Source organism: Corynebacterium aurimucosum, from assembly GCF_046895345.1.
Taxonomy (GTDB): Bacteria; Actinomycetota; Actinomycetes; order Mycobacteriales; family Mycobacteriaceae; genus Corynebacterium; species Corynebacterium aurimucosum_G.
In genome coordinates this window covers 855828-971170 of record NZ_CP160096.1, presented here as the reverse complement: position 1 = coordinate 971170, position 115343 = coordinate 855828, and the positions used below count along the sequence as shown (strand labels likewise).

The 115343-nt window shown below is 59.8% G+C and carries 107 protein-coding genes, 1 tRNA gene and 1 pseudogene (2 of these 109 cut by a window edge); 79 read left to right on the top strand and 30 right to left on the bottom strand.

The window, feature by feature from the left end; genetic code table 11:
* From carA to secG, 26 genes are all read left to right on the top strand, one after another.
* A protein-coding gene (gene carA, locus ABZS45_RS04710; RefSeq protein WP_412100848.1) for a glutamine-hydrolyzing carbamoyl-phosphate synthase small subunit crosses the window boundary here: on the top strand, positions 1-1117 show its 3' portion. It extends 47 nt beyond the left edge of the window; 1117 of the gene's 1164 nt are visible here — the last part of the coding sequence; the start codon falls outside the window, past its left edge; it ends in the stop codon at positions 1115-1117.
* Positions 1118-1147: 30 nt separating this feature from the next.
* Positions 1148-4489 carry a carbamoyl-phosphate synthase large subunit gene (gene carB / locus ABZS45_RS04705; RefSeq protein ID WP_412100847.1) on the top strand — a complete coding sequence of 1114 codons (3342 nt, stop codon included), beginning with the start codon at positions 1148-1150 and terminating at the stop codon, positions 4487-4489.
* Positions 4473-5321: an orotidine-5'-phosphate decarboxylase gene (gene pyrF / locus ABZS45_RS04700; RefSeq protein WP_412100846.1), complete on the top strand. Its 849-nt coding sequence runs from the start codon at positions 4473-4475 to the stop codon at positions 5319-5321. The genes carB and pyrF overlap by 17 nt, the downstream gene beginning before the upstream one ends.
* 270 nt (positions 5322-5591) lie before the next feature.
* Positions 5592-5912 (top strand): integration host factor, actinobacterial type, encoded by a 321-nt coding sequence (gene mihF / locus ABZS45_RS04695; RefSeq protein WP_010186801.1) that lies wholly within the window; start codon positions 5592-5594, stop codon positions 5910-5912.
* Positions 5913-5920: 8 nt separating this feature from the next.
* The gene (gene gmk, locus ABZS45_RS04690; protein WP_070444933.1) at positions 5921-6490 is read left to right on the top strand and encodes a guanylate kinase; all 570 of its coding nucleotides are present in this window, start codon (positions 5921-5923) and stop codon (positions 6488-6490) included.
* Positions 6491-6528: 38 nt separating this feature from the next.
* Entirely contained in the window at positions 6529-6831 is a 303-nt protein-coding gene (rpoZ, locus tag ABZS45_RS04685; RefSeq protein WP_010186799.1) for a DNA-directed RNA polymerase subunit omega, read from the top strand.
* Positions 6832-6994: 163 nt separating this feature from the next.
* Positions 6995-8275 (top strand): bifunctional phosphopantothenoylcysteine decarboxylase/phosphopantothenate--cysteine ligase CoaBC, encoded by a 1281-nt coding sequence (gene coaBC / locus ABZS45_RS04680; RefSeq protein WP_412101141.1) that lies wholly within the window; start codon positions 6995-6997, stop codon positions 8273-8275.
* A 94-nt stretch (positions 8276-8369) separates the two neighbouring features.
* On the top strand, positions 8370-9593 hold the full coding sequence (metK, locus tag ABZS45_RS04675; RefSeq protein ID WP_412100845.1) for a methionine adenosyltransferase: 1224 nt from the start codon (positions 8370-8372) through the stop codon (positions 9591-9593).
* 11 nt (positions 9594-9604) lie between these two features.
* Positions 9605-11647 (top strand): primosomal protein N', encoded by a 2043-nt coding sequence (locus ABZS45_RS04670; RefSeq protein ID WP_412100844.1) that lies wholly within the window; start codon positions 9605-9607, stop codon positions 11645-11647.
* Positions 11648-11742: 95 nt separating this feature from the next.
* Positions 11743-12252 carry a peptide deformylase gene (gene def / locus ABZS45_RS04665; protein ID WP_412100843.1) on the top strand — a complete coding sequence of 170 codons (510 nt, stop codon included), beginning with the start codon at positions 11743-11745 and terminating at the stop codon, positions 12250-12252.
* Positions 12253-12341: 89 nt separating this feature from the next.
* Positions 12342-13340 (top strand): methionyl-tRNA formyltransferase, encoded by a 999-nt coding sequence (gene fmt / locus ABZS45_RS04660; protein WP_412100842.1) that lies wholly within the window; start codon positions 12342-12344, stop codon positions 13338-13340.
* Complete coding sequence (locus ABZS45_RS04655; RefSeq protein ID WP_412100841.1) at positions 13337-14935, top strand: RsmB/NOP family class I SAM-dependent RNA methyltransferase; 1599 nt, start codon at positions 13337-13339, stop codon at positions 14933-14935. Before fmt ends, ABZS45_RS04655 begins: the two co-directional genes overlap by 4 nt.
* A gap of 28 nt (positions 14936-14963) precedes the next feature.
* Positions 14964-15641, top strand: a complete 678-nt coding sequence (rpe, locus tag ABZS45_RS04650) for a ribulose-phosphate 3-epimerase (protein ID WP_412100840.1) — start codon at positions 14964-14966, stop codon at positions 15639-15641.
* Positions 15638-16666 carry a bifunctional diaminohydroxyphosphoribosylaminopyrimidine deaminase/5-amino-6-(5-phosphoribosylamino)uracil reductase RibD gene (ribD, locus tag ABZS45_RS04645; RefSeq protein WP_412100839.1) on the top strand — a complete coding sequence of 343 codons (1029 nt, stop codon included), beginning with the start codon at positions 15638-15640 and terminating at the stop codon, positions 16664-16666. Before rpe ends, ribD begins: the two co-directional genes overlap by 4 nt.
* Before the next feature lie 96 nt (positions 16667-16762).
* The gene (locus tag ABZS45_RS04640) at positions 16763-17401 is read left to right on the top strand and encodes a riboflavin synthase (RefSeq protein WP_412100838.1); all 639 of its coding nucleotides are present in this window, start codon (positions 16763-16765) and stop codon (positions 17399-17401) included.
* Positions 17402-17412: 11 nt separating this feature from the next.
* Entirely contained in the window at positions 17413-18675 is a 1263-nt protein-coding gene (locus tag ABZS45_RS04635) for a bifunctional 3,4-dihydroxy-2-butanone-4-phosphate synthase/GTP cyclohydrolase II (RefSeq protein WP_412100837.1), read from the top strand.
* Between the two features lie 49 nt (positions 18676-18724).
* The gene (gene ribH / locus ABZS45_RS04630; protein WP_412100836.1) at positions 18725-19207 is read left to right on the top strand and encodes a 6,7-dimethyl-8-ribityllumazine synthase; all 483 of its coding nucleotides are present in this window, start codon (positions 18725-18727) and stop codon (positions 19205-19207) included.
* A gap of 85 nt (positions 19208-19292) precedes the next feature.
* Entirely contained in the window at positions 19293-19916 is a 624-nt protein-coding gene (locus tag ABZS45_RS04625) for a PH domain-containing protein (RefSeq protein ID WP_412100835.1), read from the top strand.
* The gene (uvrC, locus tag ABZS45_RS04620) at positions 19916-21970 is read left to right on the top strand and encodes an excinuclease ABC subunit UvrC (RefSeq protein WP_412100834.1); all 2055 of its coding nucleotides are present in this window, start codon (positions 19916-19918) and stop codon (positions 21968-21970) included. The genes ABZS45_RS04625 and uvrC overlap by 1 nt, the downstream gene beginning before the upstream one ends.
* A 55-nt stretch (positions 21971-22025) precedes the next feature.
* Positions 22026-22907, top strand: a complete 882-nt coding sequence (rapZ, locus tag ABZS45_RS04615) for an RNase adapter RapZ (RefSeq protein ID WP_412100833.1) — start codon at positions 22026-22028, stop codon at positions 22905-22907.
* A gap of 78 nt (positions 22908-22985) precedes the next feature.
* Entirely contained in the window at positions 22986-23984 is a 999-nt protein-coding gene (locus tag ABZS45_RS04610; protein WP_412101140.1) for a gluconeogenesis factor YvcK family protein, read from the top strand.
* Between the two features lie 166 nt (positions 23985-24150).
* Positions 24151-25140, top strand: a complete 990-nt coding sequence (gene whiA, locus ABZS45_RS04605; RefSeq protein WP_412100832.1) for a DNA-binding protein WhiA — start codon at positions 24151-24153, stop codon at positions 25138-25140.
* Between the two features lie 491 nt (positions 25141-25631).
* The gene (gap, locus tag ABZS45_RS04600; RefSeq protein WP_070511751.1) at positions 25632-26639 is read left to right on the top strand and encodes a type I glyceraldehyde-3-phosphate dehydrogenase; all 1008 of its coding nucleotides are present in this window, start codon (positions 25632-25634) and stop codon (positions 26637-26639) included.
* A gap of 243 nt (positions 26640-26882) precedes the next feature.
* Complete coding sequence (locus ABZS45_RS04595; RefSeq protein ID WP_412100831.1) at positions 26883-28100, top strand: phosphoglycerate kinase; 1218 nt, start codon at positions 26883-26885, stop codon at positions 28098-28100.
* Between the two features lie 42 nt (positions 28101-28142).
* Positions 28143-28922 (top strand): triose-phosphate isomerase, encoded by a 780-nt coding sequence (tpiA, locus tag ABZS45_RS04590; RefSeq protein ID WP_412100830.1) that lies wholly within the window; start codon positions 28143-28145, stop codon positions 28920-28922.
* A 185-nt stretch (positions 28923-29107) separates the two neighbouring features.
* On the top strand, positions 29108-29344 hold the full coding sequence (secG, locus tag ABZS45_RS04585) for a preprotein translocase subunit SecG (protein ID WP_070528438.1): 237 nt from the start codon (positions 29108-29110) through the stop codon (positions 29342-29344).
* A gap of 116 nt (positions 29345-29460) precedes the next feature.
* Here secG and pgl read toward each other — a convergent pair whose 3' ends face one another.
* From pgl to tkt, 5 genes are all read right to left on the bottom strand, one after another.
* On the bottom strand, positions 29461-30222 hold the full coding sequence (pgl, locus tag ABZS45_RS04580) for a 6-phosphogluconolactonase (RefSeq protein WP_412100828.1): 762 nt from the start codon (positions 30220-30222) through the stop codon (positions 29461-29463).
* A gap of 56 nt (positions 30223-30278) precedes the next feature.
* Positions 30279-31211 (bottom strand): glucose-6-phosphate dehydrogenase assembly protein OpcA, encoded by a 933-nt coding sequence (locus tag ABZS45_RS04575; RefSeq protein WP_070444875.1) that lies wholly within the window; start codon positions 31209-31211, stop codon positions 30279-30281.
* Between the two features lie 22 nt (positions 31212-31233).
* Positions 31234-32766 carry a glucose-6-phosphate dehydrogenase gene (gene zwf, locus ABZS45_RS04570; RefSeq protein ID WP_083276434.1) on the bottom strand — a complete coding sequence of 511 codons (1533 nt, stop codon included), beginning with the start codon at positions 32764-32766 and terminating at the stop codon, positions 31234-31236.
* A gap of 129 nt (positions 32767-32895) precedes the next feature.
* The gene (gene tal, locus ABZS45_RS04565) at positions 32896-33984 is read right to left on the bottom strand and encodes a transaldolase (RefSeq protein ID WP_412100827.1); all 1089 of its coding nucleotides are present in this window, start codon (positions 33982-33984) and stop codon (positions 32896-32898) included.
* A 45-nt stretch (positions 33985-34029) separates the two neighbouring features.
* On the bottom strand, positions 34030-36105 hold the full coding sequence (gene tkt / locus ABZS45_RS04560; protein ID WP_412101139.1) for a transketolase: 2076 nt from the start codon (positions 36103-36105) through the stop codon (positions 34030-34032).
* A 325-nt stretch (positions 36106-36430) separates the two neighbouring features.
* On the opposite strand from tkt, the gene ABZS45_RS04555 reads away from it, so the two are divergent.
* Complete coding sequence (locus ABZS45_RS04555) at positions 36431-37375, top strand: heme o synthase (RefSeq protein ID WP_010186753.1); 945 nt, start codon at positions 36431-36433, stop codon at positions 37373-37375.
* Between the two features lie 71 nt (positions 37376-37446).
* Here ABZS45_RS04555 and ABZS45_RS04550 read toward each other — a convergent pair whose 3' ends face one another.
* The 5 genes from ABZS45_RS04550 to mptB all read right to left on the bottom strand — a co-directional run bounded on the left by ABZS45_RS04550 (position 37447) and on the right by mptB (position 43122).
* Positions 37447-38415 (bottom strand): quinone oxidoreductase family protein, encoded by a 969-nt coding sequence (locus ABZS45_RS04550; RefSeq protein WP_412100826.1) that lies wholly within the window; start codon positions 38413-38415, stop codon positions 37447-37449.
* 109 nt (positions 38416-38524) lie between these two features.
* Positions 38525-39532: a COX15/CtaA family protein gene (locus tag ABZS45_RS04545; protein ID WP_412100824.1), complete on the bottom strand. Its 1008-nt coding sequence runs from the start codon at positions 39530-39532 to the stop codon at positions 38525-38527.
* Between the two features lie 82 nt (positions 39533-39614).
* Positions 39615-40376, bottom strand: coding sequence for an ABC transporter permease (locus tag ABZS45_RS04540; RefSeq protein WP_412100823.1), 762 nt, complete (start codon positions 40374-40376; stop codon positions 39615-39617).
* A gap of 58 nt (positions 40377-40434) precedes the next feature.
* On the bottom strand, positions 40435-41349 hold the full coding sequence (locus tag ABZS45_RS04535) for an ABC transporter ATP-binding protein (RefSeq protein ID WP_412100822.1): 915 nt from the start codon (positions 41347-41349) through the stop codon (positions 40435-40437).
* Between the two features lie 6 nt (positions 41350-41355).
* The gene (gene mptB, locus ABZS45_RS04530; protein WP_412100821.1) at positions 41356-43122 is read right to left on the bottom strand and encodes a polyprenol phosphomannose-dependent alpha 1,6 mannosyltransferase MptB; all 1767 of its coding nucleotides are present in this window, start codon (positions 43120-43122) and stop codon (positions 41356-41358) included.
* 138 nt (positions 43123-43260) lie between these two features.
* Here mptB and ABZS45_RS04525 point away from each other — a divergent pair, with 138 nt between their 5' ends.
* The 9 genes from ABZS45_RS04525 (at position 43261) to ABZS45_RS04485 (ending at position 52494) form a co-directional block, all read left to right on the top strand.
* Positions 43261-43971 carry a helix-turn-helix transcriptional regulator gene (locus ABZS45_RS04525; protein WP_070444851.1) on the top strand — a complete coding sequence of 237 codons (711 nt, stop codon included), beginning with the start codon at positions 43261-43263 and terminating at the stop codon, positions 43969-43971.
* A 61-nt stretch (positions 43972-44032) separates the two neighbouring features.
* Positions 44033-45439 carry a Fe-S cluster assembly protein SufB gene (sufB, locus tag ABZS45_RS04520; protein WP_412101138.1) on the top strand — a complete coding sequence of 469 codons (1407 nt, stop codon included), beginning with the start codon at positions 44033-44035 and terminating at the stop codon, positions 45437-45439.
* On the top strand, positions 45440-46630 hold the full coding sequence (gene sufD / locus ABZS45_RS04515) for a Fe-S cluster assembly protein SufD (RefSeq protein WP_412100820.1): 1191 nt from the start codon (positions 45440-45442) through the stop codon (positions 46628-46630). It abuts the gene before it with no gap.
* A 27-nt stretch (positions 46631-46657) separates the two neighbouring features.
* Positions 46658-47416 (top strand): Fe-S cluster assembly ATPase SufC, encoded by a 759-nt coding sequence (gene sufC, locus ABZS45_RS04510; RefSeq protein ID WP_412100819.1) that lies wholly within the window; start codon positions 46658-46660, stop codon positions 47414-47416.
* Positions 47417-47495: 79 nt separating this feature from the next.
* Complete coding sequence (locus ABZS45_RS04505; protein WP_412100817.1) at positions 47496-48743, top strand: cysteine desulfurase; 1248 nt, start codon at positions 47496-47498, stop codon at positions 48741-48743.
* Positions 48740-49189, top strand: coding sequence for a Fe-S cluster assembly sulfur transfer protein SufU (gene sufU / locus ABZS45_RS04500; RefSeq protein ID WP_412100816.1), 450 nt, complete (start codon positions 48740-48742; stop codon positions 49187-49189). The genes ABZS45_RS04505 and sufU overlap by 4 nt, the downstream gene beginning before the upstream one ends.
* Complete coding sequence (locus tag ABZS45_RS04495; protein ID WP_412100815.1) at positions 49190-49618, top strand: metal-sulfur cluster assembly factor; 429 nt, start codon at positions 49190-49192, stop codon at positions 49616-49618.
* A gap of 340 nt (positions 49619-49958) precedes the next feature.
* A complete protein-coding gene (locus ABZS45_RS04490) occupies positions 49959-51590 on the top strand; it encodes an ABC-F family ATP-binding cassette domain-containing protein (protein WP_070444825.1) in 1632 nt (543 codons plus the stop codon).
* Positions 51591-51714: 124 nt separating this feature from the next.
* Positions 51715-52494 (top strand): hypothetical protein, encoded by a 780-nt coding sequence (locus tag ABZS45_RS04485; protein WP_412100814.1) that lies wholly within the window; start codon positions 51715-51717, stop codon positions 52492-52494.
* Here the strand turns inward: ABZS45_RS04485 and ABZS45_RS04480 are convergent.
* The 4 genes from ABZS45_RS04480 to ABZS45_RS04465 form a co-directional block, all read right to left on the bottom strand.
* Positions 52491-52919: a hypothetical protein gene (locus tag ABZS45_RS04480; protein WP_412100813.1), complete on the bottom strand. Its 429-nt coding sequence runs from the start codon at positions 52917-52919 to the stop codon at positions 52491-52493. The genes ABZS45_RS04485 and ABZS45_RS04480 overlap by 4 nt on opposite strands.
* Positions 52920-53067: 148 nt before the next feature.
* Positions 53068-53757, bottom strand: coding sequence for a MerR family transcriptional regulator (locus tag ABZS45_RS04475; RefSeq protein WP_412100812.1), 690 nt, complete (start codon positions 53755-53757; stop codon positions 53068-53070).
* A gap of 72 nt (positions 53758-53829) precedes the next feature.
* The gene (locus ABZS45_RS04470) at positions 53830-55194 is read right to left on the bottom strand and encodes a PFL family protein (RefSeq protein WP_412100811.1); all 1365 of its coding nucleotides are present in this window, start codon (positions 55192-55194) and stop codon (positions 53830-53832) included.
* 15 nt (positions 55195-55209) lie between these two features.
* Positions 55210-55479: an ACT domain-containing protein gene (locus ABZS45_RS04465; RefSeq protein WP_010186707.1), complete on the bottom strand. Its 270-nt coding sequence runs from the start codon at positions 55477-55479 to the stop codon at positions 55210-55212.
* Between the two features lie 79 nt (positions 55480-55558).
* Here ABZS45_RS04465 and ABZS45_RS04460 point away from each other — a divergent pair, with 79 nt between their 5' ends.
* Entirely contained in the window at positions 55559-56248 is a 690-nt protein-coding gene (locus tag ABZS45_RS04460) for an NAD(P)-binding oxidoreductase (RefSeq protein ID WP_412100810.1), read from the top strand.
* On the opposite strand, the gene ABZS45_RS04455 is transcribed toward ABZS45_RS04460, so the two are convergent.
* From ABZS45_RS04455 to can, 5 genes are all read right to left on the bottom strand, one after another.
* A complete protein-coding gene (locus ABZS45_RS04455; RefSeq protein ID WP_412100809.1) occupies positions 56245-56991 on the bottom strand; it encodes a hypothetical protein in 747 nt (248 codons plus the stop codon). The two genes, ABZS45_RS04460 and ABZS45_RS04455, sit on opposite strands and share 4 nt — an antisense overlap.
* Before the next feature lie 50 nt (positions 56992-57041).
* Positions 57042-57824, bottom strand: coding sequence for a hypothetical protein (locus ABZS45_RS04450; protein WP_412100808.1), 783 nt, complete (start codon positions 57822-57824; stop codon positions 57042-57044).
* Between the two features lie 106 nt (positions 57825-57930).
* On the bottom strand, positions 57931-58536 hold the full coding sequence (locus tag ABZS45_RS04445; protein WP_412100807.1) for a hypothetical protein: 606 nt from the start codon (positions 58534-58536) through the stop codon (positions 57931-57933).
* A gap of 236 nt (positions 58537-58772) precedes the next feature.
* Positions 58773-59345 carry a TetR/AcrR family transcriptional regulator gene (locus tag ABZS45_RS04440; protein WP_412100806.1) on the bottom strand — a complete coding sequence of 191 codons (573 nt, stop codon included), beginning with the start codon at positions 59343-59345 and terminating at the stop codon, positions 58773-58775.
* 170 nt (positions 59346-59515) lie between these two features.
* Entirely contained in the window at positions 59516-62332 is a 2817-nt protein-coding gene (can, locus tag ABZS45_RS04435; RefSeq protein WP_412100804.1) for an aconitate hydratase, read from the bottom strand.
* Positions 62333-62700: 368 nt separating this feature from the next.
* On the opposite strand from can, the gene ABZS45_RS04430 reads away from it, so the two are divergent.
* The 3 genes from ABZS45_RS04430 (at position 62701) to ABZS45_RS04420 (ending at position 67611) form a co-directional block, all read left to right on the top strand.
* A complete protein-coding gene (locus ABZS45_RS04430) occupies positions 62701-63177 on the top strand; it encodes a DUF6676 family protein (RefSeq protein ID WP_412100803.1) in 477 nt (158 codons plus the stop codon).
* A gap of 1453 nt (positions 63178-64630) precedes the next feature.
* Positions 64631-66466, top strand: coding sequence for a DIP1281 family NlpC/P60 protein (locus tag ABZS45_RS04425; protein ID WP_412100802.1), 1836 nt, complete (start codon positions 64631-64633; stop codon positions 66464-66466).
* A gap of 26 nt (positions 66467-66492) precedes the next feature.
* Positions 66493-67611 carry a ferrochelatase gene (locus ABZS45_RS04420; RefSeq protein ID WP_412100801.1) on the top strand — a complete coding sequence of 373 codons (1119 nt, stop codon included), beginning with the start codon at positions 66493-66495 and terminating at the stop codon, positions 67609-67611.
* Here the strand turns inward: ABZS45_RS04420 and ABZS45_RS04415 are convergent.
* Positions 67608-68375, bottom strand: coding sequence for a hypothetical protein (locus tag ABZS45_RS04415; protein ID WP_412100800.1), 768 nt, complete (start codon positions 68373-68375; stop codon positions 67608-67610). The two genes, ABZS45_RS04420 and ABZS45_RS04415, sit on opposite strands and share 4 nt — an antisense overlap.
* A 33-nt stretch (positions 68376-68408) precedes the next feature.
* On the opposite strand from ABZS45_RS04415, the gene ABZS45_RS04410 reads away from it, so the two are divergent.
* The gene (locus ABZS45_RS04410) at positions 68409-69257 is read left to right on the top strand and encodes a DUF3097 domain-containing protein (RefSeq protein WP_070444785.1); all 849 of its coding nucleotides are present in this window, start codon (positions 68409-68411) and stop codon (positions 69255-69257) included.
* On the opposite strand, the gene ABZS45_RS04405 is transcribed toward ABZS45_RS04410, so the two are convergent.
* From ABZS45_RS04405 to ABZS45_RS04395, 3 genes are all read right to left on the bottom strand, one after another.
* A complete protein-coding gene (locus ABZS45_RS04405) occupies positions 69254-69826 on the bottom strand; it encodes a MarR family transcriptional regulator (RefSeq protein WP_412100799.1) in 573 nt (190 codons plus the stop codon). The genes ABZS45_RS04410 and ABZS45_RS04405 overlap by 4 nt on opposite strands.
* Before the next feature lie 37 nt (positions 69827-69863).
* A complete protein-coding gene (locus tag ABZS45_RS04400; RefSeq protein ID WP_412100798.1) occupies positions 69864-70604 on the bottom strand; it encodes a TVP38/TMEM64 family protein in 741 nt (246 codons plus the stop codon).
* A gap of 164 nt (positions 70605-70768) precedes the next feature.
* A complete protein-coding gene (locus tag ABZS45_RS04395) occupies positions 70769-71008 on the bottom strand; it encodes a hypothetical protein (RefSeq protein ID WP_412100797.1) in 240 nt (79 codons plus the stop codon).
* Here ABZS45_RS04395 and ABZS45_RS04390 point away from each other — a divergent pair.
* Positions 70980-71306 (top strand): annotated as a pseudogene (locus tag ABZS45_RS04390) (IS256 family transposase); the annotation flags it as partial. The gene ABZS45_RS04395 and the pseudogene ABZS45_RS04390 overlap by 29 nt on opposite strands.
* 204 nt (positions 71307-71510) lie before the next feature.
* Here ABZS45_RS04390 and ABZS45_RS04385 read toward each other — a convergent pair.
* Positions 71511-71596: transfer RNA gene (locus ABZS45_RS04385), tRNA-Leu, on the bottom strand.
* 233 nt (positions 71597-71829) lie between these two features.
* Between ABZS45_RS04385 and ABZS45_RS04380 the strand changes: the two genes are divergently transcribed.
* Positions 71830-72393: a YbhB/YbcL family Raf kinase inhibitor-like protein gene (locus ABZS45_RS04380; protein WP_412100796.1), complete on the top strand. Its 564-nt coding sequence runs from the start codon at positions 71830-71832 to the stop codon at positions 72391-72393.
* Between the two features lie 23 nt (positions 72394-72416).
* Positions 72417-72812, top strand: coding sequence for a hypothetical protein (locus ABZS45_RS04375; protein ID WP_216381938.1), 396 nt, complete (start codon positions 72417-72419; stop codon positions 72810-72812).
* An 82-nt stretch (positions 72813-72894) separates the two neighbouring features.
* Here ABZS45_RS04375 and ABZS45_RS04370 read toward each other — a convergent pair whose 3' ends face one another.
* Both ABZS45_RS04370 and ABZS45_RS04365 read right to left on the bottom strand, forming a co-directional pair.
* A complete protein-coding gene (locus ABZS45_RS04370) occupies positions 72895-74007 on the bottom strand; it encodes a quinone-dependent dihydroorotate dehydrogenase (protein ID WP_412100795.1) in 1113 nt (370 codons plus the stop codon).
* A 47-nt stretch (positions 74008-74054) separates the two neighbouring features.
* A complete protein-coding gene (locus ABZS45_RS04365) occupies positions 74055-75086 on the bottom strand; it encodes a hypothetical protein (RefSeq protein ID WP_412101137.1) in 1032 nt (343 codons plus the stop codon).
* 75 nt (positions 75087-75161) lie between these two features.
* Between ABZS45_RS04365 and ABZS45_RS04360 the strand changes: the two genes are divergently transcribed.
* The 9 genes from ABZS45_RS04360 (at position 75162) to ABZS45_RS04320 (ending at position 84638) form a co-directional block, all read left to right on the top strand.
* Positions 75162-76013: an undecaprenyl-diphosphate phosphatase gene (locus ABZS45_RS04360; RefSeq protein WP_412100793.1), complete on the top strand. Its 852-nt coding sequence runs from the start codon at positions 75162-75164 to the stop codon at positions 76011-76013.
* Between the two features lie 50 nt (positions 76014-76063).
* Positions 76064-77308 (top strand): cysteine--1-D-myo-inosityl 2-amino-2-deoxy-alpha-D-glucopyranoside ligase, encoded by a 1245-nt coding sequence (gene mshC / locus ABZS45_RS04355; RefSeq protein ID WP_412100792.1) that lies wholly within the window; start codon positions 76064-76066, stop codon positions 77306-77308.
* Positions 77309-77332: 24 nt separating this feature from the next.
* On the top strand, positions 77333-77716 hold the full coding sequence (locus ABZS45_RS04350; RefSeq protein ID WP_412100791.1) for a hypothetical protein: 384 nt from the start codon (positions 77333-77335) through the stop codon (positions 77714-77716).
* On the top strand, positions 77717-78442 hold the full coding sequence (locus ABZS45_RS04345; protein ID WP_412100790.1) for an HAD family hydrolase: 726 nt from the start codon (positions 77717-77719) through the stop codon (positions 78440-78442).
* A gap of 59 nt (positions 78443-78501) precedes the next feature.
* Positions 78502-78765 (top strand): phosphoribosyl-ATP diphosphatase, encoded by a 264-nt coding sequence (locus ABZS45_RS04340; protein WP_010186658.1) that lies wholly within the window; start codon positions 78502-78504, stop codon positions 78763-78765.
* Between the two features lie 64 nt (positions 78766-78829).
* Positions 78830-79675: an ATP phosphoribosyltransferase gene (gene hisG, locus ABZS45_RS04335; protein ID WP_412100789.1), complete on the top strand. Its 846-nt coding sequence runs from the start codon at positions 78830-78832 to the stop codon at positions 79673-79675.
* Between the two features lie 91 nt (positions 79676-79766).
* The gene (gene aspA, locus ABZS45_RS04330; RefSeq protein ID WP_412100788.1) at positions 79767-81299 is read left to right on the top strand and encodes an aspartate ammonia-lyase; all 1533 of its coding nucleotides are present in this window, start codon (positions 79767-79769) and stop codon (positions 81297-81299) included.
* A gap of 301 nt (positions 81300-81600) precedes the next feature.
* Positions 81601-82908, top strand: a complete 1308-nt coding sequence (locus tag ABZS45_RS04325) for an anaerobic C4-dicarboxylate transporter (RefSeq protein ID WP_412100787.1) — start codon at positions 81601-81603, stop codon at positions 82906-82908.
* 62 nt (positions 82909-82970) lie between these two features.
* Positions 82971-84638, top strand: coding sequence for a formate--tetrahydrofolate ligase (locus tag ABZS45_RS04320; RefSeq protein WP_412100785.1), 1668 nt, complete (start codon positions 82971-82973; stop codon positions 84636-84638).
* A 30-nt stretch (positions 84639-84668) separates the two neighbouring features.
* On the opposite strand, the gene ABZS45_RS04315 is transcribed toward ABZS45_RS04320, so the two are convergent.
* On the bottom strand, positions 84669-85472 hold the full coding sequence (locus ABZS45_RS04315; protein ID WP_412100784.1) for a RecB family exonuclease: 804 nt from the start codon (positions 85470-85472) through the stop codon (positions 84669-84671).
* 76 nt (positions 85473-85548) lie between these two features.
* Between ABZS45_RS04315 and ABZS45_RS04310 the strand changes: the two genes are divergently transcribed.
* The 11 genes from ABZS45_RS04310 (at position 85549) to ABZS45_RS04260 (ending at position 98966) form a co-directional block, all read left to right on the top strand.
* Positions 85549-86811 (top strand): M18 family aminopeptidase, encoded by a 1263-nt coding sequence (locus tag ABZS45_RS04310; protein ID WP_412100783.1) that lies wholly within the window; start codon positions 85549-85551, stop codon positions 86809-86811.
* A gap of 38 nt (positions 86812-86849) precedes the next feature.
* A complete protein-coding gene (locus ABZS45_RS04305; RefSeq protein WP_010186638.1) occupies positions 86850-87686 on the top strand; it encodes a tRNA (adenine-N1)-methyltransferase in 837 nt (278 codons plus the stop codon).
* A 45-nt stretch (positions 87687-87731) separates the two neighbouring features.
* Complete coding sequence (arc, locus tag ABZS45_RS04300; RefSeq protein WP_412100782.1) at positions 87732-89300, top strand: proteasome ATPase; 1569 nt, start codon at positions 87732-87734, stop codon at positions 89298-89300.
* A gap of 2 nt (positions 89301-89302) precedes the next feature.
* Positions 89303-90847 carry a depupylase/deamidase Dop gene (gene dop, locus ABZS45_RS04295; protein WP_412100781.1) on the top strand — a complete coding sequence of 515 codons (1545 nt, stop codon included), beginning with the start codon at positions 89303-89305 and terminating at the stop codon, positions 90845-90847.
* 35 nt (positions 90848-90882) lie between these two features.
* Positions 90883-91074, top strand: coding sequence for a ubiquitin-like protein Pup (locus tag ABZS45_RS04290; protein WP_010186632.1), 192 nt, complete (start codon positions 90883-90885; stop codon positions 91072-91074).
* A 47-nt stretch (positions 91075-91121) separates the two neighbouring features.
* Positions 91122-92504 carry a Pup--protein ligase gene (pafA, locus tag ABZS45_RS04285; protein WP_412101136.1) on the top strand — a complete coding sequence of 461 codons (1383 nt, stop codon included), beginning with the start codon at positions 91122-91124 and terminating at the stop codon, positions 92502-92504.
* 31 nt (positions 92505-92535) lie between these two features.
* Positions 92536-93579 carry a helix-turn-helix transcriptional regulator gene (locus tag ABZS45_RS04280; RefSeq protein WP_412100780.1) on the top strand — a complete coding sequence of 348 codons (1044 nt, stop codon included), beginning with the start codon at positions 92536-92538 and terminating at the stop codon, positions 93577-93579.
* A complete protein-coding gene (locus ABZS45_RS04275) occupies positions 93572-94537 on the top strand; it encodes a helix-turn-helix transcriptional regulator (RefSeq protein ID WP_412100779.1) in 966 nt (321 codons plus the stop codon). Before ABZS45_RS04280 ends, ABZS45_RS04275 begins: the two co-directional genes overlap by 8 nt.
* Before the next feature lie 83 nt (positions 94538-94620).
* Positions 94621-94884 (top strand): Sec-independent protein translocase subunit TatA, encoded by a 264-nt coding sequence (gene tatA / locus ABZS45_RS04270; RefSeq protein ID WP_412100778.1) that lies wholly within the window; start codon positions 94621-94623, stop codon positions 94882-94884.
* Positions 94885-95075: 191 nt separating this feature from the next.
* Complete coding sequence (gene tatC, locus ABZS45_RS04265) at positions 95076-96065, top strand: twin-arginine translocase subunit TatC (protein WP_412100777.1); 990 nt, start codon at positions 95076-95078, stop codon at positions 96063-96065.
* An 87-nt stretch (positions 96066-96152) separates the two neighbouring features.
* Positions 96153-98966 (top strand): DEAD/DEAH box helicase, encoded by a 2814-nt coding sequence (locus tag ABZS45_RS04260; protein ID WP_412100776.1) that lies wholly within the window; start codon positions 96153-96155, stop codon positions 98964-98966.
* Positions 98967-98975: 9 nt separating this feature from the next.
* Here the strand turns inward: ABZS45_RS04260 and ABZS45_RS04255 are convergent, their stop codons facing one another.
* Positions 98976-99605: a trypsin-like peptidase domain-containing protein gene (locus tag ABZS45_RS04255; RefSeq protein ID WP_412100775.1), complete on the bottom strand. Its 630-nt coding sequence runs from the start codon at positions 99603-99605 to the stop codon at positions 98976-98978.
* A 45-nt stretch (positions 99606-99650) separates the two neighbouring features.
* Here ABZS45_RS04255 and ABZS45_RS04250 point away from each other — a divergent pair, with 45 nt between their 5' ends.
* Positions 99651-100766, top strand: a complete 1116-nt coding sequence (locus ABZS45_RS04250) for a M24 family metallopeptidase (RefSeq protein WP_412100774.1) — start codon at positions 99651-99653, stop codon at positions 100764-100766.
* The gene (locus tag ABZS45_RS04245; RefSeq protein WP_412100772.1) at positions 100766-101530 is read left to right on the top strand and encodes an SDR family oxidoreductase; all 765 of its coding nucleotides are present in this window, start codon (positions 100766-100768) and stop codon (positions 101528-101530) included. The genes ABZS45_RS04250 and ABZS45_RS04245 overlap by 1 nt, the downstream gene beginning before the upstream one ends.
* Here ABZS45_RS04245 and ABZS45_RS04240 read toward each other — a convergent pair.
* Positions 101527-102366 carry a cobalamin biosynthesis protein gene (locus tag ABZS45_RS04240; protein ID WP_412100771.1) on the bottom strand — a complete coding sequence of 280 codons (840 nt, stop codon included), beginning with the start codon at positions 102364-102366 and terminating at the stop codon, positions 101527-101529. The genes ABZS45_RS04245 and ABZS45_RS04240 overlap by 4 nt on opposite strands.
* A gap of 70 nt (positions 102367-102436) precedes the next feature.
* Here ABZS45_RS04240 and ABZS45_RS04235 point away from each other — a divergent pair, with 70 nt between their 5' ends.
* The 9 genes from ABZS45_RS04235 (at position 102437) to musI (ending at position 112387) form a co-directional block, all read left to right on the top strand.
* Positions 102437-103018: an FxsA family protein gene (locus ABZS45_RS04235; protein ID WP_412100770.1), complete on the top strand. Its 582-nt coding sequence runs from the start codon at positions 102437-102439 to the stop codon at positions 103016-103018.
* The gene (gene lnt, locus ABZS45_RS04230) at positions 103018-104505 is read left to right on the top strand and encodes an apolipoprotein N-acyltransferase (RefSeq protein ID WP_412100769.1); all 1488 of its coding nucleotides are present in this window, start codon (positions 103018-103020) and stop codon (positions 104503-104505) included. The genes ABZS45_RS04235 and lnt overlap by 1 nt, the downstream gene beginning before the upstream one ends.
* A gap of 28 nt (positions 104506-104533) precedes the next feature.
* Positions 104534-105409: a polyprenol monophosphomannose synthase gene (locus tag ABZS45_RS04225; protein WP_412100768.1), complete on the top strand. Its 876-nt coding sequence runs from the start codon at positions 104534-104536 to the stop codon at positions 105407-105409.
* A 205-nt stretch (positions 105410-105614) separates the two neighbouring features.
* A complete protein-coding gene (locus ABZS45_RS04220) occupies positions 105615-106745 on the top strand; it encodes an ABC transporter ATP-binding protein (RefSeq protein ID WP_412100767.1) in 1131 nt (376 codons plus the stop codon).
* Positions 106746-106827: 82 nt separating this feature from the next.
* A complete protein-coding gene (locus ABZS45_RS04215; RefSeq protein WP_412100766.1) occupies positions 106828-108072 on the top strand; it encodes a DUF4032 domain-containing protein in 1245 nt (414 codons plus the stop codon).
* Positions 108073-108437: 365 nt separating this feature from the next.
* The gene (locus ABZS45_RS04210; RefSeq protein WP_412100764.1) at positions 108438-109769 is read left to right on the top strand and encodes an ABC transporter substrate-binding protein; all 1332 of its coding nucleotides are present in this window, start codon (positions 108438-108440) and stop codon (positions 109767-109769) included.
* A gap of 188 nt (positions 109770-109957) precedes the next feature.
* Positions 109958-110803 (top strand): carbohydrate ABC transporter permease, encoded by an 846-nt coding sequence (locus ABZS45_RS04205; RefSeq protein WP_144013207.1) that lies wholly within the window; start codon positions 109958-109960, stop codon positions 110801-110803.
* 3 nt (positions 110804-110806) lie between these two features.
* Positions 110807-111721 carry a carbohydrate ABC transporter permease gene (locus ABZS45_RS04200; RefSeq protein WP_412100762.1) on the top strand — a complete coding sequence of 305 codons (915 nt, stop codon included), beginning with the start codon at positions 110807-110809 and terminating at the stop codon, positions 111719-111721.
* 24 nt (positions 111722-111745) lie between these two features.
* Entirely contained in the window at positions 111746-112387 is a 642-nt protein-coding gene (musI, locus tag ABZS45_RS04195; RefSeq protein WP_412100761.1) for an ABC transport system MusEFGK2I component MusI, read from the top strand.
* 115 nt (positions 112388-112502) lie between these two features.
* On the opposite strand, the gene ABZS45_RS04190 is transcribed toward musI, so the two are convergent.
* Positions 112503-112886 carry an RNA polymerase-binding protein RbpA gene (locus ABZS45_RS04190; protein ID WP_010186588.1) on the bottom strand — a complete coding sequence of 128 codons (384 nt, stop codon included), beginning with the start codon at positions 112884-112886 and terminating at the stop codon, positions 112503-112505.
* A gap of 135 nt (positions 112887-113021) precedes the next feature.
* On the opposite strand from ABZS45_RS04190, the gene ABZS45_RS04185 reads away from it, so the two are divergent.
* The 4 genes from ABZS45_RS04185 to ABZS45_RS04170 form a co-directional block, all read left to right on the top strand.
* Positions 113022-113381: a hypothetical protein gene (locus ABZS45_RS04185; protein WP_412100760.1), complete on the top strand. Its 360-nt coding sequence runs from the start codon at positions 113022-113024 to the stop codon at positions 113379-113381.
* Positions 113382-113384: 3 nt separating this feature from the next.
* The gene (locus tag ABZS45_RS04180) at positions 113385-114086 is read left to right on the top strand and encodes a YceI family protein (protein WP_412100759.1); all 702 of its coding nucleotides are present in this window, start codon (positions 113385-113387) and stop codon (positions 114084-114086) included.
* Between the two features lie 12 nt (positions 114087-114098).
* Complete coding sequence (locus ABZS45_RS04175) at positions 114099-114263, top strand: hypothetical protein (RefSeq protein ID WP_412100758.1); 165 nt, start codon at positions 114099-114101, stop codon at positions 114261-114263.
* A gap of 619 nt (positions 114264-114882) precedes the next feature.
* Positions 114883-115343, top strand: the 5' end (the start) of a protein-coding gene (locus ABZS45_RS04170) for an MFS transporter (RefSeq protein ID WP_412100757.1). Its footprint extends 910 nt past the window's final position; the window shows 461 of its 1371 coding nt (coding positions 1-461); the start codon lies at positions 114883-114885; its stop codon lies beyond the right edge, outside the window.

Below are 115343 nucleotides of genomic sequence, written 5' to 3'. Positions count from 1 at the left end.
CCGCGCCTTCCGAGGCTTCGGATTCGGCGCCACCGGTACGACTCTGGGCGAGGCCGTCTTCACCACCGCCATGACGGGCTACCAGGAGACTATGACAGACCCGTCTTACCACCGCCAGATCGTCGTCGCCTCTGCGCCGCAGATTGGCAATACGGGCTGGAACGATGAGGACAACGAGTCCCATGACGACAAGATCTGGGTTGCCGGCCTAGTTATCCGTGATCTGGCTCGCCGCGTCTCCAACTGGCGTGCCGCCCGCTCGCTGCCGGAGGAGATGGAGAAGCAGGGCATCATTGGTATCAGCGGCATCGATACCCGCACCCTAGTGCGCCACCTGCGCAATCACGGCTCCATCAAGGCTGGTATCTTTTCCGGAGAAGCCGCTGAGCGGGACGTCGAGGAGCTCATCTCTGAGGTCAAGAACCAACCTTCCATGGCCGGTCTTGACCTGTCCGAAGAAGTCTCGACCGATGAGGTCTACACCTTCCCAGCCGTAGGGGAGAAGCGCTTTACCGTCGTGGCCTATGACATGGGTGTCAAGACCGCCACCCCGAAGAACTTTGCCGAGCGCGGCATCGAGACCATCGTGGTTCCCGCCAACACCCCGTTCGAGAAGATCAAGCAATACAACCCAGACGGCGTGTTTGTCTCTAACGGTCCGGGCGACCCGGCTACCGCTGACACCATGGTCGGCATCGTGCGCGACATCCTTGCTGCCAAGTACCCCTTCTTCGGCATCTGCTTTGGCAACCAGATCCTCGGCCGTGCGCTGGGTATGGACACCTATAAGCTGAAGTTCGGTCACCGCGGCATCAACGTTCCGGTGCGCAACCAGCTCACCGGAAAGATCGATATCACCTCCCAGAACCACGGCTTTGCCCTGGCCAGCCCCTCGGGCAAGGAAGACCCGGCCGGTGAGGAGTTCGAGACCGACTTCGGCCCGGCAGTGGTCTCCCACACCTGCCTCAACGACAACACCATCGAAGGCGTTGCACTCAAGGATGGCATGGCTTATTCCGTGCAGTACCACCCTGAGTCCGCCGCCGGCCCACACGATGCCAACCCGCTCTTTGATCAGTTCATCGAGCTCATGACTGAAAAGTCCCCGAATAAGTAGAACGCAACCAGGAAAAGGAAGAAGAAACACATGCCAAAGCGCAACGACATCAATCACGTCCTGGTTATCGGCTCCGGTCCGATTGTTATTGGTCAGGCCTGCGAGTTCGACTACTCCGGCACCCAAGCCTGCCGCGTGCTCAAGGAGGAAGGCCTGCGCGTCACGCTGGTTAACTCCAACCCGGCAACAATTATGACGGACCCGGAGTTCGCCGACCACACCTATGTGGAGCCCATCGAGCCCGAGTTCATCGAGAAGATCTTCCAGAAGGAAAAGGAAGAGGGCAACCCCATCGACGCCGTGCTGGCAACCCTGGGCGGCCAGACCGCTCTGAACGCCGCGGTGCAGTTGGACCGCCTGGGCATCCTCAAGAAGTACGATATCGAGCTCATCGGTGCTGATATCGACGCGATTGAGCGCGGCGAGGACCGGCAGAAGTTTAAGGATATTGTTGCCTCCATCGGCGGCGAATCCGCGCGCTCCCGTGTTTGCCACACGATGGAGGAGGTCCACGAGACCGTCGCCGAGCTTGGCCTCCCGGTCGTTGTACGCCCATCGTTTACCATGGGCGGCCTGGGCTCTGGCTTGGCCTTCAACGAGGAGGACCTTGAGCGCATTGCCGGCGGCGGCTTGGCTGCCTCGCCGGAGGCGAACGTCCTCATCGAGGAGTCCATCTTGGGCTGGAAGGAGTTCGAGCTCGAGCTCATGCGTGACGGCGACGATAACGTTGTAGTTATCGCCTCCATCGAGAACGTCGACGCCCTCGGCGTCCACACCGGTGACTCCGTGACCGTGGCCCCGGCATTGACCCTCACAGACCGCGAGTACCAGAAGATGCGCGACCAGGGTATCGCCATCATCCGCGAGGTCGGCGTCGATACTGGCGGATGCAACATTCAGTTCGCCGTGAACCCGGATGACGGCCGCATCATCACCATTGAGATGAACCCGCGCGTGTCCCGCTCCTCCGCACTGGCCTCTAAGGCCACCGGTTTCCCGATTGCCAAGCTGGCAGCCAAGCTGGCGATTGGCTACACCCTGGATGAGGTACGCAACGACATCACTGGCGTGACCCCGGCGGCCTTCGAGCCGACTCTGGATTACGTCATTGTCAAGGCTCCGCGCTTTGCTTTTGAGAAGTTCCCGGGCGCCGATGACACCCTGACCACCACGATGAAGTCTGTGGGCGAGGCCATGGGGATCGGCCGCAACTATATTTCCGGCCTGAACAAGGTCATGCGCTCGCTGGAGGGCAAGCCTTCTGGTTTCTGGACCAAGCCGGATGAGTACTTCGCTGGGGAGCGCGCAACGGACGTGGAGGCCGTTCTCAAGGACCTGGAGCGTCCGACCGAGGGCCGCATCTACGATGTCGAGCTGGCTCTGCGCCTCGGTGCCACGGTGGAGCAGTTGCACGAGCACTCGCACATCGACCCGTGGTTCCTCGCCGAGCTTGAGGCGCTTGTTGAGTTCCGCGAGGAGCTCGTGAGCGCGCCAGTCCTGGACGCTGAATTACTGCGCCGCGCTAAGGTCTTTGGTCTGTCCGACGCCCAGATCGCGGCTCTTCGCCCAGAGTTCGCCGGTGAGGATGGCGTGCGCTCCCTGCGCTGGTCTTTGGGCATTCGCCCGGTGTACAAGACCGTGGATACTTGTGCGGGCGAGTTTGAAGCCCAGACCCCGTACCACTACAGCGCTTATGAGATGGACCCGAACGCTGAGTCCGAGGTGCGCGAGAGCAGCGAGAAGACCAAGGGCAAGGTCATCATCTTAGGCTCCGGCCCGAACCGTATTGGCCAGGGCATCGAGTTTGACTACTCCTGTGTGCACGCCGCCCTGGAGCTTTCCCGCGAGGGCTACGAGACGGTCATGGTTAACTGCAACCCGGAGACGGTGTCGACTGACTATGACACCGCCGACCGTCTCTACTTCGAGCCGCTGACCTTCGAGGATGTCATGGAGGTTTACCACGCGGAGGCCGCTTGTGGTGAGGTTGCCGGCGTCATCGTTCAGCTGGGTGGCCAAACCCCGCTGGGCCTGGCTGAGCGCCTAACGGCTGCCGGCGTTCCGGTCGTGGGAACCTCGGCTGCTGCCATCGATTTGGCCGAGGACCGCGGTGAATTCGGCAAGGTGCTTGCCGAAGCCGAGCTGCCTGCACCGGCCTTCGGCACCGCTACCTCCTTCGAAGAGGCCCGCCAGGTCGCTTCGAATATCGGCTATCCGGTGCTGGTCCGCCCGTCCTACGTGCTGGGTGGCCGCGGCATGGAGATCGTCTACGACGAGGATTCGCTGCGCGATTACATCGAGCGCGCTACCGAGATCACCTCGGATCACCCAGTCTTGGTCGACCGCTTCCTAGATAACGCCATTGAGATCGACGTCGACGCGCTGTGTGACGGCGAGGAGGTCTACCTCGGCGGAGTCATGGAGCACATCGAGGAAGCAGGTATCCACTCCGGTGACTCCTCCTGCGCGCTGCCGCCGATGACGCTGGGGCCGGAGGATATTGAGAAGGTGCGGGAGTCGACGCGTCGCCTAGCGCACGGCATCGGCGTCAAGGGCCTGATGAACGTTCAGTACGCCCTGAAGGATGACACTCTCTATGTCATCGAGGCCAACCCGCGTGCCTCCCGTACCGTGCCTTTCGTCTCCAAGGCCACCGGCGTGCCGCTGGCCAAGGCTGCCGCACGCGTCATGCTGGGTGCGTCCATCGCCGAACTGCGCGAGGAAGGCATCATTGCGTCCTCTTACGATGGTGGGTCCCTGCCGCTGGAGCACCCGATTGCGGTCAAGGAAGCCGTGCTGCCGTTTAACCGCTTCCGTCGCCCCGACGGCCAGCTGCTGGATACCTTGCTTTCCCCGGAGATGAAGTCCACCGGTGAGGTGATGGGCCTGGCAGATAACTTCGGCGCCGCCTATGCCAAGGGTGAGATGGCCGCCTTCGGCGAGCTGCCCACCGAAGGCACCGTGTTTGTCTCCGTAGCCAACCGCGATAAGCGCACGCTTATCTTCCCGATTCAGCGCCTGGCCTACATGGGCTACACCATTGTGGCTACCGCTGGAACCGCGCAGATGCTGCGCCGCAATGGCGTGGAGTGTGAGGTGGCAGTCAAGGTCTCCGAGGCTGAGGAGGGGCAAGAGTCCATCGTCGACGCCATCCTGGCCGGCAAGGTCGACCTCATCCTCAACACCCCGGCAGGCTCGGCCGGCGCCCGTCACGATGGCTATGACATCCGCGCTGCTGCGGTATCCGTGGGTGTTCCACTGGTGACGACCGTCCAAGGCGTGACCGCAGCCGTGCAGGGCATCGAAGCCCTGCGCCGCGGTGACCTTAAGGTACGCGCGCTGCAGGAGCTTGAGCATGACCCAGCCAACTAGGAAGACGCCGTCTTTCGGCGAGCGCCTCGTGGCAGCCGGCGCGGAGCGCGGGCGCCTGTGCGTGGGCATCGACCCCCACCCGCACCTGCTGGAGGCCTGGGGCCTGTCGGTTGATGTGGACGGTCTGCGCACGTTTACGCTGCGCTGTGTAGAGGCCTTCGCGGAGACCGCGGCGGTGGTGAAGCCGCAGGTGGCCTTCTTTGAGCGTTTCGGCTCTCGCGGTTTCGCTGTACTCGAGGAGGCGCTGGCGGGCCTTCGGGAGCAGGGCTGTTTGAGCTTGGCGGACGCGAAGCGCGGTGACATCGGCTCGACCATGGCGGGCTACGCACAAGCCTGGCTGGGGGAGGACTCGCCGCTGCGGTCCGATGCTGTGACGGTGTCGCCCTACCTCGGTGTGGGTGCTTTGAGTCCAGTCTTCGACCTAGCGGAGGAGACTGGACGTGGGGTCTTCGTCCTTGCGGCGACCTCCAACCCGGAGGCCGTGGCACTCCAGTCGCTGAGCGTGGACGGCCGCAGCGTGGCACAGCGCGTCGTCGATGAGCTTGCACAGCGCAATGCGTCTGCGGCTGGGCCAGACAACACCGTGGGTGCTCTCGGCGTGGTCGTTGGAGCGACATTGGAAGCTCCGCCTGCATTAGACCAATTGAACGGTCCAGTGCTGCTGCCGGGCGTCGGCGCCCAGGGCGCAACGCCGGCAGATGTAAGGCAACTCACCGCAGCGGCGCCGGAACTGGGCTTTGCTAACGTCTCCAGGGCCATCCTTTCGGCGGGCTCCGACGTGGCTGACCTGCGCAAAGCCGTTCTCGATACCGCCTCAGAGTTTCGGGACTAAGACGCCTGGTAATTAACAGCGCGCTGGATTAACAGGAGCGCTGTTTACCTGGTATTTTGTTTAAGGCATGTGCGTTGACGTGCAGGAACCTTTAAAAGAAAGGGGCCGCGTTGCGTCACCGCGTACAGACCAGTGCTAGGATTGCCAGAAGTCGGCTCGTGGAGGTAGCAAAAGCTATCCCGCGCTGGGGAAATCTTCCCACCGTGAGCCGAGATTCTGGTGCTAGCCATCAGATGACAATGTTCGTACTAATGAAATCGGAGGAAACCCGTGGCCCTTCCCAAGTTGACAGATGAGCAGCGCAAAGAAGCTCTCGCAAAGGCTGCTGAGGCCCGCAAGGCTCGCGCTGAGCTCAAGGCTGCGTTGAAGCGCGGCGAGACCAACCTGCAGGAAGTTCTGGAGAAGGCCGAGACCGACGAGATCATCGGCAAGACCAAGGTCTCCGCTCTTCTCGAGGCTCTGCCGAAGGTTGGCAAGGTCAAGGCCAAGGAAATCATGGAGGACCTGGAGATTGCTCAGACCCGTCGTCTGCGTGGCCTGGGTGACCGTCAGCGCCGCGCCCTGCTCGAGCGTTTCGGCTACGGCGAGTAATTAGCACAATGGCTGACGAAACTGCACGCGGGCGCCTGGTCGTACTGGCCGGGCCGTCCGCTGTGGGTAAGTCCACTGTGGTTTCGCGCCTGCGTGATGATGTTGACAACCTCTACTTCAGCGTCTCAATGACGACGCGCCAACCCCGCCCCGGCGAGACTGATGGGGTGGATTACTTCTTCGTCTCCCCGGAGGCTTTCCAAGAACATATTGATGCCGGTGACATGCTCGAATGGGCTGAGATCCACGGTGGTTTGCAGCGCTCCGGGACGCCGGCTCAGCCGGTGCAGGAAGCGATGGTGGCCGGCCGTCCGGTGTTGGTGGAGGTTGATCTTGCAGGCGCCCGCAACGTGAAGGCGGCGATGCCGGAGGCGGAAACCGTGTTTCTCGCCCCACCATCCTGGGAAGTTCTGGTTGAGCGCCTGACTGGGCGCGGCACCGAACCGCAGGATGTCATTGACCGCAGACTGCATACTGCAGAGACGGAACTTGCCGCGCAAAAGGAATTCGACCACATCGTTGTGAATGAAGATCTCGATGAGGCCGTTGCTGCAATTAGTGCTATCCTGCGTGGATAGACCACGATTTTGACCATCTACCAACAGTAAAGGTGCATGTGACCAACGTGACCACACCTGCCAATTCTGAGGCCGTGAAGCCGGAGCCAGTATTCGATCCGCCGACGGGTATTACCGATCCGCCGATTGATGAACTGCTGGGCAAGGTCTCGTCCAAGTACGCTCTGGTGATTTTCGCTGCTAAGCGCGCACGCCAGATCAACAGCTACTACCAGGAACAGGATGAAGGCGTCTTCGAGTTCGTCGGACCACTGGTAACCCCGGAACCGGGTGAGAAGCCGCTGTCCATCGCCCTCCGCGAGATTGACGCTGGCCTGCTGGACCACGAGGAAGGCAACTAGCCTGCTCGTCGTGAAGGCAAAAAGGCAGCTTCTTAAAGTGCCTTAGCGCCGTTCTGAATCTAAACCCACCCAAGTGTCTCCCTAGGCGCTTCGGTGGGTTTGCTGTGTCTTGGGTACTATCGGCCGAGTGAAGGACGTACAGAAAACCCCAGATAGTTCAGAGTTGAGACCTGCGTCGCCCAAACCCGCAGGGGGCCGCCGAATCCTTATCGGCGTGGCAGGCGGCATTGCTGCCTATAAGGCGTGTCACCTTATTCGGGATTTTAAAGAACACGGCGATGATGTCCGCGTCGTTCCCACAGAGGCCGCATTGAACTTCGTTGGGGCGGCCACCTTCGAAGCTTTGTCAGGACACCCGGTCTCCACAACCGTCTTTGATGCCGTGGATGAGGTCCAACACGTTTCCTTGGGGCAGCAGGCTGATGCGGTCGTCATCGCTCCTGCCACCGCCGATCTTATCGCCCGGTTGGCCTGTGGTCGCGCTGATGATCTTTTGAGCGCTTCCGTGCTGGTTGCTACGTGCCCCGTCATCATTGCCCCCGCCATGCACACGGAGATGTGGCTGAACCCGGCAACCCAGGACAATGTGGCAACGCTCCGCCGCCGCGGTATCACTGTGATGGAGCCGGCGTATGGCCGTCTCACCGGTACCGATACGGGTGCCGGCCGCCTACCAGATCCAGAACAGATAGCGGAGTTTGCTCGCACGATTATCGCGGGGCATCGCGTGGAGCATGATTGGCAGGGCCGGAAGGTTGTGATCTCTGCCGGAGGTACCCACGAGAACCTCGATCCAGTGCGGTACCTTGGCAACCGTTCTTCTGGACGTCAGGGTTTTGCCTTGGCGGAGATCGCTGCGCAACGCGGGGCAGATGTCACTATTGTTGCTGGAACTACTGAAGCACTTCCCATCCCTGCAGGCGCTTCCGTGGTGCGCGTGACATCGACGCGGGATATGCAGGAGGCGATGAACAGCGAAGCTGCCGATGCCGACATCATTATCATGGCCGCAGCTGTTGCCGACTACCGTCCCGCGTCCGTGGCGGATTCGAAGATGAAGAAGGGCGCAGCCGACGAGGACTTGGCCAGCCTTGAGCTCGTGGAGAACCCGGACATACTCAAGGGCCTAGTGCAGCGGCGTGAGAATGGTGAGGTTAAGCGCGAGGCAATCATCGTTGGCTTTGCTGCGGAGACTGGTGATGAGACTACTAGCGTGCTCGAGTATGCCCAGAAGAAGTTTATGAAGAAGGGCTGTGATGTGCTCATGGCTAATGAGGTCGGAGAGGGCAAGGTCTTTGGCCAAGCCACGAGTGCCGGGTGGATCCTTCGTCGCTCTTCCGACCCAGTGGTGGTGGCCCCGGGCTCAAAGCAAGTTGTGGCCGCACAGATTCTTGATGTGGTGAATGAAATGTTGGAAAAGGAGCACTCGTTCTTGCAGTCATAGACCGCTTGGTCTACGATGGGGCGGTGTTATCAACCGGGGCGTGGGCGAGGCGAAGTCCTGCCCACGGCGCGCGGAATTAGTTTAAGGAAGATTTGTGACTGATAAAGCTGCTCAGGCGGTGCGCCTTTTTACTAGCGAATCCGTGACAGAAGGTCATCCGGATAAGATTTGTGACGCGATCTCAGACGCCATTCTTGACGCCCTCCTGGAGGAAGATCCTGACGCCCACGTCGCTGTGGAGACTCTCGTGACGACGGGCCAAGTCCACGTCGTGGGCGAGGTGCGCACCTCCGGTTATGTTGAAATCCCGCAGATCGTCCGCAAGACCCTTGTGGAGATCGGTTTTACCTCTTCCGATGTGGGCTTTGATGGCCACACCTGCGGCGTCAACGTGGCCATTGGTGAACAGTCCCAGGAGATTGGGGCCGGCGTCGACGCCTCCACAGAGGTGCGTTCGGGGACGTTTGAGGATGATGACCAGTATGGTGCTGGTGATCAGGGCCTCATGTTTGGCTACGCAACGAATGAAACTCCAGAGTTTATGCCGCTGCCGATTTCGACGGCTCACCACCTTTCGCGCCGTCTTACCCACGTCCGCAAGGAAGGTATCGTGCCTTCGCTCCGCCCCGACGGAAAGACTCAGGTCACCTTCGCTTACGACGAAAATGATGTCCCGACGCGCTTGGAGACGATCGTCATCTCCACGCAGCATGATCCGGATGTGACCCAGGAGTGGTTGGCCGAGCAACTTCGCACCCATGTCGTCGAGTGGGTCGTGAACGATGCTGACTTGGGCCAGTACTACACCGAAGATACTGAGCTTCTCATCAACCCATCCGGCTCCTTTATTCTGGGCGGACCCATGGGTGATGCGGGCTTGACCGGCCGTAAGATCATCGTGGACACCTACGGTGGCATGGCCCGCCACGGTGGCGGTGCGTTCTCCGGTAAGGACCCAAGCAAGGTGGACCGTTCCGCGGCTTATGCTATGCGCTGGGTGGCTAAGAATATCGTGGCCGCTGGCCTGGCTGACCGTGCCGAGGTGCAGGTTGCCTATGCCATTGGACGTGCAAAGCCGGTCGGTCTGTATGTGGAGACCTTCGGCACTGCCCACGAGGGATTGAGCGACGCTGACATTCAGGTAGCGGTGAATAAGGTCTTCGACCTGCGCCCGGCCGCGATTATTCGCGAGCTCGACCTGCAGCGTCCAATCTATCGTCAGACTGCAGCCTATGGACACTTCGGGCGTACCGATGTCGATCTGCCGTGGGAGGACACCTCGCGAGCCGACGGCCTGCGTCGCGCCGCCGGCCTGTAGAATCGGGCCCTATGCCCAAGAAGACACCCGCCGCCCAGCAACCGGTCGCGCGGGTGTTGCCTTTATTAGGGGTGGCCCACTTGGACCGAGAATTCGACTACCTCATTGATGAATCGGATTCACAGGCTGCCCAGCCCGGAGTGCGAGTGCGCATCCGCTTCAACGGCCGTCTGGTTGACGCCATCTTGTTGTCGCGGGCTAGCGACTCCGACTATGCGGGTTCGCTTCGTTATATTGATCGCGTCATTTCTCCTTATGCGGTATATACCCCGACAATGTCAGCGCTCATCGAATCCCTCGCGGCTCGTTATGGTGGCGTGCGCTCCGACATCATTCGCACCGCAATCCCGGCGCGCCACGCCAAGGCCGAAGAAGCAGACGTGGATACGCCGTGGGAGGAACTTGGCACTGCCGAGCATCCGGATCTTTCCGCGTGGTCGGGCTACCAGCATGGGGAGTCCTTCGTAGATTCGATCCTGTCAGGGCACATTGCCCGGGCAGCCTGGCAGATAGCACCCGGGGAAGACTGGGCCGGTGCGTTAGCAGCCCTTGGAACCAGCGTGGCCCTGCAGGGCGGGGGCGTGCTCATGGTCGTCCCCGATCAGCGTGACTTGGATTGCTTAGAGGCGGCGTTTCGCCGCCACGTTTCTGCCAAACAAATCACTGTCCTCGCGCACAGTACTGGGCCCCAGGCCCGTTATCGTCGCTACCTTTCCGCCTTAACTGGTCAAGCCCGGATCGTCATCGGTACCCGCTCCGCAGCCTTTGCCCCAGTCAAAGGCCTCAAGCTGGCCGTTGTCCTTAATGACGGCGACGATAATTTGGTGGATAACCTCAAGCCCTATGCCCATTCGAGGGAGGTGCTCAGCACCCGCTCGGCACAGGAAGGCTGCAGCCTTATTCTCGCCGGCCATGCGCGCACCGCAGAAGCGCAGTTGCTTGTTGAATCGGGGTGGGCCCACGATCTTTTACCTAGCGACACGGCGCTGGAGAAGAGGCGTCCCAACATCCTTGCGGTGGGTGCGTACGGGATTAATCTGGCCCGCCACATGCAGGGCGGGACGACGGCTGTCAGTAGCCCGGCATTTCAGGCCACACGTGCGGCGCTCGACCGCGGTGAGCCCGTTCTCGTACAGGTCCCGCGTAAGGGGTATGCGCCGATTTTGGCTTGTGGGCACTGCGCGTCCCCGGCGCGTTGCCGTCATTGCAATGGCCCCTTGGGTCTGCCTTCCGCTGGTGCTTCGAGGGATGAATCGACAGATTCGGCTGCGCTGCCGACGTGCCGGTGGTGTGGGCGCGTTGACGCTCATTATCGGTGCTCCGAATGCGGCTCGCCTCGGCTGCGCGCCATCGTGCTGGGTTCCGAACGCACGGCGGAGGAGATGGGCCGCGCTTTTCCCAATACCAGGGTGATTCAGTCGGGCGGATCCACAGTCCTCGATGAGATCCCAGCCGGTCCCGCGTTGGTTATCGCTACACCGGGCGCGGAACCGCGCATCGCGGAGGGTGGGCACTACGGCGCCGCCCTCTTGGTGGAAACCGGGGCGCTGCTGGGTCGCCAGGATCTGCGAGCCACGGAGGACACTTTGGCCAAGTGGGCGGCTGCAGCGACTCTCGTCGCGCCGGCACGCGACGGCGGTGCGGTGATCGTTGCCGCCGATGAGCAGCTGCCACTCGTGGGCTTCTTGAGCCGCTGGGACATGGTGGGAGCTGCAGCAGCGGAATTGCAGGCACGCCGCGAGGTACGCTTTCCACCTGCTGTGCATATGGCGGCCGTCGACGGCGCCGATGCTTCCCTCGATGCGTTTTTGGAGTTGGCGGAATTGCCGGAACATGCGGAGCTTCTCGGTCCCGTCCCGTTGCCGCCGGGAGTGAGCCTGCCAGGTGATTATGACCATGAGCGCGGCGGTGAGCCGCAGCGCCTATTGATTCGTACCCCACTAGGTCCGCGTTCAGAGCTCGGTCAGGCTTTGAGGAGGGCTAATTCCGTGCGCAGTGCACGCAAGGATGTGTTGCCGCTGCGCATCACCGTGGACCCAATCAACATTGGTTAACGGCTGCTTCCTTTTCACCCCTGGCGGGCGCGCGCTGCTGGAGGTGAACTATTCTCGGTAGCCGACACACTGTTTAGCCCTCGAGGAGTACCACTATGACTGTGCGCGAGGTTCGCCTTTATGGCGATCCGGTCCTGACCACCCGTGCCGAGGAGATCACCGAGTTCGGGCCGTCACTGGAACGCTTGGCCCAGGACATGCTGGAAACCATGGAAGATGCTGGGGGAGTCGGATTAGCCGCCAACCAGATTGGTGTGACCAAGCGCATCTTCGTCTTCGATTGCTCACACTTTCAGAACGGCCTGCGCGGTGCGGTTATCAACCCAGAGTGGGAAGCGGTAGGGGAGGACATGCAGTTAGGAACTGAGGGCTGCCTGTCCATCCCAGGTATTTCGCAGCCCACCGAAAGGTTCTCCACGGTGCGTCTGCGCGGCTACGACCCGCAGGGCCGACCTGTATCGATGCTGGCTTCGGGGCTTATGGCGCGTTGCATACAGCACGAAACAGATCACTTGGACGGTGTCTTGTTCCTCCAGCGCCTGAGCGGAGAACTGCGCAAGGAATCTATGAAGACCATCCGCCAAGCGGAGTGGTTTAACTCATAGCCGCGCGCACGCTCTGATGCCAGTGTGGCCCCACATCGATTAAAAACTTAAACCCAAACAACGTGAACTAAGAAAGGCCTGCTTTCACAGTGCGCATTATTTTTGCCGGAACCCCCGAGCCCGCTGTTGTGGCTTTGCAGAAGCTTATCGAGTCCCATCATGAGGTAGCCGCAGTCATCACTCGGCCCGACGCCCGCCGTGGTCGCGGACGCAGCTTGCATCCGAGCCCCGTGAAAGCCCTAGCTGAGGAACACGGTATCGAGGTGCTCACGCCGACCACCCTCAAGCCGGGCACCGAGGATGGCGATGCATTGCGTGCACGGCTAGCAGAGATCGCCCCCGAGGCCATTCCAGTGGTCGCCTACGGAAACCTGATCACCGAGGACCTCTTGAGCCTTCCCCGGCACGGCTGGGTCAACCTGCACTTTTCCCTTCTCCCAGCGTGGCGTGGTGCTGCCCCAGTGCAGGCTGCTATTGCTGCGGGAGATGAGCGAACGGGTGCTACAACCTTCCGGATTGATCGAGGTCTGGACACCGGGGATATCTTGGCCACCATGGAAGAGACAATCCGGCCCACTGATACCGCGGATGACCTGCTGACGCGCTTGGCGTATACCGGCGGTGATCTTCTCGTCGAGACGATGAATGGGTTGGAAGATGGCAGCATCACCCCGCAGCCGCAGGCGGGTGAGGCCACCTACGCGCACAAGATTTCCACGGAAGACGCCCGAATCGATTGGACCGCGCAGGCTGACGTTGTCGATCGCCATATCCGTGCGCATACTCCAGGGCCGGGCGCGTGGACCCTATTGGGGGAGTCGCGCTTAAAAGTAGGTCCGGTCAGCGTCGTGGAGCCAGCAGAACGAGAGGAGCTGCCAGACACTACCGCGTTGACTTCGCTGCAACCCGGCGAAGTACACGTGGCGAAGAAGGAGGTAATGGTCGGTACCGGAAGCACCCCGGTGCGCCTAGGCCAGATCCAACCGCCCGGCAAAAAGATGATGAATGCCGCCGACTGGGGCCGCGGGCTTTCTAGCCAGGCTTCCCAAGCAGCAGAGGGCGGCCAGGATGAGGTGAAGTTTTCATGAGTGGAGGTTTCCGATCCCGCAGCAAGTCCGGTGATCCGGCAGCTCGCACCGAGCGCGCCGAACAGCAGCGCGGCGGTGGACGCAGAACCGCACGTGGCGGTACGAACCGCCAGGCTAAAGGAAAGCGAGAGCATCGAGGCGGACAGCGCCAGCACAGCCGCCGGGACGGACAGTCAGCGTCCTTCATGTCCGCAGCGCGGCGCTGCGGAGTCGATGTCCCACGCGCGGTAGCTTTCGAGGTACTGCAGCGTGTGGAGGCCGATGATGCTTTTGCCAACCTCACGCTGCCAAAGGCAGTAAGCGCGAACAACCTTAGCGGGCGTGATGCAGCCTTCTCTACGGAACTCACCTACGGCACGCTGCGCAGCGAAGGCGTGCTTGATGCGGTTATCGCCGAGTGCGCTTCGCGCGGCCTAGAGGCCATTGCACCTGACGTTCTCACCGCCTTGCGAATGGGCACCTACCAAGTGCTATACACCCGCGTTGAAGCGCATGCGGCGGTCGATACCACCGTCCGCCTCGTGGAGGCAGCTGGCCACGAAAAGGCCAAGGGCTTTGCCAACGGCATTATGCGCACCATCACCCGCACACCTGCGCAAGAGTGGCTAGACAAGCTTGCTCCAAAGGAAGAGGTCGCGGCTGTGGCCTTCCGCCATGCCCACCCGGAGTGGATTGCCCGCTCTTTCGGACGCGCCTTGGGCCTGCTGGACGCCGCTGGTGAGAACAAGCTCAACGCCGAGCAGACAGCGGAGTTGGAACGCGCACTCGGAGCGGATTCTGAGCGGCCCCTGGTGCATTTGGTGGCGCGGCCCGGCGAAATCTCTGCGGAAGAGCTTGCTCTCATTACCGGTTGTGAGGAAGGGCGTTATTCGCCTTATGCGGTGTATCTTGAGCAGGGTGACCCGGGCTCGCTAGAGCCCGTTCGTCAGAAGTTGGCAGCGGTCCAGGACGAAGGATCGCAGCTGATCGCACGCGCAGTAACGGAAGCTGAACTCATCGGCGACGACACCGGACGCTGGTTGGACTTGTGTGCGGGTCCCGGTGGCAAGGCTGCTTTGATGGGTGCCATCGCCCGCATTGAGGGGGCGGAAGTCGATGCCGTAGAAGTCTCTCCGCACCGCGCTACCTTGGTGGAAAAGACCGTGGGAGACCTACCTGTCCGCGTGCATCGTGCGGATGGTCGTGCGCCGGGTCTCGGTGCAGGCTTCGACCGCGTGCTTGTCGACGCCCCCTGTTCCGGCCTGGGTGCGCTCCGTCGCCGCCCAGAGGCTCGCTGGCGCAAGGCCGAGTCCGATATTGCGGAGCTCAACAAACTCCAGAGCGAGCTCCTCGAATCCGCATTAGAGCTCGTGCGCCCCGGCGGTGTTGTGGTGTACTCCACCTGCTCGCCCGATCTGCGAGAGACCCGAGGCATTGTGGATGCGGCCTTGGAGCGCCATGGAGCCGGGGCAGAGGCGCGTATCGAGGAGCTGGATGCGCGGGAGGTGCTGCCGGAAATGGAAGACCTCGGCAGCGAACTCTCCGCCCAAATGTGGCCGCACCGCCACGGCACAGATGCAATGTTTTTCGCCGTCCTCCGCCGAGTAGCGGACTAGCGCCGTGTGAGGGACTAGGCTGAGTGTCATGTCTGCACACTCGTCTGGTCCCATCATTTCCCCATCTATTCTGGCCGCTGATTTCACCCGCTTGGGTGAGGAGGTTCAGGCCGTGGCCAACGCGGATTGGATTCACGTTGACATCATGGATGGACACTTCGTGCCCAATTTGTCCTTCGGCCCGGATATTACGGCGACGGTGGACGGGATTACCCCGCAGACCCTCGACGTTCACCTCATGATTGAGGAGCCGGAGCAGTGGGTGGAAACCTACGCCAAGGCCGGGGCTGATTGCATCATCTTCCACGTCGAGGCCGTGGCCGATAAGGAAGCGGCCATCGCCTTGGCCCGCAAGATCCGTGACCTAGGGGTGCGCGCGGGCTTCTCCATCAAGCCGGGCACCCCGATTGAGCCCTGGCTGGATGCCTTGGAGCACTTCGACGAGGTTCTCGTCATGTCTGTCGAGCCCGGCTTTGGTGGTCAGAGCTTTATGCCGGATCAGCTGGACAAGGTGCGCACCTTGCGCGCAGCCATCGATGAGCGCGGCCTCGATGTCCTCATCGAAATCGATGGCGGCATTTCTGCAGAGACGATCCGCTCCGCCGCTGAGGCGGGCTGCGATGCTTTCGTCGCGGGTTCGGCTATTTACAAGCAAGCGGATAAGGCGGCGGCCGTCGAGGAGCTGCGCCGACTGGCTACGCTGTGAAGCCACTCCACGATTCTGCTGTCCTTTCGCAAGCGTTGCACCTAGCCATGGAGGCCGGCGAGCAGGTGCGCGGTAAAACGAGCCCAAACCCGCCGGTCGGCGCAGTCATCCTTGATTCCGCTGGGCAGGTGGTTGGCGTCGGCGCAACCCAGCCCCCGGGCGGACCGCATGCTGAAGTCATGGCGCTGCGCGATGCGGGAGACAAGGCACGCGGTGGAACCGCGGTGGTCACCTTGGAACCCTGCAATCACACGGGTCGAACTGGGCCCTGCGCGCAGGCGCTTATCGATGCCTCCGTGGCCGCCGTGTATTACCTCCACCCAGACCCCACCCCGCAAGCTGGGGGAGGGTCAACCACTCTGCGCCGCGCCGGTATCACCGTGGGACAGCTCTCGGAACCGGCACAAAGAGCAGATGCGTTGGAGCCGTGGCTGTGCGCCGTCGCCCTCGGTCGGCCGCACGTCACGTTGAAGTTCGCACAGAGCCTGGATGGTTTCACCGCCGCGGTAGATGGCAGCAGCCAGTGGATCACGGGGGAGCAGGCCCGCGAGCGTGTGCACCGTGACCGAGCTCAGCGCGATGCCATCCTCATCGGAACTGGCACAGCCTTAGCGGATAACCCGTCTTTAACGGCGCGCTTTGCGGATGGTTCCTTGCGCCCGCAGCAACCGCGGCGTGTTGTCATCGGCTCCCGGGATGTGTCTCAAGGAGGACAAACCAACCTTGAGAGACTAGGTTTTGAGCACTATGCCTCGCCAGAGGAGGCCCTAACTGAGCTTTATGCTACCGGCGCCCGCGACATCCTCGTTGAAGGCGGCGCGGGGCTCGCAACAAGCTTCATGGAGCTAGGTTGTGTCGACCGGATCCAGGCTTATATAGGAAATGTCATCCTCGGTGAAGGCAGGGGCGTTCTCACCAGTGCTGTGTCGTCGAACTTAGCCCGCGCCCAAAGATGGCGGCGTTGCGCGGTTACCGAGTTCGGCGAGGACCTGCTCGTGGAATATCGCAAGGATGAAAAGCTTTGAAAGCTGGGAAACAGTGAAAGCTGGCAAGCTTTCACTGGGTAGAAGATTCAAGGGCTAGAAGTTTTAGAGAGTTAAAAGGGAAGGGGAGTGCGGTCTATGTTTACCGGACTCGTTGAGGAGATCGGCCACGTCGATAGCGTCGAACCGCAGGGTGATGCCGTGCGGTTGGGTATTGCGGCATTTACCGTATTGAGTGACGCGCAACTAGGTGATTCCATCGCGGTCAACGGCGTGTGCCTGACCGTGGCTGAGTTAGGAGAAGGGACCTTCATCGCCGATGTCATGAAGGAATCCTTAGACCGTAGCTCTCTCGGCGAGCTCGCGGAGGGCTCGCCGGTTAACCTCGAGCGTGCGGTGCTCCCGACGACGCGTTTGGGCGGCCACATTGTGCAGGGACACGTTGATGGCACCGGGACCTTGCTGTCCCGCACGCCTTCAGAGCACTGGGAGGTATTGCGCTTTAGTCTGCCGGCTGAGCTGGCGCGCTACGTGGTGGAAAAGGGCTCCATCGCGGTGCAGGGGACCTCCCTGACGGTATCGGCCTTGTCAGATGGGCAGGAAGAGCCCGGTGCGGAAGCCTTCTTTGAAGTCTCACTCATTCCCACCACCCTGCGCGATACCGTCTTTGGTTCCATGAAGCCAGGCGCCCGAGTAAACCTCGAAGTAGACGTGGTTGCCAAGTATGTGGAGAAAATGGTTCACCCTAACGCCCACGGCGCGGGAACAGAGGGATAGAGTTAGTCCTTATGAGCGCTGCAGATTCAGCTTTTAGTTTAGATAGCGTCGACCAAGCCATCGCCGACATCGCGGCCGGCAAGGCAGTCGTCGTCGTAGATAATGAGGACCGCGAGAATGAAGGCGACCTTATCTTCGCCGCTGAGCTCGCCACCCCGGAGCTTGTGGCCTTTATGGTGCGTTATAGCTCCGGCTACATTTGCGCGCCGCTGCTCCCGGAAGACTGTGAGCGGTTGAACCTACCTCCAATGCTGGCGGTTAACCAGGATGTGCGCCAGACTGCATACACCGTGACGGTGGACTTGGCTAATGGCTCGACGGGTATCTCCGCCACCTCGCGCTGCGACACCATTCGGCGCTTGGCTGATCCTTCCTCTGAACCGTCGGAGTTCACACGCCCTGGCCACGTGGTCCCGCTCGCTGCCCGCCCGAATGGTGTGCTCGAGCGCGATGGGCATACGGAAGCTGCCATCGACTTGGCCCGGCTGGCCGGTCTGCGCCCAGCCGGCGTGCTGTGTGAAATCGTCTCCGAAGAGGACCCCACGGACATGGCCCGCTCGCCGGAGCTGCGCCGCTTTGCCGACGCTCACGGGCTGACGATGATTTCCATCGAGCAGCTCATCGAGTGGCGTCGTCACAACGAACAACAGGTTCGCCGCAAGGTAGAAACCCGCCTGCCCACCGAGTACGGCGAGTTCCGCGCGGTGGGTTATTCGAGTGACGTCGATAAGCGCGAGCACATCGCCCTCTTCGTCGGTGACGTGGAGAGCTATTCTGGTGCGGAGGATGTGCCCGTTCGCGTCCACTCTGAGTGCCTTACAGGGGACGTCTTTGCCTCTCAGCGCTGTGACTGTGGCCCACAGCTGCAGGAATCCCTTCGTGCGGTGCAAGAAGCAGGACGCGGGATCGTCATCTACCTGCGCGGACAGGAAGGCCGCGGCATCGGTTTGGTGAATAAACTCAAAGCCTATCGCCTGCAGGACAAGGGAATGGACACCGTTGATGCCAACGTGGAGCAGGGCCTGCCGGAAGATGCCCGCGAGTATTCCGTGGCCGGCCAAATCCTGCGGGATGTAGGCGTGAAGTCCGTGAACCTCTTGACCAATAACCCGCACAAGGGCGAGGGTCTACAGGGCTTTGGCATTGACGCCACCGCACGCACCGCGCTGGCTACCCCCGCCACGGCGGAGAACATCAGCTATCTGCGCACGAAGCGCGACCGGATGGGGCATGATCTGCCACAGGTCGCTGAGTGGGACCAGAAGCACTCTTAGGGCATTAAGCCGGAAAATCGCGCTGAAAACTAAAACAAAGGAGCACCCAATGAGCAAGGAAGGCTTGCCAACCCCGAAGAATGTCTCGGGTGAAGGACTCCGCGTCGCGGTTGTCACCGCCACGTGGAACGCCGAGATTTGTGATCAGCTGCATCGTCGCGCACTGGAGACCGCTGAAGCAGCCGGTGCCGTTGTCACCCCGCTGCGCGTTGTGGGCGCTCTGGAACTCCCCGTGGTGGTCCAGGCCGCGGCGCGCACGCATGACGCCGTGGTGGCATTGGGCTGTGTTGTCCGTGGCGGTACTCCGCACTTTGATTATGTGTGTGATTCCGTCACCCAGGGCTTGACCCGCATCGCGCTCGATGAATCCACTCCAGTGGCTAACGGTGTGCTCACCGTCAACGACTATGAGCAAGCAGTTGATCGTGCTGGCTTTGCAGACTCCGCGGAAGATAAAGGTGCAGAGGCCATGCAGGCAGCTTTAGAAACCGTGCACACCTTGCGTACACTGGATGAGTCAAACCTAAAGTAGGCTGCCACGCGCAACCACGGCGCCCTGCATATCAGCACAGAGCCGTGGCCTGCCTCAGCGGAGTGATGAGGAGATGGAAAACTCGATGACGGACCCACAGGTGCCCTTGGGCCATGAAGAGCGGGAACAGTCAGCTCACGCCAATACGTCCTCGCAATCCTTGCGGCCAGCCGCAACGAGCTCTGCGGGGGGCGCACAGCGCATGAGCGAGGAGCAGTTGTTGGCCTATACCAGCGCTGATCCTTTTGCCCAGACCTCATCCAAGCCTTGGGAATACGAAGCAACCTCGCCTTACCTGCGCAAGGTGGCGATCATCTGGATCATCCTCGTTATGGCAGCGCACTTGTTTATGGGCTTCACGGTGGGCTTGTCTTTTACCGGCGCAACGGTGACGACTATTGATAAGTTCGCTTTCCCCGGTGTGGGCGTGGTGATTTCGATCCTGTCGTGGTTGGCATTGACTCGGCCGCGACTCCGCGCGAACTCCGATGGGGTAGAGATCCGCAACATCCTAGGAACCCGCTTCTACCCGTGGCAGGTCATCTACGGCCTATCTTTCCCTGAGGGATCACGCATGGCGCGCATCGAGCTGCCTGACTTCGAATACGTGCCGGTGTGGGCCCTGCAGTCAGGTGATAAGCAGGACGTTATAACCAAGGTCCGCTCTTTCCGTGACTTGGAAGCCCGCTACATGCCGCAGGATGACTAGTGGCTGATCCCTCTGAGTACCGCCCCGCGCCCGGAAGCATCCCCACGGATCCGGGCGTTTATAAGTTCCGCGATGAGAACCGCCGTGTCATCTATGTGGGCAAGGCGAAGAATCTGCGCGCGCGGCTATCAAATTACTTCCAAGACATCACCCAACTGCACCCGCGAACCCGCCAGATGGTTCTGACTGCGGCCTCAGTCGAATGGACTGTGGTGGCCAGCGAGGTGGAAGCACTGCAGTTGGAGTACACGTGGATCAAACGCTTCGATCCACGTTTCAACGTCATGTACCGCGACGACAAAACCTACCCTATGCTCGCGGTATCTGTGGGGGAGACCGTCCCGCGCGCATTTTTCTACCGCGGCCCACGCCGCAAAGGTGTGCGTTATTTCGGCCCTTATTCCCACGCCTGGGCGGTGCGCGAATCCCTCGATCTTCTGACTCGAATCTTTCCCATGCGCACGTGCGCCAAGGGCGTGTATAACCGCCACGAGCGCTTAGGACGGCCGTGTCTTTTGGGCTACATCGGCAAGTGCGATGCTCCCTGCATCGGCCGGGTCAGCCCCGAGAATCACCGCGAGACGGTTAACCAACTCATCAGCTTCATGAATGGCAATACCGCCCCGGTGCGCAAGAGGATAACTCAGCGCATGGAGGAGGCGGCGGAGAACCTAGAGTTCGAGTTGGCAGCACGCCTGCGCGATGACCTCGGCGCGATAGACAAACTGATGGAGCAGCAAGCCGTGGTTCTGTCCGATGGGACGGATGCAGACCTCATCGCGTTTAGCTCGGATGAGTTGGAGGCGGCCGTGCAGATCTTCCATGTGCGTGCGGGCCGTATCCGCGGTCAGCGTGGTTGGGTGGTTGAGCGTTCCGGCGATCAGGCAACGACCGACGTGGTGGAGGAGGGCCAAGCAGATCCGGGTCTGCCGGCGTTGATCCAGAACTTCCTCATCCAGTTCTATTCGGATGCAATCGAACGCCAACGCCAAGAGGCCGCCGAGGACGCCAAGTTGGAGCGCAGGGGAGTGGACCAGGAATCTCATACTGAGGCCTATCACGGCAATGCCATTCCCCGAGAAATTCTGGTCCAAGCGCTGCCGGAGGAAGCCGACGAGGTGAAGGTAGTTCTGGAGGAACTACGGGGCGCCCAGATTGATGTACGGGTACCGCAGCGCGGCGACAAACGCGCCTTGCTGGAGACCGTCGAGAGGAATGCGAAGGAGCAGCTGAAACAGCACAAGCTCAAGCGCGTGGGCGACCTGACTGCCCGGTCGGCAGCACTACAGGAGCTGCAGGAGGCGCTAGGCATGGATTCCGCGCCGCTGCGCATTGAGTGTACGGATATCTCGCACATTCAAGGTACCGATGTGGTGGCTTCCTTGGTGGTCTTCGAGGATGGCCTGCCACGCAAGTCTGATTACCGCCGCTACCGCATCAAGGAGGCTGCGGGTGATGGACGCTCCAACGATGTCGGTTCCATCGCTGAGGTGACTCGCCGCCGCTTCAAGCATCACCACGATGACAAGCGAGCCGTGCCGGACGAGGAGCTCGAGAACACTACCTTCGCCGAGGAGATGGTGCGCGAAGAGACTGCGAGCCAGACCAAACGCAGCTCCTACCCACCGCAGCTTTTCATTGTGGATGGAGGCGCACCGCAGGTGGCCGCGGCGCAGGCAGTTTTCGACGAACTCGGCATCGTGGACGTAACCCTCATCGGTCTGGCGAAGCGCCTAGAAGAAGTGTGGGTTCCGGGTGATGATGAACCTGTGATTTTGCCGCGCAATTCGCAGGCGCTCTTCTTGCTCCAGCACCTCCGTGATGAAGCCCACCGTGTCGCCATTTCCTATCACCGCCAGCAGCGCTCGAAGCGTATGCGCTCATCGGTTCTTGATGCTGTTCCGGGCTTGGGGCCCCAGCGTCGTACTGACCTGGTCAAGCACTTCGGTTCGGTGAAGAAGCTCAAAGAAGCCAGCGTGGAAGACATTGCTGAGGTCAAGGGTTTCGGCCCGAAGTTAGCGCAAACAGTATTTGATCATCTTCACGCCTCCTAAGCAGGCTTGGCTCTCGAGATAATTCGCCACCGAGGACTCTGAATAGGTGGTAAGAATGGAAGCCATGACGCTGTTTGATTCCCCACCCATTTTGATCACCGGCATGTCAGGCGGAGGCCTGACGTCGGCGGCTAAAGTGCTGGAGGATAAAGGCTACTACGTAGCCCATAACATCCCGCCCAAGGCAATCGTTGACTTGCTCAAACTGTGTGCGAGCCCGGAGTCCCCGGTAAGCAAAATCGCCGCGGTGACCGATGTACGTTCCCGCTTGTTCCCGGGTTCCCTGGCAGAAACTCTTGATGAACTAGAACAGCTAGATATGAAACCGACGCTGCTCTTCCTCGATGCGCGCGATGACGTCCTGATTCGCCGGTTCGACTCAGTGCGGCGTACACACCCGTTGCAGGATGGGGAAACCCTCAAGGCAGGTATTCAGCGCGAGCGTGCAGCAGTGCAGTCCATCCGTGACCGCGCGGATATTATCATCGACACCACCAATCTGTCTGTCCATGACTTGCGCCGCGCGATCGAGGCCTCTTTCGGCGAGATGGGTCATGAGCTGCAGCACGTCACGTTAGAGTCCTTCGGCTTCAAGCATGGCTCCCCGCGTGACGCAGATCTTGTCGTCGATGTCCGCTTCCTTCCCAATCCTTATTGGGTGCCCGAATTGCGGGGATACCGCGGTACTGATGTACCGGTCGCAGACTACGTCCTTTCCCAGGACGCCGCTGAACCCTTCATTGATCACTTCATCACCATGCTTGACTCGATGCTTGCCGGCTACCGGCACGAGGGCAAGAACTTCATTACCGTAGGCATCGGGTGCACCGGTGGGCATCACCGATCTGTGGCCGTTACGGAGGAGATTGCTCGCCGTCTCAGGGAGCGCGGGGATCTGGATGTGAGCACACTGCACCGTGACATTGCCCGGGATTAGGTGCGATAAAATAAAAATTCATTCCCTACCCTTAGATGACCGAAAGCTAATATTTCCGTGACGTCTCTCCCTACCCACATGGCTAGCCTGGGCGGCGGCCATGGTCTTTATCAAACCCTTTTGGCTGCTCGCCGCACCGGTGCGGAGGCGATCTCTGCCATCGTCACTGTGGCTGATGACGGCGGTTCTTCCGGACGGCTGCGCCGCGAGATGGACATTATTCCGCCGGGTGATTTGCGCATGGCGCTCGCCGCATTGTCGAGTGACTCAGAAGAGGGCCAGATGTGGGCCTCAACGCTGCAGCACCGCTTCCAAAGCACAGGCGCCATGGCCGGCCACGCGGTGGGTAATCTCCTCATTGCCGGACTCACTGAGGTCTTGGGGGATTTCCAAGCGGCGCTTGACGCGGTGGGACGGCTAACGCAGTCTGCGGGCCGCGTGCTGCCGGCTGTGAATCTGCCGCTCGATATCGAAGCGGACGTGGCCGGGCTTGACGACGATCCCCGCATCATGCGCTCTGTCCGCGGCCAAGTCGCCGTGGCGTCCACCGTGGGGCAGGTTCGCCGCGTCCGGATCATCCCGGAGAAGCCACAAGCCAATCCGGAAACCATCGCGGCCTTGCGCGATGCGGACCTCATCACCTTGGGGCCGGGATCGTGGTTTAGCTCGGTGCTTCCACACGTCCTCGTGCCGGAGATTGTCAACGCAATTACGTCCTCGGATGCGCTTCGCGTTGTGGTACTTAACCTTTCCGCGGAACCAGGGGAGACCCAGGGCTTTTCAGCTGAGCGCCACCTGCACGTCTTAGCGCAGCATGCGCCGAACCTGCGGGTAGACAAAGTAATCGTCGATGGTTCTGGTCTACCAAATGAGTCGGAGCGAGTCTTCGTACAGCGTGCAGCAAGCGTGCTCGGTGCTACGGCGGTCTTCCGAGATGTGTGTCAGAGCGATGAGAACGGACATTCTCTCAACAAGCATTGCCCAGACAAGCTCGCGCAGGTACTGACTGAGCTTTATACCGACTATGCCGCTCAGCGAGATTCTTCAGCGGGTGCCCCGGGCACTCACCGCGACTAAGTGCGCGATAGACTAAGTGGCATTCATCGCTCACCGCAGCGTCGCTGCGCTTCACAGGCGCGGTAGTGCGTGCCGTATGCACTAGCTCAAGGCCCTTCTGAGGCCAGTTGCACCACTGTTGCTTTCTGCGGTGAGTTACATCAAGAGTTGAAAGGGGAGGCACGAGGTGTCTGCGTCATTGACCGATCAGGTCAAGGAGGAACTTACGGCGGTGTCCGTACCGCGCCAGTCCGCTCGTGCGGCGGAGGTTGCCGCGATCCTTAGGTTCGCCGGCGAGCTCCACATCACCGGAGATAGGGTGATGTACGAGGTCGAATTGGAATCGAAGAGCGTAGCCACTCGCTTGGTCACCGCACTCGACGAGCTGTATTCAATCTCTGCCAGCGTACACGTAGCAGGCCCCGCCGCATCCTCTAAGAAGAGCAGGGTGCAGGTGCGAATCACTACCGGGGCCAAGGAGTTGACCAGGCGCCTGGGGTTGGTGACCCGCTCGGGTCACCCAGTCGTGGGCCTGCCACCGCAAGTAATCTCCGGCTCTGTTGCGGATAATGAAGCAGCTTGGCGCGGCGCCTTTTTGGCGCAAGGTTCGCTAACTGAACCGGGCCGGTCTTCAGCGCTGGAGGTGACCTGTCCTTGCCAGGAGGCAGCACTCGCTCTCGTAGGCTGCGCGCGTCGTTTGGGTGTAGTGGCGAAAACTAAGGAGACCCGCGGGGCCGATCGCGTCGTGGTGCGTGATGGCGATGCCATTGGTGCGTTGCTGACCAGGATGGGGGCCCAAGAGACTCGCCTGACGTGGGAGAAGAAGCGTATCCAACGCGAAGCCCACGACACCTCCCGCCGCCTAGATAACTTCGATGACGCCAATTTGCGCCGTTCTGCCCGTGCGGCAGTTACAGCTGCGGCCCGTGTCGAACGCGCCATGGTTATCTTGGGCGATGACGTTCCGGAACATCTCGCGGACGCCGGCCGCCTACGCGTGCAGTACCGCGAAGCGTCCTTGGAAGAGCTCGGACGCCTGGCTGATCCGCCGATGACCAAGGACGCGGTGGCTGGGCGTATTCGCCGCTTGCTTTCTATGGCAGATAAGCGCGCGAAGGAACTTGGTGTGCCGGATACGACGAAGGCAGTTACAGAGGAACTTTTTGAGGAATCCTAGTTTCTCGTCTCAGCCCCAGACGCAGTCGAACTTTGTGCCCGTTCGGGCAATGCAGCGACCGTCTGGGGCAATTTTTTGACTATCGTTGGTGAATTTATGACCGTCGATAGCCGGTTTATTTTTGGATTCACCCGCTCTTTTTTGTTTTAGTGAGATATCCCACCTTGCCCTCTTTAGGGTCAACACAATCCCACATAAACGGGCATATCTGCAGGTGTGTGGGTTTGGGGGATTGTCTTAAGTAACTAGCGGCCCATCTAGTGTACGCCCCCTTTCCCTTTCGTGCGAGCGCCTTTGTTGGGAACTTGAACGCGCACTGCAGGATGCAAAATCCGTGGGTACTATCGGCCGTGTTGGGAAAACCACCGAGCACGTCACGGAAGTGGCAGGGTAACGGTGCCGCAAGAACGGTCCACCGCACTGCCTATAAGGACAAAGTCTCGGAAGCCCCCACAATTGAACTTCACTCGATTATTTGAGGAGACATTACAGTGACCATTCGCGTAGGTATCAACGGATTTGGCCGCATCGGCCGCAACTTCTTCCGTGCAGTCGCACAGGGCAACAATGACCTCGAGGTCGTCGCAGTCAACGACCTGACGGACAACGCAACCCTGGCCAACCTGCTCAAGTACGACTCGGTGCTGGGCCGCTTCGACGGTGAGATCGAGCACGACGACGAGTCCATCACCGTCAACGGTCACAAGATTGCAGTCTCCGCAGAGCGCGATCCGAAGAACCTGAACTGGGGCGAGCACAACGTCGACATCGTCATCGAGTCCACCGGTTTCTTCACCGATGGTGAGGCTGCCAAGGCCCACATCGAGGCCGGCGCTAAGAAGGTCATCATCTCTGCACCGGGTAAGAACGTTGACGCAACCTTCGTCTACGGCGTTAACTCCGATGAGTACGACGCTGAGAAGCACAATGTCATCTCCGCCGCATCCTGCACCACCAACTGCCTGGCACCGATGGCCAAGGTCCTGCACGAGAAGTTCGGCATCGAGAAGGGCCTGATGACCACCATCCACGCCTACACCGGTGACCAGCGCATCCAGGATGCTCCGCACCGCGACCTGCGCCGCGCCCGCGCCGCAGCCGTCAACATGGTTCCGACTTCCACTGGTGCAGCAAAGGCTGTCTCCCTGGTTCTGCCGGAGCTGGAGGGCAAGCTGGACGGTTACGCAATGCGCGTTCCTACCATCACCGGTTCCGCTACCGACCTGACCTTCCAGGCATCCCGCGACGTCACCGCTGAGGAAATCAACGCTGCTATCAAGGAAGCCGCCACCGGCGAGTTCGGCGAGACCCTAGGGTACACCGAGGACCCGATCGTCTCCACCGACATCATCACCGATTCCCACGGCTGCATCTTCGATGCTGGCATGACCAAGGTTTCCAACGGCAACTTCGTCAAGGTTCTCGGCTGGTACGACAACGAGTGGGGCTACACCAGCCAGCTCGTGCGCACCACCTCCCTGGTTGCCTCCAAGCTCTAAAGCTTCACCCTTTGAAATGAGCACAGTGAAGCAAGCTGTGATTGCCCGCGGAAGCACCGCTGGCTAGATACCGGCCCACGCGCCGCGCCTACTATCTCTGAATATGTGGCGTACGCTGGGCCGGTATTCGTCTTTAGAGAACGAGTATGCGCTTTCACATACATCGCAAATCAGGTTTCGGCACACTTTCTAATTGAATAGCATTAACCTTTAGCTTGAGTACCCACCTTTAAGGAGAACACAATGGCTTTCAAGACTTTGGACGATCTGCTCGCAGAAGGCGTTTCCGGCCGCCACGTCCTTGTTCGTTCTGACTTCAACGTCCCGCTTGATGATGAAGGAAACATCACCGACTCTGGCCGCATCACCGCCTCGCTGCCCACTATCAAGGCGCTCATTGAGGGTGGAGCGAAGGTCATTCTGTCGGCACATTTGGGACGTCCGAAGGGCGAAGTAAACCCGAAGTACTCCCTCGCTCCAGTCGCAGAGGCTCTCTCCGAGGCGCTGGATCAGTACGTTGCCCTTGCCGGCGATGTCAGCGGTGAAGACGCTCACGAGCGCGCCAACGGCCTCAACGATGGCGATGTTCTCCTCCTAGAGAATGTTCGCTTTGATCCGCGCGAGACCTCCAAGGATGAGGCTGAGCGCGGCGCCTTCGCCGATGAACTCGTCGCCCTGGCTGCGGACAACGGTGCCTTCGTCTCCGATGGTTTCGGTGTTGTTCACCGCGCACAGGCCTCTGTGTACGACGTCGCCAAGCGCTTGCCCGCCTACGCCGGCAAGCTGGTGCAGAAGGAAGTGGAAACCCTGGCTGCGGTAGCAGAGAAGCCAGAGCACCCGTACGTGGTTGTTCTGGGCGGCGCCAAGGTCTCCGACAAGCTCGGTGTGATCGAAGCGCTTGCGGGCAAGGCCGACAAGGTGATCATTGGCGGCGGCATGTGCTACACCCTTTTGGCTGCGCAGGGCTACAACGTCCAGAACTCCTTGCTGCAAGAAGACCAAATCGACAACTGCAAGGAGCTGCTCGAGCGCTTCGGTGAAAAGATTGTCCTGCCGGTCGACCTCGTTGCTGCAACCGAGTTCGATGCTCAGGCAGAGCACAAGGTCGTCGCCCTGGACGGTATTCCGGAGGGTTGGCAGTCTCTCGACATCGGCCCGGAGTCGGTGAAGGAGTTCGACGAGGTCATCGCTTCCTCCAAGACCGTCTTCTGGAACGGCCCGATGGGTGTGTTCGAGATGGAGGCCTTCTCCAAGGGCACCGCCGGTGTGGCACAGTCCATCATCGATGCCACCGCGAAGAACGGCTCCTTCACCGTCGTTGGCGGGGGTGACTCCGCAGCTTCCGTCCGCCTGCTCGGCCTCGACGAAGATGGCTTCTCTCACATCTCTACCGGTGGTGGCGCTTCCCTCGAGTTCCTTGAAGGCAAGGAGCTGCCGGGCGTCAAGGTCCTGGAAGCCTAAGCACTTAAACCGTCAACTCAGTCTGATTTAGAAAGGCTAATCATGGCACGTACCCCGCTTATCGCAGGTAACTGGAAGATGAACCTCGACCACAAGGAAGCTATTGGTTCCTTGCAGAAGTTCGCATTCTCTCTGCCGAAGGAATACTACGAGAAGGTTGACGTGGCTTTCATGGTCCCGTTCACCAATATCCGCACCGTGCAGACGCTGGTCGACGGCGACGACTTGCAGTTCACCTACGGCGCACAGGACATCTCCAAGCATGAGTCCGGCGCATACACCGGTGAAGTTTCCGGCAAGATGCTCTCCGTCCTGGGATGCTCCTGGGCAGTCGTTGGCCACTCCGAGCGCCGTCAATACCACGGTGAGACCGACCAGCTGGTTGCTGAGAAGGCCGCTGCAGCTCTGGCTAACGGCATCAGCCCTATTGTCTGCGTGGGTGAGCCGCTCAACGTGCGCGAGGCAGGCACTCACGTAGATTACGTGGTCACCCAGACCCGCAACTCCCTGCAAGGCCTTTCTGCCGAGGACCTCTCCAAGACCGTCATCGCTTATGAGCCGGTCTGGGCAATCGGTACCGGTAAGGTTGCTTCTGCTGAGGACGCGCAGGAAGTGTGCGCAGCTATTCGCGAGCTCGTCCGTGAACTGGGCGGCGATGAGGTGGCCGAGGGGATCCGCATTCTCTACGGTGGCTCCGTCAAGGTGGATTCCGTCGCGGAGATCGTAGGCAAGCCGGACGTCGACGGCGGCCTGGTTGGCGGGGCTTCTCTCAAGGGCGAGGAGTTTGCCAAGCTGGCGGCTAACGCTGCCCAGGGCGCATAGTCCTCATACCAGCTAGCATCACGCTCATTAGCCGTGGCGGGTCGGAATGGTTTCTGGCCCGCCACGTGGTGTATTATCGGGGATTATTGCGCCCGCTTTCGGCGCCCTTTTCTCCGTGGGCTGACGGCATAGGCTGTCACCCACCACATAAAACTCAACGAACGCGTAAAACAAGGAACTATTTCATGATCTTGGCACTGGAAATCATCCTCGTGATTGCCGCAATCCTGATGTCTGTCTTCGTGCTGCTGCACAAAGGTAAGGGCGGCGGTCTTTCCAGCCTCTTTGGCGGCGGTGTGCAGTCCAACTTGTCTGGTTCCACCGTGGTTGAAAAGAACCTCGACCGTTATACCGTGGTCATGGTGGTCATCTGGCTCGCTTGCATCGTAGCCCTGAACCTGCTGCAGGCATTTAGCAGCTAAAACCGCCAGCTGGTCTACGGCCACAACAACGCATAACGCCGCGTGCTTCCTCTCATGGAGGAGGGAACGCGGCGTTATTTTTTCCTAGGCCTCAAGCGACTGGAGGCACCGTGGTGCTAAAGCTGCTGTGCGGCGTCTTCACTCACGAAAAGCAGAGTCTCGTCGGTGCCCCGCGCACCTGCGGCAGGCCAATCCTCAGCCGCGGCACCGGCTACGAGATGGGACGCAGCTTCGGCCTTCTCCTCACCGGAGACAAGGAACCAAATGCGTTGAGAGCGATTGATAGCGGGGTAGGTCAGCGTGACGCGCTCCGACGGGGGCTTAGGGGAATCATGGACAGCAAATGCATAGTCCGTGTCCTCATAGACTGCCTCCGAGTGCGGGAAAAGAGAGTTGATGTGGCCCTCATGTCCCATGCCCAAGAGGTGAATGTCGAAGCCCTCCGGCGCAAAATCACGAATCTCGCCTTCATAGGCTTGGGCGGCGTGCTCCATGGATACCGCACCCAAGTCATAGCCATGAATGTGCTGTTCTGGAATACCGACCTTGCTGAGAAGAGCCTCGCGAGCTTGTCCCTCGTTGGAATCCGAATCGCTGACCGGAACATTGCGCTCATCCCCGAAGAAGACATGGACCCGCGTCCAGTCTACGGCCAATGCGGGATAGTCGGTGCCTTGCTGCTCGGCAGCTTCGTGGAGGCGCGCCAATTCGCGGAGTACACCGATTCCAGCACCACCACCGGTGAGGACTACGCGTGCTACTCCGTCCTTGTGTAGGCCACCGCCCGGGGCTTGAATCGCTGCAATCGTCTCAATAAAGGCGAGTGCGGCGGAGGATATGAGCTCGTCGATGTCGCTAACGCGGCGAAGCGTGACCATGGTGCAGAAAGATCCTTCTGAATGATGGGACTGTGGAAACGATGGAATAGTTACGCCTACACACTGTAGTGCACGCGCGCTAAGGCGCGGAGAGCATGGGCGTATGTCCTATCCGAATCAAGGTGGCGCAGCTCTTCCGAGAGCACCTCCGCTTCGGAACGCACAGCGAGGCTCACGAGCGATTCCGGGGAACCGGGGACGCTGACCTTAACCGTCGTGGCGTCGACGGCCGTGACAGTGATATCCGCGGTGGGGCGCCGGAAAACTAAGGAGGTAATCGGGAAGGCGCCTGCCTCGCACTCCGAGATTCTACGGGTGACGGGGACGGAAAGGGCGTCGAGCAGCCAGCCGGCCGCAAAATCGACGGCGGCGTGGTGCTCGGCTCCGGAAATCTCCACCGAATTGACAGGCTCGTGTGGGTGGCGGTCAAGAGCGGAGGCGATGATGCCACGCCACAGGGTGATGGCGCCCCAGGACATGTCGGAATCACCCGGCTTATAGCCGGAGGACAGCACGTGAAGGTCGTATTGATCAACACCGCTGCCGAAAGCCACGTTAGTGATGCGGCGTTGGGCTAGAGCACCGATGGGCACGGCTGCGGGTGCAGGCGGGCAAGCAGTTGGCCACCAGGCAACGATCGGTGTATCCGGAAGAAGAAGGGGAGTAACCACTGCTTCTGCCTGGTCGGCGAGGGCGCCGTGAAGGTGCATAACGACGATTTCCGAGGCACCAGCCTCGCCGCCGACGCGCAACTCAGCGTCGAGGCGGGTTTCCTCCTCGAGGGAGCCCGAGGCGATCACGATGACGCGAGAGGGGTGCTCGTGGGAGGCATCGCGTACTGAAGTGAGCAGGTTGTCAAGATCATCGCCTTCTTCGGTCATAACGATGAGCGTAAGAACGCGGCCGGTCGTGAGCGTGTAATGCTCCTGCATCTCCACGAGCTTTTTGGAGATTTTGCGCGTGGTCGTATCTGGCAAGGGGATAATCATAAAGCCATTCCTCCTAGGGGACCTACGGACGGCGCCAGGAATGACCCCGGCGGCGCAGCATTCTATCGGCAGACTCCGGCCCCCATGTGCCAGCGCGGTACTGCTCTGGCTGACCGATGTTGGACCAGTATTCAATGATGGGGTCGAGGATGGACCAGGATAGCTCCACTTCCTCGTTGGTGGGGAAGAGGGAGGACTCGTCTAAGAGGGCGTCGAGAATCAGGCGCTCGTAGGCCTCCGGTGATTCCTCGGTGAAGGCTTCGGCGTAGGCGAAGTCCATGTTGACGTCGCGCACCTCCATGGTGGAGCCGGGGACTTTGGATCCGAAACGCATGGTGACGCCTTCATCTGGCTGGACGCGGATCACCACGGCATTCTGGCCCAGTGAATCAGCTTGACCTTGGTCAAAAGGCTGGTGTGGGGCGGTCTTAAAGACGAGTGCAATCTCCGTCACGCGGCGGCCGAGGCGCTTGCCGGTGCGCAGGTAGAAAGGAACGCCCGCCCAGCGACGGGAATTGACCTCAAGGGTGCAGGCTGCGTAGGTTTCCGTTGTGGATTCGGGATCGAAGCCTTCCTCTTCTCGGAGGCCATTAACATATTCTGAGCCCTGCCAGCCAGCGGAGTACTGGCCGCGGGCTGTGGTCTTGTTAAGCGGGTGCACCGCGTTGGTGGCACGCAGCACCTTGATCTTTTCGGCTTGGAGTGCCTCAGGGGCAAAGGAGGAAGGCTCCTCCATGGCGACGAGGGCTAGCAGCTGCAGGAGATGGTTTTGGATGACATCGCGGGCAGCGCCGATGCCGTCGTAGTAGCCAGCACGGCCTCCGAGCCCGATGTCTTCGGCCATGGTGATTTGCACATGGTCGATATAGTGCGCATTCCACATGGGTTCGAAGATCTGGTTGGCAAAGCGCAAAGCCATGATGTTCTGCACCGTTTCTTTACCCAGGTAGTGGTCGATGCGGAAGACCGAGGATTCTGGGAAAACCGCGTTGACAATCTCGTTGAGCTGGCGTGCGGAGTTCTGATCGTGGCCGAAAGGTTTCTCAATGATGACGCGGCGCCAGGAATTATCCGTGCTATCTGCCATGCCGACGCGCTCCAACTGATGGCAAATATCGGAGAAGAACTCCGGGGGCACGGAAAGGTAGTAGGCCCAGTTACCGCCCGTGCCGCGGGAAGCGTTGAGCTCAGCGAGCCGGGCAGATAGCTTGTCAAAGCCTTCGTCATCGAAGCTGCCTTGTACAAACTCGATTCCCTTGGCGAGGTGCTCCCACACATGCTCACTGAAGGTGGTTCGTGCTCCTGCCTCGGCGGCTTCGCGTACGTAGTCGCAGAAGGCCTGTTTATCCCAGTCGCGGCGGCCGTAGCCGACCAAAGTGAATCCCGCCGGAAGCAATCCGCGATTGGCCAGGTCATAGATTGCAGGCAGGAGCTTCTTGCGCGCCAAGTCACCCGTAACGCCAAAAATCACCATGCCAGAGGGGCCGGCGATGCGTGGCAGGCGCTTGTCCTTCGCGTTGCGCAACGGGTTGACCCACGCGCTGGTAGTGCTCACTAAGTGTCCTTTCGGTCTGTGTGAGTTAAGTCCAACTGCTCAGCATAGCGACCCGCGCCCCGTAGGCCATAGTTGCGTGGCCATAGACGGTGCGTGAGTCGCTATCGAGCAATCACTGTTCGCCGTTGTCTAAGCGAGGCGGTCCGTCATAGAAGCAAGCAAAGCTTCCCATGCATCGACGAACTTGTCGACGCCCTCCTTCTCCAGCACTGCGAAGACATCCGCGAAGTCAATGCCCACTGCCTCCAGCTGTGACCACACTCGCTCTGCCTGCTCAGCAGAGCCACTGAGAGTATCGCCGTGCAGGTTGCCCTGCTCGAGGACGGCATCGATGGTCTTCTCCGGCATCGTGTTAACGGTATCCGGTCCAGCTAGCTCAGAAACATAGAGCGTGGCAGGGTAGTCGGGGTTCTTAACTCCCGTCGACGCCCACAGGGGGCGTTGCGGGTTAGCACCAGTTGGGAGGTCTTCGCCGCCCTCCTTGAACTCTTTGTGGAACAGGGCGTAGGCCCGCTGAGCATTAGCCACACCAGCTTTTCCGCGCAAGGCAAGAGCCGCATCAGAGCCATTCAATTCCAGGCGCTTGTCTACTTCGGTATCCAAACGGGAGACAAAGAAGGATGCTACGGAGTGAATCCTGGAAACTTCCTTGCCCGCCGCAGCCGCGCGCTTGATTCCCTCCTTATAAGCTGCAATGACCTGGGCGTAGCGTTCGACGGAAAAGATAAGGGTGACATTGACGGAGATGCCCTCGGCGAGGGCGTCGGAGATAGCAGGAAGGGAGCCATCGGTAGCTGGGATCTTGATCATGAGGTTGGGGCGCTCAACCTTCGCCCACAGCTCACGTGCCTGCTCCAAGGTTGCTTCCGCATCTGCGGAGATGCGGGGGTCTACCTCGATGGAGACGCGGCCATCCCGGCCACCCGACTTCTCGTAGATCTCGGTAAAGACGTCGCACGCGTCACGGACATCGTCGATAGCCAGTGAGTACACAGCTTCGTCCGCGTTAGCGGACTTTTCCTTCAGTGCTGCGATATCGGAATCATAGGAGGTGCCGGATGACATTGCGGCAGCAAAGATCGCGGGGTTCGTGGTGACACCCACGATGGACTTAGTGTCCAAGAGCTCACGGAGGTTGCCGGAGTCTAGGCGCTCGCGGGAAAGATCATCGAGCCAGGTTGACGTCCCGAGGTGAGCCAGATCATCAATATGCGTCATGGTGTGGTGTAGGTCCTTTCGTGATGGGAAACTCGGAACGGGAGACTAGTCTGCCTGCGCCGCGCTCAGTGCTTCGCGCGCGGCATCAGCAACGGCCTCGGCGGTGAAACCGAATTTCTCAAAGAGCTCTGCGGCAGGTGCAGAGGCACCAAAGTGCTCCAGAGACACGGTGCGGCCGAAGGAACCGGTGTACTTGTGCCACGGCATAGAGATACCGGCTTCGACGGAGATGCGCGCGCGGACCGAGGAGGGGAGGACGGATTCGCGGTAGGAAGCATCCTGCTCATCGAACCACTCCAGGCACGGTGCGGAAACAACCCGGGTGGCAGTACCTTCAGCCTCGAGCTGCTTGGCGGCTTCCACAGCGAGCTGCACCTCGGAGCCGGTGGCAAGGAGGATGACATCAGGAGTTTCCTTCGATGCCTCAACAAGGACATAGGCGCCGCGGCGGACGCCTTCGGCCGCCTTTTCCTTGGTGCCCTCAAGCACTGGAAGATTCTGGCGGGACAGCGCTAGGCCCTTCGGCGCGGCCTTGTACTCGAGTGCTGCCGCCCACGCCTGGGCCGTCTCGTTAGCATCGGCCGGGCGGATGACGGAAAGGTTAGGGATGGCACGCAGGGCAGCGAGCGTTTCCACCGGCTGGTGGGTGGGGCCGTCTTCGCCCAAGCCAATGGAATCGTGAGTCCACACGTAGTAGGTATCGGTGGACATGAGCGCACCGAGGCGCACGGCGGGGTACTGGTACTCAGAGAAGATAAGGAAGGTACCGCCGTAGACGCGGGTATTGCCGTGCAATGCAATGCCGTTCATGATGGCGGACATGGCGTGTTCACGAATACCGAAGTGTAGGTTGCGACCATAAGGTGTGGCGGTCCAGGCATCCGTGGTGATGGACTCGGGTCCAAAGGACTCCGCGCCCTTGATCACTGTGTTATTGGAGCCTGCCAGGTCGGCGGAACCGCCCCACATCTCCGGCAGGGAGGCCGCAAGTGCTTGAATGGCGGCTTCAGAAGCCTTTCGGGTAGCCAGAGACTCGCCCGCTTCCCAGGTGGGAAGCTCGGCGGCGAAGTCAGCAGGAAGTTCGCGTGCTTGGAGGCGGTCGAAGAGCTTCTTCTCTTCCGGGTTGGCTGCGGCCCACGCGTCGAACTTCTCCTGCCACTCAGCATGCTTCTGCGCACCGCGGGCAGTTAGCTCGCGGGTATGAGCGAGAACTTCCTCGTCGATGTGGAAGGATTGAGCAGGATCGAAGCCGAGGACTTCCTTGGTCGCGGCCACCTCGTCTTCACCGAGGGCGGCGCCGTGGACGCCACCGGTGTTCATCTTGTTCGGTGCTGGGTAACCGATGACCGTCTTCACGCGGATGAAGGAGGGGCGGGAGGTTTCGGCGCGGGCAGCAGCAGCAGCTGCTTCGATGGCTTCGACGTCCTCACCGGACTCCACGGTTTGGACGTGCCAGCCATAAGCCTCATAGCGCTTGGCGACGTCCTCGTTGAAGGCAATGTTGGTGTCATCCTCGATGGAGATGCGGTTGTCATCCCAGAAGACGATAAGGTTGCCCAGCTTCTGAGTACCTGCCAAGGAGGAGGCCTCAGCAGTCACGCCCTCCTGCAGGTCACCGTCAGAGGCGATGACATAGACATAGTGATCGAAAGGAGATTCGCCAGCCGGGGCGGAAGCGTCGAACAATCCACGCTCCTTGCGCGCGGCCATGGCCATACCAACCGCGGAAGCCAGGCCCTGGCCCAGCGGGCCGGTGGTGATTTCTACGCCGTCGGTGTGGTGAACCTCCGGGTGGCCGGGAGTCTTAGAACCCCACGTGCGCAAAGACTTGAGATCCTCCATCTCAAGGCCGAAGCCACCGAGGAAGAGCTGGATGTACTGCGTCAGGGAAGAATGCCCCACGGAGAGGACAAAGCGATCGCGCCCCGCCCAGTGAACATCTGCTGGGTCATGGTTGAGCACGCGCTGGTAAAGCGTGTAAGCCAGAGGCGCCAGGGACATGGCGGTACCGGGGTGGCCGGAGCCGCAGTTCTGAACGGCGTCGGCAGCGAGCACGCGGACGGTATCCACGGCGCGGGTGTCGAGGTCACTCCAGTCCGAAGGATAACGGCGCTGAACCATAGCCTGCAGTTCCGGGGACAACTTTTCGTGCGACACGGCGAAAACCTCACTTCGCTTCTGGAAACAGATATACCGTTAATCAGTGTAAAGGTTTTTCGATCTTCGGCGGGGGATTATATAAACCAGGTTTCGGGCGGTAGTCTGGCATGGTTGACGCCGTTGCTCCCCGCTTTCGGATCTGGCTGGCGAGTTCTTCGAAGAGGAAACCTCGACCGTGCCACACCGCTCTCGGGAAATCTCGGGAACTTTTTAGCGCGAGCAGACGACCACTACTTCAGACCTATAAGCCATACACCCACGTGCCGGATATACGGAGGACTATTCCTTGGAGACCATCAAGGCCTATTTTGCGCTAACGAAACCGAGGATCATTGAACTCCTCCTCGTGGCAGCAATCCCGGCTATGCTCCAGGCCCAGCGTGGATTCGAGGCGGTGTCCTCAAACTTCTGGCTCATCGTATCCACCATCTTTGGCGGATGGATGGGTGCCGCTGCGGCCCACACGTTCAACAACGTCGTGGACTATGAGATTGACCAGAAGATGCAGCGCACTCGTGCCCGGCCGCTGGTGCGCAAGACTATTTCGCGTCGCAATGCCGCCATTTTCGCCTGGGTCATGCTCGCACTATCCGTCTTCTGGCTGGGCGTGCTGGCGCATTCCTGGCTGGCGGCGTTCTTCGTGCTGCTGACTAACTTCTTCTATGTCATCGTCTACACGAAATTCCTTAAGATGCGAAACTCCCAGAACATTGTCTGGGGTGGCCTAGCAGGCTGTATGCCCGCCATGGTGGGCTGGGCAGTGATCCGGGATAACGCACCGGCGGGGGAGCCTGACCGTTGGTGGCAAGCCGTAGTGTTGTTCCTCATCATCTTCTTCTGGACCCCGCCTCATACGTGGGCGCTGGCGATGAAGTACAAGGAGGACTACCGCAAGGCCGGGGTGCCGATGCTGCCCGTCGTTGCTGGGGAGGTGGAAGTAACCCGCCAGATTGTGTGGTACACGATCGGAACAGTTATCGTGACCTTCCTTATTATCCCGGCAGCCTCTTGGATCTACTTGGTGGCCGCGGTGGCCTCCGGTGCGGTCTTCTTATGGATGGCAATCCGCCTCCACCAAGGGGTGAAGAAGGGCGCAAAGGTCAAGCCCATGCGCCTATTCATCTACTCCAATAACTATCTGTCAGTCCTCTTCATTGGGTTGTCTATCGACGCCGTCGTGGGCTGGGAACCCATCGGTCGCATGCTGGGCTGGTCGGCCGCCCTCTTCTAACGAGGCGGCCTGCCAACCAGCTCAGCGAACCTCCAATTATCTCGACCTAGTCCAGGGAGCGACTCCCTGGACTAGTCTTTTCTTACGCGCAGAACGATAGAGCCGGTGGTTTTGCGCTCTTGGAGGTCGCGGTGGGCCTGTGCGGCTTCGGCGAGCGGATATTCCGCCGAGATGCGGAAATCGATGTCGCCATCGATGACCGCCTGAACAACAGCCTGAGCACGCATCTGGAACTCGCCTTCCTGGGAGGTCCAGGCACCGAGTGAGGGGCGGGTAAGGAAGATGGAACCGTGCTTATTAAGCAGCTGCGGGTCCATCGGCGGGACTGGGCCCGACGCGGCGCCGAAAAGCGCGACCGTGCCGCGTGGCCGCACAACTTCTAGAGACTCATTGAAAGTGGCTTTGCCGACGCCGTCGTAGACCACGTCGACGCCGCGCCCGCCATTGTGACGACGTACCTGCTCTGCCAAGCCACTGCTGCAGCGGAACACGTGGTCTGCACCCGCGCCATAGGCCAGCTCTTCCTTCTCATCGGTAGAAACCACGGAATAGACGGTGGCGCCCAGGGACTTGGCCATCTGGGTGAGGATTAAGCCCACGCCGCCCGCACCGGCAGTAATGAGGCAGGACGCACCTTCCCCCAGCTGATACACACCGTGGGTGAGGTAGTGCGCCGTCATACCCTGGAGGAGCATGGAACCGGCGACTGCGGAAGGAATCTCGTCGGGGACGGCCACCACGCGGTCGCGCGGCACGCAGACTTGCTCCGCATAGGAGCCGAAAGCGTGATCCCAGGCCACCATCGTGCCCGGGGCGACTTCCCCTTGGGGGTCGTGCACAACGCGTCCGGTGCCTTCGAGTCCGATGATGAACGGCACGGAGGCGTTGTAGATGCCTTCGCGGTAGTAGGTGTCGATGTAGTTGACACCGGCCACGGAGACGTCGACAAGCAACTGCTCCTTCGTCGGCGTGGGGGATTCTACCTCGGCGTAGGTGAGGACCTCGGGCCCTCCGGTCGTGGTCACCTGAATAGCATGCATGGTGTCTAGGCTAAACGAAGCCGAGGGCTCCGCGCAGCAAAAAGCGCCGCCATCCTCACGTCCTGGTGAGAACGGCGGCGCTTCGAGTACCTCCCACTGTTGGCCCTACTTAGCTGTGGGCGGTGGCGTTCTTGTCACTGCGCTGGACAGCGCAGGCTGTAGTGCTCTGCGCGTTCCCGACGCGGCGCAAGCCATGCGCCCACAGCAAGGCGGTGAAGGCCGTGACCACTGAGGACATGCCCACGTGGATGGGGACGGTCCAGCGGGGGATGTGGAGATAGAACTGGATTACGCCGATTGCCCACTGGATGACGATGCAGGCAATGAGCACCCAGCCGGCCTTTTTCGCCACCTTGGGAGCGCCGGTGCGGTGCAGGAGGAAGACCACGATGAGCGTCAGCGCTAAGTAGACGTACATGCAGACCGCGTGAATGACGGCCATGCCATAGGTGTCCACGCCGAGGCGGCCCTCCATGCCCACACCGGAATCACCGGAGTGGGTACCCGAGCCAGTTACAAAGGTGCCCGTCAGGAGAACAACGGACAGGGCAACCGTGGCCACCACCGCGAGGGTGCGCACCGCGGCGGGGAAGAGGCGAGTGGGAGTGCCGTCATCGGGTTCATTAATGCGGGAGAACAGCATGGCCGCGATCCACACCAGGACCATTGATGGGAGGAAATGGACAGCCACACTCCACCAAGAAAGCTTCAGCACGACCGACAGAGCGCCAATGAGTGCCTGCACGACGACGCCCGCGAGCCCCGCCCAGGCATAGACCTTGAGCTCCTTGCGGCGCTGTGCCTTGTGAACGACCACGATGCTGGCGATGGCAGCCGCCGCTACAACGAAGGTCAGCAGGCGGTTGCCAAACTCAATGGCCTGGTGGAGCATGGGAGCCGCTCCCTGCATGGGAACCAAAGAACCGGGGTGGCAGTTAGGCCAGGTGACGCAGCCAAGCCCGGATCCGGTTACGCGCACGATCGAGCCCGATACCGTAATGCCGGCCTGACAGAACAGAAGGATGAGGGCGATAATGCGCTGCATCTTCAGCGACGGGCCAGAGGCCACGCCGGCAGGCGCGAGGGGACGTTGAGAAGAAACATTTGCGGTACTCACGGCTATTCAGCCTACCGCTCGGCCCTGCCCCGGAACCAATATCGACGGCTGGGTCACACCATGCAAGGGAGAAGAATCACTTTTAGCCCTCGAAGCGGAACCAACGCACCGCAGCAAACGACGCCACTGCTGCCCACACCACGAGGACAAGGAGCTCAATGCCCGGGAAAGAACCGTTGAGGGCGGTATCCAGACCAGCAGCCATCGCCACCGTGGGCACAAGCGTGAGTGCCCCGTTATCACCGAGACCCTGGGAAAACATCGCCCACCCGACGGCCCCAAGGAGGAGAAACCAAATCAGGTTGGCCACTGCCAGGACTATCTCAGAGCTAAAGGTTCCGCCCAGCAGCAGGCCCAAGGCTGTAAACGTAGCCACCCCTAACGCCAAGGTGAGCACGCCGATGGCAGCGCCCCCAGCAGAAACGCGCAGGCCGAGGAGAGCCGCGACGGTGCCGAGCACAAGGACCTGGAGCACCACCATGGAGAGCACGCCGAGAATCTTTCCCACCACGATGGCCCAGGCAGGAACGCCCGATGCGCCGGTGCGCTTCAGTGCACCGTAGCGTCGATCGAAAGCCAGAGAGATAGCCTGGCCGGTAAAACCAGACGAGGTGGCGGCCACGGCGAGCACCATGGGGAAAACCTCATCCACACCATGCCCGGTAGTGTCCTTCAGCTTCGCGGCGCCGATCAGGATAGCGAGCGGGATAATGATGCTCAGCAACTGTTGCTCGCCGTGCCGCAGCATCAGCTTGGATTCGATAGCCCCTTGGGCACGCGCCATGGCCGCTACGCCGACGCGCTGCGGGTGCGGGCTAAAAGTGCCGGGTGCGAAGGTGCTCATGGAGCGTCTCCTTGATCAAAGAAAGTGGTGAAAACAGTAGAGAAAGTCAGCAGCGGTTCTAGCTGCGCATCTCGCGACCGGTAAGGTCCAGGAAGACCTCTTCGAGATTGCGGTGCGAGGTATGCAGGTTGCGGAGGACAACGTTTTGCGCGGCCAAACCCGTGGCGAGATCCGCGATGACGGCTGGGCTGACCGTGGAGGTGAGTCGGTAGTGCAGGGGGCGAAGGGCCTCGGCGGAGATCCCGACCTCGCGCAAGGCCTCCAGGTCCACCGGGGTTGCGGTATCAAAGTTCAGCTGCGGGATGTCGGTTGTCTCCGTTAGGGAAGCCGCGGTGCCGCTGGCGACGAGCCGGCCGTGGTCGATGATGACGACATGGTCGCTGAGCGCTTCCGCCTCGTCCATGAGATGAGTAGTCAAGATGACGGTGACGCCGTCGGCCCGCAAAGAGCGGATAAGGTCCCAGACGGCAAGACGCGATTGGGTATCCATGCCTGCGGTGGGCTCATCGAGGAAGACCAATTCGGGGCGCCCAATGATGGCCAGGGCGAGAGAGAGACGTTGTTGTTGCCCACCGGACAAACGGCGGTAGCTATTCTTTGCCACCCCGCGCAGCCCGAGGGTATCCAGAAGCCACTCCGGGTCCAAAGGATTTTCGTTATAGGAGGCGCTGAGTTTCAGCATCTCCTTGACCTTGATGCCGGAGTAGGAGCCCCCGCCTTGGAGCATGATGCCGATGCGGGAGCGCACTGCATCAGGGTTGCGGGCGGGGTCAAGGCCTAAGACTTCAATGTGGCCGGAAGTGGGCTTTTTGAAGCCTTCACACATCTCGATGGTGGTTGTCTTTCCGGCACCATTAGGGCCCAGCAAACACAGGATCTCGCCATATTTGGCGCGGAAACTCAGCCCGTTAACTGCGTTGACGTCGCCATAGGTCTTAATGACGTTATCCAATACAAGAGCTGATGTAGTCACGAAGCCTTAGTCTAGGACACGGACGCCTGAGCGTCGCAATGCAACCCACCCCGCAGCGGCGAGCACGAGGAAGGTCACCAGGGCGGCGAGGTAGATGATGAATACCGTCCCGGGAGGAAGCCCGAGCCCGCGGGGCAAGACGATGAAGCTCATCAATCCGGAATAGATCATGACGGCCATGCGGAAAAAGCGGCGGTTAGCCCACGCGGCGAGCGGCAACACGGCCCACAGGATGTACCAGGGCTGGACAACGGGGAAAAACACCACGAGCACAAAGGTGGACACTCCCAGCCCACCCACTGGGTGGATTGCGCCGCGGTAGGTGGCAAACAGCATGCGGATCATGAAACCGGCGGCGATAATGACGCCCACGGTACGGGTGACGCTGAGGATGGCTTCGGTGTGGTCGCCTAAACCTAGCAACATCCCCAGGGAGCCGGCGCCGACACCCACGGAGGTTGTCGCTGACAGCCAGGAACGGATAGTTGCTGCGCCGCCCTGACCGAAAATCCAACCTATGTCGATCCCCGTAATGACAGTGACAGCGGCGATGGACGCTGCGAGCACCAGCAATTGGGTCACGCCAGCGCCAAGCACCGCCCGCACTGGTGGGATGCCGAGCTTGTCGACGAGCCCGCGAGCCGCCGCCATGCCAACAAAGCCTAGGCCAATGAAGCCGGTGACCTTGACCATGCCCGCGCAAGAAATAAGGACACCCGAGGCCAGAAACAACCCCCACACTCGCCATCGGGCGTTGTGCTCGTCATTGACCGCCCGCAGGCCCAGCTCCACGCCGACGAGAGCCAACCCCAACATGAAGGACTCATTGTGGATTCCGCCGACGAGGTGAAGGATGGTCAGGGGGTTAAGGATGCCCAGCCACAGCGCCGCCTCGGGGGATACACGGCATCGGGTAGCAAGCCGTGCACTGGCCCAGCCGGCAGCGATGATGCCGAAAAGAGACAACACGCGGTGCAGCACCACACCCCAAATGATGGAATCGTTGGTCAGCCAGCTCACGGCAGCTGCCAAGCCCAAGGCCACGGGGCCATAGGGGGAAGGGGAGTTTGCCCAAATGAAAGGGACGGACCGCGCAAGGTCATTATCTGCGCCCAGAAGTTCCACGGGGCCCGCGGAATAGGGATCGAGCCCTTGTAGCACGATGGAGCCGTTGGCGAGATAGGAGTAAATGTCTTGGGTAAACAGCGGCGCGGTGACGAGCAAGGGGAGAACCCATCCCAACCATGTTCGCCACATCTGACTTTGCGTGACTACTCGCGGGGAGTGGCTAAACCGCGGATCTGCGCTAGGTGTTGAGCCTGTGCTTGCGCTCGCTGAGTTCTTGCCCAAGCGCAGCGGTGCACCCACCAACGGGGCCATGCATACCCAGGCCGTCACCATGAATCCGACACCAATGAAGACAAGGGCGGATGCTGATTGCAGCATGCGCGTCATGAGTGAGCCAAAAGGCAATGACTCATAAGGGTTACCCACGACGGGCAGGGCACCGGCACCTAGGCCGCCAAGCGCGATGAGTAAGGCTCCGATGGTTCCGAGCCATCTCAGGCTAAAAAGTGTGCGCAGCTGGGCTACGGTGCGGCGGTGAAAGTCGCCAAGCACGGCGTGATCTGCATCTTCGGGGGAGTTGGGAAAATCCTGGTGAAGGAGCGCAGAGCGGGATCCCGGGACTCCCATGCGGGGGAGTTCATCGCGCACGCCCCAGATGGCTCGGTGCAATCGCCCCGATTGGGTGTAGTCGCGCTCGATATTCATGCCTGTTTACCTTAGTCGCTCGGTGGTGGGAAGCGGCTAGGTGCCCGCGACACGAATGAAAGAGTGGAAATCGGGAATGAATTAAGGAACACTAGTGTTGTCTAAAGGGAGAGTGTTTCATTCAAGGAGGTGCACACCGTGACGAAGGAGTTGCCAAGGGAAACTCGCTCTACAGAGGGCGATACCCGCCGACACGTCATGCTGTTGCTTCTCAAGGACGGTCCGGTAACGGCGTCCTATTTGGGTGAACGTCTTGGTCTCTCTGCGGCCGGCATCCGTCGGCACTTAGACATTCTGGTGGAGGAAGGACTCACCGAGGTGGTGCACCGCCGCCCGCCAGCCCGTCCCGGGCAAACAGTAGGCCGCGGTCGCCCCGCCAAGCATTTCCGCCTTACGGATCAAGGGCGCGCCCAATTTGGTCACGCCTATGACCAGTTGGCGGCGGAAGCACTCACAGCGCTGCGAGAAGCGGGCGGTCCGGAAGCAGTCCGCCGCTTTGCCAAGGCGCGATTCGAACGTCTCGTGGAAGACGTGACACCTTTGGTACAGGACGAGGAATCTGTTCCGGAGGTGGCACGTCAGCTAGCTGAGGTGCTCGATGCGCATGGATACGCGGCCACGGTGACATCGGTGGGCAACGGAGTACAGATTTGCCAGCACCACTGCCCGGTTGCCCACGTGGCCACCGAGCACCCGGAGTTGTGTGAAGCTGAACAGGAAGTCTTCTCCGCGCTATTAGGCAAACATGTGCAGCCCTTGGCCTCCATCGCGGATGGCCATGGAATCTGCACCACGAATATCCCCTTAACTCCCGTTCCACCAGCTTCGGCGGAGCGGGAAGAGAACTAATCGAACTAGAAAGGAGCGGGCTTTGACACAGGCACAACCAGCACCAGGGCTTGAGACCAAGATGAGCGATGACGAGATCATCTCTTCCATCGGTGGCTATGAGTACGGCTGGCGTGATTCCGACGAAGCCGGCCAGGCTGCACACCGCGGTTTGAGCGAGGATGTCGTCCGCGATATCTCGAAGAAGAAGAACGAGCCGGAATGGATGCTCGAGTCCCGCCTCAAGGCGCTGCGTGTATTCAACAAGAAGCCGGTTCCGACGTGGGGCCCGGATCTTTCCGGAATCGACTTCGACAACATTAAGTACTTTGTCCGCTCCACCGAGAAGCAGGCCCAGACCTGGGATGACCTGCCGGATGACATTAAGGAAACCTACGACAAGCTGGGTATTCCGGACGCCGAAAAGAAGCGACTTGTCTCTGGTGTTGCCGCGCAGTATGAGTCCGAGGTGGTTTACCACAAGATCCGTGAGGACCTTGAGGCCCAAGGCGTTATATTCGTTGATACCGACACCGCCGTGCGCGAGTACCCGGAGATCCTCCAGGAGTACTTCGGCACTGTTATTCCGGCCGGTGACAATAAGTTCTCCGCGCTGAATAACGCGTGCTGGTCCGGTGGTTCCTTCGTGTACGTTCCGAAGGGCGTCCACGTGGATATCCCGCTGCAGGCCTACTTCCGCATTAACACCGAGAACATGGGCCAGTTCGAGCGCACCCTCATCATCGTGGAAGAGGGCGCCTACGTTCACTACATCGAGGGCTGTACCGCGCCGATCTACAACTCGGATTCACTGCACACCGGTGTCATCGAGATCGTCGTGAAGAAGGGCGGCCGCTGCCGCTACACCACCATTCAGAACTGGTCCACCAACGTCTATAACCTGGTGACCCAGCGCGCCAAGGTCGAAGAGGGCGGCACCATGGAATGGGTCGATGGCAACATCGGCTCCAAGGTGACCATGAAGTACCCGTCGTGCTGGCTGACCGGCGAGCACGCCAAGGGCGAGGTTCTCTCCCTGGCTTTCGCGGCGGACACCCAGGTGCAGGACACCGGTTCCAAGATGGTTCACATGGCACCGAACACCTCCTCCAACATTGTGTCCAAGTCCGTGGCCCGCAACGGCGGCCGCGCGGCTTACCGTGGATTGGTGCAGGTCAATGCGAACGCTACTAACTCCACAGCCAACGTCGAGTGTGACGCCCTCCTGGTGGATAACAATTCTCGTTCGGATACCTACCCGTACAACGACATCCGCAATGATCACGTCACCTTGGGCCATGAGGCGACGGTCTCCCAGGTTTCTGAGGAGCAGCTTTTCTACCTCATGTCGCGAGGCATCGCTGAGGAAGAGGCCATGGCGATGATTGTGCGCGGCTTCGTCGAGCCGATTGCTAAGGAGCTCCCAATGGAATATGCGCTGGAGCTCAACCGTCTTATCGAGCTGCAGATGGAAGGATCGGTGGGCTAAGTGGTAGCTTCCAACGAATTTAATCCTGCTGACGTCACCAAGGGTGACCAGTTCACCTCTTTCAACGTGGAGGATTTCCCGGTCCCGCATGGCCGCGACGAAGTCTGGCGCTTTATTTCCTTGCGCAACCTGCGTGGCCTGCATAATGGTGAGTTCGCACCGGCTACGGCGCAGAAGATTGACGTCGTGGCCCCGGAAGGCGTGACCTCTGAGACGGTCGCGCCTGATGATGAGCGCCTGGGAACCGCCGGCGCTCCCGCTGACCGCGTTGCCGCACAGGCTTGGACTTCCATGCCGGAAGCTCAGATCGTTACGGTCGACGCGGAGGCACAGCTGGAGAAGCCGGTGGAGATCACCATCACCGGCGCCGGTGAGGGCGTGACTTCCTTCGGTGCGACCTCCATCCACGTCGGCCACCACGCCGAGGCCACCATCGTGCTCAAGTACGTCGGCTCCGGCACCCACGCGGACAATGTTGAGTTTGTGCTTGGCGATGGCTCCCAGGTCACCGTCGTCGTTGACGCTGACTGGGAGGACGATGCAGTGCACCTGTCCCACCAGATTGCAAAGGTGGGGCGCGACGCCGTACTGCGCCACAACACCGCCATCTTTGGCGGCGAAATTGTGCGCCTCGCTCCGCGCGTGGTTTTCGACGCCCCGGGCGGCGATGCCGAACTGCTGGGCGTCTACTTCGCTGATGCCGGCCAGTACTTTGAGAACCGCCTGCTGGTGGACCACGACGTACCAAACTGCCGCTCCCGCGTCTTCTACAAGGGCGCTCTGCAGGGCGCAACGGCAGCACAGAAGGCCGAAGCCGGCTCTGCTTCCCGTACCCCGGAGGCCCGCACCTGCTGGGTCGGTGACGTGCTCATCCGCAAGAATGCGAACAACACGGACACCTATGAGACGAACAACAACCTGATCCTCACCGAGGGTGCGCGCGCTGATGCCATCCCGAACCTGGAGATCCAGACCGGTGAGATCGTCGGTGCTGGCCACGCCGCAACGGTGGGCCGCTTCGATGACCTCGAGCTGTTCTACCTCATGTCCCGCGGTATCCCTGCCGCCGAGGCACGTCGCCTCATCATCCGCGGCTTCTTCTCTGAAGTCATTTCCCGCATCCCGGTCGAGTCCCTGCGCGAGGATCTGGAATCCCGCGTCGTCGACGAGCTCGCCAAGATCAACGCTTAAATCTTTCCGAAAGCAGGTACCAACTCAATGTCTACCCTGGAAATCAAGAATCTCCACGCGCAGGTGCTCCCACATGAGGAGGACGGTGAGCCCACGCCGATCCTCAAGGGCGTAAATCTCACCATCAATTCCGGTGAGACCCACGCTGTCATGGGTCCGAACGGCTCCGGCAAGTCCACTCTGTCCTACGTTATCGCTGGCCACCCTAAGTACGAGGTGACCGAGGGCGAGGTGCTCCTCGACGGCGAGAATATCCTCGAGATGGAAGTCGATGAGCGCGCCCGCGCTGGTCTCTTCCTGGCTATGCAGTACCCGACTGAGGTGCCGGGCGTGAAGATGTCGCAGTTCATGCGCTCCGCCGTGACCGCTATCCGCGGTGAGGCTCCGAAGCTGCGTGAGTGGAACAAGGAGCTCACTGAGGCCCGTGAGAAGCTGGCCATCGATAAGTCCTTTGCGCACCGCTCCGTGAACGAGGGCTTCTCCGGTGGTGAGAAGAAGCGCCACGAGGTTATGCAGCTGGATATCCTCAAGCCGAAGTTCGCCGTCATGGATGAGACCGACTCCGGCCTGGACGTCGACGCCCTGCGCGTCGTTTCCGATGGCATCAACAGCTACCAAGAGGAGACCAAGGGCGGCATCCTCCTCATTACGCACTACAAGCGCATCCTCAACTACGTAGTCCCAGACTACGTGCACGTCTTCGCCGACGGACAGATCATCAAGACCGGCGGCGCTGAGCTGGCTGACCAGCTTGAGGCGGACGGCTACGAGCAGTTCCTCAAGTAGGCAGTAGCGCCGACCCCGGCGACAACACGACAGACAACACCACGACACGCTAGAGAAGAAGAACCGAGCACAAGGACCTATGCCTGAACTAGACGTTAATGCGATTCGGGAACAATTCCCTATCCTCTCGCGCACCGTGCGCGACGGTAAACCACTGGTGTACCTGGATTCGGGAGCGACCTCGCAACGTCCCCTGCCGGTATGGAAGGCCGAGGAGGAGTTCGTGCTCGGCACCAACGCGCCGGTGCACCGTGGCTCTTATCAGCTGGCGGAGGAGGCTGATGATGCCTATGAGTCCGCTCGCCAGGCCATTGCCGCCTTCGTTGGAGCTGATCGCGATGAGATTTCCTTCACCAAGAACGCCACGGAGGCGTTGAATGAAGTTGCCTATGTGCTCAGTGACGAGCGCGCGGGCGAGCTTTATGTTGGTGAGGGCGATACCGTCGTGGTCACCGAGTTGGAGCACCACGCGAACTTAGTGCCGTGGCAAGAGCTGTGCCAGCGCACCGGCGCGACGCTGAAGTGGTACTCCATGACCGACGACGGCCGCATTGATCTCGATTCGCTCGAGCTCGATGACACCGTCAAGGTGGTGGCTTTTACCCACCAATCCAACGTGACCGGGGCCGTGGCGCCCGTCGCAGAGTTGGTGCGTCGTGCTCGTGCCGTGGGCGCCATGGTCGTCCTCGACGCCTGCCAGTCGGTGCCGCACATGCCCGTGGATTTCCACGAACTCGACGTCGACTTCGCGGCGTTCTCTGGGCACAAGATGTGCGGTCCGACGGGCGTGGGCGTTCTCTACGGCAAGCAAGAGCTGCTGGCGCAGCTGCCGCCTTTCCTCACTGGCGGTTCCATGATCGAGGTAGTCAAGATGGAGGGTTCGACGTTCGCCGAGCCACCCACCCGCTTCGAGGCTGGTACCCAGATGACCAGCCAGGTTGTGGGCCTTGGTGCAGCAGTGAAGTTCTTGAGCGAGGTGGGCATGGACGCCATCCACGCCCATGAGCAAAAACTCACTGCATTGGCTTTGGAGAAGCTTGCTGAGATCCCCGGCGTGCGCATCATCGGACCAGAAACCACCGAGGATCGCGGGGGAGCGGTTTCCTTCATTGTGGATGGGATCCATCCGCATGACCTAGGCCAGGTTCTTGATTCCCATGGTGTGTCCATCCGCACTGGCCACCACTGTGCGTGGCCGCTGCACCGCGCCTGCCAGGCTAATTCGACCGCACGCGTTAGCTTTTACCTGTACAACACTGAGGACGAGGTCGACGCCCTCATAGAGGCAGTGCGGGCAGCCCGTACCTTCTTTGGAGTGAGCGAATGAACCTAGATTCCATGTACCAGGACGTCATCCTGGACCACTACAAGAACCCGAAATTCTCTGGCCTGCGCGAAGGCCAAGCAGAGGTTCACCATGTCAACCCTTCCTGCGGCGATGAGCTCACCCTGCGCGTGAAGCTGTCGCCTGATGGTTCCACCGTCGAGGACGTGTCCTACGACGCCGAGGGATGCTCCATCTCGCAGGCTTCGACTTCTGTCATGGCAGAGGAAATCGTCGGCATTCCCCTCGAGGAGGCGAACGCCAAGCTAGCCGAGTTCGAGAGGATGGTGACCTCCCGCGGGGAGGTTGAGGGTGATGACGAGATTATTGGGGATGGCATCGCCTTCGCCGGCGTGGCTAAGTTCCCAGCCCGTGTAAAGTGCGCTCTCCTCGGTTGGAAGGCTTTCCAAGCCGCCACCGCCGAAGCGCTGAATGAATTGGAGAAGTAGATGGCTGATAACACTGAAACCACTGGTGGCAGCACTGATCCTTACCAGGATCAGAATGCTTCCTTTGATGGCGCTGCTGTCAAGCCTGAACAAACCGAAGAGCAGATTTCCAAGGTCTTCGATATCACCGAGTATCTTCGTGATGTCATCGACCCGGAGCTTGGCATCAACATCGTTGATCTGGGCTTGGTTTATGACGTCTGGATCGACGAGATCGACGGCAAGAACACCTGCGTCATTAACATGACTCTGACCTCCCCGGCATGTCCGCTCACCGATGTCATCGGCGAGCAGATCGAGGATGTCATCGTGGGCAACAAGCTCGCTGAGGCAGTCCAGCTCAACTGGGTTTGGATGCCGCCGTGGGGCCCGAACATGATTACAGAAGAAGGCCGCGAGATGCTCCAGGCTCTCGGCTTCGCGGTCTAGGTTCCGCGAATCGCCTTAGTTAATACCACCGCCGGTTCGAGAGTGCGCATTGTCCTTATGTTCACACGAACCGGCGGTGTTCTGCGTTTATGTGAGCAACTCCCGTCACTGTCAACGCGGCCTCCTCAACCAAAACAAAGCCCCAGACCTCGATCCCGAAAGGCCCAGGTGGGCGTCGCCAAGCACTGGGTCACCCAGAAAAGGCGAGCAGGAGGTTGCGGGATCGAGGTCTGGGGATCTATTCGTCAGCGGTGGTTCGAAAGTGATGCTCTGTCTAGGCACCATGTCTAGGCGTAGTGCAGTTCGGGTTTAACTACCCTGGTTGCTAGACTGTTTCGACGTGATTGTGACCAATGATTTCGAGGTGCGCGTGGGCGCACGCACGCTTCTCGACGCCCCCGGCCAGCACCTTCGCGTGCAACCGGGGGATCGCATCGGCTTGGTCGGCCGCAATGGCGCGGGCAAGACGACGACGATGCGAATCCTGGCGGGGGAGACCGAGCCCTATGGCGGCTCGGTAACGCGCTCAGGTCCTATTGGTTACCTGCCGCAGGATTCCCGTGAGGGCAATATTGAGCAGACCGCTCGTGAGCGCGTGCTCTCTGCGCGCGGCTTAGATGAGATCAAGCGCCGCATGGCTAAGCAACAAGAGCTGATGGAAACCGCCACGGACGATAGGTTCCGTGACAAGGCCATTCGTAAGTTCTCCCGCCTAGAGGAGGAATACCACACCTTAGGTGGCTACGAGGCGGACTCCGAGTGCGCCCAGATCTGCGATAACCTGGGCCTTCCACAGCGCGTACTCGACCAGCAACTCAAGACTCTGTCCGGTGGACAGCGGCGCCGCGTAGAACTGGCGCAGATTCTCTTCGCGGCGTCGGCAGGCTCCGGCAAGTCCCAGACCACGCTGCTTCTCGACGAGCCCACGAACCACCTCGACGCGGACTCGATTACCTGGCTGCGTGGCTTCCTGTCCAAGCACGAGGGTGGCCTCGTGATGATTTCCCACGACGTAGACCTGCTGGAGGCTGTGTGCAACAAGGTCTGGTTCCTTGATGCTGTGCGCGCCGAAGCAGACGTCTACAACATGGGCTTTAAGAAGTACCTTGACGCCCGCGCTACCGATGAGGCACGTCGCCGGCGAGAGCGCGCGAACGCGGAGAAGAAGGCCGCAGCCCTGCACAAGCAAGCCGCCAAGTTGGGAGCGAAGGCCACGAAGGCCGCCGCCGCCAAGCAGATGCTGCACCGCGCTGAGCGCATGATGAACGAGCTTGATGACGTCCGCGTGGCCGATAAGGTCGCCCATATCAAGTTCCCCGAACCAGCTCCCTGCGGCAAGACTCCGATGAACGCCAAGGGCTTGACCAAGATGTACGGTTCGCTGGAGGTCTTCGCCGGCGTTGATTTGGCCATTGACAAGGGCTCCCGCGTAGTTGTACTGGGCTATAACGGTGCGGGCAAGACGACTCTGCTCAAGCTTCTGGCGGGCGTGGAGCGCACCGATGGCGAAGGCGGCATCGTCTCCGGGCACGGCCTGCGCATCGGATACTTCGCCCAGGAGCACGACAACATCGACCCCGACAAGACCGTGTGGGAAAATACCATCGAGGCCTGCCCGGATGCCGGCCAGCAGGATTTGCGTGGTCTGCTCGGTGCCTTCATGTTCTCCGGAGACAAGCTGGAACAACCCGCCGGCACGCTCTCCGGTGGTGAGAAGACTCGACTGTCGCTGGCAACGCTGGTGTCCTCACGCGCCAACGTGCTGCTTCTCGACGAGCCTACAAACAACCTCGATCCTCAGTCCCGCGAGCAGGTGCTCGATGCCCTGGGCACCTACACCGGTGCCGTGGTCTTGGTTACCCATGACCCGGGTGCGGTCAAGGCGCTCAACCCTGAGCGCGTCATCATCATGCCTGATGGCGATGAGGACTTGTGGAACGACGAGTACATGGAAATCGTGGAGCTAGCCTAAAGACTATTTCCTAAGGAGGACACTGTCCTCGTTCCACATCCTGGGCTAGACTCAGGCTCACAACCACACACCGCTCAAGACTCTTCTCTTGGGTTCTTCCGCTTCCCACGCACAGGGTCTAGAAGTGGTAAGACGCCTTCGTGCCGCCGCTGGAGAGGAAGAGACCATGAGCACCGCCGCGACCCTAGATTCCGTCATCGAACCCTTGCTCACCGGATTGGTGAGCAAGCGCCCTGAAGTACGAGTGGACTGGGCTTATACCGAATTGAAAGAGGGCATTGTGTCAGGCCAGTGGGACAGCCATCTCGGCCAGATTCGAGAGCGCCTCACCGGTTACCTGCGTACAGACAAGATATGGACCAAGGCTTTGTCCGCCCAGTTGCTCAATGTGCTCGCGGAGGCAGGCCACTTCCACTACGAGGACTACCTCACCTTCCGTGCGTGGTATGTCACAGAGGAGGACACACGCGGCATCGTCAAAGACATCGGTCCTATCATGGCCGTTGGTTACGGCGCCGACTACGTAGAAACCTGCGTCCGCAAGGGAATGATCCCGCCCGTCGAAGCGGCAGCAATTATCTCATGTCGCCTTCGCGCCCCCGGAGGAGTGTGGCATGACGATGAGAGCATCCGCTTAGCGCGTGCGGCCTGCACCACGATTGCCAAGAGTACCTCGCCGCATATCCTCGAAATTTGGACCGAACGGCTGAGTACTACCGTGCTCACCGAAGGCATTCGCAACAATAACCGTGCCGTAGTCGAAAATTTCGCCCACTTTCTCACGGCCATAGCCGACATGGTCCGCAGTGAACCGGAGAAGTGGGGAATTGACGCCGAACGTGCGGGTCTCGTGTTGCCGATGATTGCGGAGATTGAAGAAGAACTTCGCAGCGCCAGTAATTAGCAAGAAATAGCACCATAAAAGCGCACCTTCGTTACCTCCTTTGGGTGAGCGCTCTGCCATGGGTAGCGGTCCGGCGATGCCTGGACGGGTTCACTAAGGTCAAGGAGGGTATCGGTTCCAGCTGGGCCACCTACAGTGAGTTCACCTTTGCTTATAACAACCGCTGATTCGAAAGTACGGTCTGCCCGCTTGCTGCGGACAAGAGCCATCGGTACTTCAGCGAAGACAGTTTTCCCGCGCCTCAAAACCGTGAGGTCATCGGTGACATAGCTCGGTCGAATACGTTCGGCAGCAATCAAGCCCCAGACGAAGACTATGGCCCACAGCGACAGAAGCAATGCCAAAATTCGTAGAACGCCCACAGGGAGTAGAAAGTGAACGGCCACCATTTCAACCACCAGCACCGCAGTGACGAAGCCCAGCATCTGTAGCCTGCCCGGAGGGTGGGGAAGCGCTACCGCTCCGGCGGGGACCAACGTCTGGCCCCGTATCCACCGCCACAGATCGTGGTAGAGCCCCAATTCATATTTGGCTAGGCGAAATCCAGGATGTTTCTCCACAAATCGCCAGATACTAGCCACCTGAGCCACCCACCAAAGCTTTGATCGCTACACCTTGCGCACCAGTAGTAGGAATTTCAGCCACGGTCAGCGGAGCGTTACCAGGTCGCAAGGTGGGATAGATTCCTCGCATCAACCCGTGTTCCCCCAGGTAGCGAAGCTTCTCGACGATACGATCGACCCTAGGATCATGCGGAGACAGCGAGCCAAGCTCTCGCCAAAGGATTTCAATTCCACGGAGGGCTGCAAGGCAATCGTCGTCGGCGAGGTTCTGTCGTAGCTGTTCCCAGGTGGCTGATGTAGCGACTCCGGTAAGTGCAATGAGATCCCAGGAATCCAGTTCGAGTTGAAGCATTGCCGGATCCTCGATGACCTGGCTGAGGAAGTCACGGATATCCTCTGGTGTCCCTTTTGGAGCTTGAGAAAGGGCACGCAAACGTTCTCGCTGCTGTTGCAGCCGAGCAATGCGCTCATCCAGCATATTAAACGAGCGTTCGACCGCATCAGGAGATGAGACTTCAGCGATGGGGACGCCGGCGTCGATAAGCGCACGCGCTCGCAGCACTGAAGCCAGGTCAGAGACCGAATAGTTGCGATAGTTTCCGCTGGTGCGTGCGGGTTCAGGAACCGCACCCGTTTCGTGCAAATGTCGCACGGAGCGCACTGAGCAACCAGCGACCGCAGCGACGTCCGATATCTTCATAGGATAAAGCTAAACCCTCACACAATGTGAGGGTCAAGTGTTCGGTGCACATTGCTCCGTATGGTGTTCTCCTTAGTTACGGAAACCGTGCACCGGTGCCGGGATAAAGCCACCGCGGTTGATGAAGGTGGAGTTGCCCACGTCATTAACCGGAATGACTGGGGCGTAGCCTAGAAGGCCGCCGAAGTTGACCTCGTCGCCAGCCTTGGTGCCTGGAGCAGGGATGACGCGCACGGCGGTTGTCTTATGGTTCATCACGCCAATGGCGGCTTCGTCCGCGATCATGCCGGCGATGGTCTCTGCGGAGGTATCACCCGGAATGGCGATCATGTCCAAGCCCACTGAGCAGATAGAGGTCATCGCCTCCAGCTTGTCGATGGAGATGGCACCGGTGCGCACCGCATCGATCATGCCCTTGTCTTCCGAAACCGGGATGAAGGAACCTGACAGACCGCCCACGCGGGAGCAGGCCATCATGCCGCCCTTCTTGACGGCGTCGTTAAGCAGAGCCAGTGCCGCCGTGGTGCCGTGCGTGCCCACCTGATCCAGGCCCATGTGCTCCAGGATGTGTGCGACGGAATCACCCAGCTCTGCGGTGGGAGCGAGGGAAAGGTCAATGATGCCGAAAGGCACACCGAGGCGCTCAGAAGCCATGGAACCCACGAGCTGGCCGGCGCGGGTGACCTTGAAGGCTGCCTTTTTGACTTCCTCGGCGACCTCATTAAGGGTGGCTCCCTCGAGGGAGCCGAGCGCGCGATCGACGACACCGGGTCCGGATACGCCAACAGAAACCACGCAGTCCGGCTCCTCAATACCGTGGAAAGCGCCGGCCATGAAGGGGTTATCGCCCACGGAGTTGGAGAAGATCACGAGCTTGGCACAGCCGATGGCGCTGCGGTCCTTGGTCAGCTCGGCTGCTTCCTTGATGATGCGTCCCATCTGGGCCGCGGCGTTCATGTTGATTCCGGCGCGGGAAGAAGCGATGTTCACCGAGGAGCAGACGAGGTTCGTCTCAGCCAGAGCTTCCGGGATGGAGCGGATTAGAGCCTTTTCAGCGGTGGTAGCGCCCTTTTCAACGAGCGCGGAGTAGCCGCCGACGAAGTCGACGCCGGTCGCGGCTGCCGCACGGTCGAGCGCGCGGGCGACGTCGACGGGGTTTCCTTCGACGCCGGCCACGATAAGCGCGACTGGGGTGACGGAGATGCGCTTGTTGACGATCGGGATGCCGAGCTCGGCCTCGATGCCTTCGCACACCTCAACCAGCTGTGCGGCGCGGGAAGTCACGAGGTCGTAGACAGCTTCAGCGGTGGCTTCCATGGTGGAGCGTGTGCAGCCGAGCAGCGAAATGCCCATGGTGACGGTGCGGATATCGAGACGATATTTCTCGATCATCTCGATGGTGTCGAGAATGCTGGCGGTATTGAAGCGGTTAAGCATGACTGGTTATCGCCCCTAAATTTCGTTCATTGCGGTAAACAGCGCTTCCGACTGCACGCGAATGGATTGTTTGATGGACTCACCGACGGTGTTCATCCGTTCCTGAAGCTGCTGGATGCTGACCTCGTTCTCATCGAATTCGACGCGCAAGATCATGGTGAAATACTCAGACATGAGCGTCTGGGAGACGTCAACGATATTGACATTAAGTTCTGCAAGGGCGGTGGACACGGCGGAGATAATTCCGGTGTTATCAACACCGGTAACAGTCATGATGGCGATCATGACTAGATTGTAGCCTGTAGGTTTTTCCAGCTGTCCTGGGGTCCTGCAGAGAGATCAGATAGCGCGTACGGTGGCGCTCATGACTGATACGACAACAACTGCACGCAAGAAGGTTCTGTACATCGGCGGCCATGGAAAGGTTGGGCTTTTAGCGGCGCCCAAGCTTGTCGACGCCAATCTTACCGTCCATTCCCTTATCCGTAACCCCGACCAGGTCGCTGATATTGAAGCCCTCGGCGCCACCGCAGTGGTGCGCGATCTCACCGAACTCTCTGTTGAAGACTGGGCGGATCTCGCGGCCGACTATGACGTCGTAGTGTGGGGTGCCGGAAACGGTGGCCGCGCTGGCGCGGAAGTTACGTGGGCAGTGGACCGCGATGCTGCACTTGCCTCCATCGCTGGTTTGGAGAAGCTAGCGGAGGAGGGAAAGCGCACCCCGGCCTACGTGATGATTTCCTACATGGGTGCCACGACCAATACCACCGATCCCGCGGACGAGAAGTGGTATGCCTACGTAGAGTCCAAGAAGGCCGTAGACAACAAGCTCAATTCGACCGATCTCAATTACCTCATTCTGGGTCCTGCGGCGCTCACGGAAGAGCCTTCTCAGGGCATCACTGTGCTCGATAACGACGCCGAGCGCACGAGCGACATGACGACTTCCCGGGAGCTTGTCGCCGAGGTTGTCACCGAGGTGGCTCGCCGCGACACCTTCCCAGCCTCGCCATTAGAGTTCATCGATGGTGACGGCGACGTTAAGGACATCTAGGAAGCAGAAGATGCGGCGGCGTTAAGCCCGGCTATTACTTGCTCGCGGCTGAGTCCATGACGCAGGCTTGCAAAGCGTAGTGGCTTTGTGGATAAGTGAGCGGCAATGTACCACCCCGTGGTGCGCTCAAAGATGGCCTTGCTTTGAAAACGCACCACGCCGATGCCCTGTTCGCGGAAGGCACGTGGAGAAGTGAGAGACGCAAACTCATCGCTGATGATGTCGTGAATAGTGCCATCGGGAAGGAAAAGGCGCACTTTCGCTTTGTAATAGTACTGGGTGGGTTCATATTCTGGGACGTATTGGCCGGTCTGCCAGATCTCGCTGAGCAATGCGGGATAATACTCTATCCATCCATTTTCTGCGGCGGTACGTATCCGGCGCGCACCCCATGTCGAGCTGCGTATTGACCACAGATTTCTAGCTGCTGTAACCACGAACAAGACAGCGAAGAATGCCGCGGCCAATCCCTGCCATCCGGAGCTGAAGGACAGATCTTCAAAAATAAGGATTGGAACCGCCATGGCGCAGAGTACTACTGCCACCACAATGCGCGTGCGAAGTTCTTTAGTTTCAAGCGTTTTCCCGCCAGGAAGTGGACCTGCTGTTGCGATTGCACGCGTGATGGCGCTAGTTGCTGGCGAGGGGTTGGGAGAAGAAACTGACCGATGACTTCGAGGAATCAGCCTTTCATTGTATTCATGGTCGGGAAAGTCAAAAGGGGCTATATAGTGTTGAGGCATTCTTATCGGCTCCTAGAAGGCGGCCAGTCTAGACTGTAAATCCTTGAGCATTAACCTTTTACCCAGTTTTGCTCGGCAAAAGACAGCGCCGCCTCGATGTTCTTCTTGCTCAGACCATGCTGGAGTTCTAGTTGCGGATTATCCGAGTCGGCGCGGTATCCCACCACACTCCAGCCGTTATTGTGGTTGAAGTCGACGGTGGCGACGAGGGGACCGTCGGCGAGCAACCGGCCACGCAGCTTCAGCCAGTTCGGATTCGGAGCAATGAACTCCGCTGTCCTGCTCTTTGTCAATGAGCCGTCCGGCTGCAAAATCAGTATCGGGGCGGTGTAGTAGTAATCGATGGTGTCGTTGTAATCGACGCGACGCTTATAAACCAGCTCACCGATCAATGCGGGGCGGTACTCAATCCATCCATTCGCCCACGCAGTGCGCAGCCGCGTCGTGGATCCCCAGCGCCCTCGCATGACCATAACTCCGATAAGGATGAATACCAGTGCGGTGAGCGCGATGATAATACTGGCTATCGGTATCCCGCCGATGGTTCCATTTGCGCCTGGAAAAAGGACAAAGAGGAAAAGCGCATGCGTCACTGTGAAGAACAGGGACATAACTCCCATGGAGATGACAATGAATCCAGCGATGGTCATGCCGAGATTCGTTTGGCCGATCGGTGACCCGACGCTATCGATAGCTTCGCGTATGCCGCTGCGATCTACGTTGGGGTTGGGCTGCTGATCGTGCTCCTTTAGCTCCTTAGGCGCGAGGGAGTCGGCGCTGGCTGCATCAAATTTCAGCGGTGACCGAGGTAATTGAATAGAAGATTGCGTCATGGATCACAGTGTAAAGGGCTTGGAGCTGCCTTGATCGTCGGTTCAACATCCAATGGGGAGCAGGACCCGTGTGGAGCGGCGGGCCGACCCCAATGAAAGAGCGGCCTTAGCGCACCCAGCGCTGTTCGGCGAAGGAGAGAACGGCTTCTACCTGGCGCCCGGTGAGGCCACACGAAAGTTCTGCTTCTGAACTCGTCCCGTCGGTGCGGTAAGCAGCAACGGTCCATCCATTGTTATTCGTGGAGTCCACGGTTGCTAAGTGGGATCCTTCGGCAATAGCAGTGCCCCGCGATCTCAGCCAGTTCGGATTTGCAACGCGGAACTCACCGGACATGGCTCTAGCTAGTGTGCCGTCTGGCTGGAGGAGCAGAAGGGGCGCCGAGTAATAAAAATAGGTTCGTTCACGGTCGTCGGGGCCTACGGTTTTGCTGCGTAGGTACACCAACTCACCGATGAGAGCAGGACGGTATTCTACCCAGCCGTTGCGCCATGCAGTGCGCAGAAGCCGAGAACGACTGACTTTCATGACCACGCGTCTCAAGCCAATCCCCACGATGATCAGGATGATCAGTAAAGGGAAGACGGGAATGAAAGAGATGAGCCGAAACTGTGAAATGACATGTCGCGCTGAGCCGAGGAAATAGTAAATAAAAGTGAACGCCATGCCGCATACGAAGAGCACCACGATAGTTATAAAAATCCAGGAAGCCACGTCACTGGGTCTCAGACGCCCTGGCAGCGGTCCAGCATCCTCGATGACCTGGCGAAGACCTGAATCATCTATCCGCGGGTTCGGTTGAGCATCGTGGGCACGCTGTTCCTTCGGGGCGAGTCGTGGCGTAGCCTTCATATCGATTCCACACTGCGTCCGCGGAAGCTGTAGGGGAGTATGGTGCATACGCCAGAGTGTAGCGTCAATCACACCACTCGTCCCTGAGCGTTAAACGCTTAGTGCTCGGCGCGGGAGCCACGAATCGATTGCTCAACCAAGGTCAACACCTGCTCTAGGTTCTTGGTGTCTCCCAGCGCAAGGCGGTTGATGAAGCCGTCCATGAAAGTCTCTAGGTACGTCACTAGGGTATCGATGGAGACGTCATCGCGCAGGCGGCCTTTTTCGGCGTTGGATTCCAAGCGAGCGCGTACCGCCTTATCCAGAATTTCTTGCTCTTCGTGCCACCGAGCGGCGAAAGAAGGATCGGTGCGCAGCATCGAGGTAACGGCCAAGCGCGTGGCCAACCAGTCGTGGCGCTCCGGGTGGCGCAGCATTTCGCTCATAACCTCAACCAGACCATTGTTTGCCACAACCTCGGCCTCGCGCGCCGCGTCTTCCCGGGCCAGGGCCAAAAAGAGAGACTCTTTATCGCCGAAGTGGTGAAAGATAGCCCCGCGCGATTTGCCTGTGGCTTCTTCAAGGCGGCGGACTGTAGCACCGTCATAGCCGTGCTCCGCGAAGCATTTTCGTGCCCCAACCAGGATGTCGTTGCGGCGGCGATGAAGTTCGGAGTCGCTCATAATCGGCATGGCTGGAATCTCGCTCCTTAAAGCACAGCGGCGGATAGTCAGGTGATGAAAAGACGTAAAGGTTAGGAAATAGAAAAGGCCAGCCAGCACTCGTTGTTGCTAGCTGGCCTTTTGCCTAGTTATGCGGGGTCATCCGTAGCCGGCGTCCCCGCATGCGGGACAAGGCTGGTTTAGGCCTTGACCATCTGGCGCAGAACGAACTGCAGGATGCCGCCGTGGCGGTAGTAGTCGGCCTCACCAGGCGTATCGATGCGAACCTTGGCATCGAACTCAACGGTCTCGCCGGATTCCTTGGTGGCGGTCACGTGGACCGTCTTCGGAATGCCGCCCTCGTTAAGAGCCTCAATGCCCTCGATATCGAAGGTCTCGGTGCCGTCTAGGCCCAGAGACTCGTGGGACTCGCCCTCCGGGAACTGCAGCGGGATGACGCCCATACCGATGAGGTTCGAGCGGTGGATGCGCTCGAAGGACTCGGTGATGACGGCCTTCACACCAAGCAGGTTGGTGCCCTTAGCAGCCCAGTCACGGGAGGAACCGGTGCCGTACTCCTTGCCGGCAAGGACAACCAGCGGGATGTTGGCTGCCTTGTAGTTCTCGCAAGCATCGAAGATGAAGGCCTGCGGTGCGCCCTCCTGGGTGAAGTCGCGGGTGTAGCCACCGGCGACGTCGACCAGCTGGTTCTGGAGGCGGATGTTGGCGAAGGTACCGCGCATCATGACCTCGTGGTTACCGCGACGGGAACCCAGGGAGTTGTAGTCCTGGCGCTCCACACCGTTGGCATCCAGGTACTGAGCGGCCGGGGTGCCCGGCTTAATGGAGGAAGCCGGGGAGATGTGGTCGGTGGTTACGGAGTCACCGAGCTTAGCCAGAACACGAGCGCCCTTGATGTCCTGAACCGGTTCCGGCTCAGTTGGCATGCCGTCGAAGTACGGTGCCTTGCGGATGTAGGTGGAGTCCTCATTCCACTGGAAGGTCTCACCCTCCGGGACGTCCAGGCTGCGCCATGCGTCATCGCCCTTGAACACGTCGGCGTAGTCCGCCTCGTAGAGCTCGCGGGAGATGGCCTGCTGGATGGTGTCCTCAATCTCCTGCGGGGAAGGCCAGATGTCCTTGAGGAAGACATCGTTGCCATCCTGATCCTGGCCCAGCGGCTGGGTCTCGAAATCAAAGTCCATGGTGCCAGCAATAGCGTAAGCGATGACCATGATGGGGGAGGCCAAGTAGTTCATCTTGACGTCCGGGGAGATGCGGCCCTCGAAGTTACGGTTACCGGACAGCACCGCGGTAGCAGCCAGATCATGCTCGTTGATGGCGTTGGAAATTTCCTCCGGCAGCGGGCCGGAGTTACCAATACAGGTGGTGCAGCCGAAACCGGAGAGGTAGAAGCCCAAGGCCTCCAGATCCTTCCAGAGGTCTGCGCGCTGGAAGTAGCCATCCACAACCTGGGAACCCGGAGCACAAATGGTCTTAACCCACGGCTTGGACTTCAGGCCCTTCTCGGCCGCCTTGCGGGCGATGAGGCCTGCGCCGACCATGACGGACGGGTTGGAGGTGTTGGTGCAGGAGGTGATGGAAGCGATGGCTACCATGCCGTGGTCCAAGGTGTACTCGCCGCCGTTCGGGGAGGTGACAGTCACCGGGTTGGACTGGCGGCCGGAGCCACCCTTGGCTGCGGATTCGCCCTCACCAGCGCGAGACTTGTTCAGGCCACCGGTCACGTCGACGAGGGAGTTCTCGTCGGCGCCCTCAGCGGTCATGCGCTTCGCCTCGATGGTGGACTCGTCTGCAACAACCTCGCCGGAAGCGTAGGTCGGCAGATCCTTACGGAACTGCTCCTTGGCCTCGGAGAGGAGGATGCGGTCCTGTGGGCGCTTCGGGCCGGCGATGGAGGGCTTAACGGTGGACAGGTCCAGTTCGAGGTACTCGGAGTACTCTGCCTCCGGAGCGTCCTGCTCCAGCCACATACCCTGCGCCTTGGCGTATGCCTCGACGCGGTCGATCTGCTCCTGCGGGCGGCCGGTGAGTTCGAGGTACTTGATGGTCTCCTCGTCGATCGGGAAGATTGCGGCGGTGGAACCGAACTCGGGGGACATGTTGCCGATGGTGGCGCGGTTGGCCAGCGGCACCGACTTCACGCCATTGCCGTAGAACTCAACAAACTTCTGAACGACGCCGTGCTGACGCAGCATCTCGGTGATGGTCAGAACCACATCGGTTGCGGTCACACCGGTCGGAATCTCGCCGGTGAGTTTGAAGCCCACGACGCGCGGGATCAGCATGGACACCGGCTGGCCCAGCATTGCAGCCTCGGCCTCGATGCCGCCGACGCCCCAGCCCAGAATGCCCAGGCCGTTCTCCATGGTGGTGTGGGAGTCAGTGCCGATACAGGTATCCGGGTAAGCAACACCGTCGTTGTCGAAGACAACGCGGGAGAGGTACTCAATGTTGACCTGGTGGACGATACCGGTTCCCGGAGGAACAACGCGGAAGTTAGAGAAGTTCTCAGCACCCCAGCGCAGGAACTGGTAGCGCTCCTGGTTGCGCTCGTACTCGATCTCAACGTTCTTCTCCAGAGCTTCGGTGGAGCCGAAGGCCTCGACGATGACGGAGTGGTCAATAACCATCTCAGCCGGGTTGAGCGGGTTCACCTGGTCCGGCTTGCCGCCGAGGGCGGTGATAGCTTCACGCATGGTTGCCAGGTCCACCACACAGGGGACACCGGTGAAGTCCTGCATAAGAACACGGGCCGGAGTGAACTGAATCTCGGTATCCGGCTCAGCGGAGGGATCCCAGTTCGCCAAAGCGTTAATGTGATCCTTGGTTACGTTCTTCCCATCCTCGTAGCGCAGCTGGTTCTCAGCCAGCACCTTGAGGGAGTAAGGAAGCTTCTCCAGGCCCTCAACTGCGTTGATGTCGAAGTAGTCATAAGACTTACCGTTGACCTCAAGAGTCTTCTTGGCGCCGAAGGAGTTCAGGCTTTCAGTCATAAGGAGCTCCATTCCTTGCTTTTGCTTGTGGGTTATCGAACACTGGTCGAAGGTTCCTCGAATTTGCCGGCATGCCCTAGCAACCAACTTGAGCCAGGAATTTCGACAGTCTCAGAACGCTAATGTTCCGTATCTATTGTAGATGTAAGAACCCTCGGTCGACACCAGCATAACAGTACGGGCGTTCTGTTTCCTACATTTCGGGGGTAGCGGCGAGTCGCCCACCTCAGCCACACTGCACGGTTTAGGCTCAGTCGGGAGCAGCAGGGGGACACGCCCCGCAAGGAAATGAGCGCGGCGAGCCGTGACGCCGAGTAGAGCGATCTAGGCTCCAATGTTCATTGAGGCTAGAGATTAAGGAGAGGCGAATGATTCCTGCGGGAGTAGACGTTGATGACATCGCCGATCAGCTCTCGGCCGATGGTGTGGCATTCTCCAATCCAGAACTGGCGCTTGACGACAACCTCCAGACCCACATCGCAGAATCCCTCCAACCCAACCACGGCATTGCTGTCGTTGATGTTTTTCCGGAGAAAATTCCAGATCTCCGCGATCTGACCACAACCCTTCAAGAGCAAACGGGACTTGACACAGTAATTCTCCAGGCGCCCATGCGGGTGTCCGCGGTCAGTAATACTTATGACCGGGCAGCCTTAGAGGCAGCCGAAGATTCGCTTCCCACTGGACTCGATCAGGTAACCCTACTTAATGATTTTTATGCCGTTGCAGATCAGTTCTCCGTGCCGTGGTTGTTGATTTTTGCGGTCGCGTTCACCGTTGCGGCGGTCGCCGGATGGGCGAGTTTCCGGGCAGCCGCCACGAAGGTTGAACCAGCCGATCGCTAGGCAAGAAGACGCCGACCAACACGCGCCGGCCTTCAGTGCAGGGGAGTAGGGAAGTGGCGAAAATCAACCACTAAGACTTGATTTTTCAGCGGGGGAGTGGTTGCCGCTATGCCTTCGAGCCTTCCAAAGCTAGGTATGCCACCAGACTTGAGACTGGCGCAGGGCGGACATTTTCTCGTCCCACTGGAGGGTGAAATCTCTGGCCGGCGGGCGGGCGATCCGAGGGCCAAAGCTGACGCCGCGAGGCAGGGCGCGCAGGGCGAAAGACCATTGGGCCCTCGCACTCAAATGCCGCCCCCTTAAGCATCCTCCGAATGGTGTGCCGGTAGGAAGCCACTCCCGAAGAAAGAAGGACACAAGACAAGGCTTGGGACGCGACAAAGGGGGGCGGCGCCCGATGGGTACGGCGGGTGAAGTCCGGGGGTTGAGTGAGCAACATCACAGTCACACCTTGGTAACAATGTCATTGCAGGTTAGATGCGCCTGTAATGCCGTGTGGTCATGCGTGGCTTATGTGAAAGATGGGGAAAGTGTGCGAGAAGGCGTGTCGGTGACGTATGGTTCACGTATCGACTCACGGGTTGACTATTGCTCCATACGTTCATGGACCAAGCCTTGACTCTCAACTGATTTGTCGCACGGGTATGTGGGGAAGCACGCCACGAGCGAAGGGAACTGTTGAGGTTCACCGCCTGGTGGATGACCGTCGCACCACCATGTTGATGCGCATTGCAGTACAGTTTGCTCGGCGCAGTCGGTACCAGTGTTCAATTTTTTTAGATATCGAAACACCTACCTCCCGAGTGGAAGAGGCTTCATACACTTCATACGCATGCCTTTTTGAGGGCTGCGTCGGCCTGGGTTCCATCGGTTTCCGGTTGGGTGCCAGCCACGAGGGCTTGCGCGTGCGCCACTATTGGCGCGGGGCGTGACCCTTCCATGAGCGCGGCGCCGAGCGAGGAGGAACCGACATAGGACTTATCGCCAGATTAGGGTGTGTGCCCCCTCATCGCCGGATCGCGCAGTCATATTTAAGTGCGCTCTATGCGGAGCAAACGAGCCCGCGAGTGCGCAGTCTGACTTGCTTTTATAAAGCGGTCCGGCTTGATGTTGGTGCACACACGAGACGCCGCGCAGTATCGTGTTGCCCTGTGTCAGTGATGGTGCAGGCCACTTATTCGACCTATATTGTCGTGAAGTTGCTAGCAACCATCTAGGGCAACCCGCGTAGGCATACCCCGGTCAGCACCGGGTGCCAGCCTCTTCGGTCCCACTATTCCTTTGGGCGCAACCGTCGTCGTAACATCCTGTGGGAAGTCCGAGCCAGCTATGCGTACCTTAACTACCGTTATGCCTGGCTGACTCGTTGCCTGTACCGCTCGATGTCCGGCACGTATGCCTGCACGACACGCATGACAGTTCCAATGAGGTAGGTGCCTAGGAGATAACTCTCGTGGCCACCACATCGTCTTTTGGCTTCCGGCGTTTCAAGGCAGCTTTCGCTGCCATTGCGACCACCGCGGCCCTGTCTACCGCTTCTTCGCTCACTCCTGCAGTGGCGGAGGAGCCTGAGCGGCTCAATATTGAGTCGCTGCTGTCCTCTGATAGTCCATCCATCGCTGACCTCGCCGGCGCCATCGCTCAGATTGAGGAACGCATCGCGAAAGCGGAAGCCGAAATCGGCATCCAACGTGAAACCGTCAACCGGGCGCTCGTTGATCTCAATGACGCTCGCACCAAGGCAGCCCAGGCTCGCCAGGGAACCACGACGGCTCGCCAGGAGCTTGATGATGCCCAGGCAGACGTCGCCGATGCACAAGCCAAGCTGGACGAGGTCTCACGCTCTGCCTACCGCCGAGCAAATACCTCTGACGCCGTTTCCCATGCGGCCGGCAAGGATGCCCGCTCGGACATGTTGGAGCGCCAGTCCTACCTCCGCTCGCAATCAGAGAAGCAACAGGCCGTTGTGAGCGATCTGGAAAAGGAGCGCACGGAGAAGGCCAACAAGGAGTCGCAGCTACGCAAGACCCAACAGTTGGCTGAGGAGCGCGCAGACAAGGCGGCCGATGCCGAGTCCGCTGCACGCGAACAGCTCTCCGCTTCCGAAGCTTCAATTGAAGAATCTGCGGCCGAGCGCGAGGATCTTCTCTCTCAACTCTCATCTCTCCACAAGGCCCTTAATCAAGTCAAGGGTGTTGACGACACCGAACCGTCAAGTCCAGAGACCGGAATGAACGTCAATGATGAGGCCTTGTCGGCTGCGGAAGGGGCTGATTCTCAGGACACAACTACAGCCCCAGCCGATGACGCGACAGAGCCGACCCCAGAAACTGATGACGTCGCGGCCGCCGGCCCTTCAGCCTCCGAGGCGAAGAACCCTACTTTGCAATCACAACGCTCTGCGCCCTCCGTTTCTGCTGAAGACATGGATGCGCTCTCGAGTGCCGCAAGCACTGTGGTCAACGATCCCAACGTGCGGGAACTGTCGTCGACAAGCACTGCAAGCTCCGCTGAAGCGGGGACGGCTTCAGGCGGCAGCGGCAGCTCCTTCGACCCGAGCGGGATCGATGCTGAGACCGTTGCATTGGGCATTGGCGCGGTAGGAACCGTAGCTTCCTTGATCGCCGCTTCTCAGCCAGGCCACAGCAACAGCTTGAGCCAGGACGAGATCGACGCTTTGGTCGAAGGCTCCTCGAAGCTTTTCGCCCTCCAGGGCGAAGGCGCAAGCACCGCGGAGGCTAGCGATTCCGCTTCCGCGCCTTCGGATGAAGGCACTTTGGAGTCCGAGGTTTCCGGTGTGCTGGATCCACTTGACACGACTGATAGCGTCACGGATAAGGTTTCCGAATCTCTGGGGGATGCCTCACGTGAGGCAAAGATCGAGACTGTCATTTCGCGCGCGACGTCCCAGGTAGGTGTTCCGTATGCGTGGGGCGGTGGCGATGCAAACGGTCCCACCCAGGGCATTCGTGACGGCGGCGTGGCGGATTCCCACGGTGACTACAACAAGGTCGGCTTCGACTGCTCGGGCCTGGTTCTCTATGCCTTTGCCGGAGTAGGCATCTCCCTGCCGCACTACACCGGCTACCAGTACCAGAAGGGGACCAAGATCGCACCGAGTGAGATGGAGCGTGGTGACCTAATCTTCTACGGCCCAAGCGGTAGCCAACACGTGGCTATCTACCTTGGCGATGGCACGATGGTTGAAGCCCCGCAGTCTGGTCAAAACGTCAGCATTACCCCTGTGCGCCAAGGCGGCATGGCACCCTATGCCGTGCGCCTGATCTAGAACTGCCCGTTGCTAGACTGGGCTGCATGACTGACACACTGCGTACTGCCCAGGGCAACGCCCACAGCACCGATTCGGTGCCCTCTTCATTCGACGCCCTCCTCGTTCTTTCTTTCGGTGGCCCGGAAGCAAACGAGGAGGTCGTCCCGTTTTTGGAGAACGTTACCCGTGGCCGCGGCATTCCGCGCGAGCGCCTTATCGAAGTTGGGGAGCACTACTTTCACTTCGGTGGTAAAAGCCCCCTGAACGAATTGAACCGAGAGATTATTGACAACGTAGCCGCGGAGCTCAAGGCTCGCGGACATAATCTACCGGTCTACTTTGGTAACCGTAACTGGCATCCCTTCGGAACAGAAGCTGTCGAGAAAATGGCCGCCGACGGAGTGCGCAACGTCGCTGTCTTTGCTACCTCGGCGTGGGGTGGCTACAGTGCGTGCCGTCAATACAACGAAGACATCGTCGCTTTGCGCAAGTACGTCGAAGACAAGAACTTGCCCGCCATGACCTTCACCAAGCTTCGTCAGTTCTTCGATCACCCGAAGTTCATCGAAGAGATGGCTGCCGCGGTCCGAGATGCCTACGCACAGGTCCCAGAAGACAAGCTGGCTAGCACCCGCATGCTGTTTACTGCCCACTCAGTTCCAACGGCGCACGATGCAGTGGGGGGTGCTGAAGGGGATAAGCACATTTATTCCCGCCAGGTGGCGGAAGCTTCCCGTCTCGTCGCCGAGGCAGCAGGGGTGGAGGACTATGACCTTGTATGGCAGTCGCGGTCAGGCAACCCGGCTACTCCATGGCTAGAGCCGGACATCGTCGACCACACGACGCTTATCCACCAAGAGGACGGTGTTGACGGCGTCGTCGTGTGTCCCATCGGATTCATCTCCGATCATATGGAGGTCATCTGGGACCTCGATTCAGAACTGAAGCAAGCCGCCGAGGAGATGGGGGTTAGCGTCTATCGCACCCACACCGCTGGTCCAACCACTCGTTTCGCCTCGCTCATCGTGGACCTCATCGATGAGCTGGAGCAGGGGACCGAGCCCGTTTCTCTCGGAGACGTCACTGTCCAAGGTTGCACCGTCGATGGTGCCCCCTGCGCTGAAGGGTGCTGCGATATCTGGTCGCTGCACAAGCCGCATTAACGCGCGAAATCCGTGAGCGCGTAGGTCACGCCAGCCATTCGCGTTTGACGGATGTGGCGCCATAGGCGCAGCAGCTGTGGATCGAGACTGTGGTCCTGGATGCGGTCGGTCACTGTCTCGATGATGGCCGCGACACGATCAGCGCGCGCAAAAAGTTTTGCCGCGCGCCCCGGCACCGCAGCGGGTAAGCCCGGAGTGTCATAGAAGTCACTGAGAGTTCCCACCGTCAGCCGCGGATTGGGGAGAGCATCCCTGCGGTAGCCAAGAGCCTCGATGAGTGCTGCGGATTCATTCGTCGCGGCGCTCAAAAGCGCATCAGCCTCGCCCGGGCTTAGCCACGCAGGTGAGGGGAGCGCAGCAGTTTCCTCAATTACCATCCACTGGGTGGCGCCGTGGGCATAAGAGGGCACCAGCACTAAATGACGGTCTCTATCGTTGGTCCGCACCACGATAGCGCCGGCCGGATTATTAGCCGCTGCACGCGCCGAATCCGAGCCCGCCGGTAGTGCTGGCGCCTCGCCTGGGCCAGAAAGGATGAGTCGCAGGAGGGGCTCGCGTTCACCGCGCTCGATAATGGAGATGGTTTCTCGTCGAAGAAGTGACATAACATCAAGGAAGGGTTCTCCGTTCGCCCCCTGCTGTTCCCCGCCTAGCTCGCGGAGTGCATCAAGGAAATCATCGGCGGATTCGTGTCCCCACAGCCACGCGCCAAGCCAGACGGCGACGTTTTGTACAGGGGACCAGACTTCGGCGCGCATATCCATGGCTGGACAGTGTAGACGATAGGGTAGACCGCTATGAGCTTGAATTCCCGGGATCCTTACGGCGGCGACATTTTCGCCGGACATGCACGCAACAAGAAAACCGAATACCCCGAGGTACCCGCAGAACCGGGGCTGGTCGTCGAAGTTCGGGGAGACGATTTCGTGGGGGCGGTGATGGGCGTGGACAAGACCGCGTGGGGGCCAGTCGTGCGCCTCGAAGATCGTCACGGTACCGAGCGAGTATTCAAACTTGTCAAGGGCGGCTTCCTTGTGGAGGGGCAGCCGGTGACGCTGACGAGATACGTCGAGAAACAAGCGCCCAGAAAGTCAAACTCTGGATCGCGCCGCGTTGAGAACGTTGAGGCGAAAGTAGCCGCGCCATCGCGCATTTGGGTCGAAGGTATCCATGATGCGGCGATCGTGGAGAAGGTCTGGGGGCACGACCTGCGCGTAGAGGGCGTGGTAGTCGAATACCTCGAGGGTCTAGACAACCTCGAGGAACGCCTCGCTGAATTCCAGCCCGGGCCGGGGCGCCGCGTGGGAGTTCTCGCGGATCACCTCGTAGAAGGCTCAAAGGAAACGCGGTTGACGCAAACGGTGGGCGAGCACGTACTCGTGACCGGACATCCCTTCATTGATATCTGGGCAGCCGTCAAACCTGAGCGCCTAGGGCTGCGCGCCTGGCCCGAAGTTCCCTATGGGGAGGACTGGAAGACTGGTATCTGCCGGCGAACGGGCTGGTCCGATCCCAAGGAAGGCTGGAGCCGTGTTTATAATGCCGTCAATTCCTTCCGGGATCTCGATTCCACGCTCATCGGCGCTGTAGAACGTCTCGTAGACTTCGTCACGACGCCGGAGCTGCGCAAAGAAGATCTTCTTTAGTTCGAATTCACTCGGTCGATGAGATTCACCGCGAGCTGACACCCAGCGGTTTCCGCTGCCCAGCCTGCCGCCTGGAGGCGCTGGGACATAGCCTGTTTGGAGATACCCAATTCCTCGGCGGCCTCATTCTGGTTCAATCCACCGCGCACTAGGGACGTAGCCTCGCGCCCTTCCATCGTGCGCTTAGTGAGTACGAAGCCGAGGAGAGCGAAGGCCGCTGCAATATCCTGCGCTTCCTGCGCCCGCCCGCGCCGATCAACCTTGGCGTAGACATGCCCCGCGCGTGCCGATCCCTTCACGGCAGCGGTAGCGACGGCGCGCGTCTCGGCATCTCCAGCGCCCTCGCCCGGGACAACACCGATACCGATGGCCCAGTCACCGTCCGCAAGGAGTGCCATGACGACATCGCAAACCGCGGAAGAGGAGTAAGCAACGGCGCAAATATCCTCGACGCCCAGGACCTCGAATTCACCGATGCCCTCCAGCGTGGACAGCGCTGCAGCGGAGCGTTGGACCAAATCGGCGCGGCGCACCGAGCGACCGCGGTAGCGGGCATGGACTGCTAGCACAGTGAGAGACTCCTTCCAGCGAGAAACAACGTTTAGTCTACCCCTTGCGCTTGACCGGTTGCTGCATGCCGGGCTCGATCGGCAAACGCGTGTCTAAAATGAGCCCGGCGATTCCGATTGCAGCGGCGAGGACAAAGCCAACGATGGTGTAGGGGCTTGTCTTACCGGTGAGCGCGTCCCCGAAAAAGACACCGATGGCGGTCGTAGGAATCGAACCGATGAGAGTGGCGATGGAAAACTGCAGGACCGAAATTGGGGTGAGGGCCGCGACATAGTTTAATAAGGAAAACGGAACTCCACCGACCATCCGCAACGAGGCCACGGCGAGCCAACCGCGGCGGTCCAGGCGCGCATTGATGGCATACACCGCTGGGTGTGTGAGATGCGGGCGAATCCATTCACCAAGCAGGCTGCGGACTATCAGCAGGGAAACAGTGGCGGAGATGGTCAGTGCGACGAGGGAGATGACCAGCCCGAGCCACGGGCCGAAGAGGAGCCCCGCGGCTAAAGTCCATACTGTTCGGGGGATGGGGAACTGCGTGAAGAAGATATAGGCGCCGGCAAAGGCGATGAGGAACCATGGCCCGAGGTGCTGCGACCAAGAACGGAGCGCAGCGAGAGAGGGGACGTCGACAAACACGGCAAGTATCACCAGCGCCGTGCCGGTGAGGATTACCGCCGCCCAACGCTTCCACGTCCAGCGGCGGCATGTCTGCCAAGCCGAGCGCGCCAAAGACGTACAAAAGTCACCGACGCTGTGCACCCAACCAGTTTTCATAGGGCTACAAGCTTAATCAGAGTGAGGCCAAAATCCTCATTGAACACCAACGCACCCGCGAGTCGCGGTGTCTGCGGGCCCATAGAGGCTGTTTACAGTTATGGCACGTCGAAGAAGAAGGCGACCGTAGCGGAAGAATCGGAACCTTCTAGCAGCCCGGCAGCTTAGCAGTCTGCGTAACGAGCGTACTCACCCCGCAAGCGAGCATGAGTGACATAAACGGGTTCGTTGTCCGCAGCGTGCCGCAATTCCTCTGTGAGGCCGCTCATGACCGCATCGCGGGCTTGCGCATGGGTGGCGTGGAAGCTCATCACTGTGCCATTAACGACGGCGTCACCGCGCCGTTTAACCACAACATACTGAGAGCCCTCGGGGGCCACCACGAACCTACTAGAAGGCGGCATCAACAAACAGCTCAAAGACCTAGCAGGAAACCATCGTGGCATGTTCGATGAGCATCAGCGCATCACCATGGACTGGTGGCTCTACACCCACACCGAAGACCCTGTAGCGCCACTGGAGTTAGCCAAGCAACAAGACTTCGGACGCCAAGGAGAAAAAGCAGCACGCGCAGCCTGGGCAAAAGAAGAACTCAAACGACGCGGCCACCCAGACGGGCGACCTGCCACATTCGATACCGGCATCGACAATGAGTGGAACCCCAGCTTAGGCGTAAGAAAAGGCTGGGCCGGACGCTCCTAAATCCACACGAAATGTCCCTTAGTGCGACACGCCGCAAATCCACACGAAATGTCCCTTAAGCCGGGGGCTTCGACTACATGGCGCTGGGCGGTGAAAGGATCGAGATAGGTAAAAGTAGCGTTCATACGCACCCACTGTACCGAGACGAAAACCCCGTGACTCACCTGTCATTTCTGACAATGTGAAACACGGGGTTTCTATTTGTGCCCGAGGGGGGACTTGAACCCCCACGTCCGTTAATAGGACACTAGCACCTCAAGCTAGCGCGTCTGCCATTCCGCCACCCGGGCTAGGGTGTTTGTTCAGCCTCTCGGCTGGGCACTCGCATACTGTATCCCGAATTGGCATAACTTCACAAATCAGCACTTCAAACAGTGTTTTAAAGCTTATTCTGAGTGTTGAAAACACACTGATGAAACTTGCTAGACCCTCGAGCAGGCCCTCAAGTTTGAGGTTGAGTTTATGTCGATAACCCAAGGCCGAATGCCGGCGCGGGTTTTAGCTTTCCGGTACAAATGGATCTATGACTAAGAACACTTCAGATTCCATTGAGAGCTACGCCACCGATTCCCGTTTTCCGGGCCCGGACCCTTATGCACCGCTGGGAGATGTCCCCGCGTTTACCGTCACGTCCTCCGATATCGAAGAGGGCGCAGAGATCGCAGAGCGCTTCCGCGCTCCTGAGAACATCTCACCGCAACTCTCGTGGTCGGACGTACCCGAGGGAACCAAGTCCTTCGCTGTCACCTGCTTTGACCCGGACGCTCCGACGGGTTCCGGCTTCTGGCACTGGGCTGCGTTCAATATTCCGGCTGACGTACGTGAGCTTCCTACGGGAGCAGGCTCCGCGGAAGACCTTGGGCATGAAGGTGTCATCAGCTTGCGCGGAGACTCCGGCCAGCGCGTTTATTACGGTCCCCAGCCGCCAGCTGGTCATTCCCCGCACCGCTACCTCTTTGCGGTCCACGCTGTCGACGTTGAGCGCCTCGACATCGACCCGGAGGCAACGCCGACGGTCCTTGGGTTTAACCTTTTCATCCACACCCTCGGCCGCGCGATTACTTGGGGCTGGTACGAGGCCCATTAATACGGCCCATTAAACTCGGCACAATGACTAGGAATTCGGATACCAACCCCACGACTGACGGAGTAGATATCCCCGCCGCCCTGCGCGTGGGCGGCGCTTTCATGTTGCTGGCCGCCGTGTTAGCACTATTTGGGCTCGTATCGATTTTCACCGACGGCTGGGGCGCCACCTTTGAATGGACATGGCGCCGCCTCGCCATCGTTGGTGCGGCGCTGCTCGTCGGTGCATTCAGCACCCAACGCCGCGATCAGCGCGGCAGCCGCGAGCAAATCATTGCGCTAGTCCTGGCGCTGGTGCTCATCATTGCTAGCCGCGCACTGCCCAGTACAGTCCTCACCACGATGGGGCAGTACGTGGTCTTCCTCTACGCCGTGGCTGCAGGCCTGTGCGCGGTCATTATCCGCCGCACACTGCGTTAAGCGAAACGCTTAAAGCGCGGAAGCCCCATCCGCGCTTCGCTTCATCGACAGGGCTGAGCCCCTCGAAAAACTCTACGGGGTCTTAGTCGATCCATCCCAGGCCGGAGCCAACTGCCTCCGAGATGTTACTGAGGCCGTGCGCGTGAATCTGCTGGGCAATGCCGCGGTGGATATCGCGAATCCAATCCGGTCCACCGTAAATCAGTCCGGTGTAGCCCTGCAGCAGCGAGGCACCGGCAGTGATACGCTCCCATGCCTGCTCCGGCGTGGAGATTCCTCCCGCCGAGACCAGCACCAGTTCATCGCCCACGCGGGTGTGAAGGCGCTTCAGTACCTCCAGCGCACGTGCAGCCACCGGAGGGCCCGACACGCCACCCGCGCCCATGGCAGCGACCTCGTCAGACGGGGTTTTCAAGCCCTCGCGGGAAATAGTGGTGTTGGTAGCCACGATTCCGGCCAAGCCAACTTCCACGGCCATATCCGCCACGGCATCAATATCTTCATCGCTGAGATCGGGAGCAATCTTGACCAAGACCGGCGAAGAAGTTGATGCCACCACGGCCTCCATGATGGGGCGGAGAGACTCCACTGCCTGCAGGTCACGTAATCCTGGGGTATTAGGGGAGGACACATTAACCACGACATAGTCGGCCAGATCCCCCAGCACAGATGCGCATTGACGGTAGTCATCCACAGCATGGTCGGCGTCGGTGACCTTGTTCTTGCCAATGTTGATGCCCACGACATCGTTGTAGCGGCGCTTGCGTAGATTGCGCGCGGCGGCCAGAGCACCCTCATTGTTAAAGCCCATGCGGTTTAGGATTGCCTTGTCCGCCTTGAGTCGGAACAGGCGGGGAGCAGGGTTTCCGGGCTGCGCCTTCGGGGTGATGGTGCCCAGCTCGGCATAGCCGAAGCCAACGGGGGTCCAGACATCAGCAGCCGCCGCGTTCTTGTCGAAGCCGGCCGCCAACCCTAGCGGGCGTGGGAAACGCACCCCAAAGACTTCCTGCTCCAATACCGGATCATTAACCGGTACCACCTTTCCCAGCGCGCGATTGAGCGGGCCACCGGCTTGGAAGATAGCGAGCCCGCCGTTGATGATTCCGTGGATTCGCTCTGGGTCGAGTTTAAACATTCCCTTCAATGCTGCCTGGTAGGCAGCATGGCGGGCGCGGTCAAGGGCGGAGTACTGCATGAAGTGTCCTTAGCTGAGGTTGCGAATGAGGTCTTTGAGACCGGATGCTAGCGCGGTGATGCGTCGAGTTGCGGATCGGTGATGAACTGGAGGCCTTCACCGGATGCGGAGGCGGTGACGAGGGTGCCGTCGCCCAGCACAGCAATCGTGCGTGCATCAGCTACAGTGTCCATGGTGCCAACGTTTTCTGGGACGCCCGCGGAAACGGTATAGGCGTGGAGATGGTTGTTATCGGTGGTGGTTACCCACGCCAGTGTGCGGCCGGCATCCCAAGCCACGCCCCACGGTGTGCCGTCGGTGTTGCCGTACTGGTGCAGGCGAATAACATCGCTGGCAGTGTAGATAGCCACGCGTTTGCCTACGGTGTCCGATGCCACGACCACGGCCCCTTCGCCGCCGGAGATCTGGCCGACGCCCTGGCCTACGCGAAGACGCCCGCCCGCACGGTCCTTTTCCCAATCGAGAGATTGAATCGTCGAGTCTTCCCTTAAGACGCGGACGATGCCGTCCGCACCATCAGAAACAGGAACGGAAATGAGCTGATCCGAACCGGCCTCCACCGTGATGCCGGTACTGCGTTCCCCGTCGCGGTACACGCCGACGGTGGCCGAGTCCTTTGAACCAACGAATACTTCACCGCTGGAAGCCTCCGCGGCTACCGTTACTGGCTGCTCCTCATCCACTGCCAATTCCTGAGGGGAATCCGGCTGAGACGGATCAATAAGCAAGACTTTTTCCCCACACGCGAGGAGGAAATGCTTGTCAGAAGCAGTCAGGTCGCCGCACTTCTGATCGACGGAAATCTGCGTGGCCTTTTCTTCCTCAAAGTCCGCAGCCGAACCTACAGCGAGGGAATCCTCGGTGCGCACGGCGAGGGTATCACCCACCGCCGCGAGGTCAGTCACGGCAGTGTAGGGCACGACGGTGCCCACTGGCTTCGATGACTCTGGGGAAGAAGCGGGTTCAGCCTTGCCATAGACCGCCGAGTTGGGGTCCCCGCCAACCCCTTCCGTGGGATTGCAGGCGGCAAGGGCACATGTGCTGGCAAGAAGGGCAGAAGAAAGCAGGACTCGACGCATTTTCACGATCCCTCATCCTAGCAGTCAGCGTGGTGGAAACCGGAAGCCATGGACCGCGCTAGTAGGCTGTCGCGGGTGACTACAACAGCTACAACTGACGCCATGACATGGGTACAGGTCATCGTCTTGTCTCTTGTCCAAGGCCTCACCGAATTCCTCCCCGTGAGCTCTTCGGGGCACCTACGCATCGTCTCCACGCTCTTTTGGGGGCAGGACGCCGGCGCCTCCTTTACTGCCGTTATCCAGCTCGGCACTGAGTTAGCAGTGATTGTGTACTTCGCGGGAATGATCTGGCAGATCCTCAAAGGGTGGTTCATAGGTCTCGTGCACAAGGAGCAGCGTGGCCAGGACTACCGCATGGGGTGGATGGTCATCGTCGGCTCAATCCCGATTGGCATCCTCGGCGTCCTGGGCAAGGACCTGATCAGGGATAACTTGCGCAACCTGTGGATTACGGCGTCCATGCTCGTGCTTTTCTCCGTTGTCTTCATCATCGCTGAGAGGGTGGGCAAAAAGGAACGCAGCTTCGAGGAATTGACGATGCGCGATGCCATCGTCATGGGCCTATGCCAGTGCTTGGCTCTCATCCCAGGTGTCTCGCGCTCGGGAGGCACGATTTCGGGCGGCCTCTTTTTGGGCTTGGATCGTGAGGTGGCGACGCGCTTTAGCTTCCTCCTCGCCATTCCTGCGGTTATGGCTTCGGGCCTGTTTTCGCTTGGCGACGCCTTTGGCCCCACCGTGGGGCAATCTGCCACCGGCGCCCAACTGCTCGTCGGCACGCTCATCGCGTTCGTCGTCGGCTATGCGTCTATTGCGTGGCTGTTGAAGTTCGTGGGTAGCCATTCATTCGAGTGGTTTGCGGCCTACCGCATCCCTGTCGGGCTCCTCGTCATGCTCTTGCTGGGCCTCGGAGTGCTCGCCCCTTAATAACCGGGCATGCGCCAGTTGCGGAGTCAGTACACGTTAGGATGGTGCCCATGCACTCTTGGCCTGTCCCGCACATCGATTCCGTACCTGGCGCCCCGTCGCCGCTTCACCTCTATGATTCCGCTGATGAAGAGGTAAAAAAGCTCAACATCGAGGGGGAGACCGCCACCATGTATGTCTGTGGTATTACCCCGTATGACTCCACCCACCTGGGCCATGCGGCGACCTATCTCACCTTTGATCTGATCTACCGCCAGCTGCTGGATAACGGCTACAAGGTGAATTACGCCCAGAACATCACCGACGTGGATGATCCGCTCTTCGAACGCGCGGAGCGCGATGGCGTGGATTGGCGCGAGTTGGGTACCTCGCAGATCAATCTTTTCCGCTCCGACATGGAACTGCTCTCTGTGTTTCCTCCGCAGCACTTCGTTGGGGCGATGGAAGCCATCGATGAGATCACGGAGATGGTGCAGGCGCTTCTCGACGCAGGTGCAGCCTACGTCGTCGATGACCCCGACTATCCGGACGTCTACGCATCCATCGAGGCCACGAGGAACTTCGGCTACGAATCGAATTGTTCCCGGGAGCAGATGGAGACCTTCTTTGCCGAGCGCGGCGGTGACCCGGACCGCCCCGGTAAGCGTGATCCGCTAGATGCCTTGATTTGGCGTGCCCACCGCGAGGGCGAACCCGCCTGGGAATCTCCTTTTGGTCCGGGGCGTCCGGGCTGGCACATTGAGTGTTCTGCCATCGCGACCAACCGGCTCGGCTCCAGCTTCGATATTCAGGGTGGAGGTTCGGATCTCAAGTTTCCGCACCACGAGTTTTCTGCGGCGCATGCTGAGGCCGCCCGTGGTGTCAAACGCATGGCCCAGTCCTATGTGCACACCGGCATGATTGGCTTGGAGGGCACCAAGATGTCCAAGTCTTTGGGTAACCTGGTCTTCGTCCACAAGCTAGTGGAGGCAGGCGTTGATCCCTCTGCGATTCGCCTTGGAGTATTCTCCAGCCACTACCGTGAGGACCGGGACTGGTCCGACGAGGTCCTGCACACCGCGCAGGAGCGTTTGGAGCGCTGGCGCGCGGCCTCCCGAAACCCAGGAACCGTGGAAGAGATCAAGGACGTTGTCCACAACGTGCGCCAAGCGTTGGCAGACGATGTGGATACCCCGCGCGCTATTGCGATTCTTGATCAGTGGGCTGAGAATGCCCCAGGGGCAGTGGATGCGTCCGAAGAAGCATCTAATGTGCTGCGCACTGCAGTTAATTCCTTGCTTGGCGTGCGCCTCTAGGAAACTTCAGGCATGATTTAGCTCATGACGATTCGTGCAGAATTCCAGCCCACCGTTGATGAGTTCATATCCAACCTGCAGTCCTTCGCTACCGGGGATTACCTCAAGGAAGAGGAGAAGGAGTTCTGGGAGGCACCGTTTGATGCTTCGGTGCTCCCAGACCTCCGCTCCATCTTGGAGTCCTTCCTCGAGAACCTGGATAAACTTCCAGATGATCCAGATGGTGGTCTCCTGGGAGCTGCGGTGCGTCCTTCCGTCGAGAAGCTCGCAGCTTTCAACCGCAAGAATGCCGACGCTGTACTTGAGCCGGAGGAGAAGGAGGAGCTCACCGAGCTTATTCACTCGGCCTCCGCAGCAACAGGTGCAGATGATGAAGCCCTCGCGCAGCTACCGGAGCTGGATTTCTAATTGACTGATACCGATCAGACAGCACATACCTGTCGTCCCGCTGCGATCTTCTGGGACATGGACGGCACACTCACTAACTCTGAACCTTTATGGGAAGAGGCCACCTTTTACCTCTCCGAGACGTTGGGGCGCCGGCTGACACCTACTGAGCGTTTGGCGACGGTCGGCGCGACCTTCGAGGACACGCTCGCGATCTGCGCTGACAAAGCCGGCGTCGAGCTCCAGTCTGGTGATAGCGAACGCTACCGCATGCTCATGTTCGACTACGTAAAGTCGCTATTTGCCGAGCATCTCGAGATATTCCCGGGAATTTCGGAGCTTCTTGGTGAGCTCAAGGATGCGGGAATGCCGATGATGGTGACCACGAACACTGAGCGCTACGTGGCGGATTCCGCAATCGCGGCGTTGGGCCGAGACTATTTCGTTGACACGATCTGCGGCGACGAGGTTCCCAACGGCAAACCAGCTCCTGATATGTATGCCAAGGCTGCCCGCCGGGTAGGTGCTCGACCCCAGGATTGCCTCGTATTCGAGGATTCGGCGGCCGGTATGCGCGCCGCGGTTGACGCGGGTTGCACGGTCATTGGCCTGCCGGAAGGGGAGCATGTTGCAGTCCCAGACGAGGTCACTGTCATCGCCGAACTGCGAGGCAGTGGGCACCGCCACCTGGAAGGTGCGACGGCGCGCGATATTTATGAGTGGTATCAGCGCTTGCGCTCACTGTAGCCGGAGAATTTCGGCCGGGGTGCAGAATTTTATGCAGCGGTGTGGAAGAATATTCTTTTGTGAAGAATTTTGAAAGCCTGTTTGAGGAACTGTCCCAGAAGATCGCCGAACGCCCCGAAGGCTCCGGCACCGTGGAAGCCTTCGATAAAGGAATCCACCACTTGGGCAAGAAAATCATCGAAGAGGCTGGCGAAGTGTGGATTGCGGCCGAGTACCAGTCTGATGAGGAACTCGCTGAGGAGATGTCGCAACTGCTGTACTGGCTCCAGGTTATGGCGCATAAGCGCGGCCTGAAGCTCGAGGATATTTACTCCTACCTTTAGTCGGCCCCTTGCCGTCCTAGTACACAGCCAACATCACAGTCAGCGTAGAAAGTACCGCACACCAATGATCAAAATTGCCGTCCCCAACAAGGGGTCTCTGTCCGAGGCCGCCCTCGAAATCCTGAAGGAAGCTGGATACAAAGGCCGTGGGCACAACAAGTCACTCAACGTCGTGGATGAGGAGAACGGAGTCGAGTTCTTCTTCCTGCGCCCAAAGGATATTGCCATCTACGTGGCGCAGGGCGTCCTGGATCTGGGCATCACCGGCCGTGATTTGGCACTGGATTCCCGCGCAAAGTTCAACGAAGTTCTAGCCCTGAATTTTGGCGGCTCCACCTTCCGCTATGCCGCACCGGCGGGGGAGGAGTGGGACGTCGCCAAGCTGCAGGGCAAGCGTATTGCCACGTCTTATCCCAACGTGGTTCGTGATCACCTTGCAGCCAATGACATCGACGCGCAAGTCATCCGCCTTGACGGTGCGGTCGAGATTTCGATTCACCTTGGTGTCGCAGATGTCATTGCCGATGTGGTTTCCACAGGCACCACACTGCGCCAGCAGGGCCTTGAACCCTTCGGTGAGCCCATCGTGACTTCGGAGGCTGTGGTGATCAAGCGCGAGGGCGAAGACGTCACTGCAGATGAGAACGTTGTGCTCAGTCGTATCCGCGGAATCCTCAATGCACGCCACTTCGTCATGCTCGACTACAACGTGGCAGAGGAAAAGCTGCCTGAGGTCGAAGCAGTGACTCCTGGTCTGACGGGACCGACCATCTCTCCTTTGGCCCGGGAAGGTTGGGTCGCCGTGCGCGTCATGGTTCCCCGCAAGTTGGCGAATCAGGTTATGGACAGCCTCGAAGGGCTCGGAGCAGAAGCGATTCTCGCTTCAGATCTGCGCATTGCCCGCTTTTAGGGGGTTATTCCAAACATTTTATTCGCGCACCTAGCTACTATGGTGGCTGACCATCATCGTTCTTCGATTTTTATGCAAGGAGTCAGCCCCGATGGCAAAGACAACTAAGAAGGATGCTCAGCCAGAGGCCAAGGAGACCAAGGACGTGAAGTCTGAGGTCGAGGAAAAGGCCACTAACAAGTCTTCGAAGGCCCCGTCTAGCAAGAAGACGCGTACTGAGACTGATCTTCTCGGCTCCGTGGAGGTTCCGAGTGATGCGTACTACGGCGTTCACACGCTGCGCGCTATCGAAAACTTCCAGATTTCCTACGTGACCATCAACACCATCCCGGATTTCATCCGCGGTATGGTGCAGGTCAAGAAGGCCACCGCGATGGCTAACCGCCGTCTGCACGTCCTTCCTAAGAAGAAAGCAGAGGCAATCATCTGGGCTTGTGACCAGATCCTGGAAGAAGGCCGCTGCATGGACCAGTTCCCGCTGGATGTCTTCCAGGGTGGTGCTGGTACCTCCCTCAACATGAACACCAACGAGGTTGTAGCCAACCTGGCGCTCGAGTACCTCGGTGAGGAAAAGGGTTCCTACGACGTCATCAACCCAAACGATGATGTCAACATGTCCCAGTCCACCAATGACGCGTACCCAACCGGCTTCCGCTTGGGCATCTACTACGCCATGGAGGACCTCATCGAGCGCATTGATACCCTCCAGGCAGCATTCCACGCCAAGGGCAATGAGTTCGTTGACATCCTGAAGATGGGCCGCACCCAGCTGCAGGATGCCGTTCCGATGACCCTTGGTGATGAATTCAAGGCCTTTGCGCACAACCTTGCGGAAGAGCAGGCCATCCTGCGCGACGCCCAGAAGCGTCTGCTGGAGATCAACCTCGGCGCAACCGCTATCGGAACTGGCGTGAACACCCCGGCCGGCTACCGCCACCAGGTCACCGCCGCACTGTCCGAGGTCACTGGTCTGGAGATTAAGACCGCCCGCGATCTCATTGAAGCAACCTCTGACTGTGGTGCTTATGTACTGCTGCACTCCACCATCAAGCGTGCGGCAATGAAGCTGGCCAAGATTTCTAACGACTTGCGCCTGCTGTCTTCTGGTCCGCGCGCTGGCCTGGCAGAGATCAACCTGCCGCCGCGTCAGGCTGGTTCCTCCATCATGCCGGGTAAGGTCAACCCGGTTATCCCGGAGGTTGTTAACCAGGTCTGCTTCAAGATCTTCGGTAATGACCACGTCGTCACCATGGCGGCTGAGGCTGGCCAGCTGCAGCTCAACGTCATGGAGCCTGTCATCGGTGAGGCGCTGTTCCAGTCCATCCGTATCATGGGCAACGCCGTCGATACCCTGCGCGAGAAGTGCGTCACGGGCATCACCGCAAACGCTGATGTGTGCCGCGCTTACGTGGAGAACTCCATTGGTATCGTCACTTACCTGAACCCGTTCATCGGCCACCACAACGGTGACATGATTGCTAAGGAGTCCCTCAAGACCGGCAAGGGAGTCAAGGAGCTTGTTCTGGAGAAGGGCCTGCTCGACGAAGAGACTCTCAACAAGGTTCTGTCTGTAGAGAACCTTATGCACCCAGAATTCCGCGGTCAGCTCTACATCGACGAATAGAGCTGTGCCACAGCACTAGCGTATAGAAACGCTGATGCTGCACGCCACGCGCCCGCGCTGCCTCGTTGAAGGTAGCGCGGGCGCGTCGTTTTCTTTCAGTGGCTGTCCACGTCTAAAGCCCCTTGGATCTCCTTCCAGCGAAGGGGGTGTGTAAACGGACACAATCGGGCCTGAATACTCGCTAAAGCCACACCAATAAGGAAGAATAAAAACTGTCAGTTCTCGCGCCATGGTCGTGTACTGACCGTCGCGCGAATTACCACCCATACTGCAGTTAAACTGCACATATTGGAGTAACACAATGGTTGTAGTGCACATCCTCATCGTCCTTGCGGCGATTTATCTCGGTGCCCGAATTGGTTCGATCGGCATTGGCATGGCCGGCGGCTTGGGCGTCCTGCTTCTCGGCCTGAGCGGCGTTCCCGTTACACGCGAAGACATTCCTTTCGATGTCATCGGCATCATCATGACCGTTATCGCGGCCATTGCTGCTATGCAACGCGCCGGCGGCATGGACTATCTGGTGTACCTCGCCGAGAAATTCCTTCGCAAGAATCCTAAGAAGATCACGTTCTATGCCCCTGTCGTGACCTGGCTTATGACCGTTCTGGCGGGTACCGGCCACACGGCATTTTCTACACTTCCCGTCATCGTTGAGGTGGCCAAGGAAGGCAAGGTTCGCCCATCCCGTCCGCTGTCCATCTCTGTGGTGGCCTCACAAATGGCCATCTGTGCCTCGCCTATCTCCGCCGCCGTGGTGTTGCTAGCCTCCCTCTTGGAGCCCATGAACGTGGGCTACTTGCAGATCCTCGCCGTGCTCATTCCGGCGACATTTCTCTCCATTTTCCCTGCCGCGTGGATTGCCAACCGTTCCGGCGCGGAGTTAGAAGATGATCCCGTATACCAGGAGCGCAAGGCCCAAGGCTTGGTAAAGATGCCGCAGGGCTCCCAGAATTACAGCCCGGTACAGGGCGCTAAGACCTCCGTCATCATCTTCCTCGTTGCCATCGTCATCGTTATGCTGTGGGCCACCCTGACATCTTCTCAGGTGGGACTCATCGAAGAGCCGACTCTGCCCCGCAATGAAGCCATCATGACGGTGATGCTCACTGCCGCAACCCTTATCGTGATGATCACCAAGATCTCCGCCGGCGACGTACTTAATACGCCAGTGTTCAAGTCGGGCATGTCCGCCTGTATCTGTGTGCTTGGTGTGGCCTGGTTGGGCACCACGCTCATTAACCACTACATGGAGGACATTCAGGCCATCTCCGGCTCCGTCATCGAATCCGCCCCTTGGCTGCTGGCCGTCGTGCTCTTCTTTGCTGCGGCGCTGCTGTACTCGCAAGCCGCGACCACCAAGGCTCTCATGCCGGCGGCTCTGGCCCTCGGCGTCAACCCACTGACCGCTGTGGCTGCCTTCCCTGCGGTATCCGCTCTGTTCATCCTGCCGACCTACCCGACCCTGTTGGCAGCCGTTGAGATGGATGACACCGGCTCGACCCGCATCGGAAAGGCTGTCTTCAACCACCCGTTCATCATCCCCGGCACCGTTAGCATCGCCTTGTCTGTCCTCCTGTGCTACGCCTTCGGTGCGGTCCTGCTTTAGCATCATCTAGAAATTATCTAATGTTGCTCAAGAGGCTTCTTTAGAGCGCTAAGCTGGTGGGCATGACTACGCAACCTTCTGATGTTGACATTGCCCAAGCCCACCAGCTCGAACCCATCACAGATATTGCCGCCCGCGCTGGAATCCCAGCGCCCGCCCTCATCCCTTATGGGCAGAACAAAGCCAAGGTGGATATCACCCAGGTTGGGGATATTCCCGCCGATGGCAAGCTGGTACTCGTCACTGGTGTCTCTCCGACACCAGCCGGCGAGGGAAAGTCCACCGTACTTATCGGTTTGACCGATGCCCTCACACAGCTTGGCAAGAAGGCAATCGTCGCGCTTCGCGAACCTTCTCAAGGCCCCGTCATGGGTATCAAGGGTGGCGCTGCGGGCGGCGGCTACTCGCAGGTTGTACCGATGGAGGACATCAACCTTCATTTCACCGGCGACTTCCACGCTATCGCCGCGGCCACTAACACATTGGCCGCCATCATCGATAACCACATCCACCAAGGCAACGCCCTCAACATCGATCCGCGCCGCATCACCTGGCAGCGCTGCATTGACGTCAATGACCGCGCTCTGCGCAACGTCGTCACCGGTCTTGGTGGCCCAGCGCACGGAGTGCCGGGGGAGACCGGATTCACCATTACTGCGGCGTCGGAAATCATGGCCATCCTCGGTCTCGCTACCGATTTGGCAGACCTGAAGAAACGCCTCGGTGATATCACTGTGGGCTACACCTATGACCAGCAGCCGGTAACCGCCCGCGACTTGGGCGCAGAGGGCGCACTCACCGCCCTGATGCGCGATGCGCTGAACCCCAACCTAGTCCAGACCCTGGGCGGTACGCCGGCTTTCGTCCACGGCGGTCCTTTCGCCAACATCGCTCATGGCTGCAACACGCTGTTGGCCACCCAGACTGCTATGCGCTTCGGCGATATCGTCCTCACGGAAGCAGGTTTCGGGGCGGACCTCGGTGGCGAGAAATTCATGGACATCAAGTCCCGCTTTGGTGAGCTTGATGTCGCCGGCGCCGTCGTTGTCGCGACCATCCGCTCCCAGAAGTACAACGGCGGACAGCCGCGCGAGGAACTCACTACCGAGAACTTGGAGGCGCTAAAGAAAGGCGTGGTGAACCTCGAGCGCCACGTAGAGAACGTGCGCAAGTTCGGTCTCAAGCCAGTGGTCGCGCTCAACCTCTTCTGGAGCGATACTGAGGCCGAGCGCGAGTTCATGCGTCAGTGGGCAGCTGACTTCGACGTGGCTCTTGAAGAAGCAGAGGTGTGGGCGAAGGGTGGTGCAGGGGCGACTGCGCTAGCTGAGCGCCTTCTGAACAACCTCTCCCAAAGCTCCTCACACCAGCTCTACGATCCCGCTGAGGGAATTGAGGCCTCCATCGACACCATCGCCAAGGAAATCTACCGCGCCGAGCGGGTGGAGTATTCTTCCAAGGCGTTGAAGGATTTGAAGTACATCAAGGACAATGGTTGGGAGCAGTTCCCAGTCGTCATTTCCAAGACCCAGTACTCTTTCTCGGATGATCCGAGCCAGCTCGGCGCTCCGGAGGGCCACGTCCTGCACGTCCGCGAGCTGCAGCCGCGCACAGGCGCTGGTTTCATCGTGGCGCTGACCGGTGATGTCATGACCATGCCGGGCCTTCCCAAGAAGCCTGCAGCGAACAACATCGATGTTGCCGCTGACGGTTCCATCTCTGGGTTGTTCTAAGCCGCGGCACGGTCTACGCAGCGCGACGTTCTACGAGGTCTGGTCGGGCCACCCGGGATACTCGGGTGGCGTACCGCCAAAAGCCGGGCAGAGGTCTTGGAACGAGCACCAACCACACAGCTTTGACGTCTTCGGCCTGAAATCTCCGGCCTTGCCATCGCCTTCGATTTTGGCCCAGAGCTCGCCTAGGTCACGCTCGAAGTACTCGAGCTCTTCTGGCCCGGGCGTGAGGAACATCGAATCCAAGACCTTGAGGTACATCAGCCGCAGCTGCGTGGGGATGGTGCCGAGCAGCCGCCAGTACACCAGCGCGTAGAAATTCATTTGGAATTGCGCGTCCTGGGAATACCGGGGAAGCGGCTTCTTTCCCGTCTTATAGTCCACCACGCGCACTTCGCCGGTGGGGGCAACGTCTACGCGGTCGATGAACCCGCGGACAGGCACACCGTTGGGCAGAACGGTATCGACGTACATCTCGCACTCGTGGGCGTCGAAACCTTGGGGGTTTTCCATCTGGAAGTACCCCTTGATGAGCTGGCGTGCTTCGACGAAGAAATCCAGCTCCTCGGGCTCGGGTACCAATTCACGCAGCTCCGGATCGGAGTCGAGCATCACCGCCCATTCGGGCTTAATCATTTTCACCGCGGCCGGGTACTCACGTTGCTCGCGGGGCAGCTGGTGCATCTTCTCCAGCACAGCGTGGACCAGTGTTCCCTTGACCTGAGCTTTTGTCTTAGGTTCAGGCAATTTGTCAATGGCCCGGAAGCGATAGAGCAGAGGGCATTGCTTGTAATCGGAGGCACGGGAAGGGGAGAGGGCTAGTCTTTTCGGCATAATGTTCCTCAGCCTAGCGCATAGGCAACCTCGTTCCCGCCCGCATCTCCCGACGGTCCGTGGCAAGCTAGTAGGCATGAGCACTACGCAAGATTTTCTCGATTTCATCGCCGCCAGTCCCTCCTCTTATCACGCGGCTGAGGAGGTAGCGCGCGCACTCGTTGATGCGGGTTTTAGCCGCCAAGACGAGTCTGCCGAATGGTCGGCTGCACCAGGCGGTCACGTCATGGTCCGGGGTGGTGCGGTCATGGCATGGTTCGTCCCCGAAGGTGCTGGCCTGGATTCGGGTTTCCGGATTATCGGCTCCCATACTGATTCGCCCGGTCTTGCTCTCAAGCCCACCCCGGATTTCGATTCCGCCGGCTGGCAGCAGGTAGCCGTCGAGGTTTATGGCGGAGTCCTTCTCCACAGCTGGTTTGATCGCGAGCTCACCGTCGGTGGTCAAGTCGTCCTGCGTGATGGCACCCGCCACTTGGTCAACACCGGCCCGCTGCTTCGTCTTCCCTCGCTGGCGATTCACCTCTACCGCAAGGATGAGTTCAAACCGGATCGCCAGCGCCACATGCAGCCAGTGCTCTCCGTGGGCACTCCGGAAACGTCGGTGATGGGGGTCGTCGGCAAGCAGCTAGGCGTCGCCCCGGAAGATATCGCTTCCTTCAACCTCATTACCGCCGATGCCCAGCGCGGTGAGGTCTTTGGCGCCGGCGAAAAGCTCATCGCTGCTGGACGCATGGACAATCTCTCTTCCGTTCACGCCTCCCTGCGTGCCCTCCTCGCCGCCGCCCGCAACGCCGACTCAATTGAGCACAAGGACATCCTCGTCATGGCGGCCTTCGACCACGAAGAGGTCGGTTCCTCCTCGCGCTATGGCGCGGGCTGCCCGATTCTGGGAGATATCCTTACCCGTACGGCACGGGCGCTCGGCGCAAACGAGGAGCAGCGCTTCCAGATGTTCGCGCGGTCCAGCTGTGTGTCTGCGGATGCCGCCCACTCCGTGCACCCCAACTACGCGGAGAAGCACGATCCCACGCACCACCCGATCATCGGCCAGGGACCTGTGACCAAGATCAACGGCAACCAGCGCTACGCCTCCGATGCTCACACCGTGGCCCTGTGGGAATCCGCCTGCCGCCGTGCGGACGTTCCGGCCCAGCGCTTCGTGGGAAATAACGACGTGCCCTGCGGCTCTACTATCGGGCCGATTTCCGCCACTCGCTTGGGCATCCCCACCGTCGACGTGGGAGTTCCGATGCTTTCGATGCACTCGGCCCGCGAGTTGGTGGGCGAGCGCGACCAACTATGGCTTGGTAACGCCCTTGAGGCATACTTGGTGGGTTAATCCTTACCACCTTCAACTATGTGAAAGGTTCCCACGCCATGGCTTATTCAGGCCCCTTCCGCTACGGCGACCGCGTGCAGCTCACCGATGCCAAGCGGCGTCACTACACCATCGTCCTCGAGGAGGGAGGCCAGTTCCATTCGCACAAGGGCATCATCAACCACGATGATGTCGTCGGCATGGATGAGGGCTCCGTCATCGATTCGACTCTGGGTAGCTCCTTCCTCCTGTTCCGCCACCTCATGGTGGACCATGTCCTGTCGATGCCACGGGGTGCCGCGGTGATCTATCCCAAAGACTCCGCGCAGATTCTGGTCGAAGGCGATATCTTCATGGGCGCACGCGTGCTCGAGGCCGGCGCCGGTTCCGGTGCTCTCTCAATGACGCTGTTGCGCGCCGTGGGGCCGGAAGGCCACGTTTTCTCCTATGAGGTACGCGATGACCACTTGGAATACGCCGTGGACAACGTCACCGAATACTTCGGTAAACAGCCCGAATGGTGGAGCCCGCGTCTGGGAGACTTGGCCGATGTCACCGTCGAGGAGCTGGGCGGCCCCGTGGACCGCGTCATCCTAGACATGCTCGAGCCCTGGGAGCACCTCGAGAAGGTGCGCGACATCCTCATTCCAGGCGGCGTTTTCATGACCTACGTGGCCACAGTGCCACAGCTGATGAAGGTGATGGAGGGAATCCGCGAGCTCAAGTGCTTCACGGAGCCGCGGGCCTGGGAGTCCCTCGTGCGTGAATGGAAGGTGGAAGGTTTGGCCACCCGCCCGGAGCATCGCATGAACGCGCACACCGCGTTTCTGATCTGGACGCGCCGGCTTGCCGACGGCGTCACTCCGCCCCGCCCACAGCGCCGCGCCCGAAAATAAGCCCCTCACGCTAAACGTGGCGCACTGCGCGCTAGGGTGGACTCTATGAACGATGCCACTCATTCCCAGGAACTTGGCCAGCAGCGTCGCCAGATAGAGCAGCTCGCTGAACGCAATGCCAAGCTTGCTGCCCTGTTGAAGGATGCGCGTACAAAGCTTCAGCAGATGCTCGCGGAAGTTGATGCTCTTGCGGAGCCCGCCTCAACGTACGGTGTCTTTCTTGGCTATTCCGGGCGCGCGCATGATTCACGCCGTGACGCCGAGGTTTATACCAATGGCCGAGCCATGCGGGTCAAGATTTCGCCAAACCTGGAGCCCGGCTCCCTGAAAGTTGGTCAGCAGGTTCGCTTGGGCGAGGGCTTCGTCGTCGTGGAGGCCTGCGCCCCGGTGAATACGGGCGCGCTGGCAACGCTCCAAGAACGTCTCGGCACCGACCGCGCCGTGGTCATCAATTCCTCTGGTGAGGAGCAGGTTGTTCTCCTCGCTGCAGCACTGCGGGATACCGTGCGCGCCGGCGATACCCTCTTGGTTGAGCCCAAATCTGGTGTAGCCACCGATCGCGTGCACAAGACTGAGGTAGCGCAACTCACGCTGGAGGAAGTTCCTGACGTCTCCTACGAGGACATCGGCGGTTTGGATGAGCAGATCTCCCTCATCCGTGACTCCGTCGAGCTGCCTTTCCTGCACCCGGAGCTCTACCGCCAGTACGATCTCCAGCCGCCCAAGGGCGTACTGCTCTACGGCCCGCCGGGCTGCGGCAAAACGCTTATCGCCAAGGCGGTGGCGCATTCGCTGTCCGCGTCGCTCGGAGCTAGTGCCCCCAGCTACTTTCTCAATGTAAAGGGCCCAGAACTGCTCAACAAATTCGTGGGCGAGACTGAGCGCCGCATCCGCCTCATTTTTGAGCGCGCCCGCGAGCTTGCCTCCGAGCCCAGCGCCGATGGCAGCCAGCGCCCGGTCATCATCTTCTTCGATGAGATGGAATCCATCTTCCGCACACGTGGTTCCGGCGTGTCCTCCGATATGGAAACCACCGTCGTCCCGCAGCTGTTGACGGAGCTGGACGGTGTGGAGAAGCTCAGCAACGTCATCGTCATCGGTGCCACCAACCGCGAGGAACTCATCGACCCCGCCATCATGCGCCCGGGGCGCCTCGACATCAAGATCCGTGTCAACCGCCCGACCAAACAGGGCGCACGCGAAATCTTTGCCCGCCACTTCCCGGAGTCCGTCCCCCACGAGGGCGATATTTCCCAGCTCATCGATACCGCGGTCGAAGACCTCTACGCCGAGCGGCCGTTTGTCAAACTCCACTTCGCTAACGCGGATCCGCGCGTGCTGCACTACCGGGACTTCGTGTCTGGCGCCATGATCGCCAACATCGTTTCCCGTGCCAAGAAGCTAGCGATTAAGGCAGCGTTGGACACAACCACAAACCGCGAAGCGGCACAGCCCGCAGGCATCACCGCCGCGCACCTGCACCAGGCCATCGCCGCTGAGCAGGCAGAATCTGAATACGTACCGACCTCCGCCAACCCGGAGGAATGGGCGAAGATCGTCGCCGGTACCTCTGCTGGCGCATATGTCACAGAGGTCGAATTGATGGGAGTGTAGCCATGAGCCGTGTTCTAGGAACCGAAACTGAATATGGAATCTCTACGCCGTCCAACCCGGCACTGTCACCGATTGTGACCTCCACCCATGCTGTTGTGGCCTATGCCGCCCTGCATACCGGTGCGCGCTCCCGCTGGGATTTTCGGGAGGAGCACCCACTGCGCGATAGCCGCGGTTTCGATCTCAAGCGCTATCACACCGTGCCCGTCGTGGATCCGAATGCTTTGGGAGTGGCCAACGTGGTGACCGCCAATGGTGCGCGTTTCTACGTCGATCACGCCCATCCCGAGTACTCCTCACCGGAGTGCACGAATGCCTGGGATGCGATGCTTTACGACGCCGCCGGCGACCTCATCCTGCGCCGTGCAGGGGAGGCCGTAGCATCGTTGACCGCTCAGGACACGTCCGTACTGGCCACGCACGATCCCTGCCCGCCGCTGAAGTTTTACAAGAACAACGTGGACGGCAAGGGAGCTTCCTATGGCAGCCACGAGAACTATCAGTACTCCAGGGATACGGACTTCGAGGATATTGCCCAGGGGCTGATTCCCTTCTTCGTCGCCCGCCAGGTAGTCACCGGTGCCGGGCGCATGGGTTTGGGCGCTGACGGAGAGGGACCAGGCTTCCAGATCTCGCAGCGCGCTGACTATATCGAGCAAGAAATCTCCTTGGAGACCACCCTGAACCGCGGCATCATCAACACCCGCGACGAGCCGCACGCGGTGGCCGAGGACTTCGGTCGCCTACACGTCATCATCGGCGATGCCACGATCTCCCATACCTCGACGCTGCTCAAGCTGGGCATGACCTCGCTGGTGCTCGATGCCATCGAGAGCGGCGTGGACTTTAGTGACCTGCGCCTAGCAGAGCCAGTGGAGGAGGTGCAGCGGGTGAGCCGCGACCTCACCTTGACGCACCAGCTGACGCTTCGCGACGGCCGCCGCCTCACCGCCCTCGACCTCCTCGCGGTCTACCGGGAGAGGGTCACCGCCGCCTCAGAAGCGGATGAAAAAGTGCTCGCCGCCTGGGACGAGGTTGTCGACCTCCTGGCCGAGAACCCGCTCAAGGCCGCCCACCTGCTGGATTGGGTAGCCAAATACCGCTTGATTAAGGGCTACCTCGACCGCGGCGTGGATGCCGATGACCCGAAGCTAGCGCTCATCGATCTGCAGTACACCGATATCGATCCGGCAAAGTCCCTCTACCATGCGCTCGTGCGCAAGGGACAGATGCGTACTTTGGTTAGCGAGGAAGAGATCGCCGCAGCTGCCGATACTCCTCCTGCGGATACTCGCGCCTACCTGCGCGGCCATGCCACCCGAAAGTTCGGAGAGGATGTCTTAGCGGCGTCCTGGCAGTCGCTGACCTTCCGCATCGGTGAAGCCGAAGGTTCTAACTCTGGAACCGCCTGCGTGGCGCTTGACGACACCACACGTCTTGGGCAGGACGAGGTGGGCGTTTTGCTGGAATCTGCAAACAGCGCCGCCGACTTCGTAGATAGTTTGCGCCAGCTCGGGGTGCGAATCGAGTACCCTACACTGTATTAGCGCAGCATTCTCCACTCGCGAAAGGAGCTCTCACCATGAGCGGACAACAGTCTCAGATCAACGCCGGTGGCGGCAACGGTCAAGGAGGCGACACTCCGGAGTTCGATGCCGGACAAGTCAGCATCAACAGCGCGGGTACCGATGACCTCCTCGACGAGATTGACGGCCTTTTGGAGTCCAATGCCGAGGAGTTCGTGCGCTCCTACGTCCAAAAGGGCGGCGAATAAAGGTGGAACGGTCCTCCGGTGGCGCCCCTGTTTATGCGCGCCGAATCATGGGAGTTGAAACCGAGTACGGCATTACTGCGAGCGCAAGCGATGGACAGCGGGTGATGTCCCCGGATGAAATCGCCCGCGTGCTTTTCCGGCCCATCGTGTCGAAGTACTCCTCCTCGAATATCTTTAGCACCAACGCCTCCCGTCTCTACCTTGACGTCGGCTCCCACCCGGAGGTGGCTACCGCGGAATGCGATAGCCTGAGCCAGCTCATTGCCTATGAGCGCGCCGGCGATGCCATGGTCAACCGCATGGCCGTGCAGGCGGAGGAAAATCTGGCGGCGGAGGGGGAGAAGCGCGCCGTCTATCTGTTCAAGAATAACGTCGATTCCGCGGGCAATTCCTACGGCTGCCACGAGAACTACCTCATCGGCCGCCACGTAGTGCTCAAGGACCTCGGCAAAGCTCTCCTGCCATTCATGATCACACGCCAGCTCATCTGTGGCGCGGGGATGATTAGACCTGCTAGGGGAGAAGAAGCAGCTCGTTTCGTGCTCTCGCAGCGCGCCGACCAAGTCTGGGAAGGCGTGTCCTCCGCCACGACTCGCTCGCGGCCCATCATCAATACTCGCGATGAACCGCATGGGGATTCGAAGCGTTTCCGTCGCATGCACGTTATCGTCGGCGACTCCAATATGGCTGAGCCCACGATGGCCCTCAAAGTTGGCTCCACGCTGCTCATGCTGGAGATGCTGGAGGCCGGTTTTGAGGTGCCGGCATTCTCGGTACTCGAGCCAATTAAACACATTAGGGCTATCGCCCTCGACCCCACCGGCCGCACCGAGCTCCCGCTTGAGGGAGGCGGCAGCACCACCGCACTCGCCGTGCAGCAAGAGCTCTGCACCGCCGCTGAGCGTTGGCTGGAACACCGCGAAGACACAGGCACGCCGACGGCTGAGCTGGCCCGTGTCGTGGACTTGTGGAAGCGCACCCTCCTGGCCATCGAGACGCAGGACTTTTCTGACGTCGACCGCGAGATCGACTGGGTCATCAAGCGCAGCCTGCTGAACCGCTACCGAGAGCGCCTGGGCGGGGATTGGTCGCACCCCAAGCTGGCACAGATTGATCTGACCTACCACGACATCCGTCCCGGCCGTGGTCTCTACAGCGTATTGGAGCAGCGCGGCATGGTGAAGCGCTGGATCGGCGATGCTGCAATCGATGCTGCCGTTGACACCGCCCCGCAGACCACCCGTGCCAAGCTGCGCGGGGAGTTTCTCGCTGTTGCCCGCGAGTTCGATGCCGCGGTAACGGTGGATTGGACGCGGATGAAGGTCAACCGTCCGGAGCCCATGACCGAGGAATTCTCTGATCCCTTTGTGTCCGAGGACCCGCGCCTAGATGGGTTGTTAGACTACATGCGTTCGCACCCAGGCTCGTAGAGCCGTAGAGCTGATCAAGGAACCTGCCACTATGCCTTCAGCAGATCGCACTGCAGCCCGGACGCCGGTCAGAGACCGCGCTATCGAAAGGCTCACCAACCTCACCTTCGCCCTCCATGGCGCCGCGCACCAAGGCGGAGTTCCTGACCGCAGCGCAGCCTGGATTCGCAGCCACGTCGAGGGCTACCAGTCTCGCAGTGACGAGGCTTTTCAGAAACAACTTTCCCGTGACATTCTGACTCTGCAACGCGCTGGTGTTCCGGTAGTGCACAGCAGCGGCGAGCAAGGGTCGCTTTACCGCCTTGATCCCGAAAGCTACCAGCTGCCTGCCGTGGATTTCACCCCTGAGGAGGCCATGGTGTTGGGCGTTGCCGGCGGCATTGGCACCCCTGGGGGTTTAAGCGATTTCAGCCTATCTGCGTGGACCAAGATCGCGGCCTCGGGAGCTTCGCGTGACTTGAACGGTGCACCGGTTTATACCGCAGTCAATGACATGACCAGATTGAGCCCAGAGCTTGTCACCGCGGTGATCACGGCCGTTCGTGCTGGACTACGTATCTCCTTCGATTACTACGCTACGCCCTCTGCCAAAGCGGTTCGCCGCCACATGGATCCCTGGGGGCTGGTCAACCACCGTGATCGGGTCTATCTCGTTGGTTGGGATGTGGACCGCGAAGCACCCCGGACGTTTCGCGCTACCCGCGTGGATAACGTCAGGCGTTCGCGTCATGCAGCCACGCACCTCGAGCCCACCGCACCACTGCAAGAGCTCGTTGTGGAGGCACTAGACCGTGGCGATACCGTGGACGCTCTCCTTGACGTACCAGAGGGCCAAGCTGTCGAGCTTGTCGACGCCGGACGCAGGCGCGAGGACAACCTCGTAGAACTCACCGCCGTGCGGCGGGATTGGCTGGTGCGCACCGCTGCTGGTTATGCGCCAGATGTTGTGGTGATCGAACCGCCAGAAGTGCGTGCTGACATCATCACACTCTTAACTGTCGGCTGTACCGATGCGACGGTGGCCGCGACCACGGGGACGACAAAGGCACCGACGAAGGAGGCCCACCGTGGCTGATCAACCTCGCAAGCTGCAATCGCTGGTTCGTTCCCTCAACCTTATCCCGTATCTTCGCAACCACCCGGGGCTAACCCCGATGGAGGCCGCTGAGGATTTAGGGATGACCCCTACTGAACTTAAGGATGCTGTCGATAGACTTTTCTGCTCTGGTGTAGGCCGCAATACTGAAGACCTTATCGATTTAAGCTTTAGCTACCGCGATGGCATCGAAATCTACAACGACCAGGGCCTCACCCAGGCATTGCGTTTGACCCCCACCGAGGCCGGCGCGTTGTTGCTAACGCTTGAGTCCCTCGAGGCAATGCCGGGGCTTGTCGACGTCTCCGCAGTCCATTCTGCTGCCGCGAAACTGCGCGGAATCATGGATGAAAAGACCGCCGCCATTTATGACTCGTTGGCCACGATTAATCCCGAAGAGTCGCAGGTGCAGGCCGCGCTAGCGGGGGCCGTCGACAAGCGCCAGCAAGTGCGCTTTACCTACTGGAGCATGTCCTCCAACCGCACCAGCGAGCGTACCGTGCACCCGGCCCGCATCTTCATCGTGGATGGCGAGCCCTACCTCGTGGCATGGGATGAATCGGTGGGGGAGCACCGCACCTTCCGCCTCGACCGCATGAGTGATGTCGAGGTGCTCGAAGCTTCCGCTACCCCGCGCGTGCGAGAGCTGGATTTCAACCCGGACTCGCCGTTTGGTCTAGATCACACTCTTGTTGCGGAGCTGGAGATTAACCAAGAATTCACCTGGCTAGCAGAACACTACGACATCACCCTAGGCGAAACACTTGAAAATGGGTTCATAGCTGCGCAGATGCCCGTCGGATCCGAGGCATGGTTTAGTCGTTTCGCCCTCGGGCAAGCTGACCGTTTGCGGGTCGTGGGACCCCAGAAGCTTGTCGACGCCATTTCGGAGCATAGAAATCGGGCGCTGGAGCGTTATACTCAACTGCCAGACTAAGAGCTCTCCTGCGTGCGCCCCGTGCAGCACTTCGTTGCGTGGAACCGTACGCTTTATCGACCTAGAAAGAAGGGGCACCCTCCATGACCGTGGGACCTTTGGAAATCGGCCTTGTCGTCCTCGTTATCGTGCTGTTGTTCGGCGCAAGGAAGCTGCCAGAGCTAGCTCGCTCTATGGGCCGATCCATGCGCATCTTCAAGTCTGAAGTAAAAGAAATGAAGGAGGAGAACAACACTCCTGAGCAGCAGGCCCAGATTGCTGCTTCCAAGAAGAATGACGAAGACTTCTGGAATAGCCCAGAGATGCAGCCGCGTGCTTCTAAGCCGGCTGACGGAAACCAGAACTAATAATCTTTTCTCGGCGAGCAGACCGCGCTCTGAGTTTCTCGGAGCAGTAGGGCCTTGCCTGCCGCCGTGGGCTTTTCTGTGGAGGTCTTGCTGTGAGTGCCGCGAGCACACCGTCTAATACTGGTTCTAACGCGCGGAAACAAAAATGGGGCTCAAAGCTACGCCGCAAGCCCAAGAATCCGACGGGGGAGATGACCCTAGTCCAGCACCTCCAGGAGCTGCGCCGACGCATCGTCATTTCTCTCCTCGCTTTGGTGGTTGGCGCCATCATTGGTTTTATTTGGTACCAGAACGCCCCGTTTGGCACGTCACCGCTGGGCGAAATCCTGCGCGGTCCTTATTGTTCGCTTCCTGAGGAAAAGCGTGTTTCTTTCACCGCCGACGGTGAGTGCCGCCTGCTTGCCACCAGCCCGTTCGAAATGCTGTTATTGCGCCTCAAGGTCGGTGCGTTGGCTGGCGCCGTATTGTCCTCACCGGTCTGGCTCTACCAGATCTGGGCCTTCATCGTGCCTGGCCTCCACAAGAACGAGCGCCGCTTTACCTTCTTGTTTGTCTCGACAGCGGTTCTGCTTTTCGTCCTCGGCGCGATTCTTGCCTACGTCATCCTTTCCGTGGGCTTGGAATTCCTCATGGGGATGGGCTCCGAGTACCAAACTGCGGCACTGACGGGTGAGCGTTACTTCTACTTCTTGCTGGCGTTGCTCCTGATTTTCGGCGTGAGCTTTGAGATCCCATTACTTGTGGTCTGCCTCAACCTGATTGGTGTCTTGGAGTATGACCACGTCAAGGACAAGCGTCGCATCATCATTGTCGCCATCATGATTTTCGCGGCGGTTGTCACACCGGGCCAAGAGCCCTTTTCAATGCTGGTCTTGGCTGGTGCCCTCGTAATCCTTGTCGAGATAGCTTTCCAATTCTGCCGCATCAACGACAAGCGCCAGAAGCGCGAGCGCCCAGACTGGCTTGACCTCGATGACGAAACTGCCTCCGCGCTGGGTGAAGGTCCGGGTGCCATAGGCGCACCAACCCCGGTATCTGCGCCCACTAATGTTTCTGCGTCATCGACGCCGGTGTCTTCTAGGCCTGGGGCCTCGGTTTCGACCGGTGACGCTCGGGTGTCGAAGCCTCAACAGACGAACACGCAGCCCCCGCAGAGCGGCTTTTTCGACGACGTTCTGTAGGCTCTTGAGCCTCCTGCCCAAGAGTTCTGCTCGGAGCCTGGTACCGGCGTGCTAGCAGACGGTGTCTGACGGGTACCCTGGGGACTTATGACACTGACGCATCTGGACGAGTTCACCCAAGCACTGCCGTACTCACTGGATGACTTCCAGATCCAGGGATGCCAAGCCGTGGAAGACGGCCACGGCGTTCTGGTCTGTGCACCCACCGGTGCCGGTAAAACCGTGGTGGGTGAGTTCGCCGTGTCCTTGGCGCTGCGCCAAGGGACCCGCTGTTTCTACACCACACCCATCAAAGCGCTGAGTAACCAGAAGTATCACGACCTGGTTGACGCACATGGTGAGGATGCGGTCGGGCTGCTGACCGGTGACGTCTCCATTAATTCCTCCGCGGACATCCTCGTGATGACCACTGAGGTTTTGCGCAACATGATTTATGCGGGCTCAGGCGCACTGGACCGCTTGACCCACGTGGTGATGGATGAGATCCACTTCCTGGCCGATGCCTCACGCGGCGCAGTATGGGAAGAAGTCATCCTCAACCTTGAGGAGCACGTTTCCATCATCGGCTTGTCGGCAACGGTGTCCAACTCCGAGGAATTCGGCCGGTGGCTGACCACCGTGCGCGGGGATACCAAGGTCATCGTCACTGAAAAGCGCCCCGTACCACTGGACCAGTGGATGATGGTCGGCCGCAAAATCTATCCGCTCTTTGAACCCGAGTCAGGCGGTCAAGTAAACACTGAGCTAGAACGGCGTATCCATCGACTGGAAGCTGGTGATAGCGATACGGGACGCGCAGACTATGCCCAGAACCGCGCAAGCTTTCGCGCCCGCGCTCGGCACAAAGGCGGCGGGCGCAACGATCGGCGCAGGGATTCACGCAGTGGTGCGCCCCGCGTGCAAGACCGTTACCGTCCGCTTGGCAGGCCGGAGGTACTCAAAGAGCTGCAGTCAATGAACATGCTGCCGGCAATTACCTTCATCTTCTCCCGCGCAGGCTGCGATGGTGCGTTGTACCAGTGTTTGCGCTCCCGCATGGTGTTGACCTCCCCGGAGGAGGCCATCGAGATTAAGGCCATTGTCGATAAAGGCGTGGAAGGCATCCCGGAAGAGGACCTCAAGGTCCTTGATTTCAAGCGCTGGCGCGAGGCACTCTCGCGCGGCTTTGCCGCTCACCACGCAGGCATGCTTCCGGCCTTTCGGCACATCGTGGAGGAGCTCTTCGTGAAAGGCCTGGTTCGTGCGGTCTTTGCCACCGAAACCCTTGCCCTAGGCATCAATATGCCGGCGCGCACCGTGGTGCTGGAGAAGCTAGTGAAGTTCAACGGCGAGGCACACGTGGACCTCACCCCCGGCCAGTACACTCAGCTCACCGGTCGAGCAGGCAGGCGTGGCATCGATACCCTGGGCAATGCCGTCGTGCAGTGGGCACCAGCTATGGATCCCACTGCGGTCGCGGGACTTGCATCGACCCGTACATATCCGCTCATTTCTACTTTCGAACCTGGCTACAACATGGCCATTAACCTGCTGGGCATGCTCGGCTTTGATGACTCGCTGCGCCTGTTAGAAAAGTCTTTTGCTCAGTTCCAGGCGGATGGATCCGTTGTGGAGGAAACCCGCGAGATCGAGCGTGCCGAACACCGCGTCCGCGAGCTTCGCACGCAGTTGGATGAGGCCGTGGATAATTTGGCTCCGCCGGTCACCGATGGCGAGGACCCAGCTGAGATCCTCATGGACTACATGCGGTTGCGCCGTGCGCTAACTGAGGAGGAGAAAACGGCACGGGCCTCCAAGAAGGAGGAGCGGCACAAGGAGGTCGCAGCGGTCCTTGCCCGGCTGCAGGTCGGTGAGGTCATCGCTATCGCCACGAAGAAGCGCCCAACTCTGGCCGTCGTTATTACCCCGGCAAACCAGACTGCTGATCCACGTCCCTGGGTTACCACGGAGACCGGCTGGTCTGGGCGTATCGATTCCGCCGGCATTGATAATCCTCCAATCGTCGTCGGCCACATGAAGCTCCCGCGTGCAGCCCAGAAGAATCCGCGCCGCCATACCCGATTTGTCCAGGAGTCCTTCAAGCGCGACTACTACAAGCGGCCGAAGAAGATGCGCACCGAGCCGCGCAATCGCCCCAACAAGAAGATAGCGCAGTTGCGCGATGCCCTCCGCGAACATCCAGTGCACCATTGGCCGGCGACTGACCGCGAGCAATTGGCCGGTGTGGCACAAAAGCTGGCGCGCCGCGAGAGAGAACTGGCACGACTAGAAGCCAAGGTAGAGCGCGCCACAGATACCCTTGGCCGCACGTTTGAGCGCATCGTGGACCTGCTGGCAGAGATGGACTACGTGGAGTTCGAAGGCTATGGAGTAAACCGCGAACCGGTCATCACGGATGAGGGCGAGCGCTTGGCCAAGATCCATTCCGAATCCGACCTCCTGGTTGCGCAATGCCTCAAGCGCGGTATCTGGAACGAGCTTGACCCGGCGGAGCTCGCTGGTGTGGCCTCCCTCTGCGTCTTCGAAAACCGCAAGGCCACCCGCGGCGAACCTGGCGCAGCAACCGACGAGATGGCGGACGCCATGAACGCAACCTGGCGCATCTACGGAGAGCTCGTCGCCGATGAGAAACGCCATAACCTGCCTCAAACGCGCGAGCCGGAGCCAGCCTTTGCACTCGCTGTCCACCAGTGGACCGCGGGCGCCCCCTTGGCCTATTGCATGGCCGCGGCAAACGAATCCGGCGCGGAACTCACCCCCGGTGACTTTGTCCGCTGGTGTCGACAGGTCATCGACCTGCTCCAGCAGGTGGCCAAGACCGGCTACGAGGACGAGATTCGCCGAAATGCCCGGCGCGCCATTGACGCGATCCAGCGCGGCGTCGTCGCCATCGGCGCCTAGGCTTAGCGCCTAGTTTTCGGAGCCACCGCGAAGCAGTGCCGTGGCTGCCGCCGCGAGTGCTTGGCGGTGGGGCGCAACTAGTGCCACAGTGGCGAGCTTGAGGTTGCGCCCCAGCGGGTTAAGTATGAGGGCTTGCGTACCGATGACGGCGTCATCGACTAAAGCTGGACCGCCCGAGTCACCTTTGACTGCCGGAATCGTGTTGAAGACAAATCCGGCGGGGGAGACAGTGGTGCGGAAGTCAATGGACCAGGTGCGGAAGAAGGGAAGGAGAAAAAGCCCACTGCGTTGCTGGGCACGGCGAGCTTTTCCGCCGTATCCCCAGGTGGTGACTGGGGAGCGGAATGGTGGGGTGCTTTTTGCAAGCCCAGGAAGGTCCCGGGGCGGGGCCGGCCGGTCTAGCAAGCACAGCGCCATGTCGGTCCCGTCAATCGTGCGCACGGCGGCCACGCGCCGATTGAACCCGCCACTCACCTTGTACTGATCCCCTCTGTCAAGGCCGCCGCGGAAGAAGTGCGCGCAGGTCAGAACCAACCGGGTTGCCTGCTGGGTGCGGGGGTTTAAGGAGGCATCGATGAGCACTCCCGAGCAATAGCTTGAACGATTACGGATCTTGACGGCAGCGCGATGGGAATTCACGCCTCCCAGCTTAACTGGACGAAGGCGGGCGGTAGGCTAACTGTCATGACTGATTATGCGCCCCGACTGAGCCGCTCCCGCGCTATCGCCGCTGCTAAGGGCATCGACATCCTGTTAGTGGGGACAGGTGCCGAATTCGCGTACCTCACCGGTTCGTGGGTTTCCTCCCACGAGCGCCTGACCTGTTTGGTTATCTGCCCCGATGCCGAACCGGTAATCGTCGCCCCCAGCACCGACATTGAGTCGCTTCAGGGCGTTGCAGCCCAGCTGGTGGGGTGGAGCGATGGGCAGGATCCCTATGCGCTGGCCTTGGGAGGTGTGCGCCCTACCACCGTTGCCTTGGGGTCCTCACTCACCGCCGATCACGTGCTGCGCTTTCAATCCGCAATTGACAACCTGGAGGCGAAGTCCACGAAAGAACAGCACGCTGCAAAGTGTGTTCTGGTCACCGAGGCCCTCGCCGAGCTTTTTACCCGCAAGGATCCAGATGAGGTGGCTGAGCTGCGCGCTGCAGCGAGAGCTATCGACGCTGTACACGCCGAGGTGCCGCGCCTCCTGCAGCCGGGCCGCACCGAGGCCGACGTAGCCGCAGATGTACGGGAGCTTATCCTGCGCGAGCACCGCGAGGTGGATTTCATCATCGTGGGCTCCGGTCCGAATGGAGCCAACCCACACTATGACTTTGGGGACCGTGTACTCGCCGCCGGCGATCCCGTGGTAGTGGATATTGGCGGCACGCTGCCCTCGGGCTATCGCTCCGACTGCACCCGCACCTACGTGGTTGGTGCCGATCCTGCTGCCGCGCCGGCAGAGTTTCGCGAGGCTTACTCGGTCCTAGAAAAGGCCCAGGCTGCCGGACGAGCTGCCGCACGCCCGGGGGCGAGCGCCCAGGATATTGACCGTGCCACGCGCAGTGTGATCGAAGCAGCCGGTTGGGGTGAATATTTCACGCACCGCACTGGGCACGGCATTGGCTTGTCCACGCACGAGGAGCCCTTCATCATGGAGGGAAATGAGCTGGAGCTTTCCCAATCCATGGCCTTTTCTATTGAGCCGGGTGTCTACGTGCCGGGTAAGTGGGGCATGCGTCTGGAAGACATCGTGGTGACCACTGAATCCGGGTGTGAGTCCCTGAACCAGGCCCCAAGGGGGTTGCGTTAATGGGTGCGCTGTTGATTCTTGGCGGGCGCAGCGATATCGGTGGGGAGCTTGCGTGTCGGCTGTGCGTGGGGCGCCCAGTGGTACTCGCCGCACGCGGTGAGCACGGGATGGAGAAACTGCGCTCGAAACTTATGCATGATGGAGCGAGGTCCGTGCACACGCTATCTTTCGACGCTGCGGATGTCTCCTCCCACCGCTCAGTCATCGAACAAGCCTCAGCACTCGCGGATGAGGACATTACAACAGCGGTCGTCGCCTTCGGAATCCTGGGTGATCAGGAACGCGCCGAGCATGACGAGGCCCACGCCTTCGACATAGCACTGGTGGACTTTGCAGCGCAGGTATCCATACTCACCGTGCTCGCTGATGTCATGACCACGGGCCACATCGTGGCCTTTTCCTCCATCGCCGGCTGGCGTGCGCGCAGAGCCAACTATGTCTATGGCTCGACAAAGGCTGGCCTGGATGCTTTCTGCCAGGGTTTAGCGGATCGGCTGCAGGGCAGCGACCTAGCCCTGATCACCGCGCGCCCCGGATTCGTCATCGGATCCATGACTGAGGGGATGAAACCCGCGCCCTTGTCGGTGACCCCAGACGTCGTGGCACAAGCTGTGGTGAAGGCCATCGAGTCCTCGTCGGGTACCGAGTCCCCGTCGGATTCACGGCCGGTCTCCCGTACGCTGTGGATCCCCCGGAGGCTTAAGGTGTTGGCGTGGATCATGAAGCTGGTCCCACGGCCAATCTGGCGGCACATGCCGCGCTAGTGATGCCCGAGGGCGGGGGAGTTAGCATCAAAGATGAAGCCGCGCGGCGCAAGGACTCGGAGCACGACGTCAGCATCGCCTTCGGCCAAATCGTGGATAACCAAACCCCGCCACGGCGTAACTGAAATCGACGCGCCCAGCTGGGCCATGAGTCCAGCGTATTCGCCGGGCAACACGCCATCCTGCAGCCCCGCGCCCAGATCGACGCGGCCGGGCTCAGTGTGTTCGGTCAGCCAGCCGATGGGCAAGGTCGGCGCGGCAGAGGCAGCACGCGTCGGCGAGGGGAAGCCATCGATGGCTTCAGGGCGCTGAGCAGATAGCTCGAGCGCGTAGTCGACGAGCTGAGAAATCGCACCGTCTAGTTCTAGGGCCGGACCGGTAACCGCCCCCTCTCGGATGAGGCGCACGGAGCCGGCGTCCTCGTCTTCTTTAGTGCTAGTACCGGATAGTTGGAGCCCAGCCGCCACACCGTGTGAGAGGAGATCGCCCGCGCCACCATCGATACCGAAGAGTGCATCCTGGTCGAGAGCGGCGGAGGCTCCTTCGGCTGCAGCCAGGGCATCAGCAACGTGCTGCGCCACACGGCGTGCATGAACGGAGAGGGGAGAGGCCAGCACGTGGGCGGCGGTGGTGGGAAGGGGGACGTCGCCAAGCACCTGCTCATCACGGATGCCGCGCAGGCTGATGACGCTGTGCTGCTCTAGGTACACAAAGCCGTCGCCGTGTTCTCTGGCGGTCTGGCCTAGGGCAAGCCACTGCTCGGGGGTGACAACACCGCCGGCGGGATGGAAGCGCAAGGTATCGGATTCGGGATGCTTCAACTCGGGGAGGGACATGGTGGGTCAGTCTAATCGCTCCGGGAGGGTCTCCAGCGAACCGGCAGGTCCAGCAAGTATGGTGGGCTGCATGCCGTTTCTTCTGTTCATCGCGTACATCCTCCTCGAAACCCTGGCTTTTTGGGCCGTCGCCGAGTGGATTAGCGTGCTGTGGGCACTATTAGCCTTGGCGCTGACCATGCTCTTCGGCATGACGATAGCCAGCTGGGAAGTTCGCCGCATGATGGTCAGCCGCATCCGCCAGACCGAAGACGGAGTCTATGTAATGGAGGATCCCACTCCAGGTAAAACAGCCGGCAACGTCGGCCTGACTATGGTGGGCGGAATCCTGCTTTCGCTGCCCGGCTTCGTCTCCACGATCATCGGGGTTCTGCTCATTTTTGCGCCAACGCGTTCCATCATCCGCACGCTTCTTGCCGCGTCGATGTTCCGGAAAATCGAAGACATGGGCGTGCGCGTTTACGAGGCCTCACCCATGGCGCAGCACCGCGACTCCTATGGATCCTTTGGAAACTTCGGCGCGGGCGCTGGCGGCAGCGCCATGGGGAGCAGGGGACAAGCGGACCAAACGCACGAAGTCCTCGATGAAGATGAAATCCGCACATGGACCCAACACGTCAAGCCCGAGGACTTTGAGGACGGAAATAAATAGTGCTCGCTGTGTGTGCCCGGCTTGTCCTCGCAGCCCTTTCGGGCGCGGTCACGTATCTATCGGTGGAGCCGCGCGGCTGGTGGGCTGCGGGAATCATTGGGGTGGCCATGTTGGTGGCTGCGTTATCGCCTTGGCGAAACCCTCTGCATTTAGGGTGGGCGGCGCTCATCGCTGTGGTCCATAGCGCTGTCTTATATCTATTCACTCTGCCGTGGATTGGTGAGCTCGTAGGCAACATGCCCTATATTGCGCTCGCTATCTTCCTGTCCCTGTACAGCATCCTCCTCGGTATCGGCGGGGCAGCGTTGCTGCGCTTGAGTTATGGCTACGCACTTTTTCCCTTCTTCTATGTGGCGGTGGAAATGCTGCGCTCCTCCGTGCCCTTTGGAGGGTTTGCCTGGGTACGTCTGGCGTGGGGACAGATTGAAGGGCCGCTTGCCAACCTTGCCCCATGGGGTGGGCCTGCGCTCATTAGCTTTGCGGTCGTCTGCGTCGCCGCGGGAGTGGTGGGCCTTGCGCGCGCACCACGGTTGGCCTGTGCATTCCTGGCGGTGCCGCTTCTTGCAGGGCTCATCGCAGCGCAAGGCGTGAATCAACCTAACCACACCACAGGCACGGTCACGGTAGCCGCTGTCCAGGGAAACGTCCCGCGGCTGGGCCTTGACTTTGCAGCGCAACGCCGCGCAGTGTTGGATAACCACGTCCGCGTCACCGAACAAGCCGCACAGGATGGGCACCGCCCGGATATCGTTATCTGGCCGGAGAACTCCTCCGATATCAACCCTTTTGCCAACGAGGACGCACGGGCGCTTATCGACGGCGCCGCCCACGACATCGACGCCCCCATCTTGGTCGGAACTCTCACCCGAGATGAGGTCGGCGCGCGCAATACTATGCAGGTGTTCAACCCGGATGGCTCGGTGGGGCAACACCACTACAAGAAATACTTGCAGCCCTTTGGTGAGACGATGCCGATGCGCGAATTCTTTAGGAAGATCACTGATCTGGTAGACCTCGCGGGCGATATGAAGCCCGGTGACGGGTCAGGCGTGGTGACCATGGCCGGGACTGCAGTGGGCGTTGCTACGTGCTACGAGGTCAGCTTTGACCAGGCGTTCCGAACGGCCATCGAAAACGGCGCACAGATTCTCACAACGCCGACCAATAACGCCACGTTCAGCGATTCTGACATGACCTACCAGCAGCTGGCTATGAGCCGCCTGCGCGCGATGGAAGCGGACCGAGCCGTGGTTGTGTCCGCCACATCAGGAGTCTCAGCCATCGTGCACCCCGATGGTTCAGTGAGCCAAGACAGCGGTATCTTTGAACCGACGTACCTCGAAGAGGAACTTCCGCTGCGAGAAGGGCATACATTTGCGGTGCGTTATGGTTCGCTCCTGCAGTGGCTCATGACTATTATTGGAACGGTCTGCGCGCTGTTTGCGATCTATTCCACCCGCTTGTCCGGACGACGCAGTGCGCCTTAAAGCAGAAACCCAAAGGAGCAAGGAACTAGTGAGCTCGACCCACGAATCAACTCTGGTCATCATCCCCACCTATAACGAGATTGAGAACCTGCCGCTGATTACCGGCCGCGTGCGCAAGGCAACGCCAGAGGTTCACATCCTAATCGTGGACGATAATTCCCCGGATGGTACCGGAGAGGCCGCGGACAAGCTGGCCGCCGAGGATTCTCACCTGCACGTTCTACACCGCGAAGGAAAAGGTGGCCTCCTCGGCGCCTACATCGCCGGCTTCGAGTGGGGGCTGGAGAAGGACTACCAGGTTCTGTGCGAAATGGATGCCGACGGCTCCCACGCTCCGGAGCAGCTGCACCTGCTGCTCGAGGAAATTGACAAGGGCGCTGACTTGGTAATCGGCTCTCGCTACGTGCCGGGCGGCGAGACCGTCAACTGGCCTGCCAACCGTGAACTGCTCTCCCGTCTGGGCAACAAGTACATTTCGGTGGCCCTGGGGGCCGGTATCAATGACATGACTGCTGGCTACCGCGCTTTCCGGCGCGAACTTCTTGAACACCTCGACTTTGAAGAGCTCTCCAACGCCGGCTATATCTTCCAGGTGGACGTTGCCTTCCGCGCCATCAAGGATGGCTTCGATGTCCGCGAGGTTCCGATCACCTTTACCGAGCGTGAGCTTGGCGAATCCAAGCTGGACGGCTCCTTTGTCAAGGATTCCCTGCTCGAAGTAACCAAGTGGGGCGTGGCTCACCGCTCTGAGCAGATCAGTGATTTCACTTCGGAAGTATCGAAGATCGGCTCCCGCACGGTCAAAGACATGGAGCTTGGCCCGAAGGTCAACACGGCCAAGAATGCCGTGGCCGACTTTGTTTCCGAAGTCTCCAACCTGGTGAAAGGCACCCTCAAGCGTTAATTTGATGCTCATGGCGCCCGATACACGCGCGTGAGGAATAAGAACCAGCCCGGAAGCCCGTTATGGCTTCCGGGCTTTTACCGTAGCTACCAGCACTAGTGCTAATGTCGTAAGTGGCACTGTAGCTGGTGCACAGTGATTCACTTCACTGTTTCTCACACTACGGATCGTTCGGCACGTACCTGCCGATGGAGGAGTTTTTGCTATGGCAACCGTAACGTTCAAAGACGCATCCCTGACCTACCCGGGAGCAAAGGAACCTACCGTCAAGAAGTTCAACTTGGAAATCGCCGACGGCGAGTTCCTCGTCCTCGTCGGGCCCTCTGGCTGTGGTAAGTCCACCACGCTGCGCATGCTAGCCGGTCTGGAAAACGTCACTGACGGTGCCATTTTCATCGGCGACAAGGACGTCACCCACGTTGCACCGCGTGACCGTGACATCGCCATGGTTTTCCAAAACTACGCTCTCTACCCACACATGACCGTGCGCGAGAACATGGGCTTCGCGCTGAAGATCGCCGGCAAACCCCAAGACGAGATCAATAAGCGCGTCGACGAAGCCGCCGCTACCTTGGGCCTGACCGAATTCCTTGAGCGCAAGCCGAAGGCCCTGTCCGGCGGTCAGCGCCAGCGCGTGGCCATGGGCCGCGCTATTGTTCGCAACCCGCAGGTCTTCCTCATGGATGAACCGCTGTCTAACCTCGATGCCAAGCTGCGTGTTCAGACGCGTACCCAGATTGCAGCCCTGCAGCGCAAGCTTGGAGTTACCACCGTCTACGTCACCCACGACCAGACGGAGGCCTTGACCATGGGTGACCGTATCGCAGTGCTGAAGGATGGCTACCTGCAGCAGGTTGGCGCGCCCCGCGAGCTTTATGACCGCCCCGCCAACGTCTTCGTCGCGGGCTTCATCGGCTCCCCAGCCATGAACTTGGGCACCTTCTCGGTGAAGGATGGTGACGCTACCTCTGGCCAAGCTCGCATCAACCTTTCTCAGGAAACTTTGGCAGCCATGACGCCTGAGGATAATGGCCGCATCACCATCGGTTTCCGCCCAGAAGCTCTGGAGATTATCCCGGAGGGCGAGTCCACGGATCTTTCCATCCCGATCAAGCTCGACTTCGTGGAAGAACTTGGTTCTGACTCCTTTCTCTACGGCAAGCTGGTGGGCGAGGGCGACCTCGGTTCCTCAAGCGAGGACGTCCCCGAGTCCGGCCAAATCGTCGTCCGCGCTGCGCCGAACACCGCGCCGGCTCCGGGCAGCATTTTCCACGCACGCATCGTGGAGGGTGGCCAGCACAACTTCTCGGCGTCGACTGGCAAGCGCCTTCCTTAAGCCCACATGCCGGCTGCCCCGCGGCACGTACTGAATAGGGCAGCTCTAGCCATAATCAGCAGAAAAGGTGGAGTGATTCACCATGAAAGAGTCCATGAGCATCACCTCGTCGACGTACGCGTCGGCACTGCTGACGCTGCCCTGGGACACGCCCTTGGAGCAGTGGCCCGATGATCTCATCGCCGCATTGCCCAGGGGTATCTCCCGGCATATCGTGCGGTTCGTGGGGATCAACCGCGGCATCGTCGCGGTCAAAGAAATTGGTGCGCGTACCGCCCACCACGAGTACAAGATGTTGCGAGAATTGCAACGCCTTGGCGCGCCCAGTGTGCGGCCCGTTGCCGTCATCACGGGACGCCATCCAGCAGAGGAAAGCTATGGAGAGCTGACCGCGGCTTTGGTGACCGAGCACTTGGAATTCTCCTTGCCGTATCGCGAGATTTTCTCCCGCCACCTCACGGTCATCGAGGCGGAAAAGCTCATCCGCGCCCTGTCCGTGCTGTTGGTGCGGATGCATCTGCTCAACTTCTACTGGGGCGATGTGTCACTGTCCAACACTCTCTTTCGGCGCGATGCTGAAACCTATTCCGCCTATCTTGTCGATGCCGAGACAGGTGAGTTCCAACCCAACCTCTCCGAATCACGCAGGCTTTACGACGTCGACATTGCCCGCGTCAACATCATCGGGGAGCTCATGGACCTACAGGCGGGTGAATGCTTAGATAAGTCCATCGATGTCATCGCCCTAGGAGGTCTCGTCGAAAGTTCTTATCTTGAATTGTGGACGGAGCTCACCGCTGAGGAGGCCGTGGATGCCAGTGAGTACTGGCGCGTCTCCGAGAGAATCGACCGCCTCAATCAACTGGGCTTTGACGTAGGGGAGCTCAAGGTCACTAAGGACGATTCGAGACAGGTTGTGCACATTCGCCCTGTGGTGGTGGATCCAGGCCACTATCGTGCAGAGCTGTTGAGCTTGACCGGACTGAGCGTCGAGGAACACCAGGCCCAACGCCTGTTGGGCTCGATCCAGGCCTATCAGGCCGTCGAATGCGGACCGCATGTGGGTCTTACCCAAGCCGCGCATCTCTGGATGACGCATGAGTATGAGCCGACTATCGCTGCCGTGCCCGAAGAGATGCTAGACAAGCTTGAGCCGGCACAAATCTTCCACGAGATAGTCGATCACCGTTGGTTCCTCGCCCAGGAAAGGGGAGAGGCTGTCACGCTCGCGGAGGCCACGGCATCCTATCTGGCGTCTGTATTACCAGCCCGCCGTGCTGAGGCCCGGCTCCTCAACACACCCCCGGCAGACGAGGACTTGTCATAACCTCTCGCGTATCCCAACAACGCCCGCAATCTCAAATCCAACCGGACTTTTTCAACTGTTTTTTATATGTATTTCTATGTTTTAGGTCCGATTGCCCCATAAATGGGGAGGGCTTCCATGCCCGAATATGGATATGGTCACAATCGGGTGTTTTGTGTCCGAATTCTTTTGAATATGTGGAATACCTCACTAGGATGGAAGACAGGCTAACCAGTTCATAGTCGGACTACGATCCGCTATGAAGCACTTGGTGGCGCTGGGAAGAAGCCTTCGTTACGGGAGGTCTCCCAGACACAACCGAATACGAGCCGGGTATCTATCCTCGGCCCACCATCCCGCTTTTCATCAAGAAAGATGAGGACCTCATGAAGCGTCTTACTCGCATCGCATCCATCAGCATGGCTTCCATGCTTGCCGCCGCAAGCCTCGTCGCGTGCTCAGGCTCCACTGATGAGGAAGGTGATGTTTACTTCCTCAACTTCAAGCCTGAGCAGGACGCCGCTTACCAAGAGATCGCCAAGGCCTACACCGAAGAAACCGGTGTCAAGGTCAAGGTCGTTACCGCCGCCTCCGGCTCTTATGAGCAGACCCTCAAGGCGGAAATCGGTAAGGATGAAGCCCCGACTCTCTTCCAGGTCAACGGACCTGCTGGCTTCATCACCTGGCAAGACTACATGGCAGATATGTCGGACACCGAGGTAGCTAAGCAGCTCACCGACGACATCCCACCGCTAACCACCGAGGACGGAGAGGTACGCGGCGTCCCGTTCGCCGTCGAGGGCTTCGGCATCATCTACAACGACGAGATCTTCGACAAGTACATCGCCACCTCCGGCGCGAAAATCAAGTCCACGGATGAAATCAAGAGCTACCAAAAGCTCAAGGAAGTCGCCGAGGATATGCAGGCAAAGAAGGACGAGCTCGGTATCGAGGGCGCCTTCGCCTCCACCTCACTGACCTCCGGTGAAGACTGGCGTTGGCAGACCCACTTGGCTAACGCTCCGATCTGGCAGGAGTACCAGGACAAGAACGTCGAGGACACCAACGAGATCGAATTCTCCTACAACAAGGAGTACAAGAACCTTTTCGACCTCTACCTTGATAACTCCACCGTAGAAAAGTCTCTTGCACCTTCTAAGACGGTGTCTGATTCCATGGCCGAGTTCGCACAGGGCAAGGCCGCCATGGTTCAGAACGGTAACTGGGCATGGTCCCAGATTTCCGAGACCTCTGGCAACGTGGTCAAGGAAGACAAGATCAAGTTCTTGCCCATGTACATGGGTCTGCCAGACGAAGAGAAGTACGGCATCAACGTCGGCACCGAGAACTACCTGGGTGTGAACTCTGAGGCCTCCGAGGTCGACCAGCAAGCCACTAAGGACTTCGTGGATTGGCTGTTTACCTCTGATGCTGGCAAGGAGCACGTAGTGAAGGACCTTGGCTTCATCGCACCGTTCGAAAGCTACACCGCTGAAGACACCCCGAATGACCCCCTTGCTGAGCAGGTCGCGGAAGCTATCGCTAACGAGGATCTGACCACCTACCCGTGGAATTTCCAGTACTTCCCGTCGCAGCAATTCAAGGATGACTTCGGCCAGGCCTTGTCACAGTACGCCTCCGGAACGCTGAAGTGGGAGGACGTCGTCAAGCAGTTCAAGGACAACTGGGCTGCTGAGAAGGAATCCAACTGGGGTTAAATCTTTAAAGTCCCAATCCCCTCGCCAAACGTCTTCCGGCACTGGAGGGCGGGGAGGGGAGTAGGTGAGGATTGTGGCCCACGCCGGTAGCACGTGCGCGACTGGTTCTCCGCATCCTCAGCCTCCTCTCCTCGCCGCCTTCCCGCTAGGACACGTGTGGCACCACCAGAAATTAAGGTTTCACCACCATGCAAGCAACGCTGAAGAAGTACTTCCCAGTCTTTGTCTTGCCCACCCTTCTGGCATTCATGATTGCCTTCTTGGTGCCGTTCATCGTGGGTTTCTTCCTTTCCTTTACGAAGTTCACCACCATCACCAACGCCAAGTGGGTTGGCATCGACAACTACGTCAAAGCTTTCTCCCAACGCGAAGGTTTCATCTCAGCCTTCGGTTTCACTGTCCTCGTGGTCATCGTCTCCGTGATCACCGTCAATGTCTTCGCCTTCCTCCTGGCGTGGATGCTGACCCGCAAACTTCGCGGTACCAATTTTTTCCGCACAGTCTTCTTCATGCCGAACCTCATCGGCGGCATCGTGCTGGGCTATACCTGGCAGACCATGATCAACGCCGTGCTCTCGCACTATGCGACGACGATTAGCGCGGATTGGAAGTTTGGCTATGCCGGCCTCATCATGCTGCTTAACTGGCAGCTGATCGGCTACATGATGATCATTTACATCGCCGGCCTCCAGAACGTCCCGCCCGAGCTCATCGAGGCTGCCGAGCTCGACGGTGTCAATAAGTGGGAGATGCTGCGCCACGTCACTATTCCGATGGTCATGCCATCCATCACCATCTGCCTCTTCCTGACTTTGTCGAACTCCTTCAAGCTCTTCGACCAGAACTTGGCGCTGACCAACGGCGCTCCTGGCGGGCAAACTGAGATGGTGGCGCTCAACATCGTCAACACGCTCTTTAACCGTATGAATGTCGAGGGGGTCGGCCAAGCCAAGGCTGTCATCTTCGTCGTCGTTGTGGTCGTCATCGCTTACTTCCAGCTGCGCGCGACCCGCTCCAAGGAAATCGAGGCTTAAGTTATGACTACCAGCACTTCAGCGCAGGCCGTTCCGGCCTCGAAGAAGAAGGATCACCAGCTTCCCTCGGATAATAAGACTCGGATGTCTGGCGGCGCCAAGTTCGTGGTCTACGCCATTCTGGCGTTCTTCACCATCGTCTTCCTCGGGCCGATCTTCTTCATCTTCATCAACTCCTTTAAATCCAAGTTCGCTATCTCCTCCGATCCTTTCTCGCTTCCCATCGGTGAAACCTGGGTCGGCTTCGAGAACTTCATGGTGGGCTTGACCAAGCAGGGATTCTTGGAAGCGACCTTGTGGTCCTTCATCATCACGATCTTGTCCGTCATCGTCATCGTGTTCTTCTCCGCGATGACCGCCTACTACATCACGCGCGTCAAGACGTGGTGGACAAACCTTCTGTACTACCTCTTCGTGGTCTCCATGATCATCCCCTTCCAGATGGTCATGTTCCCGACGGTCAAGATTGCAGACATGCTTCACCTCAACAACCCGATCGGTATCGTGGTGCTTTACCTCGGTTTCGGTTCCGGTCTGTCAGTGTTCATGTTTGCAGGCTTCGTCAAGTCCATCCCTCTGGATGTCGAGGAAGCCGCGATGATCGACGGTTGTGGGCCGATCCAAAACTACTTCCGTGTGGTGTGGCCCATGCTCAAGCCAACTGCTATCACCGTGGCCATTCTCAATGCCATGTGGGTGTGGAACGACTACCTGCTGCCATACTTGGTCATCGGCCTGTCCACGCGATACAAGACCATCCCGGTGGTCATCCAGTCCTTCGTTGGCTCCAACGGTAACCGCGATATGGGTGCCATGATGGCCATGTTGGTTCTCGCCATCATCCCGATCGTCATCTTCTACTTCTCCACGCAGAAGCACATCATCGAAGGTGTGGCTGCCGGTGCCGTGAAGGGTTAAACCGGTGCGATAGGTTAGAAAACCATGAATCGCATGCTCGGCCCCGAATCGAAGTTCTATGCTGCTCTGAGTCTCTTCGCTGACCTAGTCATCGTGAATGTTCTCTTGGTGATCACGTGCTTTCCCGTGTTCACCGGGGGAATGTCCTTGCGCACCGCCCATGCGGTGACCGGGCAGATGGTCCGGGAGGAAGGTTCTCGCCGCGGCTCGGCCTTCGTTCGGGGCCTTCTGACGCGTCCCGGGGTCAACACCGCATGGTGGCTGATTTGCCTCGCCGTCGCCGCCTTAGCCGCGTATGAATTCGCCATTATTGCCAAGGCAGATCTGGGTTCAATGGGCCTCATACTGCGCGCAGCCTTGATCTCGGGGCTTATCGTATTGGGCTGTGTCAGCGTATGGTTCTTCCATCTCGATGCACCGGGGCTCGGATTCCGTCAAAGAAGCACACAGGCGATAATGAAGGCGGTAGGGAACCTACCGCGTACTCTATTGGCAGTATTGCCTGGCATAGTGCTTGTTCTGTACCCCGTCTTTTTCCCAGCGCAGTGGGGAGGCTACCTGTTCTTCCTCGCGGTGCTGGGCCCAGCTCTCGCGGTCTATCTCGCTGAGTTGGCTCTGCAATGGCCTGAGCTCAATTCACAGTCGCCCGATAGCCTCTCCGCGTAGCTCACTGTCAGCAAGCTGAGTGGGCAAGATAGCTTAAAAAGAGAAATAGGGTAGCGGTATCCACATCATCGTGGATCCGCTACCCTGCAGTCTTTGTGGGCTTCCTAGAAGCCCTCTAAGCTTCGCCTTCTTCCTGCGCCTTCTGCTCCTTGAGCAAACGGGCGGCCGCGCGGCGACGAGAACGAAGATTCTCAATACGCTCGGTCAACAGCTCATCCAGCTCCTCAATGGAGCGGCGCTCGCGCAGCATGTCCCAGTGGGTCCGCGGTGGCTTCACGGGCTTAGACTCGACGCCTTCGCCTTCCACCAGGGTGCCGAGTTTTCCGTTCTTACACATCCACTCCTCGGGGATCTCCGCATCGTCAGCGAAGGGCACCTCATAGATGTCGCCGTCTTCGGTGCGGTACTTCACCATTTGGCGTGGGGCCAAGTCGTGGTCGCGGTCGGTTTCGTAGCTCACTGCGCCCATGCGGCTGCCACGGAGTACGCGATCTGCCATGCAACATCATCCTTTTCACGTGTTGAGGTAGGGAAGTGATCAGGGTCGACCCATATCACCCAGAGAACTATCATTATAACGAACAGCCCACTGCCTTTGTTCCCACCCTCGGTTTAATGGGCTAAGGTGTGTGAGGTGATTGGTACACAGGATCCGCAGCCCGGAAAGCCAACAAGGCGCGGCTCGGCTACCTGCCAGTGGTGCGGCAAAGAGATCGCCCAGGGCGGCCGAGGAAGGCCTCGCAAGTTTTGCTCGCCCTCGTGCAAGCAACGCGCGTACGAACAGCGCCACAACGTCGCAGGGACGCCTATTCCAGCCAACGCTGTGATCTTGACTCCGGAGAAGGCCGACCGGCTTCGTGACGGCCTCTTCGAGCTTCGATGCTGTGCCGAGGACGTCGCCACGGCGGCGTCGGAAAGCTCCAGCGCTGAAGAAATGGAAGAACTGTGTACCGAACTGGTCACATTGGCTCGCAAGCTTGAGGAATTGAGATAGCACATGAAATCTGTACTAGGCAACCGCAAACTGATTGTCAGCATCTTCGTGATCCTGATTGTGGCCTCAACGGCACTGGCCCTTGGACCGCTGGCGTTCTCTTTAATCATGGGCCGTGGCGTCCAGACCGAGCCGATCAACGCGGATAAGGTCCAAGCCGCAACAACGGACGTCGACGGCGAATGGCAGGTGGCGCAAGGTTCGGCACATAACCACACCTCAGCAGGATTTACCATCGACGAAATCCTCCCGGCAGATAAGCGCACGACGTCTGGTTCCACCAAGCACGTCACCGGCCAGGTGATCATCCAGAACGGTATCGTCGAGAAAGCGCGCATCGCCGTGGACATGTCCTCCTTGACCACCGATAAAAAGGTGCGCGACCAAAACATGAAGACGAAGCTCTTTGAGGTCTCAAAGTATCCAGAATCCACCTTTACGTTGACCGATCCGGCTGATGTCTCCGCCGTGCCTGACGACGGCTCACTGGTTACCATCCCGCTCACAGGTGACCTCACCATCCACGGTCAAACGAAGAGCGTGACGCAGGACTTCCAGGTGGTCCGCGATGGTGACACCATCATCCTGGGCGGCGATATTCCGGTTAACCGTCTCGACTACGGAATTGAGACTCCAGAGATGATCGCCGCGCGAATCTCGGAAACCGGCGAGATCAATGTCCGCGTAACTTTTGAGAAGAAATAGCTACGGTTCCTTATGAAATATCGCCATCTCATTCCAGTCCTGTGGATCCGGCTCGTCGTGCTCGCAGGCTTCGGCATCTTCATTTGGGCCCAAGACATGAAGCTCCTCGCTGCCTTCTCAGTGCTACTCGTAGTCCTTTCGGCGGTCCAGCTGGTGATCGCCTACCGTCAACGCTAAAACTCGCCCTCGGTACGGCCACAGGAACATAGGCCAATTACGTAACTGTGACTATATTTGGGCGATAAGAGGGCTCAGCTGCGCGACAAGCAGGGGATGCAGATCGGGAACGCCAAGAGTTGTCAGTGCAAAACCCCGCACACGTACAGTGCATTACTTGACGCCAATAAAGAGCACGCAAATGGACTGCCCGGAAGCAGGAAGCCGCGCATCAACAGAAGAGTGTCATACCGCAACAACAGCGCAATTTAGGAACGGTAAGCATTCCAGAAACTGCAAGGCGGATGTCCCGGCACCTAAGCACCAAGCGGCAGCAAACTGGAGACAGTACGCCCATTACAGTGCCACAACAATCCGCGGACACCGGCACCTCACAGTCAAGGACTGAACCTGAACCCGGCCAGGTTTAACCGAAAGACCACGCTTGGCCCACCGCTTTAATCATAGTCCGATAATGTACATTATGTCAGATAATCGACGCGCCCACTTCCCACCCAGCACAAAACTTGCCCAAGAAGAATTTTTCACCCATTGAGACTTTCATTTCATTGCGTGGGACGGTAGTGTTTCCCTCACAACCAATCGACCTATCGAAATAATCAAGGAGGGCGCCCCTCACATGACCGCCGTCAGCACAACACCGCCAAAAGCAGCGGCCCCAGCACAGCAGCTCACCAAACGTGACCGTGTGCGTGTGGCCGTGGCTTCAACTATTGGCACGACCATCGAGTTCTATGATTTCTATATTTATGCTACGGCAGCCGTAGCCGTCTTTCCTTTCCTCTTCTTCCCGAAGACTGAGGATCCGACCGTTGCCCTGCTGCAGTCCTTTGCAACCTTCGGCCTTGCCTTTATCGCTCGACCACTGGGCTCACTGCTCTTTGGGCACTTCGGCGATCGCATCGGCCGCAAGGCCACGCTCGTTGGCGCACTCCTGACGATGGGTATTGCCACCTTTATCATTGGCATCCTGCCTACCTACCAAACCGCAGGCATTATCGCGCCAGCCCTGCTGGCCCTGATGCGCTTCTGCCAAGGTTTGGGCCTGGGCGGCGAATGGTCCGGTGCAGCTTTGCTCGC

Bases quoted from the DNA above. Each gene is read 5' to 3' on its own strand.
- carB (WP_412100847.1), top strand. From the start codon at position 1,148: ATGCCAAAGCGCAACGACATCAATCACGTCCTGGTTATCGGCTCCGGT.
- pyrF (WP_412100846.1), top strand. From the start codon at position 4,473: ATGACCCAGCCAACTAGGAAGACGCCGTCTTTCGGCGAGCGCCTCGTG.
- gmk (WP_070444933.1), top strand. From the start codon at position 5,921: ATGGCTGACGAAACTGCACGCGGGCGCCTGGTCGTACTGGCCGGGCCG.
- ABZS45_RS04670 (WP_412100844.1), top strand. From the start codon at position 9,605: ATGCCCAAGAAGACACCCGCCGCCCAGCAACCGGTCGCGCGGGTGTTG.
- def (WP_412100843.1), top strand. From the start codon at position 11,743: ATGACTGTGCGCGAGGTTCGCCTTTATGGCGATCCGGTCCTGACCACC.
- ABZS45_RS04655 (WP_412100841.1), top strand. From the start codon at position 13,337: ATGAGTGGAGGTTTCCGATCCCGCAGCAAGTCCGGTGATCCGGCAGCT.
- rpe (WP_412100840.1), top strand. From the start codon at position 14,964: ATGTCTGCACACTCGTCTGGTCCCATCATTTCCCCATCTATTCTGGCC.
- ABZS45_RS04640 (WP_412100838.1), top strand. From the start codon at position 16,763: ATGTTTACCGGACTCGTTGAGGAGATCGGCCACGTCGATAGCGTCGAA.
- ABZS45_RS04635 (WP_412100837.1), top strand. From the start codon at position 17,413: ATGAGCGCTGCAGATTCAGCTTTTAGTTTAGATAGCGTCGACCAAGCC.
- ribH (WP_412100836.1), top strand. From the start codon at position 18,725: ATGAGCAAGGAAGGCTTGCCAACCCCGAAGAATGTCTCGGGTGAAGGA.
- ABZS45_RS04625 (WP_412100835.1), top strand. From the start codon at position 19,293: ATGACGGACCCACAGGTGCCCTTGGGCCATGAAGAGCGGGAACAGTCA.
- rapZ (WP_412100833.1), top strand. From the start codon at position 22,026: ATGGAAGCCATGACGCTGTTTGATTCCCCACCCATTTTGATCACCGGC.
- ABZS45_RS04610 (WP_412101140.1), top strand. From the start codon at position 22,986: ATGGCTAGCCTGGGCGGCGGCCATGGTCTTTATCAAACCCTTTTGGCT.
- ABZS45_RS04595 (WP_412100831.1), top strand. From the start codon at position 26,883: ATGGCTTTCAAGACTTTGGACGATCTGCTCGCAGAAGGCGTTTCCGGC.
- tpiA (WP_412100830.1), top strand. From the start codon at position 28,143: ATGGCACGTACCCCGCTTATCGCAGGTAACTGGAAGATGAACCTCGAC.
- secG (WP_070528438.1), top strand. From the start codon at position 29,108: ATGATCTTGGCACTGGAAATCATCCTCGTGATTGCCGCAATCCTGATG.
- pgl (WP_412100828.1), bottom strand. From the start codon at position 30,222: ATGGTCACGCTTCGCCGCGTTAGCGACATCGACGAGCTCATATCCTCC.
- ABZS45_RS04575 (WP_070444875.1), bottom strand. From the start codon at position 31,211: ATGATTATCCCCTTGCCAGATACGACCACGCGCAAAATCTCCAAAAAG.
- tal (WP_412100827.1), bottom strand. From the start codon at position 33,984: ATGACGCATATTGATGATCTGGCTCACCTCGGGACGTCAACCTGGCTC.
- tkt (WP_412101139.1), bottom strand. From the start codon at position 36,105: ATGGTTCAGCGCCGTTATCCTTCGGACTGGAGTGACCTCGACACCCGC.
- ABZS45_RS04550 (WP_412100826.1), bottom strand. From the start codon at position 38,415: ATGCATGCTATTCAGGTGACCACGACCGGAGGGCCCGAGGTCCTCACC.
- ABZS45_RS04540 (WP_412100823.1), bottom strand. From the start codon at position 40,376: ATGAGCACCTTCGCACCCGGCACTTTTAGCCCGCACCCGCAGCGCGTC.
- mptB (WP_412100821.1), bottom strand. From the start codon at position 43,122: ATGAATATCGAGCGCGACTACACCCAATCGGGGCGATTGCACCGAGCC.
- sufB (WP_412101138.1), top strand. From the start codon at position 44,033: ATGAGCGATGACGAGATCATCTCTTCCATCGGTGGCTATGAGTACGGC.
- sufC (WP_412100819.1), top strand. From the start codon at position 46,658: ATGTCTACCCTGGAAATCAAGAATCTCCACGCGCAGGTGCTCCCACAT.
- ABZS45_RS04505 (WP_412100817.1), top strand. From the start codon at position 47,496: ATGCCTGAACTAGACGTTAATGCGATTCGGGAACAATTCCCTATCCTC.
- sufU (WP_412100816.1), top strand. From the start codon at position 48,740: ATGAACCTAGATTCCATGTACCAGGACGTCATCCTGGACCACTACAAG.
- ABZS45_RS04495 (WP_412100815.1), top strand. From the start codon at position 49,190: ATGGCTGATAACACTGAAACCACTGGTGGCAGCACTGATCCTTACCAG.
- ABZS45_RS04480 (WP_412100813.1), bottom strand. From the start codon at position 52,919: ATGCTGGGCTTCGTCACTGCGGTGCTGGTGGTTGAAATGGTGGCCGTT.
- ABZS45_RS04475 (WP_412100812.1), bottom strand. From the start codon at position 53,757: ATGAAGATATCGGACGTCGCTGCGGTCGCTGGTTGCTCAGTGCGCTCC.
- ABZS45_RS04470 (WP_412100811.1), bottom strand. From the start codon at position 55,194: ATGCTTAACCGCTTCAATACCGCCAGCATTCTCGACACCATCGAGATG.
- ABZS45_RS04465 (WP_010186707.1), bottom strand. From the start codon at position 55,479: ATGATCGCCATCATGACTGTTACCGGTGTTGATAACACCGGAATTATC.
- ABZS45_RS04460 (WP_412100810.1), top strand. From the start codon at position 55,559: ATGACTGATACGACAACAACTGCACGCAAGAAGGTTCTGTACATCGGC.
- ABZS45_RS04455 (WP_412100809.1), bottom strand. From the start codon at position 56,991: ATGCCTCAACACTATATAGCCCCTTTTGACTTTCCCGACCATGAATAC.
- ABZS45_RS04450 (WP_412100808.1), bottom strand. From the start codon at position 57,824: ATGACGCAATCTTCTATTCAATTACCTCGGTCACCGCTGAAATTTGAT.
- ABZS45_RS04440 (WP_412100806.1), bottom strand. From the start codon at position 59,345: ATGCCGATTATGAGCGACTCCGAACTTCATCGCCGCCGCAACGACATC.
- can (WP_412100804.1), bottom strand. From the start codon at position 62,332: ATGACTGAAAGCCTGAACTCCTTCGGCGCCAAGAAGACTCTTGAGGTC.
- ABZS45_RS04430 (WP_412100803.1), top strand. From the start codon at position 62,701: ATGATTCCTGCGGGAGTAGACGTTGATGACATCGCCGATCAGCTCTCG.
- ABZS45_RS04420 (WP_412100801.1), top strand. From the start codon at position 66,493: ATGACTGACACACTGCGTACTGCCCAGGGCAACGCCCACAGCACCGAT.
- ABZS45_RS04415 (WP_412100800.1), bottom strand. From the start codon at position 68,375: ATGGATATGCGCGCCGAAGTCTGGTCCCCTGTACAAAACGTCGCCGTC.
- ABZS45_RS04410 (WP_070444785.1), top strand. From the start codon at position 68,409: ATGAGCTTGAATTCCCGGGATCCTTACGGCGGCGACATTTTCGCCGGA.
- ABZS45_RS04400 (WP_412100798.1), bottom strand. From the start codon at position 70,604: ATGAAAACTGGTTGGGTGCACAGCGTCGGTGACTTTTGTACGTCTTTG.
- ABZS45_RS04395 (WP_412100797.1), bottom strand. From the start codon at position 71,008: ATGCCGCCTTCTAGTAGGTTCGTGGTGGCCCCCGAGGGCTCTCAGTAT.
- ABZS45_RS04380 (WP_412100796.1), top strand. From the start codon at position 71,830: ATGACTAAGAACACTTCAGATTCCATTGAGAGCTACGCCACCGATTCC.
- ABZS45_RS04375 (WP_216381938.1), top strand. From the start codon at position 72,417: ATGACTAGGAATTCGGATACCAACCCCACGACTGACGGAGTAGATATC.
- ABZS45_RS04370 (WP_412100795.1), bottom strand. From the start codon at position 74,007: ATGCAGTACTCCGCCCTTGACCGCGCCCGCCATGCTGCCTACCAGGCA.
- ABZS45_RS04365 (WP_412101137.1), bottom strand. From the start codon at position 75,086: ATGCGTCGAGTCCTGCTTTCTTCTGCCCTTCTTGCCAGCACATGTGCC.
- mshC (WP_412100792.1), top strand. From the start codon at position 76,064: ATGCACTCTTGGCCTGTCCCGCACATCGATTCCGTACCTGGCGCCCCG.
- ABZS45_RS04350 (WP_412100791.1), top strand. From the start codon at position 77,333: ATGACGATTCGTGCAGAATTCCAGCCCACCGTTGATGAGTTCATATCC.
- hisG (WP_412100789.1), top strand. From the start codon at position 78,830: ATGATCAAAATTGCCGTCCCCAACAAGGGGTCTCTGTCCGAGGCCGCC.
- aspA (WP_412100788.1), top strand. From the start codon at position 79,767: ATGGCAAAGACAACTAAGAAGGATGCTCAGCCAGAGGCCAAGGAGACC.
- ABZS45_RS04325 (WP_412100787.1), top strand. From the start codon at position 81,601: ATGGTTGTAGTGCACATCCTCATCGTCCTTGCGGCGATTTATCTCGGT.
- ABZS45_RS04320 (WP_412100785.1), top strand. From the start codon at position 82,971: ATGACTACGCAACCTTCTGATGTTGACATTGCCCAAGCCCACCAGCTC.
- ABZS45_RS04315 (WP_412100784.1), bottom strand. From the start codon at position 85,472: ATGCCGAAAAGACTAGCCCTCTCCCCTTCCCGTGCCTCCGATTACAAG.
- ABZS45_RS04310 (WP_412100783.1), top strand. From the start codon at position 85,549: ATGAGCACTACGCAAGATTTTCTCGATTTCATCGCCGCCAGTCCCTCC.
- ABZS45_RS04305 (WP_010186638.1), top strand. From the start codon at position 86,850: ATGGCTTATTCAGGCCCCTTCCGCTACGGCGACCGCGTGCAGCTCACC.
- arc (WP_412100782.1), top strand. From the start codon at position 87,732: ATGAACGATGCCACTCATTCCCAGGAACTTGGCCAGCAGCGTCGCCAG.
- dop (WP_412100781.1), top strand. From the start codon at position 89,303: ATGAGCCGTGTTCTAGGAACCGAAACTGAATATGGAATCTCTACGCCG.
- ABZS45_RS04290 (WP_010186632.1), top strand. From the start codon at position 90,883: ATGAGCGGACAACAGTCTCAGATCAACGCCGGTGGCGGCAACGGTCAA.
- pafA (WP_412101136.1), top strand. From the start codon at position 91,122: ATGGGAGTTGAAACCGAGTACGGCATTACTGCGAGCGCAAGCGATGGA.
- ABZS45_RS04280 (WP_412100780.1), top strand. From the start codon at position 92,536: ATGCCTTCAGCAGATCGCACTGCAGCCCGGACGCCGGTCAGAGACCGC.
- tatA (WP_412100778.1), top strand. From the start codon at position 94,621: ATGACCGTGGGACCTTTGGAAATCGGCCTTGTCGTCCTCGTTATCGTG.
- tatC (WP_412100777.1), top strand. From the start codon at position 95,076: ATGACCCTAGTCCAGCACCTCCAGGAGCTGCGCCGACGCATCGTCATT.
- ABZS45_RS04260 (WP_412100776.1), top strand. From the start codon at position 96,153: ATGACACTGACGCATCTGGACGAGTTCACCCAAGCACTGCCGTACTCA.
- ABZS45_RS04250 (WP_412100774.1), top strand. From the start codon at position 99,651: ATGACTGATTATGCGCCCCGACTGAGCCGCTCCCGCGCTATCGCCGCT.
- ABZS45_RS04245 (WP_412100772.1), top strand. From the start codon at position 100,766: ATGGGTGCGCTGTTGATTCTTGGCGGGCGCAGCGATATCGGTGGGGAG.
- ABZS45_RS04240 (WP_412100771.1), bottom strand. From the start codon at position 102,366: ATGTCCCTCCCCGAGTTGAAGCATCCCGAATCCGATACCTTGCGCTTC.
- ABZS45_RS04235 (WP_412100770.1), top strand. From the start codon at position 102,437: ATGCCGTTTCTTCTGTTCATCGCGTACATCCTCCTCGAAACCCTGGCT.
- ABZS45_RS04220 (WP_412100767.1), top strand. From the start codon at position 105,615: ATGGCAACCGTAACGTTCAAAGACGCATCCCTGACCTACCCGGGAGCA.
- ABZS45_RS04215 (WP_412100766.1), top strand. From the start codon at position 106,828: ATGAAAGAGTCCATGAGCATCACCTCGTCGACGTACGCGTCGGCACTG.
- ABZS45_RS04210 (WP_412100764.1), top strand. From the start codon at position 108,438: ATGAAGCGTCTTACTCGCATCGCATCCATCAGCATGGCTTCCATGCTT.
- ABZS45_RS04205 (WP_144013207.1), top strand. From the start codon at position 109,958: ATGCAAGCAACGCTGAAGAAGTACTTCCCAGTCTTTGTCTTGCCCACC.
- ABZS45_RS04200 (WP_412100762.1), top strand. From the start codon at position 110,807: ATGACTACCAGCACTTCAGCGCAGGCCGTTCCGGCCTCGAAGAAGAAG.
- musI (WP_412100761.1), top strand. From the start codon at position 111,746: ATGAATCGCATGCTCGGCCCCGAATCGAAGTTCTATGCTGCTCTGAGT.
- ABZS45_RS04190 (WP_010186588.1), bottom strand. From the start codon at position 112,886: ATGGCAGATCGCGTACTCCGTGGCAGCCGCATGGGCGCAGTGAGCTAC.
- ABZS45_RS04180 (WP_412100759.1), top strand. From the start codon at position 113,385: ATGAAATCTGTACTAGGCAACCGCAAACTGATTGTCAGCATCTTCGTG.
- ABZS45_RS04175 (WP_412100758.1), top strand. From the start codon at position 114,099: ATGAAATATCGCCATCTCATTCCAGTCCTGTGGATCCGGCTCGTCGTG.